This is a genomic window from Alkaliphilus flagellatus, assembly GCF_018919215.1.
GTDB lineage: Bacteria > Bacillota > Clostridia > Peptostreptococcales > Natronincolaceae > Alkaliphilus_B > Alkaliphilus_B flagellatus.
In genome coordinates, this window is the sequence record NZ_JAHLQK010000004.1 from 1 (window position 1) to 115343 (window position 115343).

The 115343-nt window shown below is 29.2% G+C and carries 129 protein-coding genes, 1 rRNA gene, 1 pseudogene and 1 other annotated feature (1 of these 132 running past the window's edge); of the genes and pseudogenes, 5 read left to right on the top strand and 126 right to left on the bottom strand.

Translation table 11 applies throughout. The features are described 5' to 3' along the window. The 5 genes from KQI88_RS10170 to KQI88_RS10190 form a co-directional block, all read right to left on the bottom strand. Nucleotides 1-74, bottom strand: a 16S ribosomal RNA gene (locus KQI88_RS10170); the annotation flags it as partial. 581 nt (nt 75-655) lie between these two features. Next, nucleotides 656-1564 carry a bifunctional enoyl-CoA hydratase/phosphate acetyltransferase gene (locus KQI88_RS10175; RefSeq protein WP_216417005.1) on the bottom strand — a complete coding sequence of 303 codons (909 nt, stop codon included), beginning with the start codon at nt 1562-1564 and terminating at the stop codon, nt 656-658. Nucleotides 1565-1689: 125 nt separating this feature from the next. Continuing rightward, nucleotides 1690-2829, bottom strand: coding sequence for a tetratricopeptide repeat protein (locus tag KQI88_RS10180; RefSeq protein ID WP_216417007.1), 1140 nt, complete (start codon nt 2827-2829; stop codon nt 1690-1692). Between the two features lie 14 nt (nt 2830-2843). After that, complete coding sequence (locus KQI88_RS10185; RefSeq protein ID WP_216417009.1) at nt 2844-3608, bottom strand: hypothetical protein; 765 nt, start codon at nt 3606-3608, stop codon at nt 2844-2846. A gap of 16 nt (nt 3609-3624) precedes the next feature. Next, nucleotides 3625-5394, bottom strand: a complete 1770-nt coding sequence (locus KQI88_RS10190) for a B12-binding domain-containing radical SAM protein (protein WP_216417011.1) — start codon at nt 5392-5394, stop codon at nt 3625-3627. A gap of 249 nt (nt 5395-5643) precedes the next feature. On the opposite strand from KQI88_RS10190, the gene KQI88_RS10195 reads away from it, so the two are divergent. Further along, nucleotides 5644-6231, top strand: a complete 588-nt coding sequence (locus KQI88_RS10195) for a zinc dependent phospholipase C family protein (protein ID WP_216417013.1) — start codon at nt 5644-5646, stop codon at nt 6229-6231. 179 nt (nt 6232-6410) lie between these two features. After that, entirely contained in the window at nt 6411-6611 is a 201-nt protein-coding gene (locus KQI88_RS10200; RefSeq protein WP_212377250.1) for a hypothetical protein, read from the top strand. A gap of 11 nt (nt 6612-6622) precedes the next feature. On the opposite strand, the gene KQI88_RS10205 is transcribed toward KQI88_RS10200, so the two are convergent. The 13 genes from KQI88_RS10205 to KQI88_RS10265 form a co-directional block, all read right to left on the bottom strand. After that, complete coding sequence (locus KQI88_RS10205) at nt 6623-7780, bottom strand: hypothetical protein (protein ID WP_216417016.1); 1158 nt, start codon at nt 7778-7780, stop codon at nt 6623-6625. Nucleotides 7781-7894: 114 nt separating this feature from the next. Beyond that, entirely contained in the window at nt 7895-9595 is a 1701-nt protein-coding gene (gene argS / locus KQI88_RS10210; RefSeq protein ID WP_246579249.1) for an arginine--tRNA ligase, read from the bottom strand. A gap of 57 nt (nt 9596-9652) precedes the next feature. Beyond that, nucleotides 9653-9866, bottom strand: a binding site (T-box leader). 169 nt (nt 9867-10035) lie between these two features. Next, nucleotides 10036-10491 (bottom strand): DUF523 domain-containing protein, encoded by a 456-nt coding sequence (locus KQI88_RS10215; protein WP_216417017.1) that lies wholly within the window; start codon nt 10489-10491, stop codon nt 10036-10038. A gap of 26 nt (nt 10492-10517) precedes the next feature. Further along, complete coding sequence (locus KQI88_RS10220; RefSeq protein WP_216417020.1) at nt 10518-12890, bottom strand: endonuclease MutS2; 2373 nt, start codon at nt 12888-12890, stop codon at nt 10518-10520. Between the two features lie 260 nt (nt 12891-13150). After that, nucleotides 13151-13528: a hypothetical protein gene (locus KQI88_RS10225; protein WP_216417021.1), complete on the bottom strand. Its 378-nt coding sequence runs from the start codon at nt 13526-13528 to the stop codon at nt 13151-13153. Between the two features lie 178 nt (nt 13529-13706). After that, on the bottom strand, nt 13707-15515 hold the full coding sequence (typA, locus tag KQI88_RS10230) for a translational GTPase TypA (protein WP_216417023.1): 1809 nt from the start codon (nt 15513-15515) through the stop codon (nt 13707-13709). A 188-nt stretch (nt 15516-15703) separates the two neighbouring features. Beyond that, nucleotides 15704-16489: a L,D-transpeptidase family protein gene (locus KQI88_RS10235; protein ID WP_216417025.1), complete on the bottom strand. Its 786-nt coding sequence runs from the start codon at nt 16487-16489 to the stop codon at nt 15704-15706. Nucleotides 16490-16568: 79 nt separating this feature from the next. Continuing rightward, the gene (locus KQI88_RS10240; RefSeq protein WP_216417027.1) at nt 16569-18176 is read right to left on the bottom strand and encodes an NAD(P)/FAD-dependent oxidoreductase; all 1608 of its coding nucleotides are present in this window, start codon (nt 18174-18176) and stop codon (nt 16569-16571) included. Nucleotides 18177-18211: 35 nt separating this feature from the next. Then, on the bottom strand, nt 18212-19450 hold the full coding sequence (locus KQI88_RS10245; RefSeq protein ID WP_330656184.1) for a BaiN/RdsA family NAD(P)/FAD-dependent oxidoreductase: 1239 nt from the start codon (nt 19448-19450) through the stop codon (nt 18212-18214). Between the two features lie 204 nt (nt 19451-19654). Continuing rightward, nucleotides 19655-20215 carry a rubrerythrin family protein gene (locus KQI88_RS10250; RefSeq protein ID WP_216417032.1) on the bottom strand — a complete coding sequence of 187 codons (561 nt, stop codon included), beginning with the start codon at nt 20213-20215 and terminating at the stop codon, nt 19655-19657. A gap of 20 nt (nt 20216-20235) precedes the next feature. Then, the gene (locus KQI88_RS10255) at nt 20236-20730 is read right to left on the bottom strand and encodes a pyridoxamine 5'-phosphate oxidase family protein (RefSeq protein ID WP_246579280.1); all 495 of its coding nucleotides are present in this window, start codon (nt 20728-20730) and stop codon (nt 20236-20238) included. A gap of 156 nt (nt 20731-20886) precedes the next feature. Then, entirely contained in the window at nt 20887-21351 is a 465-nt protein-coding gene (locus KQI88_RS10260) for a nucleoside recognition domain-containing protein (protein WP_216417036.1), read from the bottom strand. Then, the gene (locus tag KQI88_RS10265) at nt 21348-21773 is read right to left on the bottom strand and encodes a nucleoside recognition domain-containing protein (protein WP_216417038.1); all 426 of its coding nucleotides are present in this window, start codon (nt 21771-21773) and stop codon (nt 21348-21350) included. The genes KQI88_RS10260 and KQI88_RS10265 overlap by 4 nt, the downstream gene beginning before the upstream one ends. Nucleotides 21774-22005: 232 nt before the next feature. On the opposite strand from KQI88_RS10265, the gene KQI88_RS18470 reads away from it, so the two are divergent. Next, nucleotides 22006-22455 (top strand): superoxide dismutase family protein, encoded by a 450-nt coding sequence (locus KQI88_RS18470; protein ID WP_216417040.1) that lies wholly within the window; start codon nt 22006-22008, stop codon nt 22453-22455. On the opposite strand, the gene KQI88_RS10275 is transcribed toward KQI88_RS18470, so the two are convergent. Together KQI88_RS10275 and KQI88_RS10280 are read right to left on the bottom strand one after the other, a co-directional pair. Then, on the bottom strand, nt 22381-23970 hold the full coding sequence (locus KQI88_RS10275; protein WP_216417042.1) for a recombinase family protein: 1590 nt from the start codon (nt 23968-23970) through the stop codon (nt 22381-22383). The two genes, KQI88_RS18470 and KQI88_RS10275, sit on opposite strands and share 75 nt — an antisense overlap. A gap of 57 nt (nt 23971-24027) precedes the next feature. Further along, the gene (locus tag KQI88_RS10280; protein WP_216417044.1) at nt 24028-24207 is read right to left on the bottom strand and encodes a hypothetical protein; all 180 of its coding nucleotides are present in this window, start codon (nt 24205-24207) and stop codon (nt 24028-24030) included. A gap of 344 nt (nt 24208-24551) precedes the next feature. Here KQI88_RS10280 and KQI88_RS10285 point away from each other — a divergent pair, with 344 nt between their 5' ends. Beyond that, the gene (locus KQI88_RS10285) at nt 24552-25451 is read left to right on the top strand and encodes a hypothetical protein (protein WP_216417046.1); all 900 of its coding nucleotides are present in this window, start codon (nt 24552-24554) and stop codon (nt 25449-25451) included. Here KQI88_RS10285 and KQI88_RS10290 read toward each other — a convergent pair. The 3 genes from KQI88_RS10290 to KQI88_RS10300 form a co-directional block, all read right to left on the bottom strand. Further along, nucleotides 25435-25764 (bottom strand): hypothetical protein, encoded by a 330-nt coding sequence (locus KQI88_RS10290; RefSeq protein WP_216417048.1) that lies wholly within the window; start codon nt 25762-25764, stop codon nt 25435-25437. The genes KQI88_RS10285 and KQI88_RS10290 overlap by 17 nt on opposite strands. Nucleotides 25765-25980: 216 nt before the next feature. Beyond that, nucleotides 25981-26295, bottom strand: coding sequence for a hypothetical protein (locus KQI88_RS10295; RefSeq protein ID WP_216417049.1), 315 nt, complete (start codon nt 26293-26295; stop codon nt 25981-25983). Further along, nucleotides 26292-26810: a hypothetical protein gene (locus KQI88_RS10300; RefSeq protein WP_216417050.1), complete on the bottom strand. Its 519-nt coding sequence runs from the start codon at nt 26808-26810 to the stop codon at nt 26292-26294. The genes KQI88_RS10295 and KQI88_RS10300 overlap by 4 nt, the downstream gene beginning before the upstream one ends. 1724 nt (nt 26811-28534) lie before the next feature. Between KQI88_RS10300 and KQI88_RS10305 the strand changes: the two genes are divergently transcribed. Then, nucleotides 28535-28927, top strand: coding sequence for a helix-turn-helix domain-containing protein (locus KQI88_RS10305; protein ID WP_216417052.1), 393 nt, complete (start codon nt 28535-28537; stop codon nt 28925-28927). 579 nt (nt 28928-29506) lie between these two features. Here KQI88_RS10305 and KQI88_RS10310 read toward each other — a convergent pair. The 103 genes and pseudogenes from KQI88_RS10310 to KQI88_RS10795 form a co-directional block, all read right to left on the bottom strand. Beyond that, nucleotides 29507-31663: an AlwI family type II restriction endonuclease gene (locus tag KQI88_RS10310; RefSeq protein ID WP_216417054.1), complete on the bottom strand. Its 2157-nt coding sequence runs from the start codon at nt 31661-31663 to the stop codon at nt 29507-29509. Nucleotides 31664-31687: 24 nt separating this feature from the next. After that, a complete protein-coding gene (locus KQI88_RS10315) occupies nt 31688-32200 on the bottom strand; it encodes an AlwI family type II restriction endonuclease (RefSeq protein ID WP_216417056.1) in 513 nt (170 codons plus the stop codon). Between the two features lie 452 nt (nt 32201-32652). Further along, the gene (locus KQI88_RS10320; RefSeq protein WP_216417058.1) at nt 32653-33618 is read right to left on the bottom strand and encodes a hypothetical protein; all 966 of its coding nucleotides are present in this window, start codon (nt 33616-33618) and stop codon (nt 32653-32655) included. Between the two features lie 69 nt (nt 33619-33687). Beyond that, complete coding sequence (locus KQI88_RS10325) at nt 33688-34617, bottom strand: Dam family site-specific DNA-(adenine-N6)-methyltransferase (RefSeq protein ID WP_216417060.1); 930 nt, start codon at nt 34615-34617, stop codon at nt 33688-33690. A 17-nt stretch (nt 34618-34634) separates the two neighbouring features. After that, nucleotides 34635-35882, bottom strand: coding sequence for a DNA adenine methylase (locus KQI88_RS10330; protein ID WP_330656186.1), 1248 nt, complete (start codon nt 35880-35882; stop codon nt 34635-34637). A gap of 590 nt (nt 35883-36472) precedes the next feature. Further along, a complete protein-coding gene (locus tag KQI88_RS10335; RefSeq protein ID WP_216417062.1) occupies nt 36473-37513 on the bottom strand; it encodes a hypothetical protein in 1041 nt (346 codons plus the stop codon). A gap of 196 nt (nt 37514-37709) precedes the next feature. Next, complete coding sequence (locus KQI88_RS10340) at nt 37710-38471, bottom strand: DUF6602 domain-containing protein (protein ID WP_216417064.1); 762 nt, start codon at nt 38469-38471, stop codon at nt 37710-37712. Nucleotides 38472-39181: 710 nt separating this feature from the next. After that, nucleotides 39182-41227, bottom strand: a complete 2046-nt coding sequence (locus tag KQI88_RS10345; RefSeq protein ID WP_216417066.1) for a DUF262 domain-containing protein — start codon at nt 41225-41227, stop codon at nt 39182-39184. 612 nt (nt 41228-41839) lie between these two features. Then, nucleotides 41840-42547 carry a hypothetical protein gene (locus KQI88_RS10350; protein WP_216417068.1) on the bottom strand — a complete coding sequence of 236 codons (708 nt, stop codon included), beginning with the start codon at nt 42545-42547 and terminating at the stop codon, nt 41840-41842. 828 nt (nt 42548-43375) lie between these two features. Continuing rightward, the gene (locus KQI88_RS10355; RefSeq protein WP_216417070.1) at nt 43376-43528 is read right to left on the bottom strand and encodes a hypothetical protein; all 153 of its coding nucleotides are present in this window, start codon (nt 43526-43528) and stop codon (nt 43376-43378) included. Nucleotides 43529-43756: 228 nt separating this feature from the next. Further along, nucleotides 43757-44680: a hypothetical protein gene (locus KQI88_RS10360; RefSeq protein WP_216417072.1), complete on the bottom strand. Its 924-nt coding sequence runs from the start codon at nt 44678-44680 to the stop codon at nt 43757-43759. 656 nt (nt 44681-45336) lie between these two features. Beyond that, complete coding sequence (locus KQI88_RS10365; RefSeq protein ID WP_216417074.1) at nt 45337-45597, bottom strand: hypothetical protein; 261 nt, start codon at nt 45595-45597, stop codon at nt 45337-45339. Between the two features lie 201 nt (nt 45598-45798). Then, on the bottom strand, nt 45799-46452 hold the full coding sequence (locus KQI88_RS10370; RefSeq protein WP_216417076.1) for a hypothetical protein: 654 nt from the start codon (nt 46450-46452) through the stop codon (nt 45799-45801). Between the two features lie 307 nt (nt 46453-46759). Further along, nucleotides 46760-47965: a hypothetical protein gene (locus KQI88_RS10375; RefSeq protein WP_216417077.1), complete on the bottom strand. Its 1206-nt coding sequence runs from the start codon at nt 47963-47965 to the stop codon at nt 46760-46762. A 112-nt stretch (nt 47966-48077) separates the two neighbouring features. Next, nucleotides 48078-49340, bottom strand: coding sequence for a C39 family peptidase (locus KQI88_RS18475; protein WP_216417079.1), 1263 nt, complete (start codon nt 49338-49340; stop codon nt 48078-48080). A gap of 49 nt (nt 49341-49389) precedes the next feature. Beyond that, on the bottom strand, nt 49390-50376 hold the full coding sequence (locus KQI88_RS10385) for a hypothetical protein (protein WP_216417081.1): 987 nt from the start codon (nt 50374-50376) through the stop codon (nt 49390-49392). Nucleotides 50377-50788: 412 nt separating this feature from the next. Continuing rightward, the gene (locus tag KQI88_RS10390; protein ID WP_216417083.1) at nt 50789-51073 is read right to left on the bottom strand and encodes a hypothetical protein; all 285 of its coding nucleotides are present in this window, start codon (nt 51071-51073) and stop codon (nt 50789-50791) included. 3 nt (nt 51074-51076) lie between these two features. Continuing rightward, nucleotides 51077-51361, bottom strand: a complete 285-nt coding sequence (locus tag KQI88_RS10395) for a hypothetical protein (RefSeq protein ID WP_216417085.1) — start codon at nt 51359-51361, stop codon at nt 51077-51079. Nucleotides 51362-51381: 20 nt separating this feature from the next. Next, nucleotides 51382-52743 (bottom strand): hypothetical protein, encoded by a 1362-nt coding sequence (locus KQI88_RS10400; protein WP_216417087.1) that lies wholly within the window; start codon nt 52741-52743, stop codon nt 51382-51384. A gap of 30 nt (nt 52744-52773) precedes the next feature. Further along, complete coding sequence (locus KQI88_RS10405; protein WP_216417089.1) at nt 52774-54603, bottom strand: VirB4 family type IV secretion system protein; 1830 nt, start codon at nt 54601-54603, stop codon at nt 52774-52776. After that, the gene (locus tag KQI88_RS10410) at nt 54603-55292 is read right to left on the bottom strand and encodes a hypothetical protein (RefSeq protein WP_216417091.1); all 690 of its coding nucleotides are present in this window, start codon (nt 55290-55292) and stop codon (nt 54603-54605) included. The genes KQI88_RS10405 and KQI88_RS10410 overlap by 1 nt, the downstream gene beginning before the upstream one ends. Before the next feature lie 3 nt (nt 55293-55295). Then, nucleotides 55296-55652, bottom strand: a complete 357-nt coding sequence (locus KQI88_RS10415; RefSeq protein WP_216417093.1) for a single-stranded DNA-binding protein — start codon at nt 55650-55652, stop codon at nt 55296-55298. 104 nt (nt 55653-55756) lie between these two features. Beyond that, a complete protein-coding gene (locus tag KQI88_RS10420; RefSeq protein ID WP_216417095.1) occupies nt 55757-59509 on the bottom strand; it encodes a hypothetical protein in 3753 nt (1250 codons plus the stop codon). After that, nucleotides 59493-62330 (bottom strand): MucBP domain-containing protein, encoded by a 2838-nt coding sequence (locus tag KQI88_RS10425; RefSeq protein WP_216417097.1) that lies wholly within the window; start codon nt 62328-62330, stop codon nt 59493-59495. The genes KQI88_RS10420 and KQI88_RS10425 overlap by 17 nt, the downstream gene beginning before the upstream one ends. A 74-nt stretch (nt 62331-62404) precedes the next feature. Continuing rightward, nucleotides 62405-63604 carry an S-layer homology domain-containing protein gene (locus KQI88_RS10430; RefSeq protein ID WP_216417099.1) on the bottom strand — a complete coding sequence of 400 codons (1200 nt, stop codon included), beginning with the start codon at nt 63602-63604 and terminating at the stop codon, nt 62405-62407. 282 nt (nt 63605-63886) lie between these two features. Beyond that, on the bottom strand, nt 63887-64516 hold the full coding sequence (locus KQI88_RS10435) for an ORF6N domain-containing protein (protein WP_246579250.1): 630 nt from the start codon (nt 64514-64516) through the stop codon (nt 63887-63889). Nucleotides 64517-64739: 223 nt separating this feature from the next. Further along, on the bottom strand, nt 64740-64907 hold the full coding sequence (locus KQI88_RS10440) for a helix-turn-helix domain-containing protein (RefSeq protein ID WP_216417101.1): 168 nt from the start codon (nt 64905-64907) through the stop codon (nt 64740-64742). A gap of 199 nt (nt 64908-65106) precedes the next feature. Further along, nucleotides 65107-65226: a BRO-N domain-containing protein gene (locus KQI88_RS18580; protein ID WP_334300604.1), complete on the bottom strand. Its 120-nt coding sequence runs from the start codon at nt 65224-65226 to the stop codon at nt 65107-65109. Nucleotides 65227-65403: 177 nt separating this feature from the next. Further along, nucleotides 65404-65535: a hypothetical protein gene (locus tag KQI88_RS18330; RefSeq protein WP_281417561.1), complete on the bottom strand. Its 132-nt coding sequence runs from the start codon at nt 65533-65535 to the stop codon at nt 65404-65406. Between the two features lie 212 nt (nt 65536-65747). Beyond that, nucleotides 65748-66131, bottom strand: a complete 384-nt coding sequence (locus tag KQI88_RS10450; protein ID WP_216417103.1) for a hypothetical protein — start codon at nt 66129-66131, stop codon at nt 65748-65750. Nucleotides 66132-66209: 78 nt separating this feature from the next. Continuing rightward, the gene (locus KQI88_RS10455; RefSeq protein WP_216417104.1) at nt 66210-66593 is read right to left on the bottom strand and encodes a hypothetical protein; all 384 of its coding nucleotides are present in this window, start codon (nt 66591-66593) and stop codon (nt 66210-66212) included. Nucleotides 66594-66915: 322 nt separating this feature from the next. Continuing rightward, entirely contained in the window at nt 66916-67146 is a 231-nt protein-coding gene (locus tag KQI88_RS10460; RefSeq protein ID WP_216417106.1) for a PF20097 family protein, read from the bottom strand. Between the two features lie 298 nt (nt 67147-67444). Further along, nucleotides 67445-68293 carry a PhzF family phenazine biosynthesis protein gene (locus KQI88_RS10465; RefSeq protein ID WP_216417108.1) on the bottom strand — a complete coding sequence of 283 codons (849 nt, stop codon included), beginning with the start codon at nt 68291-68293 and terminating at the stop codon, nt 67445-67447. 335 nt (nt 68294-68628) lie between these two features. Beyond that, on the bottom strand, nt 68629-69339 hold the full coding sequence (locus tag KQI88_RS10470) for a 4Fe-4S double cluster binding domain-containing protein (RefSeq protein ID WP_216417110.1): 711 nt from the start codon (nt 69337-69339) through the stop codon (nt 68629-68631). 74 nt (nt 69340-69413) lie between these two features. Then, nucleotides 69414-69815 carry a hypothetical protein gene (locus KQI88_RS10475; protein ID WP_216417112.1) on the bottom strand — a complete coding sequence of 134 codons (402 nt, stop codon included), beginning with the start codon at nt 69813-69815 and terminating at the stop codon, nt 69414-69416. A gap of 89 nt (nt 69816-69904) precedes the next feature. Further along, a complete protein-coding gene (locus KQI88_RS10480) occupies nt 69905-70438 on the bottom strand; it encodes an AAA family ATPase (protein WP_216417114.1) in 534 nt (177 codons plus the stop codon). Between the two features lie 81 nt (nt 70439-70519). Continuing rightward, nucleotides 70520-70999 carry a tetratricopeptide repeat protein gene (locus tag KQI88_RS10485; protein WP_216417116.1) on the bottom strand — a complete coding sequence of 160 codons (480 nt, stop codon included), beginning with the start codon at nt 70997-70999 and terminating at the stop codon, nt 70520-70522. 151 nt (nt 71000-71150) lie between these two features. Then, a complete protein-coding gene (locus tag KQI88_RS10490) occupies nt 71151-71429 on the bottom strand; it encodes a hypothetical protein (protein ID WP_216417118.1) in 279 nt (92 codons plus the stop codon). A 51-nt stretch (nt 71430-71480) separates the two neighbouring features. Beyond that, complete coding sequence (locus tag KQI88_RS10495; protein ID WP_216417120.1) at nt 71481-71678, bottom strand: hypothetical protein; 198 nt, start codon at nt 71676-71678, stop codon at nt 71481-71483. Nucleotides 71679-71840: 162 nt separating this feature from the next. Then, nucleotides 71841-72359: a GNAT family N-acetyltransferase gene (locus tag KQI88_RS10500; RefSeq protein WP_216417122.1), complete on the bottom strand. Its 519-nt coding sequence runs from the start codon at nt 72357-72359 to the stop codon at nt 71841-71843. Between the two features lie 436 nt (nt 72360-72795). Continuing rightward, on the bottom strand, nt 72796-73275 hold the full coding sequence (locus tag KQI88_RS10505) for an NUDIX domain-containing protein (protein ID WP_216417124.1): 480 nt from the start codon (nt 73273-73275) through the stop codon (nt 72796-72798). A gap of 103 nt (nt 73276-73378) precedes the next feature. Beyond that, the gene (locus KQI88_RS10510; protein ID WP_216417126.1) at nt 73379-73909 is read right to left on the bottom strand and encodes a DUF5673 domain-containing protein; all 531 of its coding nucleotides are present in this window, start codon (nt 73907-73909) and stop codon (nt 73379-73381) included. A 400-nt stretch (nt 73910-74309) separates the two neighbouring features. Then, complete coding sequence (locus KQI88_RS18090) at nt 74310-74420, bottom strand: putative holin-like toxin (RefSeq protein WP_246579251.1); 111 nt, start codon at nt 74418-74420, stop codon at nt 74310-74312. A 221-nt stretch (nt 74421-74641) separates the two neighbouring features. Further along, nucleotides 74642-75442 (bottom strand): CPBP family intramembrane glutamic endopeptidase, encoded by an 801-nt coding sequence (locus tag KQI88_RS10515; RefSeq protein WP_216417128.1) that lies wholly within the window; start codon nt 75440-75442, stop codon nt 74642-74644. 529 nt (nt 75443-75971) lie between these two features. After that, on the bottom strand, nt 75972-76973 hold the full coding sequence (locus KQI88_RS10520) for a C45 family autoproteolytic acyltransferase/hydolase (RefSeq protein ID WP_216417130.1): 1002 nt from the start codon (nt 76971-76973) through the stop codon (nt 75972-75974). Nucleotides 76974-77165: 192 nt separating this feature from the next. Then, on the bottom strand, nt 77166-77342 hold the full coding sequence (locus KQI88_RS10525) for a hypothetical protein (protein WP_216417132.1): 177 nt from the start codon (nt 77340-77342) through the stop codon (nt 77166-77168). A 160-nt stretch (nt 77343-77502) separates the two neighbouring features. Continuing rightward, the gene (locus tag KQI88_RS10530; protein WP_216417134.1) at nt 77503-77925 is read right to left on the bottom strand and encodes a hypothetical protein; all 423 of its coding nucleotides are present in this window, start codon (nt 77923-77925) and stop codon (nt 77503-77505) included. Nucleotides 77926-78269: 344 nt separating this feature from the next. Beyond that, nucleotides 78270-78611 (bottom strand): L-2-amino-thiazoline-4-carboxylic acid hydrolase, encoded by a 342-nt coding sequence (locus KQI88_RS18675; protein ID WP_408629725.1) that lies wholly within the window; start codon nt 78609-78611, stop codon nt 78270-78272. Then, nucleotides 78499-78873, bottom strand: a complete 375-nt coding sequence (locus KQI88_RS10540; RefSeq protein WP_216417138.1) for a hypothetical protein — start codon at nt 78871-78873, stop codon at nt 78499-78501. The genes KQI88_RS18675 and KQI88_RS10540 overlap by 113 nt, the downstream gene beginning before the upstream one ends. A gap of 131 nt (nt 78874-79004) precedes the next feature. Then, nucleotides 79005-79562: a DUF4269 domain-containing protein gene (locus tag KQI88_RS10545; RefSeq protein ID WP_216417140.1), complete on the bottom strand. Its 558-nt coding sequence runs from the start codon at nt 79560-79562 to the stop codon at nt 79005-79007. Between the two features lie 130 nt (nt 79563-79692). Beyond that, nucleotides 79693-79914, bottom strand: a complete 222-nt coding sequence (locus tag KQI88_RS10550; RefSeq protein WP_216417142.1) for a PF20097 family protein — start codon at nt 79912-79914, stop codon at nt 79693-79695. Nucleotides 79915-80275: 361 nt separating this feature from the next. Next, on the bottom strand, nt 80276-80716 hold the full coding sequence (locus KQI88_RS10555; RefSeq protein ID WP_216417145.1) for a GNAT family N-acetyltransferase: 441 nt from the start codon (nt 80714-80716) through the stop codon (nt 80276-80278). A 130-nt stretch (nt 80717-80846) separates the two neighbouring features. Next, nucleotides 80847-81014: a hypothetical protein gene (locus tag KQI88_RS10560; protein ID WP_216417147.1), complete on the bottom strand. Its 168-nt coding sequence runs from the start codon at nt 81012-81014 to the stop codon at nt 80847-80849. Nucleotides 81015-81311: 297 nt separating this feature from the next. Then, a complete protein-coding gene (locus KQI88_RS18480) occupies nt 81312-81686 on the bottom strand; it encodes an MBL fold metallo-hydrolase (RefSeq protein ID WP_330656187.1) in 375 nt (124 codons plus the stop codon). A 351-nt stretch (nt 81687-82037) separates the two neighbouring features. Further along, the gene (locus tag KQI88_RS10570; protein ID WP_216417149.1) at nt 82038-82751 is read right to left on the bottom strand and encodes a hypothetical protein; all 714 of its coding nucleotides are present in this window, start codon (nt 82749-82751) and stop codon (nt 82038-82040) included. An 86-nt stretch (nt 82752-82837) separates the two neighbouring features. Further along, nucleotides 82838-83338, bottom strand: coding sequence for a GNAT family N-acetyltransferase (locus KQI88_RS10575; RefSeq protein ID WP_216417151.1), 501 nt, complete (start codon nt 83336-83338; stop codon nt 82838-82840). Between the two features lie 158 nt (nt 83339-83496). After that, nucleotides 83497-83634, bottom strand: coding sequence for a hypothetical protein (locus KQI88_RS10580; RefSeq protein WP_216417153.1), 138 nt, complete (start codon nt 83632-83634; stop codon nt 83497-83499). 342 nt (nt 83635-83976) lie between these two features. Further along, a complete protein-coding gene (locus KQI88_RS10585; RefSeq protein WP_216417155.1) occupies nt 83977-84621 on the bottom strand; it encodes an MBL fold metallo-hydrolase in 645 nt (214 codons plus the stop codon). 97 nt (nt 84622-84718) lie between these two features. After that, nucleotides 84719-85327, bottom strand: coding sequence for a hypothetical protein (locus tag KQI88_RS10590; protein ID WP_216417157.1), 609 nt, complete (start codon nt 85325-85327; stop codon nt 84719-84721). 136 nt (nt 85328-85463) lie between these two features. Then, a complete protein-coding gene (locus KQI88_RS10595) occupies nt 85464-85856 on the bottom strand; it encodes a hypothetical protein (RefSeq protein WP_216417159.1) in 393 nt (130 codons plus the stop codon). 102 nt (nt 85857-85958) lie between these two features. Next, nucleotides 85959-86390, bottom strand: coding sequence for a hypothetical protein (locus KQI88_RS10600; protein ID WP_216417161.1), 432 nt, complete (start codon nt 86388-86390; stop codon nt 85959-85961). Between the two features lie 191 nt (nt 86391-86581). Continuing rightward, nucleotides 86582-86767 carry a hypothetical protein gene (locus tag KQI88_RS10605; protein WP_216417163.1) on the bottom strand — a complete coding sequence of 62 codons (186 nt, stop codon included), beginning with the start codon at nt 86765-86767 and terminating at the stop codon, nt 86582-86584. 213 nt (nt 86768-86980) lie between these two features. Then, entirely contained in the window at nt 86981-87328 is a 348-nt protein-coding gene (locus tag KQI88_RS10610) for a TIGR04076 family protein (protein ID WP_041173129.1), read from the bottom strand. Between the two features lie 299 nt (nt 87329-87627). Beyond that, complete coding sequence (gene arsM / locus KQI88_RS10615; RefSeq protein ID WP_216417165.1) at nt 87628-88419, bottom strand: arsenite methyltransferase; 792 nt, start codon at nt 88417-88419, stop codon at nt 87628-87630. A 14-nt stretch (nt 88420-88433) separates the two neighbouring features. Next, the gene (locus KQI88_RS10620; protein WP_216417167.1) at nt 88434-88826 is read right to left on the bottom strand and encodes an ArsR/SmtB family transcription factor; all 393 of its coding nucleotides are present in this window, start codon (nt 88824-88826) and stop codon (nt 88434-88436) included. A 216-nt stretch (nt 88827-89042) separates the two neighbouring features. Further along, the gene (locus KQI88_RS10625; RefSeq protein ID WP_216417169.1) at nt 89043-89255 is read right to left on the bottom strand and encodes a hypothetical protein; all 213 of its coding nucleotides are present in this window, start codon (nt 89253-89255) and stop codon (nt 89043-89045) included. A 283-nt stretch (nt 89256-89538) separates the two neighbouring features. Continuing rightward, nucleotides 89539-89649, bottom strand: a complete 111-nt coding sequence (locus tag KQI88_RS18095; protein ID WP_246579251.1) for a putative holin-like toxin — start codon at nt 89647-89649, stop codon at nt 89539-89541. A 339-nt stretch (nt 89650-89988) separates the two neighbouring features. Beyond that, nucleotides 89989-90204, bottom strand: a complete 216-nt coding sequence (locus KQI88_RS10630) for a hypothetical protein (protein WP_216417171.1) — start codon at nt 90202-90204, stop codon at nt 89989-89991. A gap of 140 nt (nt 90205-90344) precedes the next feature. Next, nucleotides 90345-91040, bottom strand: a complete 696-nt coding sequence (locus tag KQI88_RS10635) for a hypothetical protein (protein ID WP_216417173.1) — start codon at nt 91038-91040, stop codon at nt 90345-90347. Nucleotides 91041-91259: 219 nt separating this feature from the next. Continuing rightward, nucleotides 91260-91892 (bottom strand): DUF998 domain-containing protein, encoded by a 633-nt coding sequence (locus KQI88_RS10640; protein WP_330656191.1) that lies wholly within the window; start codon nt 91890-91892, stop codon nt 91260-91262. 49 nt (nt 91893-91941) lie between these two features. Further along, nucleotides 91942-92463 carry a GNAT family N-acetyltransferase gene (locus KQI88_RS10645; protein WP_216417176.1) on the bottom strand — a complete coding sequence of 174 codons (522 nt, stop codon included), beginning with the start codon at nt 92461-92463 and terminating at the stop codon, nt 91942-91944. Between the two features lie 89 nt (nt 92464-92552). Beyond that, a complete protein-coding gene (locus KQI88_RS10650; protein WP_216417178.1) occupies nt 92553-92843 on the bottom strand; it encodes a sodium ion-translocating decarboxylase subunit beta in 291 nt (96 codons plus the stop codon). A gap of 64 nt (nt 92844-92907) precedes the next feature. Further along, on the bottom strand, nt 92908-93366 hold the full coding sequence (locus KQI88_RS10655) for a DUF5071 domain-containing protein (RefSeq protein ID WP_216417180.1): 459 nt from the start codon (nt 93364-93366) through the stop codon (nt 92908-92910). Nucleotides 93367-93926: 560 nt separating this feature from the next. Next, nucleotides 93927-94415: a GNAT family N-acetyltransferase gene (locus KQI88_RS10660; RefSeq protein WP_216417182.1), complete on the bottom strand. Its 489-nt coding sequence runs from the start codon at nt 94413-94415 to the stop codon at nt 93927-93929. Between the two features lie 718 nt (nt 94416-95133). Next, the gene (locus KQI88_RS10665) at nt 95134-95295 is read right to left on the bottom strand and encodes a putative holin-like toxin (RefSeq protein WP_216417910.1); all 162 of its coding nucleotides are present in this window, start codon (nt 95293-95295) and stop codon (nt 95134-95136) included. A 264-nt stretch (nt 95296-95559) separates the two neighbouring features. Continuing rightward, a complete protein-coding gene (locus KQI88_RS10670; protein WP_330656192.1) occupies nt 95560-96060 on the bottom strand; it encodes a GNAT family N-acetyltransferase in 501 nt (166 codons plus the stop codon). A gap of 105 nt (nt 96061-96165) precedes the next feature. Then, a complete protein-coding gene (locus KQI88_RS10675; protein ID WP_216417186.1) occupies nt 96166-96807 on the bottom strand; it encodes a lactate utilization protein in 642 nt (213 codons plus the stop codon). A gap of 338 nt (nt 96808-97145) precedes the next feature. Further along, the gene (locus KQI88_RS10680) at nt 97146-97679 is read right to left on the bottom strand and encodes a CDP-alcohol phosphatidyltransferase family protein (RefSeq protein ID WP_216417188.1); all 534 of its coding nucleotides are present in this window, start codon (nt 97677-97679) and stop codon (nt 97146-97148) included. Between the two features lie 275 nt (nt 97680-97954). Continuing rightward, nucleotides 97955-98686 (bottom strand): aminoglycoside phosphotransferase family protein, encoded by a 732-nt coding sequence (locus KQI88_RS10685; RefSeq protein ID WP_216417190.1) that lies wholly within the window; start codon nt 98684-98686, stop codon nt 97955-97957. 76 nt (nt 98687-98762) lie between these two features. Continuing rightward, entirely contained in the window at nt 98763-98948 is a 186-nt protein-coding gene (locus KQI88_RS10690) for a hypothetical protein (RefSeq protein ID WP_216417191.1), read from the bottom strand. Between the two features lie 394 nt (nt 98949-99342). Next, on the bottom strand, nt 99343-99486 hold the full coding sequence (locus KQI88_RS18485; protein WP_330656193.1) for a GNAT family protein: 144 nt from the start codon (nt 99484-99486) through the stop codon (nt 99343-99345). Between the two features lie 31 nt (nt 99487-99517). Further along, nucleotides 99518-99643 (bottom strand): GNAT family N-acetyltransferase, encoded by a 126-nt coding sequence (locus KQI88_RS18680; RefSeq protein ID WP_408629726.1) that lies wholly within the window; start codon nt 99641-99643, stop codon nt 99518-99520. A 6-nt stretch (nt 99644-99649) separates the two neighbouring features. Continuing rightward, nucleotides 99650-100033, bottom strand: coding sequence for a RidA family protein (locus KQI88_RS10700; RefSeq protein ID WP_216417193.1), 384 nt, complete (start codon nt 100031-100033; stop codon nt 99650-99652). Between the two features lie 231 nt (nt 100034-100264). Next, nucleotides 100265-100732, bottom strand: coding sequence for a VOC family protein (locus KQI88_RS10705; RefSeq protein WP_216417195.1), 468 nt, complete (start codon nt 100730-100732; stop codon nt 100265-100267). A 367-nt stretch (nt 100733-101099) separates the two neighbouring features. Continuing rightward, nucleotides 101100-101546, bottom strand: coding sequence for a helix-turn-helix domain-containing protein (locus KQI88_RS10710; RefSeq protein ID WP_216417197.1), 447 nt, complete (start codon nt 101544-101546; stop codon nt 101100-101102). Between the two features lie 319 nt (nt 101547-101865). Further along, entirely contained in the window at nt 101866-102471 is a 606-nt protein-coding gene (locus KQI88_RS10715) for a zf-HC2 domain-containing protein (protein ID WP_216417199.1), read from the bottom strand. Next, entirely contained in the window at nt 102471-102950 is a 480-nt protein-coding gene (locus KQI88_RS10720; RefSeq protein WP_216417201.1) for an RNA polymerase sigma factor, read from the bottom strand. The genes KQI88_RS10715 and KQI88_RS10720 overlap by 1 nt, the downstream gene beginning before the upstream one ends. A gap of 238 nt (nt 102951-103188) precedes the next feature. Further along, nucleotides 103189-103584 (bottom strand): annotated as a pseudogene (locus KQI88_RS10725) (2'-5' RNA ligase family protein); the annotation flags it as partial. Nucleotides 103585-103797: 213 nt separating this feature from the next. Further along, nucleotides 103798-104268, bottom strand: coding sequence for a GNAT family N-acetyltransferase (locus tag KQI88_RS10730; protein ID WP_216417206.1), 471 nt, complete (start codon nt 104266-104268; stop codon nt 103798-103800). Nucleotides 104269-104455: 187 nt separating this feature from the next. Beyond that, entirely contained in the window at nt 104456-104815 is a 360-nt protein-coding gene (locus KQI88_RS10735) for a cupin domain-containing protein (RefSeq protein ID WP_216417208.1), read from the bottom strand. Nucleotides 104816-105248: 433 nt separating this feature from the next. After that, nucleotides 105249-105776, bottom strand: a complete 528-nt coding sequence (locus tag KQI88_RS10740) for a GNAT family N-acetyltransferase (protein ID WP_216417210.1) — start codon at nt 105774-105776, stop codon at nt 105249-105251. A gap of 716 nt (nt 105777-106492) precedes the next feature. Further along, on the bottom strand, nt 106493-107065 hold the full coding sequence (locus tag KQI88_RS10745) for a pyridoxamine 5'-phosphate oxidase family protein (RefSeq protein WP_216417212.1): 573 nt from the start codon (nt 107063-107065) through the stop codon (nt 106493-106495). Nucleotides 107066-107380: 315 nt separating this feature from the next. Beyond that, nucleotides 107381-108190, bottom strand: coding sequence for a CPBP family intramembrane glutamic endopeptidase (locus KQI88_RS10750; protein ID WP_216417214.1), 810 nt, complete (start codon nt 108188-108190; stop codon nt 107381-107383). Between the two features lie 295 nt (nt 108191-108485). Beyond that, nucleotides 108486-108755, bottom strand: coding sequence for a hypothetical protein (locus tag KQI88_RS18105; protein WP_246579252.1), 270 nt, complete (start codon nt 108753-108755; stop codon nt 108486-108488). A gap of 633 nt (nt 108756-109388) precedes the next feature. Beyond that, on the bottom strand, nt 109389-109478 hold the full coding sequence (locus KQI88_RS18585) for a putative holin-like toxin (RefSeq protein ID WP_249168592.1): 90 nt from the start codon (nt 109476-109478) through the stop codon (nt 109389-109391). Nucleotides 109479-109593: 115 nt separating this feature from the next. Continuing rightward, nucleotides 109594-110292 (bottom strand): SAF domain-containing protein, encoded by a 699-nt coding sequence (locus KQI88_RS10760; RefSeq protein WP_216417216.1) that lies wholly within the window; start codon nt 110290-110292, stop codon nt 109594-109596. 27 nt (nt 110293-110319) lie between these two features. After that, nucleotides 110320-110835: a hypothetical protein gene (locus KQI88_RS10765; RefSeq protein WP_216417218.1), complete on the bottom strand. Its 516-nt coding sequence runs from the start codon at nt 110833-110835 to the stop codon at nt 110320-110322. Between the two features lie 8 nt (nt 110836-110843). Continuing rightward, nucleotides 110844-111224, bottom strand: a complete 381-nt coding sequence (locus tag KQI88_RS10770) for a hypothetical protein (RefSeq protein ID WP_216417220.1) — start codon at nt 111222-111224, stop codon at nt 110844-110846. Between the two features lie 34 nt (nt 111225-111258). Further along, nucleotides 111259-111480 carry a hypothetical protein gene (locus KQI88_RS10775; RefSeq protein ID WP_216417222.1) on the bottom strand — a complete coding sequence of 74 codons (222 nt, stop codon included), beginning with the start codon at nt 111478-111480 and terminating at the stop codon, nt 111259-111261. Nucleotides 111481-111528: 48 nt separating this feature from the next. After that, nucleotides 111529-112263 (bottom strand): hypothetical protein, encoded by a 735-nt coding sequence (locus tag KQI88_RS10780; RefSeq protein ID WP_216417224.1) that lies wholly within the window; start codon nt 112261-112263, stop codon nt 111529-111531. 117 nt (nt 112264-112380) lie between these two features. Then, complete coding sequence (locus KQI88_RS10785; protein ID WP_216417226.1) at nt 112381-113274, bottom strand: hypothetical protein; 894 nt, start codon at nt 113272-113274, stop codon at nt 112381-112383. Next, nucleotides 113219-114565: an ATPase, T2SS/T4P/T4SS family gene (locus tag KQI88_RS10790; RefSeq protein ID WP_216417228.1), complete on the bottom strand. Its 1347-nt coding sequence runs from the start codon at nt 114563-114565 to the stop codon at nt 113219-113221. The genes KQI88_RS10785 and KQI88_RS10790 overlap by 56 nt, the downstream gene beginning before the upstream one ends. Continuing rightward, nucleotides 114565-115343 carry the 3' portion of an AAA family ATPase gene (locus KQI88_RS10795; protein WP_216417230.1) on the bottom strand. The gene runs 487 nt beyond the window's last position, so 779 of the gene's 1266 nt are visible here — the last part of the coding sequence; its start codon lies off the right edge, out of view; it ends in the stop codon at nt 114565-114567. Before KQI88_RS10795 ends, KQI88_RS10790 begins: the two co-directional genes overlap by 1 nt.

Here is a 115343-nt window from a genome sequence, read left to right on the forward strand (position 1 = left end):
TAACTCCGCTCGACTTGCATGTGTTAGGCACGCCGCCAGCGTTCATCCTGAGCCAGGATCAAACTCTTAAAATAAAAATGCTCGAATTTTTGGGTTCCATTTAAACAAATTAATATTTAATGGAAACTCAGCTTTTCGCTGAGAAGGCATCTTACACAAAATCATAGATTTCGGCAATCTACCCTTGCTGGCTTAATCTATACTGTTTAGTTTTCAAAGACCTCTTTAAGGGCTTATGCCCCATCGCCTTGTTGCGGCGACTTATTTAATATATCACATCTGAAACATTATGTCAATACCTTTTTTGATTTTTAATTTTCATCGTTTCAAAACTTCAAATTGTCGAAAACAGCTTTTATAGCATATCATTTTCACTTCATAATGTCAATATGTTTTCAAATTTCTTTTTTAAACTATCTTGCATCACTTGAATTAAGTGACAACTTAAGATAATATATCATATGTTTTTATTTGTGTCAATTTGTTTTATGCATTTTACTAATAGGGGTTTGGGATGGTTAGTTCTAATAGTTCACTAATATAGTTTATAAAAAAAATCATATTTTATACATATATATATAAATAAAAATATATTATATTTTAAAAAGATACAGCTAGACTATAATATCTAGCTGTATTGTCTAACCCCTGTTTCCTATTGATTGGCTGCAATAACACTACCTAAAGCTATTGAGTATAACTTTGTTTCAGCAGAATCAGCTCTAGAAACTAAAACTACTGGAGCCTTTGCTCCCATAATAATACCTGCTGATTTTCCATCTGCCATATAGGTTAAGGCCTTTCCAATTCCATTGCCAACCTCAATTGTTGGTACTAGTAATATGTCAGTTTCACCAGCTACTGGGCTTTCAAAACCTTTAGTAGTAGCAGCTTCTTTAGATACTGCCAAATCAAACGCTATAGGTCCTTCTACATAAACTTCTTTTCCAAATATTCCTTCTTGAGCCATTGCTTTTAACTTAGCACCATCAACAGTAGAAGGCATCTTTTTATTTACTTTTTCCTTTGCAGATAAACAAGCTACTTTTGTATCTTTATTACCTAACGCCTTAGATACTAGTATAGCATTATCTAGTATAACTTTTTTATCTTCTAGAGACGGTTCAATATTCATTCCTCCGTCTGTAAGTAGAAGTAACTTATGATAAGCTGGCAGCTCGTATACCATTACATGGCTTAATAAATTATTGGTTCTTAGTCCAACTTCCTTATTCAGTACAGCTTTTAATAAAATTGATGTATCTAATATACCCTTCATAACAAAATCAGCTTTTCCAGTAGAAACTAATTTAACGGTTTCTAGAGCAGCCTCCATTAAATCTTCCTTATGAATTATTGTAAATGAATCTATTTTTATGTTTAGCTCTCTAGCAATTTCTTTTATTTTAGGCTCATCTCCAACTAATATAACATCTACCAAATTAAGCTTATGTGCTTCTTCAACCGCCTTCAATACATCTTTATCTTGAGCCGCTGCAACTGCTATCTTCATTTTATTCTGGCTTTGCGCCTGTTTAATTAATTGTTCTAATTTATCAATCATCGTATCACCCCATAATTTAAAATATATCTTAAGCATATTCAATAAATTAATTCTACAAGCTTTACCCTTTTCCTGCTTTTTCAAAAAATTTAAACATTTTGCTCTCAATAAAATAATCGCTAAAATTAGCGATTATTTTTTAGTAAAGCATTTAATTGTTCACTACATGCCTTTGTAATTTCATCTTCATTATTTAGGGCTAAAGAAGTATCTAAATATTCCTTCGCCTTCACTAAGTCTCCTATTTCCATATGGACCATAGCTAGATTACATAATATCTCACTATTTTGTCCACCAATATGTAAAGCTCTTTCAAAGCATTCTATAGACTGACTGTGGTACCCTATGCTTCCATAACATAGTCCTAACTCAACTATAGTATCTAATTGATTTTCTTCCAATTGAAGAACTTTATCAAAGTACCCAATAGCATCTTCATACTTTAACAATTGTCTATAAGCTAAACCAATAAAGAATAGAAGATTCCACCAGTTTGAATATCTCTCTTCTAGTTCTAATAATAAAATGAGTCCTTCCTGGGGCCTTCCACTTAAAACTGCTTCGTATCCTCTTTCATATTTAGCCTGATCTTCTATTTCTAAAAGCATTTGATTTACTTCATTACTAAGATCTACATTTGTATCAAGTTTTAAGTATCTCTCCCAGTATAGCTTTGCTTTATTAAATTGTTTATTATCAGAATATAAAAATCCTAGATGATAATAAGCTAGTGAAAAATTTTCATCAATATCTAAAATTGTTTCGAAGCATAGGATAGATTCCTTTTTAAAAACACTTTGTACTTTAGACTTATTATTAAGATGCTCACTAGAATATTTAAGTAAAGTAAGCCCATAGTTAAATATATAGTATATATTTTTATCATTTAACAGAAGTAGGGCTTTTAAAAATATAATACTTTCTATCATTTTACCTTCATCTGCAAATTTAATAGCTTCAAAATTAATATAATCTTCAATATCTGAATTAACTGCATATAGAAATTTAATATATTCATCCCTATATTTAAAATCAGAATCTACACCAAGCAAGTAGACCATACCTCTTACTATTCCATTAGCTGTAATCACTTTATCTTCTTCCTTGGTTTTTATATTGTTCGCAAGTTCTGTAGTTAATAATGGAACGAATAGACCTTCCTCAGGAACTACATAATCTTTTACTTGTATTGCCTCAGAACTCAATTGAACAAAGGATAAATCCTCTGTTCTTTTGCGAATATATGGCTCTATTAAAAATTTCATTATACCCCTCTTTTCTAAAACTCTCTCATAAATAATCTTTTTCTCCTATTACTAGTACTTAATGTTTCAAATAAGTAAGCTCTATAAATCATAAAATAAGAAAACCAAACTTGTACTATAAAATATGCAAGTAGGCCTCTAATTGAAGTAAACATTGTGCTAAACGATATAAAATAGTTGAACACATTCGATATAATTCCAAATATATTTATATATCCACCTGTAATAAAGTAAAAAATCACTAATAAAATTATATTTGGAACAAACCACTCTATCCAATTATCTTTTACAAAATTAATTGTATAAGTAACTGTCTCCCACGGTCCATAATATTTCTGATATGTAGTTTCGGGTATTGGATTAAAAAATATAAATGTTAAAAAGGCAATAATTAAACTAAAAGCACTAGGACCTATACTGCTTACAATCATTGGTGAAATAAAACCTATAATTAGATTTGCCACATAGCCTATAAACAAAATAGACCAAACCTTCCTTAAATACGGTGCAAATCCATCTTTAAAATCTTGAAAATTAAAGTATCCTCTATTCAATATTGTGTTTAAAAGGTATAGATAATTTGAAATTAATGCACTAGTAGCGATAATCCACACTAAACCGCCTAATATCCAGAAAGCACTTAAACTCATTAATAAAATAATAGTAGCAATAGAGTAAAATAATCCGGTAAAAATTATGGGCCAATTTTTAGCCATGCTCATTAAAGCTTTTTTTGATATACTACGATTAGTATAAAAAAGATCTCTTAATATTTCCATTTCTATATCACCATCCTTATTCATCAAAGTTTATTTTATAGTACTTACAATCTTCCAATGCCTTGCTTTCTATCTGATAATCAAATAAAACAATTACCTGTTTTTCTTCTATGCTGTCAATTTTGTATTTAACCCTATCTATTATTGTAACATCCACATTAAATGGCTCAAAATGCACTTGTTTTATAATCTGCTTAGCAGGTATATCTTCATAAAGCGGTAAGTATGTCTTTACATTTTTAGTACTTTGTAAAAACTCATGACATTTATTTTTGAATCCATCTATCTCTACTCTGTTAAATATCGAAGGCAAGAAAGATGATTTTGTATTTTTTAAGAAATCTAGTTTTAGAACCTCCTTAAATATTTCAACTCCATTAAACTTGTTCCAACTATAAAATTGAGCAAGTATTTCATATAATTTATTTTTACTGTGAGAAATATGATGATGTCCTTGGGCTTGCCAGTACTTCCATAGCTCCTCAAAAAATTTAAAGCTACTTGAATAAAAATTGTTAATAATAAGCTCTATACTATTATTAAATATACCCGAATTCCAATATATCTCCACCATTTCTTCTAATCCCTTTAATCTAATTATATCACCATATGAGAGCCAAGTGGTTTCCATTACCTCGTATGGTGGATAATCTGAATAGACGTATCCATATTCCCCAGCCCTGTTTCTCAAACCAGAACCCTTAAGTAATTTTAAAAATCCAATTTGAAGTTTTTCAGGTCTAAGTGCGAACACATCATCAAATGACTTTCTAAAAGAGAAATAATCTTCTTCAGGAAGCCCTACTATTAAATCTAAGTGCTGATGTATGTTTTTACTTTGTGAAATTCTTCTAACCACTTCACTTAGCCTTCCAAAGTCTACGTGTCGATCGATAATATTAAGTGTCTTCTCATTAGTAGATTGTACTCCTATTTCAAACTGGAATAATCCTACAGGTACTGTGCTTAAAAAAGTCAATATATCATCATCTAGAAGATCAGCAGTAACTTCAAAATGGAAATTTGTTTTTCCTCTATGATATTCTAAAATGAAATTCATAATCTCCATTGCATAGGATTTTTTAGCATTGAATGTTCTATCAACAAATTTTACTTGTCTTACTCCTTGATCAATAAAATATTTAATTTCATTTTTTACTCGTTCTATAGGTAAAAATCTAACCCCCGAGATAGATGATGATAGACAATACTGACAGTTAAAAGGGCAACCTCTTGAGCTTTCATAATAAACAATCTTATCTGCATCTAAACTTTCTCCAGTATAAGGAAATGGTAAATCTTCCATTGAAGGTAGAGTTTTTTTCGACTCTGTAAATACCACTTGCCCTCTTGCTCTGAAAGCGATACCTTCCACTAAAGAATAATCATGATTATTCTTTAATGCTAACATAAGTTGTCTAAATGTATCCTCTCCTTCTCCAATAACAACAATATCAATTGCATCGTTTTCTTCCATTAGGATAGCAGTATCAAAAGAAACCTCGGGCCCACCTAAAACTATCATTACTTCTGGCATAATCTTTTTTATATGTTTAGTTATGTAGTCAATCATGTCCATATTCCATATATAACATGAGAAACAGAGGATATCTGGACTATAATTATAAATCTCTCTTATAATGTAATCCATACTATTATTAATGGTAAACTCCTTTATTTTAATATCATCAGTGTCTATTATATCAATTACTGACTTTTCTAAATAACGTACAGCTAAGTTTGTATGAATATACTTGGCATTTAGTGCTGTTAGTAATACTTTCATTTTCTACCTTCTTTCCTATACCAATATAATCTATTTACTATATAAATAATCTATTTTTCTGTCAATGATATTTTCTGTTTTTAATTATAGCATATATTTCATTTTTTTACATAAACATAAAGTCTCTATAATCAACAGAAAAACAAGTTAATTATTTGTAACAATTATAATATTATTGACAATTCCATTGTATTTGATAAGCATTTTCATTATAATAGTAACATCAGAATAATGAAAGGTGGTCCTATATTGCTTGCTCAAACACACAAAATTATTTCCGAACATGTTCATCAAAATATTAAAGAAGTACTTGGTGTGGATTTAAATAAACTCAGTTTAATTTATGGAAGTATAAAGCCAGATATCGCATATAGTTTGGCTAAAATGGATCATTTTAAACCACAGTCCTTTAACTTTGTTTGTAATGAAATCAACGAATTATCAAATTATGATTTCCAATCTAATAAAGACTTTATAAAGCTAATTTCAACTCGTATAGGCGTAACAACACATTTTATTTCCGACTTTTTTTGTGTTCCTCATAATGACCGTACGACCTATAAAAATCATTTTATTAATCATGTAAAATATGAAAATAAACTTCATAAATTATTTAAAACCTTTGATGAGAAGATTGAAATATCAAAGGACTATTTTAACATAAGTAATGATTGTGCTGATTCTATCAAAACGCTTATCGATGATCTACATGGACAATACCAGAAAAGAGGCGAAAGTCTTTTGAATGATACAAAAAGTTCCATACATGTTTCATCCATAGTTGGACTTTTCATAGTCTATAATGCATTAAATAATAGGATGATTCAAGTAGCATAAGGATTCTCTAATGAAAGCAGCTTTGCTGCTTTTTTTATATATTGATATTAATACTGATCTAAAAGGCTTAATTTTCTGTAGAAACTTGAAGGTTTTTCATTATTTTTGTAGAATAAAGTAATTAGAGACAATACAATAACTATACACACTATGTTGTTTAACAGAAAGGGGAATCTATTATGGAGGAATTTTCCAAAATATCGTTTCAAGAAATCTCTAAAAGAGACATGTTAATAATAATTAAAGCCCTAGAATATACTGGAGAAAACACAAAAATTCCTTCTTTTATTGAATTAAAAGATAGTATAGTAAAGCAATTAAGTACATTGGCTAATTCTACAGAAGAAGAATTCCTTGAGTATTTACAAGAATTTAGATAAAATCAAGACAGTTAAAAACTGTCTTGATTTTTTTGAATAATAAATTTATACTCACCACTTTTACTCTCCACAGTTAACTCAATATAATTACTAAATTGTACTTTATCCTTAATTCTAATATTATTTAAAAGAGGATGCTTTAACATTGCTCCTTTGTTTAAGCTAAATAGATCTATTTCATTATCTCTCTTTTCAAAAAGTATTCTACCAACTTCATATTCTCTTAATTTAAATACATATTCTCCCATGCTTCTAATAAAACTAATATCTTTTATTTGATTAATTACTATTTTATCTGCCTGTTTTATTAATGCTAAAAGTCCATATGTAATAGCATACACTTCTTTTTCTTTGCATTTCAAGAGATTAGACATATATCCTATATCTGTATGTATATTTAAAAGATTATTTAGAGATGTAATTAATATATTCTTGCTATCATAAGTATCAAAACTATAAGTATCACTATCTTTTAGTCTATCTAAATCAATCAAATAATTTATCTTTTCTTGTTCAAACCTAATCTTATAGTTACTTGGTAATTGTCCATTAACATACTCTTCTAACTCTAGCAGTTGTAGATGTATCAAATAATTTTTAAGCTCATCAATTAATTGTTTCTTTTCAATCAATTTGTTCTTAATTAAAAAAAAGATTGTCTTAAGCAATAGGAGTCCTGTTAATACTACTTGTGGATGCCTGTTGATATAAATGATGTTTTTATAAACTTCCTCTTGAGCTGCATTAAAGTTTTTATTGGCTAAGGCTATTGGAATAATTCTCGAAAAAGCCTCGCCCCTTTTATCATTCCAGTAAAAATCATCTTTATAATACTGGTTTCCCAATTTTAATTTATATATGTAATTTAAAGGCGTACCATATCTGTAATATTTCCATAACTTAATTTCTTCTATCATCCTTTTGTAATCTATTAAAACATGTCTGTTATCTTTATTATCCACAAGACATTTACAATTAATTAGCATTAATTGAGTAATATAGCTCCATTGTCCTGTATCAGCCTTCAATTTCAAATCTTCACTATATGAATAACTAAATGGATGTAATCCCTCATTATTACTATTATTATCATTTTGTTTTAAAAATCCTACAGCGTCTCCATAAGCCACGTAAGCGAGTATATCGATATTTTTATTATTTGCTTCCAACTCATCCCCTCCTAAAAGCCACCTATAGACATAGTATCTAATTTGAAAAATATATACAAGTTTCATAATTAGCAAAGCAGCCAATCTCATTAATGAGTTGACTGCTCCTGTTAACTACATTCTTTCCGGTGCTTTAATTCCTAATAAGCCTAATCCTATACTTAATACTTCTTTAACTACAAAAACTACGGTCAATCTTGCTTTCTTTAATTCTTCATCTTCTACTAAAATTGGATGATCATGATAGAAACGATTAAAGGCCTGTGCCACATCAATAATATGTCTTGTGATAATAGATGGTTCATTTTTTCTTTGAGCATCTTTAATAACCTCTGGGAATTGCTGAACCTTTTTTAACACTTCTAAAGTTATATCATCAACTAGCAATTCTGATTTAAAGTTATTATCTACATTAATCTCTGCTCTTCTTAATACACTAGATGCTCTAGCATGGGTATATTGCACATATGGACCAGTTTCACCTTCAAAGTTTAAAACTTTATCCCAAGTAAATGTATAGTCTTTTATTCTATTATTGGATAACTCTTGGAATACAACAGCCCCTATTCCTACTTGTGCAGCTATTTCATCAAGATTATCTATATTAGGATTCTTCTCATTTATAATTTCTCTAGTTTGTTCAACTGCCTTATTTAATACATCCTCTAAAAATACTACTCTACCCTTTCTTGTAGACATAGTTCCTTCCTCAAGACTTACCATGCCAAATGGTACATGTACACAATCATCTGCCCACTCGTAGCCCATAAGCTCCAATATCTTTTTCCATTGCTGGAAATGAAGATTTTGTTGCGAACCAACAACATATATGTTTTTATAGAAATCATAGGTTTCTTTTCGATAAATTGCTGCTGCAAGGTCTCTAGTAATATATAAGGTAGAACCATCTCTCTTTCTAATTAAAGCGGGAGGCATTCCAAACTCTTCTAAGTCTACTATATCAGCACCGTTAGATTTTTGCAGAATATCTTTTTCCTCCATGGTTTTTACTACACCTGGCATTTTATCTGAATAGAAACTCTCTCCTGCATATGAATCAAAAGTAATGTTTAACATATTATAAACTCTACTAAACTCATCTAGGCTTACTTCTCTAAACCATTGCCAAAGTTTTATAGCTTCTTCGTCTCCATCTTCCAGTTTCTTAAACCATTCTCTACTTTCATCCTCAAGTTGTGGATTTTTCTCTGCCTCTTCATGGAATTGAACATATAATTTAAGAAGTGTAGGTATTGGTTTAGCTTTTACTTCTTCTTCGTCTCCCCAATTTTTAAAGGCTACAATTAACTTCCCAAATTGAGTTCCATAATCTCCTAAATGATTAATCGCAATAGTATTGAATCCTAAAAATTTGTATATTTTATATAAGGAATTACCTATTACAGTTGTTCTAATATGACCTATATGGAAAGGTTTCGCTATGTTTGGTGAAGAAAATTCTACAATAACATTTTTGCCATTACCCATTAAACTACTACCATAGGTCTCCTTTTTAAGCAAAACTTCCTCAATAACAGCCTTTATAAAATATTGTTTATCTATAAAAAAGTTTAAATAGCCTCCAGCAGCTTCAACACTTTTTATAAATTCTTCTTTATCTAAATTTTGAGCAATATCATTGGCTATAACATTTGGAGCCTTTCTAAAAACCTTAGCTAATCTAAAGCAAGGAAATGCAAAATCACCCATTTCAGAGTTTGGTGGAATCTCTATCATTGTTAAAATTTCTTCTTCATTAAGTTCTGGAATGTTTTTTCCTAATACTTCACTTAGTTTCTTTTTAAAATCAATCATTAAAAATCCTCCTTTAAATCTTTTTATTACAAAAACAAAAACTCCCGCCCCTATAACTATAGAGACGAGAGAGTATTCCCGTGTTACCACTCTTATTGGCATCAAATAAAATGCCCTCTTTTGCTCCCTTTAACGGTGGAAAGCCGTCATACCCTACTAATTTCAGGTAGATTCTCAAAGGTGCGCTTCAATGTAAGTAAGTATCAGACTTCCACCAACTCTGACTCGCTTAAACAATCCTTACATTTACTTTCCTCATCATAGAAATTTCTCTTCCTTTTCAAATTAATATATCATATATCTTTTCCTGTTACAATGGGTTTATTCATTAATCTATTCTATTTTTTATTTAATGTGATAGTTCCTGTACTTGTATTTAATTTAAAGTATCCTTCACCAGATAAGTGAGTTCCTTTTAAAATTCCCTATAAACACTATTGTTAAAGATTTTCCAAAAAATCTTCATCGCTATAAACTTCTATTCCCTCTGTCTTTAGTAGGGCGGTTGTTACCCCGTCACCCTTGGTTAAATTGCCAGTAAAGGTTCCATCGTAAATTTTTCCCACACCACAGGAAGGGCTTCTGGATTTTAAAATTGCCTTTGTGATTCCCAAGCTCTTAGCAATTTTTAAAGTTTCATAGGCTCCTTTAATAAAATCTTCAGTTACATCTATACCATCATTTCTTATTACCTTGGCACGTCCATTAAGTACATCTTTTCCATCTCCCCCTTGAATCTCCGCTGGAAGACGGGGAGTTGAAAGACCTCCCAACTGTTCAGGACAAACAGGAACAATACCTTTACCATTAAAATACCTAATTATTTCATCTTTAGAATTATTTTTACCATTATATTTGCAATTGACCCCCAATAAACAAGCACTAATTAATATCATCATATTCACCTCTTCTTTTAGTGCACTTATTTAAGCTGCACAATTGTTACTCCAGCTCCACCTTCACCATATGCACCTTCTCTATAGCTTTTAACATGCTTATGTTTTTTTAACATTTGTTTAAGTCCCGCACTTAGTACTCCAGTACCAACACCATGAATTATTGTAACATGGGTTAAACCTGCAATATAGCTATCATCTAAATACTTATCTACCTCGAGCATTGCTTCTTCAAGATTTTGTCCCCTTACATCCACTTCTGTCTTTATATTTTTTGCCTTTGACTTAACTATTTTACCAGTGCCTGTTTTCTTTGTTTCTTTTTCCTCTTTAGTTCTCTCTAGATTAGATACATGCATATTAACCTTCATAATTCCCACTTGAACTTGAACTTCGCCATTTTCATCTTCTGGTGAAATAATGTATCCTGTTTGATTTAAAGATAATATACTAACCATTTCTCCAACCTTTAAATTTTTAGGTGGCTTCTTATTAGTTTTAACTATTAGCTGCTCACCCATACCCTCTGCAAGCTTATTCATTTTACCAGAAATACTTTTCTTTGCTTCCTCAATTTTTCGATTCATTTCTTTATCTTCTAACTCTATACGTAAGGATTTTAAATTGTCCACAATTTCATCTGCATCCAGTTTTGCTTGTTTAATAATTTTATATGCCTCTTTTTTAGCTTCTTTAATAACCTGTTCTCTCTGTATTTCAAGTTGTTGTTTTTTATCAAAAAACTCTTCTCTTAACTTTTGAGTTTCCATTCTAAGTCTTGTAGCTTCATCCTTTTCTCTTTCTGCCGTGGTTCTATTCCTCTCAATATTTTGTAATAAATCTTCGAAGTGAATATCCTCCCCAGTCAATAATTCCTTTGCCCTATCAATTAAGAAATCTGAAAGTCCAAGTTTCCTTGAGATCTCAAATGCATTAGATTTTCCCGGTACCCCTATTAAGAGTTTATAGGTTGGACTTAAAGTTTCCACATCAAATTCAACAGAAGCGTTTTCTACTCCTTCGTTGGATAAAGCATATTGCTTTAATTCACTATAGTGGGTAGTAGCTACTGCAGTTGCTCTCATTTCTCTTAAATGATTCAAAATGGCCATAGCAAGGGCTGCACCTTCCGTTGGGTCTGTACCTGCACCTAACTCGTCAAATAGCACTAGAGAATTTCTGGTTACATTTTCCATTATGCCAACAATATTAGTCATATGGGAGGAAAATGTACTTAAGCTTTGTTCTATACTTTGCTCATCTCCAATATCAGCAAAAACCTGTTCAAAAATAGCTAGCCTAGTACCATAATCCGCCGGAACATGTAATCCACTTTGTGCCATTAGGGTTAGTAATCCTAATGTCTTCAAAGTTACTGTCTTTCCTCCTGTATTGGGTCCAGTAATAACAAGTATATGGAAGTCCTCTCCAAGCCAAATACTATTAGGCACTACTTCACTGGCCTTTAGCAAAGGATGTCTACCATTTTTTATCATTATTTCCCCATTTGTATTTAATTCAGGTTCGACAGCCTTCATCTCAATAGAAAGCTTACCTTTAGCAAAAATAAAGTCTAGTTCTTTTAAAATTTTTTGATTAGACCTTATATCCTCAGCTCTTTCAGCTATCATTGCAGCAATTTCCATTAAAATTCTTTCTATTTCAACCCGTTCTTTAATTTTTAATTCCTTTAACTGATTGTTAAGCTCCACCACAGCCATAGGTTCAATAAACAATGTTGCTCCACTGGAGGATTGATCATGAACTAGTCCAGGTATACTCCCTCTATGCTCCTGCTTTACAGGTACTACATAACGGTCCTGCCTCATTGTAATAATAGCATCCTGTAAATATTTTTGGTTAGATGATGAAGTAATAATACTATTTAGTTTATTTCTAATAGCATCATTTTTGGAAGCAATTTGTCTACGTATATATTTAAGTTCAGAACTTGCATTGTCTGATATTTCTACATCACTAACAATGCATAACTCTATTTTATCTTCAATTTCCTTTAAGGAGGTAAGACTTTGTGCTAATCCTTGAATAATAGGATATTTAATCTCTCTATTATCTTCCTTCAAAAATGCTTTAAGTCTCCTAGCTACAGCTACAGTATCCTTTAAATGCAATAGTTGGCCAGGGTCCAAATAGGAACCGATTTCTGTCCTTCTAACATATTGCAAAACATCGTTTATTCCTCCTAAAGGTACGTTACCCCGCTGTATTAATATGCTTTGTGCCTCACTGGTCTCATTCTGCCATTTTATAATTTTATTAAAATCTACTATAGGTCGAAGTTCTTGTACCTTTTCTTTTCCTAAAGTAGAAGTACATTTTTCTTCAAGTCCTTCAATTATCTTTGTGTATTCCAAAACCCTCAAACTTCTTTCATTCACTAGAGCCACCTCATTACTTTTAAAATGAATTATTTATTTATTATTAACATTAAAATTATTATCGATATTAGTTAAAATTAATTAATCTTTTTCATTGTATCATATTATATTTTTATATTTTATTCAACTATTTTCCATATAAACCTATTGATATTATTGATTTTTTCTCAATAATTGCCTGAAATTCGATAAATCTTAGTTGAAAATTTACATATAAAAGGTGCCCTACTATGATTAATGGCACCTTTATATACTACTTACTAATTATTAATACCCGTAATACTGCCTCCAAACTGATGAAATATTTTCTTTGTCTGTTCTACTTCTTCATCACCGATTTCTGCAACCACTTTATAATTGTAACCAGCAATCTCTTCGAATCCTGCCATACCACTTACCATAGGACTAGCTGCAAGTAATGGAGCTTTTGTGCTATCTGTAAATCCTAAATTTCCTGAGCCTAAGACTAAATTTGAAAGATTTGGTGCTGTTTCTGTTCCCGCAATATTTCTTTCCACATTTCTATCGGGAAAATTATCATTTAAATCTAAAAAAGCATTGTTTAAACCTGATTCTTTAAGCAAATCAACTGCCTCATTTGCATTTTTTAAGTTATCAAAATAACCTTCAATTCTCATACAGATTCCTCCTAACATTTCTATATTAATAAAAATATTTAATTAAAATAGGATTTTAATATGTATGTATAGCTTTTGGAATTTAAACTACTATTATTCTATGTTACTAAAAATAAAAAACGAACCCTATGGATAGGATTCATTTTTTATACAGATTTCAATTAATAGTTTTTTATTATTATTTCTTTTGAGACTTTTGTCGTGAGTTTTTGTCTAAGATTTTTTTACGAAGTCTAATACTTTTAGGAGTAATTTCTACTAATTCATCGTCAGCAATAAATTCTAAGGATTGCTCCAATGAAAATATAATAGGTGGTGTAAGTCTTAATGAGTCTTCTGAACCTGATGCACGCATATTAGTTAATTGCTTTTTCTTGCATACATTTACCGCTATATCTTCTAGTCTTGAGCTTTCCCCAACTATCATACCTTCATATACATCTGTACCAGGACTAATAAACATCTTTCCTCTTTCCTGAGCACCGCTAATACCATATCCTGCAGCTGTTCCACTTTCAAAAGCGATAAGAGATCCTCTATTTCTAGCACGAATTTCCCCTTTGTATTTATCATAGCCATCAAATAAATGATGGAAGATTCCATATCCCTTTGTATCTGTTAAGAACTCTGATCTATATCCAATTAAACCTCTAGCAGGGATTCTAAATTGAAGCTTCATTATACCTGTACCTGTTGGCTCCATGTTTAACATTTCACCTTTTCTTATACTTATTTTTTCAATAACAACACTTGAAGACTCCTCTGGAACCTCGACATATAATATTTCTATTGGCTCTAATAGTCCTTCTTCCGTTTTCTTCATAATTACTTCTGGTCTTGAAACTGCAAATTCATAACCTTCTCTACGCATAGTTTCAATTAAAATTGATATATGCAATTCTCCTCTACCAAGAATCTTAAAGCAATCTGAAGAAATTTCCTCCATTTTCATAGCAACATTTGATAATAGTTCTCTTTCAAGTCTATCTTTTAGATGTCTGCTTGTTACATAGTCTCCTTCTCTACCTGCAAATGGACTATCATTTACCATAAAATTCATGGAAATCGTTGGATCATCAATTTTAACTGAAGGTAAAGCTTCCACTTTATCTGTAGAGCAAAGAGTCTCACCTATATTTATATCAGCAATACCAGATACGGCTATAATCTCTCCAACAGTAGCTTTCTCACACTCAACTCTATTTAAACCTTCGTATGTGTATAGATTGCTAATTTTAACATTAACTTGCTTATCATTCGCCCTAACTAAAACTGCACCTTGCCCTCTATTAATTGTTCCTCTAGTTATCTTACCAATTCCTATTCTACCAATATACTTATCATAATCAATAGATGTTATTAGAAGCTGAAGGCCGTCATTTTCATCTCCTTTAGGGCAAGGAATATGTTCTAAAATACTGTCAAATAGTGGAGTCATATCCTCTCCTTCATCTTCAATATTTAATTTTGCATACCCACTTTTGCCTGAAGCATATATTACTGGAAATTCTAACTGATCATCGTCTGCTTCCAATTCTATAAATAAATCTAAAACTTCATCAATAACTTCTGTAGGTCTAGCCTCTGGTCTATCAATTTTATTTACTACAACTATTGGTCTTAATCCTGTTTTTAAAGCTTTTTGCAGTACAAATCTAGTTTGGGGCATAGGACCTTCAGATGCATCTACAAGTAGAAGTACTCCATCAACCATGTTCATAATACGTTCTACTTCTCCACCGAAGTCTGCATGGCCCGGTGTGTCTACAATATTGATTTTTACATCTTTATAATGGATTGCAGTATTTTTAGAAAGAATAGTGATTCCCCGTTCTCTTTCTAAGGAGTTAGAGTCCATTACCCTTTCCTCTACAACTTCATTGCTACGAAAAGTTCCACTTTTCTTTAGCATTTGATCTACTAAAGTAGTCTTACCATGATCAACGTGTGCAATAATTGCAATATTTCTAATATCATTTCTTTTCATCTTATTTCAACTTCTTCCTATATAAGTGTAGTATGGTATATTCCACAATGAATTCGTATCTTATTTGCCTAAAAAATAACCATAAAAAAAATTTTATCATAAATAGAACTATACTGCAATCAACTTTATATTAACTTGCCCATATTTGCACAAAACTATAGTTAGTAAAAGTAAAAAAACCGCTCAAATTATTGAGCGGTTTTAAGATAACTTTCCTGATTTACTCCCCAATCTTTAAATTTTGTATCTGTACCTATCCAAATTGGAATATTAATCTGAATAATTTCAAATAATTCCTCAACATCGGCATTTATCATACGTACACAACCTAAAGAAACATTAGTTCCAATAGAATATGGGGCATTATTTCCATGGATACCATACATACCTCCTCCGCCATAAGAAATACCTATCCACCTTTTGCCTAACGGATTATCTGGAGCACCACCTTTTGCAGATTTCTCTTTATAGTTCCATGAAGGATTGATAGTTTTTCTCACTATAGTAAACTTACCTTCAGGGGTGAGCCCAGAATCTTTACCTTGTGCAATTGGATATTTTTTTATAACATCCTTTCCTTTATACAAGGTTAATATCCTTTTAGTTTTATTCACTGTTATCCAGTGTTTATTGGAAGGTGGATTTGTTACTGTATCTGTGTATTTATACTCACTCTCTAGCATCCTCTTTAGCATTGCACCTTTAGTTTGCCTACCAATAGAACCATCTACAGTTAGATTGTGTTCACTTTGAAATCTTAATATAGCATTTCTATTATCCAACTGAGCATTTTTATATTCTCCTTTGTTAAATCCTAATTTTTTTAATACCTCACTATAATCCATTTCTAAGCTTATCACTTTCTGTATATGGGTTTTGACAGCATTATTTATAATATTTACATCTATTTTGGGTGTGTTTGGTGTTACTATCATAGTAGATAGGATTAAGCCTGATACAATAGATTTAAGCATAAAATCACCTCCCGCTATATCTATTAATATATCTTTTTGGTCATTTTTATGATTATTTACAATAAAAAACCTACCTTTATTAAAAAGATAGATTTTTTATTGAAGCATATTTTTCAGATATAGCTTCTGCTACTTTTATACCATCTACTGCGGCAGAAATAATTCCCCCAGCATATCCTGCTCCTTCACCGGAAGGATATATTCCCTCAATATTACTCTCAAGATTTATACCTCTCACAATTCTGATTGGAGATGAGCTTCTTGTTTCAACTCCAGTCATTATTGCATCCTTCATACCGAAACCATTTAACCTTTTATCTAATTCTAGTAAGGCTTCTTTAAAGGCCTCTACTACATATGTTGGTAGACAATTTCTTAAATCCGTAAGATTAATTCCTGGTGTATAGGATGAATTTACTTTCCCCAAGGATGTTGATGGTATATCCTCTAAAAAATCTCCCACTAGCTGAGCTGGAGCACAATAATTATTTCCACCTTCTTTAAAAGCCCTCTGCTCCCACTTTCGCTGATAATACATTCCAGCTAAAGGATGTTCACTTTCAAAATCCTCTGGCCCTATACCTACAAGCAATGCACTATTAGCATTTTCTTTATTTCTTGCATGCTCGCTCATTCCATTAGTAACAACACCACCTTCTTCCGATGCTGCAGCTACTACAGTACCTCCTGGACACATACAAAAAGTATAGACAGATCTCTCATTTTTACAATGATGAACAAGTTTATAATCTGCAGCACCTAAGCGAGGATGACTAGCAAAGGTACCATATTGACTTTCATTAATCATTTTCTGAGGATGTTCTATACGTACACCTATAGAAAATGGTTTTTGATGAATTTCTAATCCATTTTCATATATCATTTCAAATGTATCCCTTGCACTATGACCAACAGCTAATACAACTGCTTCTCCCTTAACTATACTCTCATTGTTAACCTTTACTCCTGTAATTTTCTCATCTTCTATTATAAAATCTGTGACCTTACTTTCAAAATGCACTTCTCCTCCTAGAGAAATTATCTTTTTTCTAATGTTCTTAACAACACATTGTAAAATATCAGTTCCAACATGGGGCTTGCTAGCATATAAAATTTCTTTTGGCGCACCAGCTTCGATAAATTCTTCGAGTACTTTTCTGCACCTTGGATCCTTAATTTGAGTTGTTAATTTACCATCTGAAAACGTACCTGCCCCACCTTCACCAAACTGAACATTGGAGTCCTTAATAAAATTCCCTGTTGTCCAAAAATGATTTACATCCTTTGCCCTTTCTTCTACATCTTTTCCTCGTTCTAACACAATAGGGCAATAACCCATTTCTGCCAATATAAGTGCCGCAAATAATCCAGCAGGCCCAGATCCGATTATTATAGGTGGATTTGTAAGTTTAGCATTTCCCTTATGCACATATTTATAATCCATGTTAGGAGTAATTGTTATATCTTTAGACTTAGAATTTTTAATTATTTTATCCTCATTTTTTATACTTACATCTATCGTATATACAAAATAAAGTTGATCTCGTTTTCTAGCATCGACTGATTCTTTATAAATTCTGTAATCTATCAGATCAGTCTCACTAATATTTAACTTTTTCAGCAATGTCTTTTTTAAATCTGCCTCATTTTGATTAATTGTAATTTTGATTCCTGCTACCCGTAACATATGTATTCTTCCTTCCTATAACTTAAGTTGCACTATTACATCGAAGCTTCGTTTCCAGCCACATAGCCAGAAGACCATGCCCATTGCAAGTTAAATCCTCCACAATCCCCATCTACATCCAAAAGTTCACCAGCAAAATATATTCCTGGAATAATCTTTGATTGTAAGGTATCTGGACAAATTTCTTTTAGGTCCACACCACCAGCAGTTACCTGAGAATGCATCCAAGATTGTGATCCTATAATATCAAATTGCCATGCTTTCAATAAGGAAACAATTTTTTCTATTTCTTTGTTAGATATTTCCAAACAGGCTCTATTTAGATCATAAATATTTGATACCTTTAAAATTATAGGAATAAGCCTTTTATTTATTAACCCTATAAAGCTAAAATCAAGAGGACGGTCGTATTGATAAGATAATCTAAGACTTATTAAATTTAAAAGTTCTTCATAAGTAAAGTTAGGAAACATATCTATTTCAATTATAGGCTGTTGTTTATTTTCAAGAGCTTCTACAGCATTTCTGCTAAGCTGTAGTATCGGAGGACCTGAAATACCATATTCAGTAAATAATAGTTCCCCTTCTTCCCTTCTTAAAATATTACCATCTAAAATAACAGAAGCTGCACCATTAAATTTTATACCTTTAATAGATTTTAAAAAGGGTGCCTCTAACTTTAATTGCACTAAAGCCGGAAAAGGATTAACAACACTGTGCCCTAAATTTCTTGCTAATTTATAGCCACTACCATTTGAACCTAAATTAGGACTAGACATTCCTCCAGTTGCTATAATAACTTTATCTGCTTTATATTCTACTCCATTACTATCAATAAGAATAAATTCCTGTTTTGATTGTTTAATTTTATCTATTTCAATATCACATATTACTTCTATACTTAGTTTGTCTAACTCATATCTTAATACATCTAAAACACTCGAAGCTTGATCTGACATAGGAAATACCTTTCCATCGTTCTCAACCTTATGAGCAATTCCTAAAATTTCAAAGAAGTTTATAGTTTCATCCACAGTGAATTTTTTCAAGATACCACCGGCAAACTTTTTATTACTGCCATGAATGCACTTTAGATTACTTTCGCTTAATCCAATATTTGTAATATTACATCTCCCATTCCCTGTTGCTAATAACTTTTTACCAACTCTATTCATTCTTTCATATATTACTACTTTAGCCCCATTTCTTGAAGCTACTATTGCCGCCATCATACCAGCAGCGCCTCCACCGATAATTGCAACTTCTCTTTGCATAAACATTAAACCCCTTTACGATATCTAAACATATTAATTTAAGATTTTCTATTTGTGCTAATTATATATAATAATATTATTTACTTCAACTGTATGTTTAATTACATATTATCTATAACAAAAGAAACAAGTATGATAACCTATTTACTTAAAGCCATCATACTTGTTAAATATAATTTTTTATTGTATATAGCGTATCTACTATTAAGCTGGAAAATCCTTATACATTTCCTGTTTAGCGCCACAAACTGGACATTTTTCTGGTAGATGCTCAGCTACAGTATGTCCACAAATAGGACAAACATAAATAGTTCCAATATCCATATCCTTACCCTGTCTTGCCATGTCTTGAGCATCTTGAAATAACTTTGCATGGATCTTTTCTGCTTCTAAGGCATAATGAAATGCTCTTTCAGCTCCCTTTTCATTTTGAAAGCGCGCTGTTTCTAAATATACTGGGTACATTTGTTCAATTTCATGGAGTTCTCCATCAATTCCACCTTGTAAATTTTCTACTGTTGTACCTACACCAAATACAGCCCCAGCTGCTACTGTATAATCACCTTTTTGATCGTCTAATACTTTAAAGTGATTGTCTGCATGAGCATATTCGGCATATGCAATCGCCCTAAAAAGTCTACCAATATTAGGCATACCTTCCTTATCTGCTACATCGCCCCAAATTAAATATCTCATATGAGCCATACTTTCTCCACCGTAGGCAGAGCGCAAGAAATCTGCAGTCATTGCATTATTTACTGACATATGTAAAACCTCCTTTTATATTAATGAACTGGTGTCAGTTCGTCCTCTTTAATCGTTACACGATCATGTTCTAATATTTGCTTTGTTCTATCTCCAGATTCTAAAGAGTCCAAATATACTATCTTAGATGGTATAATTTTAATTACCTTTAAAGATTCCCTATTCATCTCTAGCAAATAAGGCTCTGGAGAGTATTTTAAAGCTTCTTCAAAAAGAGTTCTATTTTTAATACTAGTAGTAGCTTTTCCAAACACTTGAACTCCTTTAATTTTTCTAAAGTTAATATATTCTGTATTAACTAGAAGACAAACGTCAGGATTCTCTTCAATTGCTTTAAATTTGTCGCCTCCAGCAGACAATATGTAAATATCCATTTCATTACCAACAAAATATTGTATTGGACTACATCTTGGGCGACCATCTAGATAAGTTGCCAGTGAACCACTTTTGTGTTCTTTTAAAAAAGAAATAATATGGTCTCTCAGCTCCATTGGGGACATTTTTCTACCATGCATGTTCAACTTTATCATCTCCTTATTTAGTTATAGTTAATCATTTTCACTGTTATTATTTAGTTTATTTTAAAAAATATTCATAATATATTTTTCTATATAAAAAAATCCCTCTTTTACTATTCAAAGAGAGATTTTCAATATATTTGTTTAAAGGCCTTACTGGTTTATATCTTGTTTTAAAGTACTTTCACTAATTTTTAGTCGCTTTGATAATACAAATGTCATAACAACGGCGGCAAATACCCTTAGGCTCAGTAATATATATCCATTAGCATCTACTGCAACAAAGATCAGAGTATCTTCTACAATAGCATGACAAGTAACTAGAAAAACTGAAATTAAAAATGTATCTTTTGTAGAAAGATTTCCATCTTTAGCACTTTGTATAATTACTCCTGCGCCATAAGATAGACCAAAAATAATTCCTACTAATAGTGGCAAAGTAGATTCTTTTGACATGCCAAAAAATTTTGTTAGAAATTCAAGAAACTTAGATATTTTATCTAGTAATTTATAGTCTTTAGCTACTTGAAGTATGATCATCAAAGGTATGACAATTTTAGCTATAGAGTAAATAGAATTAAAGCTACCCATTACACTCTCTTTTAAAATATCAATCATAGAAATGCACCCATCCTTCCTACAATTATACCAGAAATAACGGCTAAGCCTACTCTAATTATCAGAGCATGAGAAACTTTAAATCCTAGTTTTCTTGTAACCGCAGTTTCTACTAATAAAGAATGAGAAAAAGAAAGCATTATTGCTAAAATTGTAACTTGCGTAGCAGTCAACTCAATAGCTTTAATTGCACCAATTGCAGCATATAGGTTAAGTATATTACCAACCACCAGTACAATAGCGGCTTCTCCAGGCAAATTAAAAACTCCCATTAGAGGTTCAAATAAAGTAGTAATCCAATCTATTATTGGTGTATTATTTAATACTGTTACAAAAATATATACAGGAACTATAGTTTTAGCTAAAAACCATGTGGTCCCTATCCCTTTTCTAATGCCTGTCTTGATAGAACTTATTAGCATTTAATCACCCTTTGTATAATTTTATGTTAAATTATTAAATAATATAGTTTCTATAAATAATTTTAAAATCCTTCACACTAGACATCTGCTATCTTAAAAAAAGCTAACCTTTATATGTATATTCACATACTATGAAATTAAAAGATAGTATATTTACTTTCTTAAATATTCTTAAGTGAAATCAATTATTTAATATGTATGGAATTAGATATTAATTAAGGAGTTGATAGTAATGGGTTATTATCACCAATATACAAATAGCAATCAACCAGTATACTACTGGTCATACGATATTAATCCTGCAAATGAATATTATCCAGGAAGTGGATGCAGAAACATAGCCATTGCCACTATACAGGGAGGACCTCTTGCACCAAACATTAGAGGAACTGTATACTTTATAAAAGCTGCTGGAGGAACAAACATATATGTTGAAGTTTCTGGTCTTCCTCCTTATAGACCAGCCATTGGTAATGGTAATCCTATTGGTCCCCATGGATTTCATATACACCAAAATGGCACTTGTGAGGTAGGTGATCCTACAGATCCTTTCCAAGCAGCAGGAGAACATTGGAACCCGACTAATCAGCCTCATGGTAGTGTATACTCATTGGTGGATATGTGCATCAGCGATATCATATACTGCACTTATAAAAACTTCCCATTCTATATCAATATTTAGAACAGGTTTTACTCCATGGCTTGATTTATTTAATTGCTTTATAGTAATCTTTTTAATAAGTTTTTCAAGGTTTCGTCTTGTTATATCTCCACTTACTATTATATCATTTATAATATCTAAAGACTTAACCGCTTTTTTCTTCATATTAGAATTACTTTCTTTTATTTTAATAATTTCGTCTAATTGAGACTCTAATCTTATTAATTCTTTATTTGCTTCTTCAATTACTTCAGTAGCAATATCTTCCGATATAATACCTTTAGCTAATTGCTTAGAATAATTTTTTATTTCTTCCTTTTTATCTTTGATCTTCATATTGTACTGCTTAATAGACTGTTCGTAGTTTACAGTAAGATTAACTAAACTATTAATTTCCTTATCTAGTTTGTCTACACTATTTTCAATATAGTTTTTCATTAATTTTAATTTATCTAATATTATAGTTTTAAGCTGTTCTTCGTGGATTTTATGGCTACTACAGAAACTAGCTCCATAATGGTGATTATTAGTACATATATAACTAGGTGGACTTCTCTTCTTATTTACTTTCATAAATCCTCCACCACAATCTCCACACTTTAAAAAACCTATAAATAAATTAATTCCATTGCTAGAACCTCTTACATTATTATCTAATCTACTATTAAGTATTTTTTGAGCTAATAAGAAATCTTCCTTTGATATTATTGGCTCATGATGATCTTCATGAACAATGTGCAGTTCTTCTTCTAAACGTTGTGTTCTTCCATTAATTTTCTTTCTTTCAGTTTTACCACAACGTAGAACCCCTATATATACATCATTTTTTATGATTCTCATAACGTGAGTACCATTCCAATTCTCTGCAATACTTCCTGTAATCATCTTTCCAGTCTTATTGTACTGATATTTAGATGGTGTAGGTATACCTTCGTCCTGCAATATATTTGCAATCATTCTTCCTCCATATCCACCTATATATAGTTGAAATATTTTTCTAACTATACTCGCTGCTTCTTCATCTATTACAAGTTTATGTTTATTATTTGGATCTCTCTCATATCCAAAATAGACCTTTGTTATTAACCCATCTTCCTTTTGCTTCATTTTTAAATTAGCTTTTATTTTTCTAGATATATCCTTTATATATCTTTCATTGTACCAAGTCTTTATACCTATTATATCGTCATCATCAGTAGAGCTATCGTAGTTATCGTGTATCAATATAAGCCTTACATTATATTCTTCTAGATATTCTAAAAAAAGTAGAGTTTTAGCATTATGTCTCCCTAGTCTAGATAAATCTTTCATTAATAATATATCTACTTGTCCAGCTTCAATTAAAGCCTTTAATTTATTTAACCCTGATCTATTAAATGTATATCCCGATACATTATCATCTTCAAATATCTTTACTACCTTATACCCAATTTCGGTAATTGAGTATTCTTCAATCATTTTATTCTGTGTAACAATCGCATCATAGTTTTCTTTATCTTCATCCCTAGATATCCTCGAATACCCATATACCCTCATTCTCACTCCCCCACATATACAGCAGATAATATGTCTAGATTTTTAAACTAAGCGCTACTAATTAATAATTTTATCTTCCTTTAATTTAGATAAAATTATATCCTTCATTGCATCTTCAATTGTAGTGCTGCCATGGAAAGTATGAGTAATCTCAGCAATATTTTTATATTTATTTTTATCCTTTATAACTAATCCTTTATTGTTGTTTTTTAACATTACCTCCTGCTCCTGTTTCATTATTTCATCCCCTTTTAAAATATTGTTATATTAATTAAATCTAAGTTATTAATAACTATATGAATTTCAAAGTTTGTCTAATTCACCTTTAGATGCAACATTATGTAGATTATTTTCTTTTTCAATATCCATTCTAAAGATATTGAAAGAATAAAAAAGAAGCTAAATTTTTAGCTCCTCCTGATCTTCAAATATTAATATTATCTTTGTCTATTTCTTTCATTATATCGTGTCATTTTATGGTCTCCTCATATGTAAATCAAGATTCGGTTTTTGTCGGACATTGACACTTTGTTGTTATAAAAATATAATATTGTTAAATTCCATTTTAGGGAGGTTATACCATGATTAACTTTATTATCAAAAATTTAGATGCTCTTATAATAGGTACAATATTTTTAATATTGGGCTTCTTGCCCACTCTTTTTAGTTCCAATAAGGATAAAAAGCCTAGTATATCTATTGACAATACTAATGTTAATAATAGTAATATCGGAGATAGTTATAATCTAAATACATATACTCAGAACTACACTGAAAATAATTACAATAATAATCAATCTACTATTATAATTAACACTAAATCATCTACGACTAATAATAATGAGGATCTTTTCATGCTCATTACCGGTATTGTATTATTTATTTCATTAATATTTTTTTATAAACATATAGATAGAGTATTAGCTTATTTAATAACTATTACTTTGTCTAGTCTATTTTTATCTTCATTACTTTATAAAAATCTCCTTAAAATGAAAAATGATATATCAATACCAAACCACTTATTTAATATATCTATTAGAAATATTTTATCGTGGGTTTTATTATTAATTAACTATATTATAATTGTATACAAGATTAATTTTTCGTCTTTTTTAGAACCTTTTATTAACTTAATTAAAAATCTTAATATTAAAAGCAATAATCAAAAATTCTCTGAAATCATTATTTTCTTTGCAAATAATCCATATGAAAGTCTTACTGCTTGTTTTATAGTTATAGGCTTATTTCTTTCCATTATAATAATATGTCAACTTTTTCTATCTTACATTTGGATAATTTCTTATATTAAAACTTCTACTAATCCTATAAGTAAACTTTGGAACAAAATACACAGTACCTTAAGTAAGAAAGAACCAAACCTTAATAAAAAACATTGGATATATTTATTTATCATTTTATTCTCTACCACTACAGGGGCTATTGCTTATATATTCACTTTGCCTACAAGAATGTTTTAATGCCATACATTCTAGGTAAAAATATACCATAGTATATTAAGTAGTAATATACTATGGTATAAGTAATAAATCCAAATAGTGATATTTGTATGATAATATAAGTCAATACTTTCAATATGTTTCTTATATCCCTATATTCTTGTATGTTTGATGGAAACTTAAAGGTTTTATATATTAACGTTCTTTCTATGTTTTTTATATATCTTATTATAATAGTTAATAATACAGATATTGGAAATATCGCTGTAACAATTCCAGTCAAATCAATTATAAAAGAATCTGAACTTGAAATACTTCTTAATATATTCTCCATTATACTACCTCCATTAGACTGCTATTTAATGCAGTCATTTTTATTTTATTTTTCAATATCCGATCGATTTCAAGATACAAAAAAGAAGCTATTATTCAAAGATACTTTTTCAATACCTTCAGATTTCTAACTTCTTTTTTGAATTAGTAATATTAACATTTAAGTATTTCATATCAATCTAATTACTATTATTATGTATTCTTTAATACTCCGATTTTAGGCTACTTTTTTTATAAAATCTATCAAAAATGCACTGGCTGTAGTACTAAATAAACTTGATGTGAAATTAGCTATATTGTCTTTTATCAATTTCAAGAACTTATTTTTATCTTTTTCAACAATATAATCATAAGCTTCTATAGAAAATTCAAGTTCGTCTGATCCTTCAGGTAATTTCTTAATAATATTAAGAAATTCAGACTTTAATACATCCCATTTAATATCATCTTCATTGTTCATTAAATAAGTTCTAACAACATTATTTTTTCCAATTGTAACAACAGAATTAACAATACTTGTATTTTTCATCATGCTATTATCTCCTCACTAGAATTTTTATCAATTATAACTTTATTTTGTTCACCGATAGTAACAACAGAATTTTGAAAGTCAATAGTAGCAATTGATTTATTGTTGTTAAAACAATCTTTTAATACATCAATTATATTGTATAAAAAGTCCTTATCCTTACAAATAATCGAAAAATTAAATCCTGAGTTTAATTGAATTCTTAAGATGTCTCCTCTATTAGCATTCCTCTCATAAACTTTGTAGCCTAAATATATACCTATACCTGAAAAAAGAAATCCTATGAACTTCATATTATTACTACCAAAACTTATAAAAATTAGACCTATTAATATGATTATTGGAATATACGTGGGAACTGGTCGTTTAGCGGCTGGATATATAGATACCTGAGATATATTGCTAATTTGAATTAAATTATTTTCAAAAGTTAAAATGTTATCTTTAATTTTAAAAACAGGTGTATCAATTTCCTTTTCTTCTTTGTTATTAAAATTAAAAAATCTTTCAATATTCATAGCTTCTCCCCCCTAAATTTCGTCAATTTTATTGTTATAATCATATAACTGTATATAAGTTGCTATTATAGATACATTTTCTACAAAATATATTAACTTTCCTTTAATAAAAGATCGCAATTATCGACAAAATTCTGTTCTATAAACATTGACTAATTCGCTATACATTATGGCTATTTAACTCAAAATAAAAAGTATTCAAATGAACAGTTCCTGTTAAATAATTTTTTTACAAATATATTAGATCTATGACTTGTTCACAGTTCTATCAGATTTACAATTTCATATTAGTCATAAAAAAGAAGCTAAATTTTAGCCTCTATATCTAATACATTAATTTCATAATTTTATATTTCTAAATCCCAATCTTCCTCTGATAAATCTTCTTTGTTTTTCATATATTTTCATAATAGCACTATTCTTAGTTGCTATCGTTTTAATAAAATTCCTCTGCTTCCTTCATGATAGGTTTAGTAATTTTCTTGAATATTTCTATCATTTTATCATAATCACAATTAAAAGCCTCTACACTTGCTTCTATCATTTCAATGTCTGATATATCTGAAAAATCAACACTGTATACTACAAATAGTATGCTTTTTAACTATTCTTTTTTTCATTTCTTCAAAACTTACCTCATCAGATAAATATAATCTAAGTCTTTCTTTATCTTCTCAGTTAAAGGCATTCCTTCCATTGCCATAGTTCCGTTAACTTTTTTAATAATCTGCTCTATATTCTTCACAATGCCACGCTCCTTCAAATAATACCTTAAGCATATTATACCGCATTGAGTACTAACCTATATGTAAAAAACATCACTTAGAGCTACTCAATTTTTCCTTTCAATATCTACTTTTTTAATTTATAAATCCTATTCCTTTTATATAATTGACTTTATAAAAATAATAAATAACCTAGACTCTAAATCTAACTTATTTATCATCTTTATAAAAATTAGTATTACAAGCTATCTATGGTTAGTAGATATCATAATACTGCATATGCCCTCCTTTATAAGAAACATCGCAGTACTCCCCCACAATGTGGAAGCCACTCTCCAGGGGATCTCCTAGGACTAAGTGGAAGTATCATTATTTTCCTCCTGTGGGTCATGGCGATTTAGCATAACCAATGCTAATTTCGGTGTTGTATGTGGGCTATTGAATAAAAAAACCAACCCGTCCACCAGCTCGCTTCCCTCTTCAGCCACAAGAGTAACGTACTTGCAATACTACCGATATTCAATTTTCAAGGTACAATTACTACAAAGTTAAAAATTTATATATTTAAATATGAGCGCTTTTATAAGCTCTGCATATATAAATTAAGGTTATTCAATTAAACATATTGTTTAATCAATTTTTAAAAAAATATCTTATAAACTTACTTGGAAAATTTCAGATATTAAAATAGCAATTTCAATTGGTAATTTTCTTCTTTTTTATCATAAGAGTTATATCCTTGCGCTGAAATATTCACTATATTAGCCATTTGAGTTTGTGTAAGTTTATTTTTTCTCTAATAGTCTTCAATCCTTTCAAAATATCTACCCCATTTATAGTTCTAAATAATTTGTTAAACTTTATATTTATTATATGTTAAACGATTCGTTTAAGTCAATAGCCTTTTAATTAAAAATTAATCTATTTGTTTAATTTCGATGCCAAATATATATGTTGTGTTATATTTAAAATAAACAATGCGTTGAAAGAGGGATACTTATGAAATTTGGACATACTCTTAGAAAACTTAGAGAAGAAAAAGACATATCTCAAGTTGAATTAGCTAAAAAACTGAATATAACTAGTCAATCTTTATCACAGTATGAGCTGAATAAAAGAATCCCCGATATCGAGATGATAAATAGACTTGCTGACTTTTTTGATGTCTCTGTAGACTATCTTCTTGGAAGAACTGATATTAAACAGCCTATCAAAGACATTATCAAAAATCAGAAGAAATATAATGGGTCTTCAGATGAAATTTCTAAAGAAATACGTAACTTATCTCCTGAAAGTCAAGAAGAATTAAAAAAGCTAATAGAGCTTTATAAAATTAGGGATATGCAAGATCGTAATTCTGAGCTTTCTGATGAATTAAGTAATACAGACTAAGGAAAAAGATTAATAATATAAAATATGATTTAATAAAGCTATTGAAAGGTAGATAAAAATATTATTCCGAAAGGAGTATATTTTTTTACCTTATTTCGAGTTCACATTTATTTGTGACATAAAAAACAATAGTTTTTCTTTCTCAGTAAATTGGTACAAGTAATGTATTCACTATGATACAGCCAACGGATAGTGATATTTCACTTTTTAAACTTCTTATTTTATTATAGGCTTTAATAGATGTACAAAAATATTATTACATATTCTCGAAGGGTTTGCATAAAAACAGAAAGATTATTATTTCTATTGAAATCTTAGTTATAGATTATAGATTAAAAAATGATGTACGTTTCAAATAATAAATACTATAATCTTTTCTTAATATTCACCTTCTTTATTTAAATTTGTAGTAGTGATCTTTAGTTTGTTTTATGAATATAAAAAAACCGCCAAATTATATTTAAAATTAGACGGTTAGTAGTTCGGCCATGTGAGCTTTTATGCTAGCTCACCTTTTTTATTATTCAAGTATTGATTTTTAGTAAATTACTAATACTCAATCATTATCTTACTTTATTTTTATAAATTATTAATGGTTTTAACGACTTCATCTTTATACCATGTATAACCATTATCAGTCTCACTCAATAACAGTTTCATAAAAATATTCTCTTTTATTTTTTTATATAAAATATCATTGTTAATGGAAAATTTAATCACTGATTTTAACTCATTAATAGATATTGGTAGTATTAATAAATTATTAACTGGCTTATATTCTCTATCCTCTTTATCTTTCACATAATATGGATATTGTTTAAAGGCCCGATGAACAACGGCAACATTAGGATCTATATTAGGTGCTACAAAAATACAATATGAATTATCGCTTATCTCATATCTGTACTTTGCAAGATGGCGTGGTACTGGTTCCATTTCTAATTTTCTTTGATTTTCCTCATTAGTTAATGTTGCCTCTAATATTAGATCATGATCATCAAACTTAAATATAACATCAGCCATTCCCCCACCAGCATGCTGAACAGGCTTTAAATCATTATCAAAACTAAAATTAGCAAATTTTATAGGATTTTGAGTGTAGTCTCCTAGAAGTAAAAAAGACTTCCAAACTAAATACTCAAAAACTGTAGGTATGTCTGCTTCTGTATCAATTAATTCACGCAGCTTAGAATCCTTACGTTTTTCTATGAAGTTTAAGCAATTTATAATATTATCTGGCTCATTATTAAGTATACCTTCTCTAGTTACTTCAATCATATTAATGACTTTTTTCTGCATAAACTTATCTTTAAGAAGATTTATCCATTGCCTATAATTGATATCTTCAGGTTTCTCTACATTAACTTTTTCATCAGAAATATTCTCAATTTGACTGATGATATTTAAGGCTATTTCATTCATGTCCTCTTCAAGCAAGGCTGGTAATGTATAAGTATTATTATATAAATAGCTTTTATATTCATTTAAATTTAAAAACAACTTATTGATATTTGAATCATTCAATATTTTATTTACTAGTGTATAATAGAATTCACTTATTTTTAAAGCTTTTTCACCTTCAGCATAAGCACTTTCTAAGATATTAGACAACTTCAAATATCTTGTATTATGATCCGCATAATCTTTTAAATTATTTAAAATTTTAATGTACCATAAGTGATCAAATATATTTAAAATAAACTTTTCAAAGTTCCTATCATATATAGTACTTTTAAAATGTTTAATAAGTAATTGATATTTTTCATTGTTCAGCGATTTTAAAACAGCCTTATTCGTAACGCCTAATACAACTTTTCTCCATTCTTTCTCTTGAGTACTAGATGTTTTTTCTATTGCAACAATTATAGAATCAATGCTTTTCTTGCTAAGTTCAGTATCATCAATATTTAGCCATAATTCATACATGGAATAAAATAAATCATATAATTTAAGACTATACTCTTTTGATTTTCCATTGTCATCCATGTGAATTATTACATTTTTAATTTCTTCCTCGTTTGTATCTGTAAAATAATCTTCGATATTATTGATATTATCTAAAATATAATTTTTGATACGCCGTACATTGCTTAACATGTCTTTATGATTAATAAGATATGTTTTGATCCACTCATATTCATTAAATTCTCTTTGCGATTTATCTTTCCGATATTTACGAATTGATTCCTTTCCATATTCAATTAAATCCTCACAAATAATTAAAGGTAGAATATATGCCATTTCATTATTTGAAAGATACTTAAACTCATCTAAAAACTTAAGAAATAATATGAAGGGATGTATTGCTTGTTCATCATTTGCAAAAAACTGCAACTTAAGTAATTGCTTCAAATATATATCTCCATCATTCTCTAAGAAATGATCTTCATCAAAACTAAAGTTCTTATTAGAAATTCTTAGTTTTGCTCTATCCAAAATCACCTGACCAACTTCTGTAATTTCTCTATCAACAGTAACAAGACCCAATTTCTCTAATGGTGAAGTTTTAAGTCTTGCAGCTTTAGAGGCATTTCTATCAGAAGTACTTGCATTTTCCATAAAACCAGATTTATTCATTAAATCAAAAAATTCTCTCTGGTTATCACTCCATTTATATCCTTTCAGTTTAAACTCTTCTAATATAAGCAAGTATGACTCTATTTTTTCATACAAAGCACTTTCTCTAAAACCCGTATTCCCTATTACCCAACAATAGTGAGTAGAATTAATAACCAAATTTATTAACCTCCTTAAAATTGCCTAATAAGCTCTTCCGTCATCTGTTTTTAAAATATTGTCAATGGCAGCTTTACGGTTGTAATTAAAAGTTATTCTACCGTTATTAACGACTAAAAAAGTAGATGTCTTCATATACTTTACATTATTATCAAGATAATCATCATAATTATAATAATTGCTATAGGTTCTTAATAATTTCCTAGGATCTAACTGATCCTTTCTATATGAATCTACAGCCATTATATGATTACTAATATCTTTATAATTATTTATAGTCATTCCAAATAAACGGAATTCAGATATAGATATTCCATCGGCAGAACTATATAGACTGTTTATCTCTTCTATTAAATGTAATATAGCTATAAATAGTTTAATATTTGCTCCTTCATCAATGTACTTCCATTGTTGCACTTGTAGATTCATAGCCTCTGAGTAGCTTATAGTACCGTTGATTAAATCCCAACCTATATTGGTGATTTCAACAAAACCTCTACTAGTATTTACAAACCCTAACTTTTCCAATGGATTCAAGGATGTTCTTCCCCTAATTCCGTAATCTTCTACTGCATACTTTGTAGAATAAAATATTTCTTTTGCTCGTTCATATGTCATAGATGGCAAAGAAAAATTTTTATGATTTATTTTTGACTTATACAATTTATTTTGTATGAGCCTAATTTGATATTCACACTGTGTATCATTGTTCCATCTCTTACCGTTTATATGTTAACAAACATACAAAATCCTTTTAGGGTTTCTTACTGTCGTCTAAGCATTCCACAGTTTTGCCACGGTTCCACACCTCATTCTTATATTCCAAAATCTAAAGTCACTCCCATTATACTTCAGCAGCTCTACATCAATAATTATATAAAGGAAAAAATTATACTTAAAATTGATAGTAAGAACAATTGTATAAGAAACACATGTCCTAAACTTAAAACATATCTAAAACTTTTAAAAAAGATACTTCTTTCTAAATTTTAGCGATATCTACTTTTATTCATACTCCAATCATAAAAAAAGCTTTCATCAAAATACTTTCTTTTATGATTAAGTTGCTTCAAATAATCTTTATCACTACTTTTATAATCCTTCATTTGTGTCATCCAATTTATAAATTCTTCGTATGTTAAATTATACTTATATTCTTCTTTAATACCTTTTTCTACATCAAGATCAAGTATCTCCGAAATTCCAATACCATCTTCTATGCAATCACTATAGTTAATAAGAAACAATCTTCCATTTAGTTTTTCTTTTACAGTCCAAAGACCAATGAATTTCTGACGGTTATCCTTTGGTTTTCCTGTCCAGCAGTATCTCATGGGATGGGCAGTATAATTAGTTACGTAGCTTGTTTCATTTTTTAAAAACTCATAGATAATTGTTTCGCCTGTGGATTTTATATGTTGGAATAAGTCAAAGTCAAAACCTTTTGTGGTATATTCTCCTAGTAATTTTTTTGTTAGCTCTAAGCCATTATCATCATTTTCATCTATACAACAATTAATTTGTTTTAATGTATCTAATACAAAAGTGTCAATGTTTTCTCCCCTAATAGAACCTAATATTTTTGATTTCTTTTCTTCACCATCCTTATTATTTATTTCAATAAATTTTTGTTGAAATGTTTCAAAATCAGTTATAACAATTTTAAAACTTCCAGTACACTCTACATAAAAAATTTTTTTTAAGAATTTATCGTAAATTATAATTAATAAACAGGTGTCATTAATATTTGATGTATCATATAATGCTTTAAGCTTATTATAATAGTTATAATCTATATAATTTTCAGAAAACCTGTTCCCTTCGTTTTTAAAATTCTTAATAAATTCTTTAATATCGTCAACCATAAGAAATTCAAATATCATAAGCTTATCTTGTGATTTAATATATTGAACCCTATCAACTTGATATATAGACAGATTATTACCTCCTTCCACTATGTACCATATACTCTATTATACATTAAATTAAATATAAAAAAACCCCTATCATTATTGGGGTTAGCTCTAGTAATTTGTTATTAAGACTTCTACCGTCTTAGACTTTTTATTAATCTCTTTTTTTTGATAATTAGAATTACTATAGTTAAAATCTAAATAATGTATATTATATTTTTTACTCCATTCTATTAAAATATCATTCGACCTTCCTTTATGCTCTAACACATTAGATAATGCAAACTTTATTTTTTTCTCATTTATATAATCTAATAATTGTAATAAACTTCTTTCTTTTTTTTCATTCCATCCATCTTGTTCATTGTATGTGGCAGTCGTAATAAGATAAGGTGGGTCTGCATAAATAAATGTATTATCATTACAATAATTGTCGTAATCAAATTTATAAAAATCATTTAAACAAAATGTTATGTCCTTTTCTTTTATTCGATCTATAAAGATTGATAGTTTTTTTTGTAAATTTTCGTTAAAATCTCTTTTTCCTACTGGTATATTACATTCTCCTTTTTTATTGAATCTTATTTGATTGTTAAAAGCATAAATTATTATTGCATAAAAATGAATATCGAAATAATTATTATCTACATATCTATTATTATAATCATGTCTTAATTTTAGAAATTTATCTTTATTATATTTGCTCAACCCACTAGAGCTTTCACAATTATAATACTCATAACCATATAAATCCGAATTTGAAAGCTCATATTTATTAATTATTTTATTAATAGTATCAAATACATAATCCTTATCAATTTCTTTAAAAGTATTAAATAATCGTATTAATTGTTTTTGGCAGTCAATAGATATAACATAATTGGAACTTGCATTGACTCCAATATCACTACCCCCTGAAAATAAATCAATAAAAAGATCTATATCATCTGGGAATATAGGTAATAGCTGTTTTAATAATTTATATTTACCACCTGTATAATTTAAAGGTGACTTTATCAAATCATCATATTTTTTGTCCATATAAATACACCTTCCTTTTACTTACATTCACAAAGAAATAGTCTTTCTTTATGGTCTTGTAAGTCTGTCTTCCCAGTAGTAAAGTATTGAAATTCTGTATCAAACACCTTTACTTTGCCTCTTTTACTTAAGGAATCCATAATTTCATCATCACTAATTTTAGCATTTGATCTACCATTTCCCTTTTTGGCCATATTATTATAGGATACTAAAATATACCTAGAATCAATATTCGCTATTAAATCATCAAATACAGCTGGTGCTTTTATCGTGCAGTATTTACTCTTTATATGACTCCTATCAACCATTTTTTTTGCTACACCTACTAGCTCTGGCTTTTTCCATTCAGCTATATTTTCTAGCAAATGATATGAATCTGAGTATTGTCTAGAATTATAGGGTGTATCTATATAAACTATATCGCTATTAATCTTTCTCGCAAGCTTATTAGCATCTTCCCTATATATTTCATTATTTATATTAACTGCATCATTAATTACTGGTATTTGAAGTCTTAATGTCTGCATAGTATCCAAAGTTTGCCTATAAGCATCATAATGACCACAGGTATTCGCTACCTTATCCATAGCATATAGTAATGATGTAATTAATATTGCTTTTTCTCTAAATGTTAGTTTTGAAGAAAGTAGTTCTATTTCTTCTCTTATTGCTCCAATTTTTTTAGAATTTTGTATAGTAAAATATTTGTTTCCAAAGTTATTTGAAACATAGTTTTCATCTTCAGCTGAAATGTTATTAAACTCTTTTATTAACTTTCGTATCTTATTCATATCATATGCTTCTTTACTAAACCAAGTATTATAAGCCAAAAAATTTGAATATAAGATGTCGTTTACTATAATTTTAGTCCCTTTAGAATTGAAGGCATTGCCTACTACACCTGTTCCTCCAAAAATATCAGTGAATACCTTAATATCTTCACATTCACTTTTTACAATGTTTTTAATAAAGGGGATCAATTTATATTTACTTCCCAAATATCTTCTATTGTTTATATGTAACTTATCATTTTCAAGAATATGGACTTTTCTTGAATTGTTCCTATTATTTCTCTTATTCTCTATAACTTGATGAATTTCCTTAAGTAGATCATCTGTCCATATTCTCCAACCTCTCCAATCTCTATTTGGATCTGATATTAAACCATTTTTAATCCAATTGTTTAGTGTTTGCCTAGTGATATTATATTTATTTAGAATATAAGATGTACTATAAGTTATTTGTGTTATTTGTGTTCTTTCCACTTAAACTCCTTCTTTCATAAATAATGCATCTTATGCATCTTTTTGAATTTTACTATATCAATAATACCACACGTGTCTTATAATCTCAATAAATTATTTATAAATAACTATAAAAAATCTTTGTCTCCCTGAATTTTAATACTTTAAATGCTTATTTAGGATAACTATCAATATTAAAAAACTTTATTACTATAAAAAAACATCTACCTAAGTAGATGTCCTTTATCAAACATAAATATTATAGTAGCTTATACACTTGTAACTACAAAAATAATATACATTCTGTAAACATAGAAATTTTAATATCTAATTTTATTTATAACATGGCTATACTACACAATCGATATTTTTAGTCTAATCAGTAGGAATGTAAACCTATCTTCTACACTATCGGGTGATATATAGCACCTTACAGCAAGTTTCTAGAGTGGCTTGTCTACGCGCCATATCTTAGTTTATTTCTAAAGCTTTTATTAAAGTATCTCTATGGAGCTTTAATCTCTAATGTCATGGGCACGTTATTACTATACGTTGATAATTAATACCTCTAGATAACCAATTATATAAGATGGTTATTAGAAAAAAGTTATTTAATATACCATTCTTGTTAGCTCAGAAGATCTATTGATATAGTCTATTATCTCTCTAAGTTTATCAATAAACAATTCATTATCAACTATAATTAAATTACGTTCATCCTTTTTTATATTAACAACAGTTTCAACACATTCTAATATTTTTCTACAGTAATCATCACTTCTGTTTTTAACCAGAAACTTTTTAATTTTATTTATAGAAATATGAAGTTTTACAAATTTTACATTGTCAAAATTATGCTTATTATGATCGTAATAATCTACAATATTATAGATTGAATAATAAAATTTTTTCATTTCATGATTTAAGTCAACTTGTTTTTTACTATTTATGCTTTCGAAAATTACATCAAGAATGATATATGTAAGAATAGCTTCTTTAATTGCTGGAAAAAATGAATCCCGCAGATTATCTAAGCTACTTATCTCTATATTATTATCTATTTTATTCATGATAGTTACTATAAAATAAGATGATAGTTGATTAGTAAAATTACTTAAATTACTTAGTAAATAAATAACAGCCCCGCTAATATAAATGCCTAATCTAAATTTATAAAATAATGCATAAATTATAATGACACTTAAAGCCATAAAATAATATGCTCCATTAAGTATACTTTCATCAAGTTTCATTATTCTTTCACCATAGTAAAAAAGCTCATTAATATCTAATCCCATTCCTTTAAGATAGTTTGTGTATTCTTTATTACCTTCTAAAATATTTCTAGAAAACTCCTTATCTTCAAGAATCTTTTCATAAAGATCTTGTATTCTATTAACTTTAGTAATTTCAAAATTAGAAAGTAAAGTAGAATAGATTTTAGTTTTTTCATCTATCTCTTGCGACAAAAATGGGTTATAATCGTATTTACCATGTGTAGCATATAAATTAAAAATCCCTGAATCAATAAAGTTGATTGTAGAATATGTAAAGCTATATAAATATATTACTAAACCTATTGCTATTAAAGGCATCAAGAATGCATTTAATATTTTTAAACCATGAATTATATTATATAGTACTTTTTTCATTATATCCCCCTTAATATAATCTAGCTTAATATTGATCAGCCGGTATTGTATTTATGACGTCTCTAAATCGCCCAAACTAATCTTACCCAATATCAACTCTCATCGTCTAATAAAAAACATGGTGCACACTGCCCTAAAAACATGCCTTAGTGTATCCTTATGCAAACGCTATGTTAGGTGATATTCAGCTCAAGTCCTAATAGACTCTTCCCACTTCAATTTCACTAAATTTATAACTTTCTTTGCCACTCTCAATACTGTACAGATAATTAGAAATATTATCAATTCCATTATAGATATAATTATTTTCAGTAGTAATGCAGTAGGACAGTTCAACTAAATTAGAAATAAAATATGGAAATGAAAACTTTTTAATATAATATAATGAATAAAACTTTTTATGTGGCTTATCCCAATATTTAATAAAGAAATTTTCACCAAAAGAAATATGGTTAACATAACCATAATATTCATTCAATGTATTCTTTAATGTTCTGCTACTTGTTTCCTCTTCTGCCATTAACTTAAATTGATTATCATATGCAAATATTCCATTAAAAATATGATTTCCAATTAGCACTCCATTTTCATGGGCTTTTTTAATGACCTCATTAATTTGTCCTATGTATACTTTAGTCTTAACTTCAATAATTCCAACTACATTTTGATTAGAGCATATCACAAAATCTCCTTCAGAAAAGATTAACGGAAATCTATTATCATAAATAATAATGTCAATTTGCTTTGTCATTTTATCTTCTGGGCATAATACAAAACCTGTTCCAACAGATAAGTGTTTTGGTAAAAATCGATTTAATATATTCATTAAAATTATCTCTTTATATCTTCCTTCTTCCCCCCAATGGTTTTGACCAATTATATTCCTTACTCTATTTTTTAATGCTCTAAACTCATCAGATATAGACTGTTGATATAATTCAAAATTTCTTCTGCTCACAATAATCAATCTCCTCTTTACAAGCTAATATCGAATGTCACCACCACAGTAGGCTTGTCAGTTACCAAATATGTTGAACTACCGCACTATGATTTTCAAGTGTATTCACTTCTGTAATCAGTTATATACTAAGAATATATAACCTTCTCGCCAATTTCCTCAGTGAGATTCGTATTCGTTTCCTTTGTGGATTGTGTATACGAGTTACCCGATTCCCCACATGATCAGACTTTCTGCCTTAGAGTAATACAGATTAATCTGCCCCCCGTACTCGCTTCCATAACCTTTAAATGCTGCCATCTGCATTTTCCTATTTCTAGTTATACGATTTACAAGACTGAATATGCTTCAGGACTACCGTGTTCCCTGTAGGCTATGAAATTCTCTGTTTACGCTTCATTTTTGTTTTAACCAGTATCGGAACAACAATCAATACATGTGACTGGTTAGGCCTTACCTGACAAGGACTCTAATCCCGCAAGAAATGTTAAGCTTTGCTTAGCGCACTAACGTTTTCACCATTCCCGACACTCCCTACTCCAAAGTCTTACCTGCATATGTAGAGTATGGTCTGGCATACTTCCCGGTAGTTTTCCACTAGGCCTAAAGGTGAGTGAATGGACGCGCTATTTAAAGTTATACATCTTACAAAATCATAGGTCGACATTAAGTCGACCACGTAAAAATATAGAAATTATATTACTTTCTTTTTATGGGCGTAATCTGAAAAAAATATCATTTTGCATATCATATTTTTCAACAATTAGTTTGCAGTAATTTAGAATAGCGTTAGCATTTAAAGTTGTCTCAATATATATTTTTTCTGTTAGTTTAAATGGAGAATTCATTCCATCAGAGCTATTTGAAATTATTCGTCTTTCTCTTCCTTCAAAATCTTTATGTTTAACAAATGATTCAAAGATTTGTGCATCTAATTCATACAACTTCCTACATATTTCTCTTAATACATCTTTCCATGAATTAACATTGTATTCCATATCTAAGATAATAAGCTGCCGTGGTTTTTCACCTGTTACATTTAGATCATCCATAATATTATAATCAATATCATAATCTATTTTATCAACATCAATAGCATAGTTATATTTCTCTGGTAAGTTCCAAATCAATGTAGCAATTTTGAATAAGTATTCTGCACGATCTTTTATTGTCTCTTCATTCCATATACTATACTTTGTTAAATCCCTACTTATTGAAATATTTGAGTTTATAAGTATTTCTTTTTTATCATAGAATCTTTTATTAGATAGTTTTGGATTATAACCTGATAGAGTTAAATTACCAATTGTATGTAAAAACTCTTTATGTATTTCTTCGTATCTTTTTCCTAAGTCGATCTGCCAAGATGGAGATAGTTTTTGTGGCATAATATGCTCAACTGTTATTTCTCCATTTAGGTCTACAACTTCTTTGTTATTATACTTTTCCAATTGAAATAATGTATATTTATCAATTTTAGTTTTATATAAATCCTTTAATATAAACGCTCTTCTAAACTCTTCATTTCTAGGAAATGTTCCACTTCCTGACTTAGAAGCTAATATCTTAACAACGGCATCATAGTATGTTTCATCAGTTAGTACCAATTTCTCTAATTCACTTGATAAAGTTGCAAAAATTTTATTTAAAGCATTTGTAGGATATTCACAAATTAATCGTCTATATAGATAAGATAAAATTATTCTGATAATCTCAATAAGATTATCAACAGTAATTTTTTTGTATGCAAAGCAATCTTCGAATATGTATAACATAGCAGGATATGTAACGGTTGACTTCATCTGTTGTAATTGCTGTAATAATTCATTTAACATTTTATTTGGACTATTACAGTTAATTAACCATGAATAATATTCTGCATATATAAGTAATTCCTCTAAGATCTGTTCTTCATTATAGTTTATATTCTCATTTACAAACTCTTTAAAAGATTTATATACTTTATCTTTTTTTGGTATTAAGCCGCTTTTCATAGTAAGATAGTCACGAACAAAGTCAGATATAATTGCATTTGGTAGATAGCCTTCAATTTTTGACCAATAGTTTTTATATAATCGCTTTTGTTCTTCATATTCATGATTCATTAAAAGAAAATTTCTAATTAAATCAGCTTGAGTAAGTGTTAGACCAGTGGAATTCAAACTTTCAAATATTAATTGTGGATTTTCTGATTTTTTATCCTTATCTAATGCTATATATACAATTTCTATATTATTCAAAGCATTATAGAGACTTTCTGCAGAGTAGCTTGACTTATCTACTAACTGCTTAAATAAATTGTAGTTCTTAATAATATTTGAACTATCTGCTATATTTTCATTTTCAATAATTTTTTCATAAGCTAACATGTCACTTTCAATCGGTTTTAATTTTAATCTAAGGGTTTGTGGAGCCCTTTTGTTTATTAAATATGTTTCCAAGATATCTTCTTTAAGTTCAGTATCTTCAATTTTATCATACAGAGCTTTTATTAAAAGCATAACACTTGTAATTCTCTGCTGACCATCTATGACTATGAATTCCATAAAATTAGGCTGTGTTGAACCTATAACATAAACTATCGTTCCTAAAAAATGATCAACTTCAAAATTACTTGATGCAATATGTTCAATATCTAAAAACAATCTTTTACAATGTTCCTCTTTCCAATCATAATTTCTTTGATAAACTGGTATATTAAAAGTTCTTTTACTAGATCCGATAAACTCAAGTAATCTAATTTTATTTGCTTCCATACTTATCCCCCACTTGCACATAGCATGATAAAAATGCTATATGCTTTTATATTTTTTCTTAAAGATAAAGCCTTTTTCAATTTGATACAGGATATAGCAATCTTTGTGTACGATTTTATATAGCGTTACGTTAACACGACCAAGCTTGCTTTATATATGATATTCAACGGTATTCATAAACTTGGATTCAGTTATATTAAAAACATAAATTAATAAACTTATTTGCTTTTTTATTGTTCGAAAAACATCTTTTTAGAGTTAATCTATTACTAATTTCTTTTTTTAAACTTCTCATTATAAACATTAGTTTTATCAAACAAAATTCATATAGTACTATTATCTAATTAAACCATCTACATTATATAACATTTACATCAGCTCCATTATCAAATGTAAATAATATATGTAAAAAAGTATTATAGAATTCTAGCTAAATTTCCGCTAACAGCCCAGTATTTGCGCCGTCCCTGAACCGGTCGCCAATTAACCCTTGGAGGAGCTTTGCTCCCGGTGGAAGGGATGTAGTGCCCAAAACCTTAAAATTGTGCCTAGTGCACCTTTGCGTAAATATATTATTATCGTATGGATGAAGGCAGCTAAGCTATGCTAAAACTATTTTTTCAATTTGAGAATATCGATAGCTTTGGAATTTGCGAAAGTCATATATACTTCTAAATTATTATAGAATGTCATAATCAACATTTGACATCCTACCTTATCTTCTTTGCCAAATTGGTATTTAAAAATGTCCGGATTATCTCCATTTATTGCCCAACTTTTACGCTCAGATTTTGTTAATTTCACGCATAGATCGCAGAAATTATTCCACTCCGTATTCTTTTCTTTATCTCTTATAAAAACAGGAATTATCTTACATATACCTGTAAATTGTTTATTATACTTATGAAAATAAAGTGCTCTTCCAATGGATTCAAAAGAATTTAAAAGTCTATAATTATCTACCTCAATAATCAACGTAGGAAAGTATCGATCATGAACTTTTACAATTTTTTCTTCTATCATCTTCTGTAAATCTTTTTTTCTCTCTAAAGCACGTCTAACTTTAGTTTGTGTGTGAACAAATGCTACACCATTATTGCCAAAATAAGGTGCAAGACACGACATTAAATACTCATCATCGTGTGATTTACCTAGATTATGTTCATCACATGATGGAACTGTAATTAATCTGTATCTAAATGTCTTATCATAAATCCCTCGAACATCTTTTTCCTCGGGAAATAAACACTTTGGTGGGACATGCTCTTTTGATGTTGCTGGTTTTCCACACCAGTAGCAAAATTTATCTATCCGACTCACTTATAATCCCTCATTATTTATAGATTTGATTTTAAATCAAAAATAATATACACAGCAGACATAGCTAACTCACCTCATCTTTCCGATAACATCATCGCCATTACTGACACTCACCGTGCCCCAATGCCTTACTCTAAGTGAGTGTGATCTGCCTTGTTCCTTGATAGCTCCCGACAGACCCTTAGTTGAAATGGCTTGTTAGGTGAAGTTGTTACATCATACTATAACCCTTTATAGAGTAATTTAATTTTTTTATTATATAATTGCTCAAATTTTTCCTTACCTCATAGTTTAGAATAATATTTTCAAAAAAATTTTTATGATAGTTACTATATAGCCCTACTGCCCATCGCTTTGATAAATAAATCCGCCAAGCTCGCAAAATTTATATATTATTATAAATATCTTCATCTATATCCAATTGGTGAGTTTTAATAAGTATTTCTAATGTATTTTTATCTTCCTTCAATGCTTTAATCTGAGCAAATATACCTTCATGAAAGTTGTAGTACTTTTCTAAAGAAATAATCGCTTCATCGTGATCTTCATAGTGTGCTAAATTACATTCATAGTATGTATTAAAATATTTATAAAGCTGTACTACTTCTGTAAATATCTTATTAATTTTTTTATATATTTTTTATTTTTGAATTATCGTCTTGGAGATAAAAATTCCTGATTGAATATGTATTAGCTGCTCTTATCTCTACTTGCTGTTTCCAACTGCAAAGTATAACAACTAGGAATTTATCAGGATCTTTATCAATTTCGAAGCATAATTTTCACATAACCATATTCTATTTTCAGCAGATTTTCTTTGATTTTCATCTATACTTGGATCATACTTGGTCCACCTTTTGAAGCAGCCGTTATATGTGCAGCAACTCCAATAATAGATGCTTTACTTGAATCAGAATGTGGTCCTGATGTTAATTTCCCACAACCTGGGTTTGAACAAATATAAGCCACTCTTTTAGCCAAGGTATCTTTAACCTGCTGAGTAAAATTATCTCTTGCTATAATTCTACCTCTATTAATTTAATTTTCTACATCATACCAGAAATTTCACCTAACGTTTCGTATCTCCGACTCCTTTTGAACTGGCCCCCCATAACCTTTCTCCGTAGGTAGTGCTTGTAACTAGTAAAGAGGTGTGTGTAACGGGCATAGATATTTTGTTAGGTAATCCTATATGCAGAAATATGTCACTTATTCTTTTTTATGTTTTATTCTTACTTCTTGTTCATGTTTTTCCCACTCTTCATTCAATGTTTTCTGAATGTCGATAGGATTTATATCTGTACTTACCATTCCATTTGTAGCATCTGCCATTCCTATCCCCCAACTAACATCAATTAAATGGGGTTGGTGACAATTATATGCATGTGTACATCTCTCCAATATCACACTATTACTTGTAGGATCTATTAATGTATATGGATAAGAGAGTTGCAGAAACTTCTCATTGTCATACCGAGTTTCTTCACTATCCCAAAAAAGAATAACAAACAAACCTGAATTAAATCTAAAGAAGTAAGACATCGTTAACCCCTTTAATACTACTTGCTTGTTCTCTTCCCTATAAAAAACCCTCCCAGTATGATAATCAACGTTTTTAATCATAGAATTATCTAAAAATATAGACCCATTTACCCATCTTAACTTAAGATTTCCAAAAATATATTCTGGCATAGGTGATGTATTAACCCATAATCCGCCTAATACTGTCACATGTTTGCCTATATCTTTCTTTTCTTTATTAAGTAGAAATTCCAATACACCTTTATCAAAAAATGATATATCATTTTTGTGCGACCTTAAATCATTATATGTGAATTTCATTAGTACCTTTAATAATTTATCATATTCATATTCAAATTCTAAAGTATCATCCTGCTCATAAGCTTTAGCAAAATACTGGCTAATCATATGTTTTGCATACCCATCAATATATGAAAGTCTATTATTATTGCAATTAGAACAAACGTCCTTTATTACTGGATCAGCTTTATATTGCCTATTTCTTACTGAATCTATTGTTAAATCACATTCAGGAAATAGTTCTAATACTGAATCTGATATTATATGTTCTTTAGAACTATTTTTATCTTCTTTACAATATGCACATATCATCAATATCCACCTTTCTCAAATATGTCGCTTAACTTATTTACAATTTCACCTAACGCGCAAGTGATTGTTGATATAATTCAAAACTTCTTATACTCATAATAATCAAACTCCTGTTTTTAATCTAATATGATACATTCTAATTAAAATACTATATTATGAAATATTTTTAATCTCAATAAATTTATTAATTTTGATTTTCATTGGTAGATTTTATCATTTTACTAAACTTAAAAAACACAAAATATATCAAAAAACCAAAATAAATTATAGAAAGGTAATCAATATGTAAAGTTAAAAAGAATGACATAATTATAAGTATAATGTAAATCCAGTTTCTCGGTTTACTTTCTAGCTTTTTATCAAGCCACACATTTAATAAAGCATAGCCCAATAATATCAAGAGATATACCGATCCAAATTGTGATGTAATCCATACCTTTTTGTACCATTCAATTTCAGAATTAATGACTATTATTCCCAAAATAGCACTATGTAGGAATAGTAATAGAGTCATAAATGTAATTACTCCTGGAATGAAAAATGGATTCAAAGTATTCATATAGTAATTTATAATGTCTTTTTTTCCACATCTATTCTTTTAGATTGTTCATAATTCATTGATGAAATTTCTTTTCTAAGTGATACCAACAAATTCTCTAATTTGCTCTTATTATTACTATAGTAATAATCTTCACATTTTTAAATATTTCCCTCGATAAAAAAGAATAAGAAGCACTAATAGTTTGCTGTAAAGAATACTGTGACTCTTTTTTCTCGTTTTCTAAATATCTTAAAATCTTCACTTCTAAATCTCCATATACTTTAAGTACTTGTTCTATTCTTGCTATTTCAAAATCCCTATCCTTCAAATATGTAATTCTTACTTCTTTAAATAACCATAGTAAAATTAGTATCATTACAATTATTCAAATCGTACTATTACCCGAAATAATTAATTCAATAATTTCTAATATGTCTAAATCTGTACTCATACTTCCCACCTACTCACTTGGTTGCATTGTCTGCAACACTTTGTAATAAATATTTTATATTATAAACTTAATTAAATTCTATAAGTCAATTTTTCAATAATTTAAATCTTACCTATAACATAGAAGTTATCTATTAAAATCTATCATCATTATGTCATTTAACTCATCCCTTAAAGACTTTATAATATATCTTTCTTTGTTAATTATGGTTTCAAAAGGCGGGTATACCATATAGTAGAAACCTGTTAAGTATACAATAATAAAGATTATAAGAATAGAATACTCTATAACATATATAAAATTAACTTTCTCTACAGCTAATCCTAAGACAAAAGCTATAACTGGTAATATAGCATGTGTGAAAACCTTAACTAAAGGCTCAAACAATTTATTAGACAATTCTTTTTTATTAAGTTCCTCATTACAAGCATTAATAAGAATCTCTATTTTTTCTACTGAATATAAATTAAACTCATTTTTTAAAGTATTTCTTAAACTATCAAGTTTTTTATTATACTCCACCAAATTATTTGAATAATTTGCAATACTTTCTTTTGTAACATTCTTAAAAACTATTATACCTATGCATATTAATATTGCCCATGTAACAATATAAACCATCGTGATATCATGAAATATCAACATTATACCTAAAGCTGCTATACCTATAATTATAGTGATAATAAATAAATTTATTTCTTTCTTTGTCAAGTCTCTAAGTGTTCTTCTTTGCATATCATAAATCTTCGCTTTATAAGCATCTAACAAATAATAAATCATAAATAAAACCTCCTTAAATCTCTAATAATATCAAACTTCTATTTACCTAAAATTTTATTTCTACTACCAGTTTGCCTATACATAATATTTGATTATATTCAAGAAACGGTCTTTGATAATATTCTGCACTAGTCATGAAATATATGTCAAATTTATTAAATTATTTATATTATACACAATGTTTAGCTAATACTTTGTCGAGTTATGTCATTTTAGAAAATAAAAATGCCGAATATACTCGATTATAAAATTTGTACAAGTTTTGTATTAAATAACATCATATCTGATCCTAATAGCTAATCACTCCTTAGTATATAATCCCATTATGTCTAAGCTCATTATCTATATCTAAACTCACCTCATGAATCGAATTATAAATACAAGTTTTTAAGTACACTACTGTATTTCTTATTTCTTTTTCACTACTAGCTTTCTTAAATTTAGCTATAGCATGGTCTATAACTAAAAAATTAAGCTTCTCCATATCCTCTTTAATCATATTAGCAGGAACCATATTGTCTCTTATCTTTACTATTTTTTTATTTTCAATATCTAAAAATAATAATTTTATAGCATGAATAACTGCATCTCTATAGACTTCATCAATAAGATTAACTTCACATTTCTCTAATATTGTGTTGAAATTCTCCAATTGTTTTTTAGATTTATCCTGTCTGTCAATTCTATTATTAAGTCTATTAATAGTATTAATTTCAAAATTATCATCACCGTTATAATTATCTATAGACAGACTGATAGACTTAGATATATTAATATCTTTAGATCTATTAAAAACATTAGAATTATTAGGTATACTATCAACACTAGAATTCATGCTGTCTGTAGGTAGATTTAGTTGTCCTAATTCGGGATAAATGGTTATCCCGTTTTGGGATGACGGGTTATCCCTTTTCGGGACAGCTACTTGTCCTGTTTTGTGTTGTCCCTTTCTGTGATAACTCCCTGCAGTATATACTCCATTATTAGATTTATTATTTCTAACACCTAAATCTTTTGATTTTAATTTATCTTCACTTTCCTCTTTATTAATTTCTTCTGCAACGATATCTTCTGCTTTTTCTATTTCTTCCGTGTCTTCTGCTGTCATCTCTACTTCTTCCAGGTCTTTATCTTTGCCGTTATTATTTCTGCCTTCCCAATCTCTGATCTTCTTTAAAGGTTCAAAAGGAGCAGTATCATTCAGAATATAAATATTTCGATTATGATTACCTTTATCTATATCAATAAGCCCACATTCATAAGCTAGTTTTAATAATCTATAGAATCTATTTCTAGAGACATTAAATGCTTTAAAAAGAGCTTCATTGTTTGCAAATATTAAACTATTTTCTGCTTTTCCTTCATAATTTCTTCTATCTATATATTGATTAAAAGTTACATAAAAACTAACTAGGTCAAAATCATACTCCCTTAAATTATCAAGTACAAGATAAGTATCGCTAAATGTTAATTGCTCTCGAGTTCTCTTGCCACTACGTTTTAATTCATTCATTTCTATTCCCCCACTTTTCAAATATTATTTTAAAAATTAGAAAAAAGAAAAAACACCCTTTCGAGTGTTTTGTATTTTGATATTTCATATTTAAGCTTTAAGGCTTCAAATTTTAAGGTCTAAACATCCAAAATGGACTGCCGTTTACTCCACCATTTTTACTACTTTCATTCATAATAATAGAGATATCCCACTCCTTATTACTTCTTTCAACACTAGCTGAATCATGTACTAATATCTTTCCATCTTCTGTAACACCTCTTAAAACTATAAAGTGACCTCCATTAGTAAAATGTCCTCTACCCATGGCCGCTATTACTGGATATCCATCACTAAGAGCTTTAACTATAGAGTTAGGATCTTGTCTACTAATAGCCTCAACATTAAGTCCATAGTTTTTACCACCAGCTGTCATTAAAGACCAATAACTCCCTGCCCCTTCGGCCCTATGTCCATTTATGTAGCTCCAATTAGCAACTATATCTGGTGTCACTTTATTTCCTGTTAAACCAGATACAACCATTGCCAATGAAGTTGGACCGCAGCCTGCACTTAATATTGTACTGCTTCCATAAGGAAGATTACCCCATCTCTTATCAGTTTGATTATAATAAGGAATATTAGCATAGCCTTCAGGGTATTCTTGCAGCTTTTCAAAATCTATAATTGTGTTGTCATAAATATTTAAGCTATTTTCTACATCCATAGATGAGATCGTATTAAAGATATTAGTAGCAATAAAAATGTCCTCTTCGGTAGTTATATCTACATCAAAAAGGACATCTTCAAGGTTTCTAGTATTTACTGTTATAGTTGCTATTTTAAGAGTTACTGTTCTAGTCTTTGTGACTATTTTGGAGCTTCCATTATTATCAGTTACAACTTCATCATATTCCTCTTCAAATTCTTCTTCCGATATATTAACATCCTTATCAATAAATTTTAACGCTATTTCCTTTGCTTTATCAGGACTCATATTGGTAAAATCCTGGTTTAATAATACTGAATCTATAGCAATTAAAGCTTGCCAGGTTAAATCATAGTTATAATTAACAATAATCTCATCACAATCACTATTCTCTACTTTAACTTCTTCTATCCAGTCCTGGTTAAGCTTATCTACAATAAATATAGTATCTTGATATACAGCTACTTTTGCTATATCCTCTGATAAGTCTAGATTTTCTGTTGGACTGCTAAATAATATGTTTATTAATATAGAAGGAAAACTAGCAAGTGCAAGGAGTAATACTAAAATTATAGAAAGAATAGCTGTTAATGTTATAAATATTTTATTTCTAACCTCTTCATCAAAAACAGCTTGGGTTAATATCTTTTTAATTACTGCAATAGCTGTAGCACTAATATTAAACACCACCTCTTAGTTAAACTTACTATCTATTTATTTTAGTTGTTCATTTCAGTTACTTATTTTCGACTATATATTGATTTAAAAGTTGCATAAATATATTAGAATTTTTCATATCAAACAACTCTATTGAATCATCAGTAAAATATATCTTATTTTTCTGACTCTTTAATAATTTTCTAATGCTATTTTTCTCTTTTTCAGAACTAGAGCTTAATATGACATTCAAATCTTCTCCAGCTCCCCTTAAAATATTTGCTAGATCCTCAAACTCAGATTGCTTTGCAGCACCACAAAGAATTTTAATATCAGCAACATCAGAAGAATTAAAAGCCTTTAACTTTTTCTCCTTCAATAACCCTATGTCAATTATGTTAAAATTACAGTCTAATGGTATATTGCCATTGTAGTAATACTCTACATATTTATAAGAAGAATCCTTAAAACCATAATAAGAAGCTATCCTACTAAGATATCCACTTTCATTTGCTTCTGTATAAGACACCTTTGCTCCTATATCAGCTAGAAATGTAGCTAAATTAATCGCAGTTTTAGTCGCTGAAAATTTACTTTTAACTCCTGCAACAAAAATTTTAGTATTATCATTAGTAAAAGAATATTTTAAATTAAGTCTCTTAACATATTTAATAACTTGTTCATTAAATTTTTCTTCATAGTCTAAACACATTCTAATATCTTCCTGAATCTTCTCTATATCTGTTGAAGTTATAACATTATAAACTTTAGCTTCATTTACAATTCTGCTTAATAAAGCATTTTCTATATTTTTAGCTATAATGATAAGCCTAGGATTATATATTGTCCTAAAAGCTTCCATTGCCTCTATAACATCGTCATCACTATCCTTTAGACAATCTAAATCTACCACTACATAGGAGTAATGATCTAAACTTTTCATATCGTGAATTATAAATTTTTTTAAATAAAATTCACCTGAAAGTTTTTTAATTATCATATTTTTCTTGTCTTGTAGAAAATCTAAAATCCCTATATTTTCATTACTGGTTAGAAAAAGTAACACTAAAACACCTCCTATTTTTTAATAAAAAACATTACAAGAGCAAATATAAAAGCGATTAACCATAAAATCATCTCAATAAATTTAATAGTTCCATTTTTATTATCCATAACATATCCCTCTACTTTCTTTAATTTTCCTATATTAAATCATCTAAGCTTTTCTATTAAGTCAAGGTAAATAAATATATTAAAATGCACTATATTTTTTCTTCTAAGAATTCTTGCTAAAAAACAAGGCTCTAGAATCAATTTTAAGGCCCTTAAAAACACTTTAGATATATGTAGTACCTTCAACATATCAATATATCCTCGATTTTAAGAGCCCTAATAAATAATAAATATTAAATATATATTTAATGGATATTGAAAAAGAAGATTAAAGCAAATACACTCTAATCTTCTTTATAATAAAATTAATTTGATTCTCTTGATTGTCTGTTATAATATTTTAAATCATCAGCTATATCATTATTTAACTTCTCTAGCTTTAAATTTTCTATTTTTAATATTTCTCTAGCCTTTTTTAAAGCATTGTTTTTAACCTGTACTTCCTTCCACTCTTTAATACTAATTACTGTACTATCTTCTTCCTTATAAAAATTGCGAAAATTATTTACTATAAAAAATCCTCCAAGTAAAAGTAGTATAAATGTATATCCAAATAATAATAAAATTACTTCCTGTAGTATTTTTTGCATATTCTATATTGCTCCTTCCTGCTTTATTCTCTCAAATAAGATTTCTTCCAACTCATGATTTTTGTTTTCTAAATCTTGCTTTTTCTCTTCCAGCTTATCGATCTCTTCCTCCAAAGCTTTATTTTCATCATAAATATTTCTCAGAACACTACTTTCTACCTTGATGGTTCTTTCAAGAATATGAAAAATCTTACCTATATAGTTTTCTGTTAATTTTATTAGGAATAATGCTCCACCAGCTCCAAGAAAAAAGTAAATCCATATAAAAACAATCTTTTTCCAATCCATATTAATCATCCCTCCATTTATTAAAACTCTAATTCTTCTATACTTTCATCTATGCTTGCAGCAAATTCTTCGGCTCTTTCGGTAACCTCTTCAGCCTTCATTTCACCTATTTCAGAAATAGAATAAGCACCTTTATCATTTTTAAGTACATATCCACATTTAAAGTTATTTTCTAAACGATTTTTTAGATAAACAAACTGTTTTTCAACATCCTCTGGCTTACTATACTCTTCTTCTAATTGGCTATAAAGATTACCTAGAGTTAAAAGTCCATTGGCGGCTTCAATATGGCCAAATACTACATTCGCATCATAAGGAGTAAATTCAAACTTCTTATCAATTTCTTTAGCTGCTTTTGCACCTTTAACAGTAATGCTATACTTTCCATTTCGCTCTTCCATATATCCTCTATTAATTAACTTTCTTATTCTGCCTTGAAAAATATTTGATTGCTTAACAGCTTCCTTTTCATTTTTATAACGCTGCTTAAGAAGTTTTTCAATCTGTTCCTTTGAAGGACTTCTTTTAACTATAGGAAGAATTACATTAGCATCATATCTAGAGAAACTAAAATCCTCCTCCTCATTTTTATTTTCAATATCCCCTCTCTTCTTTTCATCCACGTCCTCCTGATCTGACTTAGATTCTTGTTTAGATTTAGATTTTTTCTCTAGTCTAGGTTCTTCATTTGATTTTGATTTCGATTTCTCTTCAGCTCTAGATGCCTGTTTGTTTTCTAGCTCTTTCTTACTTTCATCTCTCTTATTTACATTAAGTTGATTAACTATAGGATTTTGCTTTTCCTGTTTTACTCTCATTTTTTCCATCTGCTCAACACTTAGATTATCTTTTGCATAGGTAGAAACATCTAAGCCTCTTTCTAAACCTATCCTTATTTCTCTCATCTGTTTCCAATCAAATTCAGACTTGTTATAAAAGGACACATCAATTCCTTTTTCAAGACCTAGTCTAACCTCTTCCATCTGCTCGATATTTAAATCAGGTTTTGTAAATGTACTTACATCTAATCCTCTATCTAAACCCAGCTTTATCTCTCTCATTTGCCTCCAATCAAATTCAGGCTTACTATAAAAAGATACATCTAAGTTCTTTTCCTGCCCTAACCTGATCTCTTCCATCTGTTCAACATTAAATTCTTCCTTAGCATACACAGAAACATCTAAACCTTTTTCTAAACCTAATCTAATCTCCCTCATCTGTTTCCAATCAAAATTACGATTCTTATAGAAGTAAGTATCTAAGCCTTTATCTAATCCTAAAATAATTTCTTCTTTCTGCAGCCTATCATATTTATTATCAACATATAGCATAATTCTCTTTATGATACTTACTATACCTAGCTTCTTATTTGCTTTTTCCACATATATCATTCCTTTCTTTTTTATCAGATTTTATCTTCCTCCAGAACTACCCATATACCTAAACTTGTATTCAGGAATTTCAAAGTTTACTTTAAATCTCTTTGATCCAGCCATGAACAAAGCCTTACCTCTTTGCTTAGAAGCTAATAACTCCTCTTCAGCCTCGGTTAAACTGTACAGATTCTTCGTTTCCTCTAAGTTTTTACCATCAGTCCCCATTAAAACCTTAAAAGCAGGTAAATCTAAAATAGCCTGCCCATACATTTTAATTTTAGGATCTAAAAAATCTCCCACAATGTGAGAGATTATTGCACCGCCTCCTTCATATTTTCTAGCTCCTTTAATAAGATTTCTAAGAAAAATAAGACTTTGAGGCACCCTAGGATCTATCATTAAATAGGCTTCATCACAAAATAACATAACTGGTTCATTAGGATCCTTTATTATTTCTTCCCATGCCCATTGAAGAAGATTAAAATATTGTGTACTTAAAATATTTTCAGAAGTGTTTTGTAAATCCTTAGTATCAATACATATACATCTAGAACTTGCTTCTATAGTAGTGTGACCATTCCAAAGAAAAGAGTCGCTACCTAAAGCAATATCTTTTAACAGTAATGCTAGATCCTCATAATCTTTTTGATAAGATAGCTCCTTATCCTTAGACTTTTTTAGAATTTGATTATATAAATCTAGCATTATAGGAAAATCCGTATTGGATAGTTTTGATATATCTGTATCCCAAAATATATTGAATTTATTGTAAAGCTCTATAAGCTCACTTTTTAATATTGCTATAAACCTATCTGTAAGAGAAGGAATATACAGTTTAAAAAATATTTCTAGGTTTTTAATATATAAAGCCATATCTCCCATACCATATCCTTCATTTACATATAGTTTTTCACCATCACCTTCCTCCTCATCATCTCTAGGAATAACCCTTATTTGTAGCGGATTTATTTTACCTTTAGATCCTCCACCTGCATTTATCCAATCCCCATTAAGATTCCTACAAAGCTCTTTATACTCTCTATGAGGATCAATAAATATAATCTTTGTACCCTTCATATATTCAGATAAGGCTATATGTTTTACTACTGTAGATTTTCCCACTCCTGGTACACCCATTATTACAAAGAAGCTATTCGTCCTATCCCCTTCACGTTTCCAAGGGTCAATAATAACTAATCCACCTCCACTATCCTTTGCGTAATAATAGCCTGTGCCATCATTATAGCCACTTGAAGCAAATGGAAATCCTCCTATAAACGTGCTTAAAGGTACTACTCTTTGAATAATATTGCTAACATCTTCATTTTCAATATAAAAAGGAGATATTTGCATAAATCCTTCCTTTTGTAAGTTTGAAAGTGTCCTTAATTTACATCTAAGGACAGAAACACTACTCTCTACTTTCCTACAAATTTTATCTAAAACCTGTTCATCTCTTGAAATCGGTACTATAACTGTACTCAAAAGACCTACTATCTCTTTATCTCCATCTATATCTACCATAGTTTTTTCAGCATCAAGTGCTATTTTTTCAGCTCTTGATGCAGTAAGTGGATCTCTTGTACTGTCAGCTACTCCCCTTTGCTGCTTTATTAAATTAGAAAGAGAGTTTACAAAAGTACTATTGTCAATAGGTGAGAAATCTATTGATACAATTGTACTTGGTATGTTTGTAATCTGAGATAACCAACCATAATCCGGACTTTGAGGATATTTTATAAAGCCATAAGCTCTTGAGGTACTCTCTCCTATGTCAAAAGTATTTTTTCTAAACTTAAGTCCTACAGGAGTAATTATATTTAATAGTGAGTTATTTACTTTTGATACTTGTTTTTTCTTTGCCATTAAGCTCCCTCCTCCAATCTAGCAATAAAAGGTATAGCAGCTTCAAAATCTGTATCTTCTATATGGGAATATGCAGGATTATTTATTAAATTACATAGTCTTATTATCCCTTGCTCTTTTAAAATTTCGCATCCTATATTTCTACCTTCAAATTTTGAAGCCAATTCATTAATCCTTTTAAGAAGATCCCTTTCTATACCTTCTTCAAACTTTTCATAAAGCCTTATATAAAATTGCCTTTCTACTACTTCTCCACTCATAGCATAATTACTCATAACTAGCATCTCATGCCTTAATATTTCTTTCTGCTTCAGATTGTCTGTATTAAGGATTATATTAGAATACTCCTGAATAAGTGGAGTAATATCTACAGGCCTAGATACAGCTAAAAACCTAAAAGTCTTTTGCTCTGTAGAAAGCTCTACTGTTAGAGTTTTGCTTAAACTCTCTTTTTCTCTTCTACTTAGAAGATCTGTAGATATAGGGTTAATTTTTATATAAGCAAAGATATATCCATCCTCTGAATATAAAAAATTGCCCTTAATATCTTGGACATTCATAAATTCTTGAGCTGTTTCTAAATTCTTATTGATCTCCTCCTCCTTCTTCTTTGAATCTCTTTTCATTAGAAAAAATGCAATCCCACCTCCTATTAAAGTTAATGTAAGTATTATAATTGGAAAAATCATTGACTATTTCACCTCATTTACACTATCAGAAGACTTATCTTTTTTATTTCCCGCGAAATATTGTTCATCTACTATAACCTCAGTAAAGAAATGTTTTCTACCATCTTCACTTTCATAATTTCTAACTTGTAATCTACCAACTACAACTATCTGCTGACCTTTTTTAAAATACTTTTCTGCAACTTCTGCTACTTTACCAAAGGCAATTAAGTTTATAAAATCTGCATCAGGTTCTCCTTCTCTTTTAAATTGACGATTCACAGCCAAGGTATATTTACTTACAGCTATAGGATTATCTCCTTGGGAATACCTTAACTCTACATCCTTAACTAACCTTCCTAATAACATAACCTTATTCATACTGAATTCCTCCTTGTTTTTTTATAATTATGGTTGTTGAAAAAGAAAAGAGAAGCTAAAAATTCTAGCTTCTCCTTGCTCTTAATTAAAAAAATCTACTTAATTTAATTTCTATATTTATTTTTTATTCCTGGTTTAAGAAGTTCTCTAACATCTCCTTTTATATCTAACTCTAGTTCAGTTTCTCTAATAATATCACCTTTATAACCTCTAACAATGAACCTATATGGTGATCTTAACCTATTATTATTTTTATCTAAAGTTAGATCCGTACTAACCCAAACAATGTATTTGAATATATCTTCTTTAATCTCTAAAGAACCATCAACATTAAATGTTAATGGATACTTCACTGAAGAATATCCCATAGCTGATCTATTATCTTTAGAGATTATATCATCAGGTACAACAATCTCTATTTTATCAACATAACCTTCTGTAGTGATAAAAAACAAAACTTGATCACCAGCCATGGCTGGATTAGGCCGCAAGTTTCCATATACCTTTATTGGAAGTACCTGAAAACTAACTTTATCAGTACCAGTTGCATTATATGGATCTGTAGCTATTACCATTAACTCATTATTTCCAGCAACTAGATTATGCATATCAAAGCTCTGTTTTGTTCCTGAATTTACATTGTTTTTGGTCCATATTGTTTTCCATTTGCCATTATTTACCCTATGCCTTACTTCTAAATTTAACTTATCTAAATCAGGATCATTTGCTAATACGCTAACTTTAGCACTATCTCCTTCATATAATTTGCTAGGACTTATACTTATAGATACTGTAGGTGGCCTATTTAATATCAGTGAATAATTTTCCCTTGAAATAAGCTCCCCTGTTCTTTTACTATAGACACTAACTGTATAGTCTAGCTTATTGTCTGCATTTCTATCCATCACCTTAACGTTGTTTTTTGTAAATCTATTTGAGAATACATTATCTAGTTCGATACTAGTAGTTTCTAAGTCATTTGATGTTAGAACTAATTTAAAGTTTCCCCATTTATTCATAAATTTTGATGATGATAGGTTGACATTTACATTGAAATTCTTATTGTTATTAATAAGGCTTGAATTATCATTTATTTTTATGTCTTTTACATCAACTAACTTTGTAATAGAATCTGTTAGGTTATACTTATTCCTTACTGTTAGCGTAGTTGTTAGAGAGCTACTAGATGGTATTTCATTGTTTAATTGAGCCTGACTTTTACTCCAGGTAATTTGTCTAGTTGCAGCTTTTCCAAAAAAGTCATTCCATATTGTATAGCTAGGATCAAGCTGCAAGGTTTCTTTTCCTGCATTTCCTTTATAAACTTCACCATCTGCCATTATAGAATTAGCTAATGTTGTACCTACCTTATATTCAAATGCAGCTATAGGTGGCTTTCCTGTTGCATCTATTGTTATTATATCTGTAGCAGTTAACTCACCATCATTTGCTAAATCTAACCTAGCACCATAATCTTTTACGGTTAACCTTATATCCGTTTTGTAGTTTATATTTGGTCTAAATCCTTTTAAGCTTGTAATAGGCTTCCAATCTTGAATTATGGTATCATCATATCCAACAAACCTGTATTGCCATATTTCTTGCTGAATACCCTTATCGGCTCTTGTTTCAAAATCTAGGTCATATGACTTACTTTCAAGGTTTATAGTGTCATTTCCATTATCTATATAGGAAATTTTAGCTACAGGTCGCCTGTGGGCGTATAATTCTATATCTTTAGGCTTAGACTCCTTTGAAAAGTCTATACCAGCAGGATTAAATATACTATCTTTCTCTTTCGCAGATACTATATATCTTCCTGATTTACTTAATGTGATAGTAATATCTTCTCCATCCCTTACTACTGGATTTGTGTCAAATATAGTAAATGTATCATCCCTTAACCACTCACCATTTTTAGTAATTTCACTATCAGCATTTTCATAAATCTGTGGGTAATGTTCAAATTTGAATTGTCTATCTTTACCCCTTGGGACTGGTACTGCAGTGGTATAGTCCTTTTCTTCATCTTCAAATTCTATATTTTTAAGTGTTATTTTATTGCCTGTTTCCACTACTTTAATTAAAGGATTATCAGTAGAATTTACTTTGCTGTATATCCAATCTGCTACTTTTTTAGGGTCTAAGGTGCTGTCTAATGTAAATAGCCTATTTCCATTGTTGGTATAATCATTATCCCCTGTTACGTTTTCAATGCCTTGAATGTTTCTTACATAGTTTTTATTAATAGGTAATTCTAGCACATTAAATATATATTTTTTTGCATCCAAGGCATTGTTTATCCTTCTGTAGTAAATATCACTCTTTTCCATATTAAAGATAGGTATATAGAAGGTATCATTGTCGTTTATATGGATATTAGCTATATCTTCTATATCTATAGTTACATTTCTTTCTATAGTGTGGTAACCATCCTTAAATTCAAAGTATATTTTATGTTTTCCAAGGGGCAGATAAGCTCTGCTTAGATAATTGTTTGTATATGGACTTTTACCAATTGATCCATGATATAGGACTCCATTATTAACTATGTTAGGTGTATCTGTCCATATTTTTAGATTGATATTATCGTTATCTATGTCGTTTATTTGCCAGGTAAAAGGCAAGTACCCCCAGAACATCTTTTCATTTTGTACTGGCTTTAATATAGCTACATTAGGAGCTGTATTTATCTTAGTTACTCTAGCTACATTGCTTGAATAACCATCTGAATCTCCGTCATTTACCTTTACTCTAAGCTGATATTCCTTATTGAAACTAAGACTTTTCCATACTGAATCAATCATTTTAAGTGATGTTGTTTCACCACTTGCAAGGTTTGTATTCGTTACTGCATCTCTCCAGGTACTTCCATCTAGGTATTGGAGTGTAGCACTTAGAACATCACCATCTGCATCCGATACTCTAGCCTTCACTGTAGGTGGCTGATCCGTTCTAAGGGTTAAAGATTGGGTTGGTTCTGTAATTGTTACAGAAGGCAAGTTATTAAGTTTCTTTATACTTATTCTTTTGGTGTCGGAAAGCTCTCCATCGTATAAATCTACTTCAAATATTAGGTCTGTATTTGACTGTAGGCTTTTCCAAACTGAGTCCGTCATATCTACTGTTACTGTATCACCATTTCTTATCCCTGCTCTAGTATCAATCGTTTGCCAACGACCATTTGAATAAACGGAAGTAGTACCTGTCATTCTATCACCATCAATATCGTAGGCATTATATCTTATTGTAGGCTTTTGATACTTTAAAAAGCTTTGTCCATTAGACGGTTGTATTATTGATACTACAGGCTCAGTATTCGGCTTATATTCTTCTATAAGCTCAAAGTATATGGTGGCATCTACATATGTTCCAAAAGACGTAACACCAGTGGTTTTGCTTTCATCACTATCAAGTCTAAAAGTTATTGCATCATGTCTATCTTTTAACTCTACAATTTTATTCAGTCTTACAGAATCACTGTAATCTCTTTCCCAACCATTCCATTCCCTTTTTGCATCTCGAAGTTGAAAAGTACCCCAATCTGTTTTAAGATAACGGTCATGTAATGGCATAGCTGAATCCATAGATATTTCAACGGAAGTTATCTTGTACTTGCCATAAGGTGCATCATCACCATTAGTTATTCTAAATTCAAAATAAAAACTGTCTTGACTCATATTATATTTTTCTTCTATTCCGTCTAGCATATATCCTTTTCCTGTTCTGTAACTAAAACTAAAACCATAATATGATTTAGCATGGGCTGTATTTATGCTAACTGTAAATACAGCTTGAAATATTAATAACATTACTAATAGCTTTACACCTATTTTCTTATTAATATTTGTTTTCATATTTAGTTAACCTCACTTTCAGCCCTCTACTTTCAAGATTTGCTACTAATTCATTTATCTTTTCTTGCATTTCAGAAGGAATGTAATCGTCGTAGTGTACTATAACGTTGATTTCTCTATCTATTCCAATTTCAAAGGTTATAGTTGGAAGCAGATTATCTATGAAAACATTTGAATACTCACTAATAGTTGTAAGCTCATGCTGTAGTATTTCGTTATACAAAGGTGAATTTTCCGAAGGAAGTTGTGTAATTTCTTCTTGTACTTTTGCCTTAATATAGTAATCACCTAGACCATCTTTTTGGGTTAAAAATGTGATTATTGCATTGTTCAAATCTTTAACCTTTACAATGTTGGTTTCTTCTACATTAAGTACAATTTCAGTATCAGAATCATAACCGTTTATTGGATCTTCCGTAATAACAACCATATGTTCTAAATCGTTATCAATTCCATCATTCTGTACATCATATACAAGATAGAAAACCTTCCCTCTTAGTTTATCTCCATCATTAGACTTGGACTTATCTATTACTTTTATATAGCCCTTACCAATGTTCTCCTCAGTTATAGCCTTAGACCTATCTTTATAATCTTTTACATCATTTTCCGTTATTCTGTGTTGCATACTTTCAATTTCATAATTAACAACAGGTGCTTCATCAGGATCAATAAGTAAAGTTTTATATATTTCATCACTGTCAAAATCCTTTGTATCAAACACTTGTAATGAAAATTCAACTTTACCTTCCTTCTTAGCGTACATTTCTAACTTATCTTTAACAGGATAGTTAGGATAATGGATTCTTATATTATCGTCATTGTAACCTCCTATATTGTCTATATTTTCCCATTCTCCATCATTAAACCTATACTTAATCTTACTTTTTTTGTGGTCTATAGGGAAAGGTGCATTGCTATAGCTCCCTGTAAAATCAAGCCCTATATATCGGTATACTTTCTTTTGTATATCATGTTCATTTTCCACTTCAATATCTGCATAAAGAGTCGGTCTTACTATGTTCTCTTTTATATCCAGGGTAGTATTAAGTCCTCTATCATCCGTAGCTGTAACTCTAAAGGTAACAACGTTAGCTATATCACTTACATACCGATAATTAGCTCTGTACATTTCATTGCCCAAAGGAATTATGGTTTTTCTTCCTAAGTAGCTAAGTTCAGGGTAATTGTCTAAAATCTCAAAATCTACTTTAGCAATAAATCCATCACCATCGACAGCATCTACAACCACGTCAAATTCTTCTCTAGCAAAGGTAGGAGCTTCTCCATCTTCACTTACTACTTTTAATTCAACGAGTGGTGGTAGATTTTCTACATATATTTCTATATCCTTTTCTGTCCTTCTGATTGGTCTAAAGGCATTATAGGCTGTAGTTCTTAATGTGTAATATTCCTCAGTTTCAAATATGCCCTTCCTGAAGATAAATTCATCTTCATTAAGTACGCCAGTTCCTGAAAGAACAACCTCCCCTGTAGATTTTTTAATAAAGCTCCAACTTTCCCCTATAACATCAAAACCTTCTGGATGCTGCTCAGAAGGTTCATTTATATCATATACAGTTGTCTTTATTTCTGTTGGCTCTTTTAGATGTACTATGTTTATATTAGAATCAGTGAGTCCTTCAATTTCTATTACTGGTGGTTTAATCTCTTTAACCTTAAAGCTTACACTTTCTTCTGCTGTAGCGTTAGTTTCCTCATAGGATAATGTTTCAGGATTCCATGCAAAATCCGTATATCTTGCTCTTTGTACTGCATATGCTCCACTGTCTGGGTCATCCGTAGGAAATAATCCATCTATAAACCCATCACCCGATTGATTCGCATTTTTTGCGAAGAATCTCCATCGAATATTACTACCTCCACTAGCAAAACCTTTAATTCTTATACTTTCACCTTCATAAATTTGATTTGAAGGTGTAGTTGGATCATCATCTCTCGGTACAATCCATATGTCGACGTCGGGTTTATCTACGTCGGGCTTTGGTGGTGGTTCTACTGGATCGACTGGGCCTGGATCAACTGGTGGTTCAACTCCTGATTGTAGTTTGTAAATAAATATAACTACAATCTCTTCTCCTTTATCACTTATATCTAAAGTGTATCTACCATCTGAAGGAGAAATAAGGTCGTAGCCTGTAATATTAGCTGCATTTACAGTAAAAGTCCCTTGAGTAGCTGGACTGTATTTATCATCCGACTTTATTGTTTTTCCACTTTCATCTTGATACTTTGCTATTACTGTATCTAGATTAGAATCAAGTTCGAGTGTTACTACGACAGGCACATAGTTCCGATATACATTTATACCATTTACTTGATCTTTTTTACTTCCGTTTAAGGATAATGAATCAAAAGTAGAATTAATTGTAACTCTTCCTGTTTTTCCAATATGCTGCATAGTATTATTTAAGTGATACTTATTTACCATGTAATCGATTATTTCTGAATCTGATATAGATGTGTATCTTTGCAAATTATGATAACTATCAGAATCTCTATTAAAGGGTTGTATAGCCTTAATTTTGTAATTAGGTACCGAAACAGAAGGAAAATCATAGCTATATACCGTACTACTAGGCCCTTCAAATTCCTTTCTTTTATTTGACTCATCATCAAATAGCCATTTCCCTGTACTAGGATCTTGCCAAAATTCAAAATATGCAAGAAATAATATGTTGAGTTCTCCTGCATTTGCCTGTACATATAATTCTTCCTTGTTAATAGGTATTAATATATTAAAGATAGTTAAAAAAGCTAGAATTAAAGCTATATACTTACTTCTTTTAACTTGATTCATAAAATCTCCTTCCTTCCTAAGTGTATAAATAGTAAAAGGACCATACCTTTGTATAGTCCTCTATAATTTACTTCTTATTTAAACGGGTTTTTAATAAATACAATTCCTTTATCCTGGTTTCTTTTGTCTTGAATTATGATCTGCTCTGCTTGGTTTAATTTAAAACTATAGTTGTTTTTATCAAACTCCCAGTCATACGAACTTTCTATTTCAAATTTTGTAGTAAATGGAGTATATGCTTTAACAGCCATTGAACCTAATCCTACTATATCGGGATATATTTTAACCATATAATCATGCATTTTTTGGTCAAAACCCATTAAACCTCTATATCTATATTGATTTTGATTATCTATATAACCAGTTCTTAAGCTTGATAAGCTATCATCAGTCAGTGCATAACCTTGTAAATATACATTATAGAAATTATATATATCTGGTTTTGTATCTTTTTTTATTCCTGTAATAATAAAGTTTCCAACTCGAATTGGAAAATCTTTTACAGTTCCATAGTAAACTTTTTCTATTTTAGAATTACCGTCTGTTGGAATACCCTCTGTTTTAACACTTCCTCCTAAGTTTAAACTATCAAATGATTTACTTGGAAGCTCTGTCATATCCTTATAGTTCTTTTCTTCTTCTTTTACTGGCTCTTCTTCAACAATTTCTTTCACTTCAGGAATCTGTCTTTTAGATAAATCAAGAAACCTTAGAAGCATTGTACTTGCTTCTGCTCTTGTAGCTGTATTTTCATACTTAAATGTTCCGTCTGTGTAGCCTGTTATAATTCCTGCTGCATATACCTTTGCAACATGTTCCTGATAACTCGTTGGTATTTGGCTAAAATCTGTAATTTGATTTTTCAATTCTTCAATACTTACTGGCTCTTCTTCCAAAGCTCTTGAAATTATTCTAGCCATTTCACCTCGCGTGATGTTAAGGTCATAACCTCCACCATATTCAGTTCTTATGACATAGCCTTCTTCAATGGCTCTCTCTACATATAGCCCTGCCCAATGTGCATAAGGAGCAATACCTGGATCATCATGTAAGGCATTAATTAAAATCTTTGTAAACTCTGCCCTAGTAATTGTAGCATCAGGTCTAAAATTACCATCAGGATAGCCTCCTATTATATCTTTATCAATAAGATATGTAATATTATCCTTCGCCCAGTGGTTATCTATGTCTTTAATATCTGACGCAAATACTGTATTGGATATTGAAAAAAACATAAATAACACAGTAAATATAGCTATACTTTTTCTTTTCATTTTAAAACTCCTTTCTTTCTTTGGATAGACATTTTGTCCCTTGAAGTATTTTGAGGTATAAACTTTAGCATAAAATTCCTTTTTAAAATTAGTTTTATATTAAATATTATATCATAAAGATGGCTAAATTTCAAGGATTACAACGGCTTTCGAGTAAACTTTTTAGAATTTTCAGCTAAATATTTTTCTTTAAAAGTCAATTTTTTTTGTTTCAATAGCCCTTTTCAGACATAATTTTCACCTCCTAATAAAGTATGTTTATAACACAAAAAGTCACTATTGCTAGTGACTTTCTGGTTTGTTAAACTTATTCATTTTCTTTAAAGAATTAATAATATCTATATTTACAGCTTGTATTGCTGTTGTAAAACTATCTAGTAAATTACTTGGCATATATCCATCTGTAGATTTAATGTATTCTATTAAATAGTTTGATGTAATAACTGCTTTTTCTAATTTCTCTTTATGTAATTCTAGTTTATAGTCTTTAGGTACTACTTGGAAAATTTGTTCCTTCGCAACTAGCTCTCTCATATTAAAATATCCATCTACTAATTTTTCATATTGTTCCCATGCAAAATCATCTTCTAATATTTTTAGGAGTTTTGAATATCCTCTTTCAGATAGTAAATAGATATTTTTGCTTCTATTTACTGCGTTTTGAGTGTAAACTCCGTTATCCTTTAAAAGGATATCAAAATTACTCCCTTTTAAATCAATAATATCTATATTATCCTTAAATCTTTTCCTATTATTATTTATTAACTCATTTACTTTAAACAATTCTTTACCATGTATAGCTGCTATATCTCTAACTAACATAGCTTTTTTATCTTTTCCAAATCCACCTTCTATATGATAAAATTCCATATTATCTAAATTAACTTTTCCTTTAAGTCTTAAATTGTTCATAATAAGCATCTCCTTTCAAATTTTAATTTATTTTGAAAGAAGTTATTTATTGTATATTGTAATACATGCGTATTACATAGCATTCCAAATATATTGCATTTTGCACTTATATGTATTACAATAATATACAAATACACAACATATATGTTGTGTCATATATAACTCTTTCAATAGGGTTGTTATAAATAAGTCCGTAGAGTCGCCAAACTTCCAACGGACTTGTTTATTTTTTTGTCTTTTCTTTTAGCCATTTTTCAATTTCTTCTTTGTTATATCTTATGCTTTTTCTACTTCCTATGTAAGGCATACCTTCCTTTCTCCATCTCCAAGCTGTAACTGGAGTTATTTGCAACCACTCACATAATTCTGATTCTGTTATCCAGTCTGCCAATAAGCCACCTCCTTATAGATTAATATACATTACAATACATTACATTGTCAATGATGTTTTTATAAAATTCAGTATTATTTATTTCAAAACATGTATAAAAAAAATGCTAATCAACACTTTTAATCAATCTTTTATATAGATACTTAGTACTTATTGTTGTTTTAGGTTCTACTTGCGAAGTTCGTACTGCAACATATTTTTATTTTTTTCTTATGACTGATAATACTTCATCGGTTACCCAATCTGCAAATTTTTCTGCTTTTAGTTTTCTACTTTTGAAAACGAGTTTGTATACTCCGCTTTCTGTGAGAAAATTCACTCCCTGTATTATGCAATTTTCCAAAGTCAATTCAATTGACTTTAGAATTTGTTCGCTTAATTACTTGTTTGTCATCCATATTTTTAATTGCCATTCTAACTTATATATATTTCCCCAATAAAAAAGCCACCATTGCTGGTGACCTCTGCTTGGTTAATCTCTTAGAGTATACTATTTTTAAAATTTTATGTTATTAGCTAGATTACCAACAATCTTCATGAAAATTGGTGGAAAAAATTTAATTAATAAAGCTACTACAATAATTCCTGCGAACAGATCAGCTCCAGTTACCTTTTTATTTGATCTCATAATAAATCCCCTTTGTAATCGATAATATATTCAAAAGCCATATGAAGAATAATAAAAATCTATAAATAATTTCTCTAAATACTCAAATTTAAAAGTCCTATTTTAACCTAATTTTCCTTTTAAATTCACTATTAAATATAATAACAGCGAAATGATTAAATTATAATAAGAAAACCAATTAACTAACTCAATTTTCATTATACCTATTGTTTCTACTTAATACTTTTAGGTGCAGACACTATTGGTCTTTCCAAATCATCATCAATGTAATATGGTAGCATTTCTTCTATACTACATCCATCTAATGAGTACCATGTAACTCTTTCCCAAATATCACATATGCTCTTATTATTAAATACTTTTGCATTTAAAATCTCTTCTAAGCAAGCATAATTATACGATTGTGAGCCATCTTCAACCAACCCATACCAATATATTTCTTTATTAATATTATCATTATCCAGCATTTTGCCCATCCAGCAATCTTCATACTCTACAGCATTATCAATGCAAAAGTTCATTTCAATACAAGAATTACTTTTTAAAACATCACTACTTAATATCTTTATAAAATCTTCTAATTTGATTTTAAGCAATATTTTCACCTCTTAAAATATTTCATTTTTTCTATAAACATTATATTAAACGACGTATAATATTCTTATCTCTTTTTTCTACGCTACATAGCACCTTTTTTGTTCCCTTATTATCATTACTAGAGTACAAATAATGAATATTAATGGCATTCCAGCGCTCCAAAACACTGCTGACGTAATACTTAAAAATAAAAAAGAAGCTACTATTTTTTTCCCGATTCTTTGGTTATACTTCTCATCTGGATACTTAATCTCATATATATACCAAAACATTAATGTTAGTCCAATTCTTACAATCAATCCTAAAAGAGTTCCTAATATACCTACAAATAATATTAATGCTAAATTTTGACTATCACTGTATCTCTGATAGAAAACAATAAAATTTGATATCATAGTAATGAATAAGATTATTGTTAATATAAGTATAGATATTTTAATAAAAAATCCATTCCTGAGCAATTAATAACCTCCTATTTTTAAATTTTCCTACTTAATCTGATTTATCTCGCAAGAAAATTATACCATATTTTCCACATTGCTATAGCAAATTCTTAGCTTTTAAATACCATATTATTCGGTTTTCAAATAACATTATTTAATTCACAATATCTTCATTAGTTGCAGTTAATTCTTGTAATGCGACATAAAAAATACCGTAAAATTCAGTTTTGAATAATACGGTATTTTAAATAATTATTCGATTTTGTAGTTATTACATCTACTATAAATGAATGTGACATATGAACCACTGAAGATTATGCTCATAATCTAGATAATAAATTTAAATTTGACCTTCCTCATAATCTTTATCAGAATAATCAAGTAACACTTTTTTACACTGCTTACAAATATATGCCTGAAAATTAACACCTTTAAATACATTATTTTCAAGCATTATTTCACCTTTTCTTGGACGTAAAGAAACTTTATGTATTTTCTTTGTCCAAGCTATTCTTGTTCCTGTCTGTAAATAACCTGATTCCATTTCCTGATCACAACATGGACACTTCATATTTTTCCTCCTATCAAATTCCTGTTTATCTTCTTGGTATATAACTAATCCTTGTTTCTCATTTTTCTACTAATATGATTTACCTAACAAGAAAATTATACCATGTTTTCTATATTAGCATATCAAATTCATAGTTTTATAAATACCGTATTGTTCAGTTTTCAAAGAGCATTGTTAGTACTTTAAATTTTAGTAGTTACGTCAGATTTTCTTCATTAGTTGCAGATAATTTCTTGGATTGCGCAATAAAAAATCGCAAATTCAATCTCTTGAATAATGCGATTTTTTACGTTTATTATTATAGTAAAATAGTTCCCTTTGCCAAAATAGCTACCTCTCCAGACACTAATATTTCTTTTTCAGAAATGCTCATAGAAACCTTAATTTTACTAGGTCTGCCAACAAATCTTCCTTGATTTATTATAATCTCATCACCTACATTAAAAATATTATGCTTATATAAATATGCACCTAATGGTCCAGCTGCACTTCCTGTTGCAACATCCTCAACGTTTCCTTGATTATCCCAGGTCCGTCCTTCTATATAATTCACATCAAATATATAAGCAAATTTAGCACCTACTTCTTTTAACATTTCTTCAAATTTAGAACTAATTATTTTTGCATTCTCTATTCCTGAAGTTAATGGTACTAATAAGTATGGTAATCCTGTTGATACAACTTCCATAGGAAATTCTTCGCTTAAATTCTCTTCTGACAAGTTCAATGCATGTACATATTTATTTCTCTTCTCTTTTGAAACTTCACAGAGGAATTCCGCTTTTCCCTGATTCATTTGTACCTCATAATACTCCTCTACCTTTTTTGAATTAACTATAATTGTTTTTTGATTTAATTGAAATGTAATTGCTATATCTTCTTCATTTCTAAAAATATGACTATGAATAGTAGCAGCTGCTCCCAAAATAGGATGCCCCGCAAAATCCAATTCTTCATCTACTGTAAAAATTCTTGCATTAAATATACTATCATCTATTCTTCTCACAAAAATTGTTTCAAATTGCTTAAACTCTTGTGTTAATTTTAACATAAGATTATCTTCTAATTCCTCATTACAAAAAACAACAGTTAATCCATTGCCAGATAAAATTTCATTGCTAAAAACATCAACATGAAAATATTCCATTTTAATTCCTCCTTATATAAAAATATAATTAACATTTATTTTACCTAAAATTATAACATATTTTGTAAATACCGTATTATTAAGTTTTCAAAGAACATTATTCGTATTTTAAATCTTAATAGTTACATCGCATTATTTTCATTAGTTGCAGCTAATTCTTGTAATACGACATAAAAAATACCGTAAAATTTATTTCTGAATAATACGGTATTTTGTTTCAATATTTAGTTTTATGATCATGACGTTTAATATAAGTATTGTTTTTAAGCTAATCATAGAGTAAAACCTTTATACTCATAAATAAGTTTGCTATGATGCATATATTCTTAATTTCTTTATACTGATTTGTTTTCTTTTAGCTTTAAATATCTCTGTGTCCAAGGGCAGACCAATATGCACTTTCCACAAATTGTTTCCTTTACTCCAAGTTTATTACTTCTTTTTCCCGCTTCATTTCTGCACTTAAAAGCATTAAAATAGTTATCTCTATTCATGTTTACATTCCAATTAACTCCTAACACGGCATTAGCTGGACATAAATTTTCACACATATTGCAAGCCCCGCATTTTGATTCATTTATTGGTAATCCCACCTCTAGTTCTGCATCAGTTAACACACTAGACAACCTTACAGCTGAACCAAACTCTTTTGTAACAAGTAAAGCACACTTTCCAATCCATCCAATTCCTGCTCTAGTTGCTACTGTTTTATGCGGTAAAGTAGTTTTTAAGATTGTTTCATCTGTGGTGACGCTTTTCCTTACCTTAGGTACCGCTCTAAATCCATTGGATTTTATAATCTCCGCTGCATATTCATCAAGTTCATCTAGAAGGTTATTTTTCCTTATATATTCATCATAATAATCTTTTGTTGGTCCATTCCCTATTCCAGCAATTATAGATGGATCCAATGCTACTGCAATTGAGATTCCATATCTATAACCCTCTCTTTGGTTTTCTGGAATATCTTTTAAATCTGCAAATCCTACCATTGAGGCACCTTTTTCAATAAGCCTTTTTCTGATTTCTGTACTTAAGCAATCCACTTGTATCACCCATTTCATCTATAATTAATTATTGAATTTTAATAATTATGACGCTTAATTTGAAATAATGTGAATTAATAAGGTAAAAAGATATTTAACACTTCCACAATAAAGTATGGTGCTATCATTCCTGTATTAGAATATGATTCACTCGCTATATTCCAATTCCTTAAGATAAAAGATACTTCATCATCTATATGTTCAATCCTATCAATTGGAAGTTTCCCTTTTACCGAATAATATACGCTATATTCTCTTTTGTTTTTATCTCTGTCTATTCCCAAATCCATTATTTCCAACGGATACATAATATGAATACCAAACCACGAAAGAATTTCAACAATCTTAGGATAGTATATATTAAAATTCTTCCTAAAATTGCCACATTCTTCGCATTCGCATTTTTCATTGTAATAGTCACGATATTTTTGTGTAGCTACAATATCGCAATCTATATCAAAGTTACCAAATTTCATTTCTCTCACCACCCTTTATTTACTTATCCTTGTTCATTATATTTTACTGATGAACAACATAAGAATAATACGTAGCAGCTAAGCATAAATTATTTATATTTCGCTTCATTATCAGCCCTTGTTAGGATTTCATTAACTGTTTCTTCTATAGACATATTTGTAGTGTCTAACCAAAGACCAATTTTAGGTGTTTCTTCAATGAAAATATTATATAGCCTTTCAACTGTAAAACCGACATATCCTTTTTTATCTCTCTTTTGTTCACGTTGCTCAATAGATTTAATATCAGGATTTAATACAATGACATAAGCCGGATACTGCTTTAAAAGTTCTATAAAGTATAAAAGCTTTTCTCCAAGGAAATTGTCCTGTACAACAACAGAAAACCCATTATTATAATACTCTATGGCGACTTTTGCAGTAATAGAATATCTCATATCCAATTGATGTAAAGCCTCTTTACTTGGATACTCACACATTTCCTCTCTACCAGTAACAATCATCTTCCTAAAAATATCACCTCGTAGATGAACACATTTCTCTAAACTTTTTGCCAAAGCTTCAGCAACAGTTGATTTTCCAGAAGCCATAACACCAGTAATTACATATATTGCTTTTTCCATATCAACCCTCCATAGTGTTTTGTAATTCACTAATTCGTCATATTCTACTGTTACGTCTAAAAAATATAATGTTCATTTAAATTACCATATTTCATCTAGCTTATCAGAATAAAATTCTATTGCTTTTTTATAATTCTTTATGTTATCGTCTGAAGATGTTTGAGCTAAATTATATAGTAAAATTTCCATTGCTCTAGAATATTCATTTAAGTTGTATAAAGTCATTGCATAGAAAACTTTAATAGCTCTATCCTGTGTAAACTTAGCCAAACCTTTCTCAAATACCTCTTTTGATTTTTTATATTGCCCTAATACTCTATATGTACTTCCTAAACCTAAAAAAGCACCCCGCAGTTCCTTATCAGGCAGTCCAATCGAAATAGCTTTTTCATAATACAGTACTGCATTTTTCTCTAAACCCAAAACATCAAAACTCCATGCACACTGGTAGTTAATTATTGAATCATTGGGATGTGCATTTGCAAGATTTATTAAAATTTCATTTGATTCTTGTAGTTTTCCTTCTTTCCTTAATTCAATTGCTATTTCTAATTGCTTCAAAATTAATCGCTCCTTAGTGTTACGTAATATTCTACTAATATGATTTATCTATTAAGAAAATTGTACCATATTTTCTATATTGTTATATCAGATTCTTAATTTTTAAATACCGTATTATTCAGTTTTCAAAGAAGTTACCTTTTTTAGTAGCCTAATCTAAACCGTATATTTTAATTATTTTTATTGCTGTGTCTATTCCATTTATTTGCCAATCTTGACACCATGTATTAAGGGGTGGAAAATCATAGTATAATCGTGTACTTATCTTAACATCTCCCCTACGAATACATCCTTTAGGATCTGGTTTGAAAACTAAACATCTTTTTTCGTCATAGGGTGATTTTTGCTTATTATATTCACCACCATGACTACTATTTCTAATGCAATATGCACATTCTAATCTGGTAAGTATTCGTTTAATATCACTCACCCCTTTATGTCGCCATTTTTCATTAGTTACAGATAATTCTTGTAATGCGACTTATACCAACTCTACATGACACATACATTTTGCCATTTCTTCATCCGTACCATTACAATCTAATTCACCTTCTGAAAGAGTGTGCATACACTTATTATTTAAACTATAGTCACAAATATCTTCCTCATTTTCTTGACAAGGGCAATTTTCCTGTACTCCTAAGTAATATCCACCACATATCACACAATGTTTATACATTTAGTTCTCTCCCTTCTTTATGCACAATATTTTCATACCAGGTATTTTTCTTGTATTGCGACATAAAAAATACCGCACAATTCATTTCTGAATAATACGGTATTTTAAATATTTATTCGTTTTTATAGTTATTACATCTAATAAGAATAAAGCGAAAGAAGATTAGTTAGTTGTTAATGTAATACTAAATTTGTACAGATATTCATTTTCCTCTTCATCAAAGATAGTTCCTAATAATTTTCCATTATTCTTTTCTATAATTTTCTTTGAGGCTGTATTATCTACATTACAAGTTAAAATCACTTCTTCTAATCCTATCTCTTTAGCCTTTTCTAACGCTAGTTTTAAAATCTGTAAACCATAACCTCTATTTCTACAATCTGGTGATATATCATAACCTATATGACCAACACATTCTACCTCTTGATGCCTAATTCTCACTACTCCAACAACTTCTTTTTTATTAATTAACCAGAATGTCGAAGTTGCAATCTCTCCTTTATCCAAGTCCTTTCCCTTAGAATAATTGTGCAAACCATTTAGATAATCTTGAAAATTTTCTAATGCTTTTATATACTTATTAAAATAGTGTTCATCATTTATTTTTCTATATGCTAGAGCATAATTTTCAAAACTCTTTTGATATTTTTCATTCGGCTTAACTAAAAATAAATCTTTCATAGATTATCCTCCGCTTTATATAGTTCGCAAAATACTTCTATTACGTCCAAAAAGATAATGTCCCATACATAGATAAAAGTTATAATTATAGAGGTTTATTGGGAACATTTATTAAATAGAAATAGGACCAGAATACAGATAACCCTATAGGACTTCTAAATATGGAAGTATCATATTTGTATGTAATAATAGAAAATACAATAAGTGTTATAATAAGTAGAGTTACCTTATATTTAATAATCCCAAAATTATTGACTAATTTCTGTTTGTAGTTAAATACCTTATCTAAGTAGGTATAATACTACAACTAAAATTGATGCGGTAAAAATATTAATAATGGTCCCATACAAAACATATCCTTTCAAAATAGTATTAAAAATTAATTTAAGTCCTTCATAATTTACATCTGTTACGTCTAAAAAAGAGATGACGAACATCAAAATTCCTTTAATTCAATAAAATTAACACCATTTTCAGTTGTAACTCCTGCGTACAATTTATTATCATCTTTACCTATGGACAAATAATGCCTCAAACATTCTTTAGCAGTAAAAGGCATTTCTCTGTCTAAAACTTCATTAATGTCAACCCACTCCAATGTGCCTTCATCACATTTGTTAATATCTATTCCAGTATTATGTAATTCAGTAAAATAGTAATAGTTTTGCCTAATCTCATTATTTTTCATACGAAGCGCAATATATTTTAACTTTAAAGTTCCAATATCGTTTTCTGTAATACCTGTTTCCTCAAATAGTTCCCTTAAAACACATGCCTTTGGATCATTTAGTTCATCCTTTTCAAAATGACCACCTATACCGCACCAAGAAGGTTGAACCACCCTTGAGCCAACTCTATAAAGCAGTAGCATTTTATTTTTAAACATAATATAAATTGCAGTCATATTCCTTAACATATTCAAAACACCTCACTATACAATAATTTTTTCTTTGTCATATAAGACTTCTGCATCTAAAAAAGATGATGTGCAACATATGAAAAAAACGAACTAATTAACCTTATTTTTCTATATTTAAGTAACGATGAAATATCATATCAACCTTTTCTTTGTCTTCTGGATTTATAGTCCATATCTTAGTTACTTCTTTCGTTAAACCAGATCGAAGATTTAGTTGAAGTACAATTTCTAATTTCTCATCTTTAATCCACCTGTAATCTGCTATATCTTTCCAATAAACTATACCGCCTTCTATAATTTTTATTCCTTTTTCTCTTATCTCCTTATCATTAATACGTTCTAATATATTATAAAGACACATAAGTATCGATACTGCAGGTATCATTAAGCTTCTTATAGGATTCATATCGGCATACATACTTAAATTGACCAATTTTGATATTAAAAGAAAGATCCAAAAACAGCCTAGCAGAGACCAAAAGAATATAGAAGCTCTGATATTAAAGTCTCTTGGTACTTGTAAAATTAATCTTCCTAGATATTTTCCTCTATTAAACTCTTTTAGGAAAAAATATATATAAACAACTAAAGCTATTAAAGTAATTATTTCTAAAAATCCTATGTTGTTCATTGCTTCTCTACCACCTCGAACATTATTAATTTATTACATATTAATCTAATCTGACTTATCCAACAAGAAAATTATACCATATTCTCTATATTCGTATATCAAATTTCTTTTTTTAATACCGTATTATTCAGTTTTCAAAGATCGTTATTCTTACTTTAAATTTAAATCGTTATGTCGTATTTTCTCCAATGTAAGCAATTAAAATTTTTTGCAAAACAAAAAACAGCATTAAAGCTGTTTAATAAAAAATCTAATTGTATAGATATCATTTACACAATGTATGTGTTTACTTTTAAAGTCTTTGCGGTATACTAATAACAAAGGTAATCGGATTTACATAATGCGATTACCACCCAGGGATTAATTTATTTTAATCACTCTGCATGGGCATGCAGGGTGGTTATTTTTTTCCTTTGTTGTTGTCCTTTACCAGGCTAACAATTAAGGAGATTAGCGACATCAATAGCATGCCAAACATCATCATTAAAGATATAGCTTGATATGTATCCATCGCCACCTCCTTTCATCTGGAATGTAAGCTGTAAAAGGTGGTAATGATATTGCCACTACTAAAACAGCATGGCGGCCAATATGTTGAATTTCCTCACCGCCAACGACATAAAGGATATGGAGTTGTAAAAGGCAGGGCGGCGGGATAGGTTTTTATCTATGCCACCGCCTTGCCTTTTCGCTTTTGGGGCTGTTGTTGCTAAGGCGTAATGAAGAAAATGCTTATACTATTCGCCTGCTCTTTTTGTCGTATATCACAACGGTTACAATTGAAACAAGAACAATCACAGCATTTGCGGCAATTGTTCCCGCCCAAGTCATAGTCATGGTGCCAAAGATGGGGGATGCCGCATTGAACATGGTGTGGAATAATACGCACATAAACACACGGCCTTTGCCTGATATTTTGTAGATTGCCCCGTTGAAAAACCGAAACGCCATGAGTTGAACTGCAAACATCCAAAAGTTAATGAGTCCCTCTCCGTGATTCGTCCCCGGAATGAAGAAGAGAGGAATATGCCATAAAGTCCAAATGATTCCAACAAAAACAGAAGATAAAACAAAGCCATATTTTTTGTCAAGCTCAGGCTGCAATATGTACATCCAGCCAGCTTCCTCCAAGCCACCGATAATAAGACCACCAGGCAGGGAAAGGAAGAACGTATAAAATGGAAGCACCATTTCCGTGCGGCCTGAAACTGCAATATGTATCAAAAAATACAGTGCAAGCCCTGCAACAACGAACAAATAGAGGGATATGTTATTTTTGGCGTAAAAAACAGTTTTCAACCATTCCTTAAAATCTGCTATTTTGTTATTTTTCTTCAGAACCATATATGAAGCAATAGCGGGCGACAAAATATAGATTGCAAAAGGAATATTCATCCCGAATTGCTGTAACGAGTGAACCCAATTGTGAACCGAATATCCAAATTGCCCAAGAACAATCAAAGCACCTGACACAAGATAGGCTATGCAAAATGTCAGCATCGTAAATTGTACTATGATTTTTTTGTCTGTCACGATTTCTTCACCTCACGTTTTGAAGTATACATTAAATTTTAACGGATGGACGCTTTGACTTTTATCACCTAATGTTTGCTTTCTGCCAATTCAAAGTTGCGCTCCGCAAAAATATAAATTTTCTACGTTCGCATTATACCCTAGAGTTAAATTATACTACATCCATTTATCCAAAACAACGAAAACTTCCCCCGTCCGTTTCGACAATCCAGACGGTCAAGGGGCTGATTGTAGGCTTTGCGGGGCTACGCGCTCCGCTCCCCCGACCTCTCCCAAAGAACAAGATAAAAATATCATTTAACCCCTTGACAAACATCGTTCTGAAAGTAAGGTGTAGCCTTTATTATCTTGCACCTTATTCATTTTTTCAAAGAATCTACAATATCTATATTAACTACTCAGATTGCTATTTTTCTATTTTTATCATTTCATTGACGTATTTATCTTGTATTGCGACATAAAAAATACCGTAAAATTCATTTCTGAATAATGCGGTATTTAAATAAATTTAATTTATCAGATATAACTCTTATTTTTTAAGCACAAGCCTTTTATCCTGCTTGAATGATTTTCTTGAAGGATTTCCTTCAACTCTAAAAATTGTACCATCCGTTAAATCATATATTGATGACCAAACTGTATCAATTCCTTTTTTTCTATCATATTGACACATAAATCCCATATTTCCAGATAAAATATTTTTTATAAAATCTATCGAACGTTCTTGGGTATTGGAAAAAGCATTTACTAGTGTTTCATATCGTTCATGAGAATATATATCATCAACACCATTAAATTGATATTCTTGCATTTCTTCAGATACAAAATGATTCGTTGTAAACACACAATCTTTTCCTTGTTGAGGAGCTAAGACAATAACTTTGTCACAATTACATTCTACAACTGCAATATTACCCAACTTATCTGCTAGCGTAATTGTTTGAGGTGAAGCAATCGGAAGTTTTTTTAATGCCAATATTGCTTCATCCGTTGTTTTACATTTTTCTAAAATATATCTAACAAGCATCCCTGCATTAAGACCAGGTTCTATTTTTATAGGATAAATAAAAGTTAAACCAACCGCTAGTCCATGCTCATTGATACCATCTTCCATTTCTGTCCACGCAGTTGTATTTCCAATAAATGAATATGCATTATTAAGTTTATAATAAGCACTATCACATAATTTTTCTATACTCACAATAAAGTCACTATTTCGAGCAAAAAATATTTTTTCTTCATTTGAAATAGCTAGACATGAACATTTATTATCGAATGTAAAACAATACATAGTAAAAAGAAAACTTGCGACATCTATATAGTTTATTTTTAGCCCATCAGCCATTCCTTTTATTTCTTCAACTATTTCTGGATAAAATTTCTCATAAATTGGAATACATTTTACCGTAAACTCTTTTCTTTCATTGCTTATTGAAATACTACTAATTGGATTTACTCCATTTTTATAAAACATATTGCCGTAACGTAGTCCTGCTTCATAGTGACAACCTTTCCATCTTGAATGATACATAAGGTCACTCTCCTATATTTATTTTGAGAGTTGGTACCACCTCATACATCCATAGTAAATGAATAAAATTTTTAATGCAACAACTATATTATTATTCCACTTTAATCCAATAAATATTAAATTAAATATTGATTATTAATACCGTATTATTCAGTTTTCAAAGAACATTATTCGTATTTTCAATTTTAACAGTTATGTCGCATAATTTTCATGCATAGTATTTAAACTACAATTTTTACAGTTCTCGCAAGGTTCATCATCGTTGCTAGAATAGCCCATACATTTTCCGTCTTGAATTTCTGGACTACCATTTCCTACATCTATAGCTTTTTTAACTAATGAACAATTTTCAATCGTCTTTTTAGTCATTTAAAAACCTCCTATAAATCTTGTATTGCGGCATAAAAAATACCGCATACTCATTTCCTGAATAATACGGTATTAAATAAAATATTAGTGTTTAATTGTTATTACGCCTTAAAAAGATAATGCGATATAAATAATGTCTAAATATTTTGAAGGAGTTAATTTATGGATGACTTATATAGGTTCTTGTAATTTCGCCATAATATTCATTTAGCCTTATTATAGCTGAAGTATCAGGGAATTTTGCATTTTCTTTGTTTCCAATAGTATATTTAATCATTATTCCTCTGCCATAAGTTTTATCTGGGGCAATTTCTAGAATTTTAGGTGTGCTACCTTCATTTGTTATAAAAAATACATATCTTTCCTTACCTAAATCAAAACCCCCACCTGAATCATAGTCTTCATTAAGATGTTTATTATGATTCTCTGATAGCATCATCCTATCTTGAACTTCTTTTGGGGCATTTTCAAAGGAAATTATTTCATAGCTTAATTCCTTATTTTCTTCATTACTACACCCTACAAAAAAGAAACTAGTGCAAATAATTAAGATAATACCCAAGATAATGTAATTACTTCTCACAACATATCACTCCTTTAGATAAATTTATTTGGTAGTATCAGTAATTCGTATTATTCATCTAATCCGATTTATCTATCAAGAAAATTATACCATATTTTCTATATTATTATAGTAAATTCTTAATTTTTCAATACTGTATTATTCAGTTTTCAAAGAACATTGTTTTACTTCAATTTTTAATAGTCGCATCGCATTTTTTTAAAATTACGCTATATTCTTGTATTACGACACATAAACATCGTAAAATTCAAACTAGAATAATACGGTATTTTAGTAAGCTATTCATTTTTTTAGTTATGACGTTAAATTTTTAGATAGCGAAGTAACTTAGGTTCATGTTGTGCTCATTTTCTGTAATTTCCGTTTATAAAATGAAAATCACATTTGGATTGTCCTCTACCAATAGTTTCACTGCGTTCAAATATAATATTAGGACTATATCCAGCTAAAGTTATATCATCATTAGCACAAAACAAAGGGCATAGTTCAAGACAATTATATCTTTTAGTAGTTTCCACATACATACAACTCGTAAAATCAAAATGTATTTCCTCATTATTATATTTTATCCATTCAGTGTGCCATCCTTCTTTGGGATATTGCTTTGCAAAACAGCTTAAATAAACTATATCCAAATGGCATTTTACCAAGAAAACGATTTTTCTTTTGTGTTCTTTTACATGCAATTTGCAATATTTCCGATGTATAATCATAAGCTCTTTCACAAGTAATTCCAAATTGCTTAAATGCCAAATATATTGCTATGGTAGGTAGCATGTTTTTATCCATGTGCCATTTTATAGCTTTACTGTTTTTATAATCAGCTTCATTTACCATTTCAGCTAATATATTTTCAGCAGTTTCATATATCTTGTTTCCTGTGTCTTCACCAAATTTACTTATACAATATTTATGAAAAAACTTAAATTCAGTTTTATTAAATCCCATATCTTACCTCCCATTATATAAATACTCCATGGTCCGCAATTCCTTACTGTTACGTCTAAAAAAGATGATGTGACATAAATATTTATATAATTCGTTTACGATATATAAAGATTGCGAAACATATTAAGTTGCTATTTAGTATACATTTTATATAATTCTTCATCACTATACATTTCAAGCAGTAATAATTGTTCGTAAGGGTTGCCTTGTAAGTTTAATACTTTTGCAAATGCTGGCTCTGTTTTCAAACCCTTAATCTTTAAACTAATTATCTCTTTTTTAAAAGCCTCTCCATACAAATTTATTAGTCTATCTTCTACAATCATGTGCCTATATCCATTTGATTTATCTGTATCTTCATTAGAGCCGTAAATTTCTATCTGAACATCATTTACTATAAAATTGCATACTAACACCTTATCTTCCTTATGTGTAATTTTAAAGTCTTTATATTTTCTAAAATTACTTACTAATACTTCTTCAAACACATCGAAATTGTCAACTTTACAAACTATATCTATATCACTGTTTTCTATGTCAATCTCTATAGGTATTGTTCCTACCAATACGGGTATGTAATCATTTAATATATCTAAAACCTTTGTATTTATAAGTATTTCATAAACCTTCTTTTGTTTAACATTTCCATAATTTAAATAAGATATATCCTTCCAATTTTTATTTTTCATATAAACTCCTTTGTATTCCAACATTAGTTCGTAATTTTCTACTGTTACGTCTAAAAAAGATGATGCGAACTAAATTTCCTCTATAATCTATACATAATGTGGCTTATTTAATATCCAAAAATTGTGGTATTCACTTAAGTTTATCACTAACATCAATAATCATCTTTTTACAACCCTTGCAATAATATGTTTCTAATTGATTTGAACTCCAAGCATCTGTTAACTTTATACCCTTTTGAAACACACTTACTATTGTTCCTTTATTTCTTGATTCTTCTATCCATTTTAAAGAATATCTGTCTCCATTTATAAAACCTTTTTCCATATTTTGATTACAATATGGACATTTCATGATATATCTCCTCCATTTTTCTGTTCTTAATAATCATAAAAACATGATGCACATAACATATCTGATCCTGATTACCTAACAAGAAAATTATACCATATTTACTATATTGTTATAGAAAATTTCTATTTTATAATACCGTATTATTCAGTTTTCAAAGAACATAATTCCTATTTCAAATTTTAATGGTTATTTCGCATTTTCTTCATTAGTTGTAGCTAATTCTTGTTATGTGACATAAAAATACCGTAAAATCCATTTCTGAATAATACGGTATATTAATAAGCTATTCGGTTTTATGGCTATTACGTTTAATAAGAACAATCCGAACTTGATTAGCAAGTAGTAGCCATACACTAAATGCCTATTTTATTTGATAATAATAAATAATTTCTCCACTATCATCAAGTTCATTTTTTGTGTAAAAATCAAGTTTTTTGAGTAAATTCTGTATCTTAATATTTTCAGGTTCTGTGCTTATTCCTATAAAATTAAATCCATTTTTAATGGCTTCTTTTATAATTAACTGAATGGCTTCATTTGCGTAACCTTTATTTCTAAAGTCTTTAGATATCATTAACCTATCAATATAAAATAAATTAGAATCATTTTCATCTTCTCCAAACAGAGTGTACCCTACCATTTGTTCACCATCATAAATGGCTTTTGATATTGCTTTTGGGTAAAATTGTGCTTCTGCTATGGAATATACATTTGGGCATATAAAGTCTTTTTCATCATCATTAAGTTTTAATCTTATACACTCTTTCCAATTATCACAAGTAATGTCTTTGAAAATAATCATTATTATCCCCCATAAATATCTAATTTATGCTATTATACATCAATTTACTGTTTACTTTTCAATAGTTAATAGTCATATTGTTATTCATCTTAAATTACTTATGTGCCTTAACTAAAAATACATATTATTCTTATTTTGCTTGATCATTGTTATCTTCTGAAAAATATCCGTGTAATACAAGAATAATTCCTATTATGGCAATAAAATCAGTTATTAATCTTGCTTCTAAATGTAAGTGTATTAAAATTGGAACTAAAATGATAGCCATACCTAAAAGCATATTCTTTATCTGATTCATACCGTTCACTCCTCCGTTAAATATAAATACTATGTATTATTATAACAACATAGATTCATTTTCTATACTTTTACCAGTTTATTTCTAAGCCTGCTCCAACTTCTTTTACAGGCAAAGTTTTATGTATTTCTGCTCTAACAGCAAATGAAGTACAATGGCAAAGATATAATTCCTTTAAATTGTTCTGTTTTAGATAATTGATAATTTTATTAACCTGTTCAGTTACTTCAAATAAATGAAATCCTCCTATAACTCCTAATACTCGATTATCTTTACATACTTCTTTTGCATATTCTATTATATTGCATATCCCACTATGAGAACATCCTGTAATAATATAAATGCCATTTTCACTTTTATATTTAAATTGTCTATTAATTTTTCTTTAAATGCATCTGGATGGGCAATAATAGAAATATTATTTTTATTATTTTGTTCAAAGTAGTATTTTAATCCTCTTGTGTGGTCATTGTGACCATGCGAAATAACAATAGTGCTTATATTTTCTAAATCTACACCTAATGCAGTTGAGTTTCTTAGAAATAAATCAGAATATCCTACATCCAATAGTAAGCTAATATCCTCATCTTCAATATAATACGAAGCAGCAGGTTCGCCACAGTAGTATTGGTCAATGTATGTATTATTATCTACTAAAACCTTTAGCTTCACATTTTTGCCTCCTTTATTTATGCTTAATATGAATAAACTTCACAAAATAATACTAATCCAATTTATCTAACAAGAAAATTATACCACATTTTCTATATTATTATAGCAAATTTCTGTTTTTAATACCGTATTATTCAGTTTCCAAAGAACATTATTCTTAATTTAAATATTAGTAGTTACGTCATATTTTCTTCATTATTTGCAGCTAATTCTTGTAATGCGACATAAAAAATACCGCAAATTCATTTCTGAATAATACGGTATTTTGTTTGAATATTTAGTTTTATAATCATGACGGTTAATCTTAATGATACGTCTTAACTTAGCTAAGATTTATCTAATTTTATTTATTTAAAAAATTGTCCACTTCTTAGATCTTGGATTATAATCCAAGATCAGTCCACAGTTACGTATGTTTCTCTGTTTATCTAGTTTAGTATGAATACTCTCAACACCTTCCATTTCTCCAACTGGATATATTCTAACTCCATTATAATAAGATTGTTCAAAATCAAAAACTGCACCATTTTTAAAATAATCGTACATAATATTTATAATATCATCTGGAATAGGAGCTATTTGTTTTTTTCTGCCCTTAAGCTCCACAAGAACCTTATGTTCAATAACTTTTTTATACTCCTTTATATCTAACATATAAATTTTAACCCAATAATCATCATCGTGAGATAGATAAATATATTTATTGTTTAAACTATCAAAATCAATTTTTGACAATGGTATATGTTTATGACTCACAAACAACAACTCTGCAAGTTCTTGATCAGTAACATTTTTAAGATTATCTTCTTTTTCAAAGTCTATCCAGCAAAAATCTCCGTAGCTATATACATCTTCTTCTACAAAGCTTTCCATATGTTCTTTTGTTATGTATTCCATAAATAATTTATTACTATAAACGCTGTTATAAGGATAACCTTCAAGAATTAAAATATTATTTGGTTTAATTTGAATACCATTCATAAAGTCTTTAAATTCCATTCCGGAAGTCAGAACATAATTATTTACTTCATCTATTTTTATATAACAAAACCATTTTTTCCTCACTAATTTATCTCCTTATGGTCGTAAAATAATTATTACTTCACATAATATAAAATATACGTCTTAACTCTATTCAACAAGACAAGAAATTAGTCTTTTAATTTTAATTCCATATACCTCGTTCCTTCAATCGGGTTATATACATATGGGGCAATATCATAAAATCCTAATGATGTATATAAAAATTGAGCATTTTTCATTGTTGGAAGAGTATCAAGCCTAATATATTGATAATTCATTTTTGAGGCATATTCAATTATTATATTAATAAGCCTTCTGCCAATTCCTAATCCTCTGTAATAATCACGAACATATAATCTTTTCATTTCGCATATATTTTCAGAAATCTTATGAAGAGCAACACACCCTGCTTCTTTGCCATCAACTAATGCTAATATTAAGACTCCATTGGGTGGTCCATATTTACCTGGTAATGCCTTAAATTCTTCTTCAAAATTTTGAAAAGCAAGGTCTATTTTTAGTGATTGGGCATATTCTAAAAAAAGTTGTTTAACTTCTTCTATCATATCTTGTCCAGTTATATGCTTGAATTCAATATTATGCTCTATGTTGTCAACGATAGATTTCATAAATTATAACCTCTCTATTTCTTATCTTTGTAAGTATTATATAATAATTAAGTCACATAATTTTACTGTTGCGTCTAAAAAAGATAGCACGACATTATAGAATTGATTTCTCATCCATGTTAAAGAAATGCCTTGTAGTTCTACTTAGCCCGTGATATTTAAAAAGATAAAAATGAATAACCTAAAACATTTAAAAAGTAACCTATTAAAAAACCTAAAATAATAATGAAGACATATTTTAATTTTCCATTCTTCCAATGCTCATTTTTCTTGAAAAAATGCTCCTTCTTTTTCAAACTACTACTCTCCTATATCGCATTTTTCATCTAATCCGATTTACCTAACAAGAAAATTATACCATATTCTCTATATTGTTATATCAAATTTCTATTTTACTTCAAGCATTTATCTTGAATTGCGACATAAAATACCGTAAAATTCAATTTTGAATAATACGGTATTTTAAATAATTATTCGTTTTTTATAGTTGTTACATCTAATAAGAAGATTGCGTATCAACGTTTCATGTTGCATATAGCAACATTTTGTTATTTGATGTTTCAGATCTTTTACTATCTATCTATGTGCAGATTACACCAACGTCTTTCTTTTTCACTATATAAAAATGGTCGAAATTATTATAGTATGCTCAATATTTTCTCGATAACTTTCTTTCCTAAAATTATATTATGGCCTGATATGCAAGTATCGAAATCCATATCCATATACTTTAAAAGAGTGGCAATATATAGATCTTTTTCACAATAAATACTCGGAATAATTTCATTAATATTATCACCAATATTATCACTTACATTAATCACTTTTTCTTGCTCATCTATTACACTTATGGAGTCAATAGTATGCCCAGGTGTGTATATAATCCTTATTTTGTCTTCTGGAAAATAAAGCTCTTTTTCAAAAACCAAGTTAGGAAGATACATTTCTACTTCACCATAGCAATACTGCTTATTCTTATCCATCATCTCTTCCCATTTTGATTCAATCATTTCTCTACATAATTTGTGAGATATAATTATGCAATTTTGAAATGAACCGTTTCCCCAAACATGATCCCAATGATAATGTGTATTTATCACGATAATAGGTTTATTACTATCTTTTATATATTCCTTAATTGGATCAATACTTAAAGAACCCAATCCTGTATCAATGATATAATTATATCTTTCGCCCATAATTAGATGAATATTTAAATCCCACCCCCAAGAGGTAGTATATGTAAATAAAACGCCTCTATTTTTTATTTTTTGAATTTTCATAACAAATTCCTCCTGATTTGTCTTAAAGTAGTACGTCATATCTTAACTGTTGCGTATAAAAAAGATATTGCGCCTTAAGTGTAAATATAGATAATGCTTATAACCCATATTTTAGAGCAATTTCTTTTAATTCTTCTTGTGTAGGTGTTTTCATGGCTTGACTTGCTTTAGTGGATTCAACATAAAACTTTGCTTTTTTCATAGGTTCATCTGAGGCCATTGAATTTTTCAAACAAATCTGATTAAAAAACCAAAATCTTTGCTCATACTCTAAATTTTCTTCCTGTACAGAAATCAATTTTTGAAACCATCCTTCTTGCAATAACTTCGGATGAAACGCAGATTCACGCCAAAGTATCATTCCCAAATCTTTAAAATAATAAGTACAACTAAGATATTCATCTTCACAATCACAATCGTAATCACTTAGTCTCCTTAAGGAATTAAAAATGTCCTCTGCTTTTGTATGAAATAAATCAATATTATTGAACACAACTTTATAACCGTTAAGATTGTTGATACATATTTCGAAAACTATATTATCTTTATAGGTAATATGGTAATTATCATATCGGACAAGAATACCATTTCTCCCCGGTTCTTCTTTATAGTGAATGGGTAGAAGAATTTGTTCAACTTCTTTTCTTGTCATTCCAAATAAAATATTTCCTATTCCTTTATGTGGATATACAACAATCGTATTCATGCTATTCTCCTTTGTTAAATATAAATAATCTTTATTTCGCATAATCCATCTGTTACGTCTAAAAAAGATGGTACGAAATAAACTTTAGTTTAGTACTCTATGATTAATTGCCTACTGCTTTAAGCATATGCTATTCTTATTTAAGTGTCTCTACTCTTATATTCAATTCTCCAGCATTATTAATTGAAATAATATCAATATATATATGAGAATAAAACTCATAAACATAACCTATAATATTATAATTTTTAATCATTCCTGCCTCAAGTATATGTTTCAAATTAACTGCATTTTCATTAAATCCTCCTATGTCGTATTTAAACGAAATATCAGTTTGAGGCTCTATGTTAGAAATACTAAACTCTCTTTCGTTATCATTTGAAACAAAAACCAAGTTTTCTATAATTTCATTAGTTTGATTTCTTATAGTAATATGAGTTCCTTCATTTGAAAAAAAGACAAACTTGAGTACTAACAATATACTTAACACTATTAAAGACAATATTATTACAGTTCGTTTTGTTGTCATAAATGTAAAAATCTCCTTATTTCCGCAATTTATCTATTGTACATTTTATAAATAATGTGACTTAATCGTGTTAAATACTAACCAAAACTATGCTCATTTCTCCTAATAAAATTGTTCTATAACATGAAGTATGTTATCCTCATTAAAATAAATTAAATACAATTTATTACGTGAATCGTTATCTCCATTTTTTCTATACCAATAATACTCTTTTGAAAAATCAGGTTTTTGTTCATTAGATACTTGTAGTGAATTTAAAATCTTTTCTACTTCATCTTCCACATAGGGATTTTTTTCTGAACTAAATTTTTCAATTTCACTTTGTTTGAGCTCTTCTTTATAACTAAAGACATGATATCTGTCTCCATCGCCATGAAAACTGGCTCCGCTGTCAACCGAAAATAATTCTTCATAACCTTTTGGAAGTGAAATCCCCCAATTAATTTCTATGGATTCGCTATAGTCTGAAGAACAAGCACTTAATGTGGACATCAACAATAAGCATATAATAACTGCTAAATTTTTAATTTTCATTCTTTTCTCCTTTCACTCATAGAATAATATAGTAGCGTACTTATACGCATTTTCTTACTATCATGAATCAATTATAACATATTTTGTAAATACCGCATTATTCAGTTTTCAAAGAACATTATTAGAGCTTTAGATTTTAATAGTTACGTCTCATTTTCTTCATTAGTTGCAGCTAATTCTTGTAATGTGAATTAAAATCCTGCTCCCTTATAAGTCCAAAACTTGTTTTTTCTTTTTGTAAACATTTCGCACTTATCTTTTTCAATATCATCAATTATAATCTTATCATCACTCAATCCAACATCTTTTCCCCAACCACAAAAATATCCATCGTAGTAATCTAAGGCTTCACAATTTTTACAACAACCTTTATCCAATGCAATATCACCTCTACATATCACAATAATTTCATATCACTCAATGATCTTGAATTGCGAAGTAAAAAAAATACCGTATATTCTATTTTGAATAATACGGTATTTTAATACTATTTTTAATTTAATTTTCCTTATCTCTTAAAGGATCTAACCAACAAACTGAAATTTATATATTCCGGCTTATCTTCAAACTGAGCACAATAAAAATCAAAACTAATCAAAAAACTTCCCTTTATAAAAATTCTCATTGTCAAGTTTCTTTGCCGTCAGCCTGAACATGACGCAGCCATCTGGGCATACAATGTCCTTGCTATATTTGCCATTGCCGCCAATGTTCTCTAAATCTCCGCCACTTCTGACCGACTCCATGATTGGGAACATAATCATCATGACCTTGGAACAGATACCCTGTCCATCCGCATTTATGGGACAGCCATAGGTGCAGGTATACTTATCCCCGACTTCCTCGCCGTTTCGGCAGTACCGCTCTGTATGGTCACTGCGAAGAAACCCAGTTACCTCAATTTCAAATTCGTATTCCTCATCATACCATTTTTTCATAATTAACCTCCAAATTCTAATTTATCAAGTAGTTTAATAAATAACTAACTCACATAATTCTACTAATCTGATCTATCTAACAAGAAAATTATACCATATTTTCTACATTGTTATATCAAATTACTAATCTATTCCCATAATTTTACTACCTCCAATCTAATTCGTAATATTTAAAAACCTCCTATAATTCTTGAATTGAGACATAAAAACACCACAAAATTCAGATTTGAATAATGTGGTGTTCAAATAAATTATTCAGTTTTTAGTCGTTATGCTAAATAAAAATAATAACATAAGTTCTATAATTTTATTGCTTTTATTGATGCAGACATAATATATTCTCCAACTTTTAAATTATGTGCCCATTTTTCAGCATATTCTTTTGATACTTCTTGGGTTTCAATGCTAATATCACTAAAACCAGCCTTTTCTAAATATAATTTTAATTCTTCAACTGAAGACGCCCCAGTAACTCATCCACAATAAAGGTTCTCATCTTGTTTCATTTCCTCTGTTAATTCTCTAATAAGAACTATATCAGAAATAGCAACTCTACCACCCTTTTTTAATACACGATAAGCCTCGTTATATACCCTTTGTTTATTTGGAGATAAATTTATAACACAGTTTGAAATAATTACATCCGCAGTATTATCTGCTATAGGAAGATTTTCAATTTCTCCTAGTCTAAAGTCTACATTTCTATATCTATATTTTTTAGATATAGCTCTTGATTTATTAATCATCTCTGAGGTCATGTCAACTCCAATAATATATCCCTTAATCCCAACTTTTTTTGAAGCTAAAAAACAGTCAAATCCTCCTCCACTTCCAAGGTCTATAACAGTTTCACCTTCTCTAAGATTAGCTATTAATTGGGGATTTCCACAACCTAACCCCATATTAGCTTCCTCTGGAGCAGTTGATATTTCTTCATTAGAATATCCAATTTTACGTGATATCTCTATTGAAGATTTCTTAAGCTTAATACCTCCTCCACAACATCCATCCTCTTTTACATTTCCGATAGCTATTTTACTATAACTATTACGAACAGCATTTCTAACATCTACCTTTTTAAAATCGCTCATCTTTTTTGCCTCCATTAATTATTTTTATATTTACAACTGTTTTCACTATTATATTTATAATTTTTCAAATTTTCACAAGTCATTCCACTCTTTTTATATTCAATTAAGTTTTCTATATCTTGCTTACATATGTCTATTTTATTTAGTTCATTCTCTAGAAGTTCTTTTATAAATGGAAATTGCTCCAAAGTTTCTTTATTTAATTTATAATATATCCATTGAGCTTTTTTCTCATATACCACAATCCTACGTATACTTAACTTAGTGAGATGTCTTGAAGCGTTTGATTGTGTAATTCCTAATATATGTTCAATTTCACATACACATAATTGTCCATCTTTTAATAGGTTTAATATTCTAATTCTATTTTCGTCACCTAATGCTTTCAGCACTTGTACTATATCCATTTCATATCTCCTCATAATTTTATATGCTTTTATGATTATATTCACTTATACTCATATGCTATCCTATTAATTAAAATTGTCAATAATCAATTTTATAATTCGTATGAAATGTTCTTATTTTCTAACACCACATTATTCAATTTTCAAAGAATACTTTTTTTATTTATAATTCACTTCATAATAGCTTCATACCAGGTAATTTACTTGTAGTGCGAATTACTCAGCATCTATTACAGTTACAGGAAAACTACCTTTGCATGATTTTGGCTTAAAATTAATTAATAACCCACCTGTTGGCGATGGTGTTAACTCAGCATAAACATGCCGAACATCTTCTACTTTTCCTTTGAAATCACCGTATATTTGAACTTCTTTTATAAATTCTTCTTTATCGTGGTGTCCTTTGCTGTAATATTGAATAACCTTCAAATTCTGTATTATGTTCTATTTTAAAATCATAAGCTTTCATATTCCCATCCTTTCTATGTCGCCTAATATTCAATATAAGCAATTAAGATTTTTTGCAAAATAAAAAACAGCATTAAAGCTGTTTAATAAAAAATCTAATTATATAGGTAGAATTTACACAATGTATATGTTTACTTTTAAAGTCTTTGTGGTATAATAATAAAAAAGGTAATCGGATTCGCATAATGCGATTGCCACATAGCGATTATTTTGTTTTAATCACTCTGCATGGCCCGCAGGGTGATTATTTTTTTCCTTTGTTGTTGTCCTTTACCAGGCTAACAATTAAGGAGATTAGCGACATCAATAGCATGCCAAACATCATCATTAAAGATATAGCTTGATATGTATCCATCGCTCCACCTCCTTTCATCTGAAAGTAAGGTGGCAACCACACCTGCTTTTTATCCGATTACCTTATTTTAATAATATCATATACAATTATACTATATCAATAATCTGATTTATTTCTAATCTTTATTATCTTGCATCTTACTCATTTTTTCAAAGAATTTACAATATCTATATTAACTACTCAGATTGCTGTTTTTCTATTTTTATCATTTCATTGACGTATTTTTCTTGAAATGCGATATAAAAAATACCGCATTATTCAGAAACGAATATTACGGTATTTTAAATAATTATTCGTTTTCATCATTATTACATCTAACATAAAGAATGCGTCTCTAAACTAATTACCACTTGCAAGTTTTATTGCTGAATTAATTGCACTTACAAGTTCTTTAGCCTTTTCGATATTTAAACTTATCTCCACATCTCCTCCATGCCTTTCAGTTACACCTATTAGAATATCCCTTTCAAACACACTAATAATAACCCCTGCACTATCATCTCCATCTACATTTTTATTTTCAATATATTTAACTGATATTCTCTCGTTTTTCATGTTTTATACACTTCTTTAATAAATAATTGAAGATATATTATTAAACTGTTGCGTCTAAAAAAGAAAGTGCGAATTAAACATTAATTTAATTGATTCATATTCTATAAAAATTGCGAATTAATTATATTCATTTCTTACATTCAAAACTTATATTCAAATCTTTCGTTAAAATTACCATTAAAACAGTAATATACTGTACGAGAATTTTTAGAATATACCATTGAAAATTCCGTAACCCATTCTCCATTTCGTTGACTTACAGAATTAAGTACGTCAAACGCTGTTTCGATATTTACTTGCTTTGCATTTGCCAATTCACTTGAAACAATTTTAAATCGTTCACAATTACAATCAACATTTTCATATAAATAGTCCCATAAAGAAAAATTCGTCATAACAAAAAGTGGTGAAGAGTTTGCTAGGTTGTTAATATTCCCACGGCCAGGCTCTATTACCCAAACATTTGCGTTTGAATCACAAATCATATTATGGCAACTCCAGTCTGGTGTATTAACAACTTCAATATTTGTTAAATACTCACCCAAATTCTCTGGATAAATGACTTCATTTAAAATATCTGTAATAAGCTTAGTTGTATGAGTCACTTTTTTACTTGCTCTTCTATATAAACCTTTCCCATTTGAATTGACAACAAGACTATTAAAAAATTTACCACTGCTATTTACTCCAAATGATGGACATTTTCCCCGTCCTCCGTCAACAAGCACTGTAAACCATTTGGGGTTCTTAGTATCTATGTTAAATTTCATTCCATTATTATCAAAATTCATTCCAATAATTGTGTCTTGCCCTCTATAAATAAAGCTTGTACACATAAATATCCATTCCCCCTATATGTAAGTCTTTAATTCAATAATTCCTATTTCGTAATATTCTACTAATCAGACTTATCTAACAATAAAATTATACCATATTTTCTATATTGTTATAGCAATTTTCTATTTTATAATGCCGTATTATTCAGTTTTCAAAGATCATTAGTTCTACTTCAGATTTTAATAGTTACGTCGCATAATGAGAATAAGGTGAAAATACTACGACACTATTTTAATTTTGAACGTATATAAGAATGACCAAATAAATACAAAGGCTTGTAGTATGAATATGACAAGTCTTTCTGTAAGACCTAAAATGTTAAGATTTAGAGCTATTCCAATAGGATTTGTTGCACCAAATACGAATATTAAAATTCCAAAAATCAAACAGAATAAACCTAAGTTTTTCTGTTTTTCTTTTTTCCAATAACCAAAAGCAAGTATAAACAAAGAAGTAATTGTCGTAAATACAACTACTACTGTCACAAGGATATGCATGGTATTTTGAAAATTCATTTCTGCTTTGTCTGCTGTAAGTGGAAACAAACTATATCCTATTGTTGTTGCAAGTGCCATAACTAACATGATTCCATACCCCACGATAGTAATTGTGTGGTAGTATTTTATAGAATTGAGCAGTAAAGACACGACAAAAACTAAAAAACATATTCCATAAATAGTAGTTAACACACGCAGAAAATTTGAGTGGGGCGCACCATCGGCAGTGAGAGAACTAATATCAGTGGTGATTGGATTATATTCATGCCATAAAAGCTGACCTAAGAAAACGTGTGCCATGTACACGACAGCACTTACCATTCCAAGCGAGAAACCGACTTTGATTTGTTTCACAAATACCCTCCTTATTCGTATTATACTACTGTTGCGGCTAATCTTAATGTTATGAATCAAGATTGTCAGTATACTCATTTTTTAAGATAGACATCACAATTAAAGATTCGTAGTTCCCATCATACAAAATACATTCTCTTAAGATACCCTCTTCAATAAATCCCTCAGATTTATAAAGGTTTTGTGCTATTTGATTTTTATATCTAACATCAAGCCAAAGCCTATGTGCATTTAAATTTTTAAAAGTAATTTTCTTAACTAATTTTAGAGTTTCTCTTCCGAAACCCTTACCTTTGCTTGATATTACAACTCTCATAAACTCAATATTTCTATTTGGATTCGTTACACCTGCTATAATTACATATCCAGCAGGCTTTTGGGTTGTTCTATCTTCAACAATTAAATGCAAAATATCTTCCTCGTGTAGGGCATTCCTATGTTGTTCTCTTGTCCATTGACCTACGTATTTAGCATTGACAGGTTCTCGTTCAGAATTTACTACAAAATCCAAATCATCTTCTCGTGTATTTCTTAAAACTATTAAATTAGACTTTTCTTCAACTCGTTTCATATTTATTCCCCCCTATAGTTAGTTCACAGTAAAATACTAATATCATTTATTTAACAAGAAAGTTATACCACATTCTCTACATGCTAAATCTATTTCATAACTTTCCTATTTAAAACCAAATATGCAATTCCAGCTATTGAAAACAATGCACAGATTATAATAATAGAATTTGCAAAAGAAGATGTACTCGTAAGAAAAATAGTTGTTGGCTCATCTGCACCACCTATAATTCCTATAGAATCTACTTTACTTGCTTCTATATTTAATCTATAGGACAAATATACCGGTATCAAAAAACTAAATCCTAGATACAAGACAGTTACTATACTAGTAATAATAGTAATGATCTTAATTACTTTTGTTAATTTCGTTTTTTCCAACTCTTATTCACCTCAAAATTTAATAAAAATTTTTCTGCTATAGCTAATCAAAATAAGAATCAATCTATTCTCCATAACCTAATTCAATCAATTCCTTATACAGATTTTCTTCTTCTATCTTAAATTTAGGAATTTTCAACTCATTTATAAGATAGATCATTCCATAAGCCCACAACCCATCTTGCTCTTTTGATGCTTGTTCTATAACATTTTTAATATGTGGCATTAAAACATCAACATCTATTTCTTTAAGTAATTGAACAATTATCGGTACTCCTGGCCAATTTGTATCTTTAAACCAATTCATTAAATACGGAATTGCTAATTTATTACGTGGATATCCTATGTTTTTCAAAACTATTGCTGCATTATACCAACAAGATTTATTACATAACTCAGATTGCTTAGCTAGTAATATTACTTTACTTTCTTCTATTTCAGATAGTTTCCTTATTGCATTTTGTTGAATAAAATCAGGATTATCCCAGTTTAAATCCGCAATGTATTTTTCAATATCCTTCATGATTTACTTTTCCTCTCTATTAGGTAATAAATTTATAGGTTACTTTAAATTTTCCATCTAATTCCACTCATCTAACAAGAAAATTATACCATATTTTTCACATTGTTATATCAGATTCCTAATTCTTTAATACCATATTATTCAATTTTCAAAAAACATCATCTGACTTTAAACTTTAATAGTTACATCGTATTTTCTTCATTAGTTGCAGCTAAATCTCGAATTGCAAAACAAAAATACCGCATATTCACGTTGAATAGTACGGTATTATAAATAAATTATTTAATTATTTAATTGTTACGCCTTATAAGAATAAGGCGAAGATTCATTGCTAAACTTTATTGTTTAGTAAAATCATGTGTATATGGTCTTCCAATTTAGTTTTAAATATTTATATGCTAGCCTTTCATTACAAAATCCTAACTTTTCAACTACACTTAAAGAGTGTATATTTTTAGGCATGGTATTTACTTCGATTCTGTACAACCCAAATTCATTAATCATAAATTCAATTTGTCCATGATTCTTAATTATGATATTCTGTTATCTAAAATATACATTTAAAACACTAAAATCATATCATACCATTTAGACCCGCCATGTACTGACTTAGATATACCTTTATTTACGTACCCAAACTTTGTATAATAATGAATAAGTTTCTCTTTACACGTTAGAATAACGCCTTTGCGCCCCTCTAATCTTGATACTTCTATCATATGATTCATTAATTGCGCAGCAATTCCTTGATTACGATACTCTGGTATCACATCAAGTCCAAAAATAGTCTGGTAATCTCCATCTGGAACATGTAGTGTAGCATCGTTAAATAGTTCATCATAGATAGCAGTTTCATTGATTATGCACCCATTGATAAACCCAATTATTTTTCCTTCAATTTCTGCTACAAAAAAACTTTCTGGAAATGTCTTAATTCGTTGTTCGAATGATGCCTTTGTAGCAGCCTCTTCCTCTGGAAAGCATCTTGCTTCCACTTCTGCTACCGCATCTAAGTCTTCTATAGATATTCTTCTAATTTTAATATCCATTACACTAATCTCCTTTTGTTTAAAAATAATAATTTTGTGAATTAGTTAGTATAGAACAAACTAAGTTAGACTGTCACTTGATTTTATTAAATAGTGTTTTTATTGAATAAAAAACAGATAATATTACGCATATAAAGTTAAGCAGAATTAAAAGTAAAAATGTGAAATTTGCAAGTTTGCTTAATCTATTTGGTGTTGTATGGTAATCGAATCCAGTATAAAAATATGGAGCTGTCTGTGAAAATAAATAAAGAAATAATAAGATTAAAGTAAAAGATAGAAATGTGAATAAATATAATTTTTTTATATTTATATCTTTTTTCATTATGTTCTTCTCCTTTGTAAATGAACTATGACACAATATTTTACTAGGCAGATTTATCTATCAAAAGTATTATACCATGCTTCCTATATTCTTGTATAAAGTTCTGTTTTATAATACCATACTATTTAGTTTTCAAATAACACTATTCTTACTTTAGATTTTGATAACTATGTCACTATTTCTTCAATGTAAGTATTGAAATTTTTTACACAATAAAAAACAGCGTTAAAGATGTTTAATAAAAATTCTAATTGTATAGATATCATTTACACAACGTATGTGTTTACTTTTAGAGTGTTTGTGGTATAATGTTAATAAGGTAATCAGATTTGCAAAGATGTGATTGCCATAAAAACTAGTTTATAGCTTGATCACCCTGCTGCAACAGGGTGGTTATTTTTTTCTATCGTTATTTTTAACGATGGCTACTACAAGCATTCCAAACGCAATCATTAGCGATAACGTCTCATATGTTGTCATAGCAACCACCTCCTTTGTAAAAGAGATGGCAAACACACCCTGCTTTTTCCGATTACCTTGTTCTGATAATAACATACTTATTTACACCATATCAATTACTTTGTTTGTTTCAACCTTTATCGTAATATCTTATTCATCTTTTCAAAGAATCTACAATATCTATATTAACTGCTCAGATTGTTACTTCTCTATTTTTATCATTTCATTGACGTATTTTACTTGAATTTCGACATAAAAACACCGTAGAATTCAGTTTTGAATAATACGGTATTTTAAATAATTATTTGATTTTGTAGTTATTATGTCTAATAAGAAAGAGACGAATTTAATCTCCTGTTCCTAATTATTTATAAAGATCTTAAAAACCTCGGTTTCCTGCCCTTTTTCATCATGTGTTTTATAAACAAACTCCCAACCTAATCTTCTGTAATATTCAGAAGTATGCTCTGTTCTTAAATATAGTTCTTTAAACCCCAACTCTTTTACAACTTGCTGAGCTTTATTAATTAACTCCTTTGCTATTCCTTTGCCTCTATAATGCGGATTTACATACAACGAGGCTAACCAAGGAGTTAAATCCCTTTGAGTTTTTAAATCATTCTCAAATATAGAAACTGTCCCCGCACACTCATCATCTATCACTGCAATAAGTGTGATTGGAAAAGACGTTAATTTTGTATTTGCAAGATACTCAAGAACCTTATCTAAACTTAAAGTACCGTTTGCTTTCACAACAAACTCACTATAGATCCAATTTGCCACTGTATTAATATGTTCGGTATGATTATATAAATAGTCTATATATACTTTAATTCCTCCATTACTATGCTCATAATACACTACTAATCTACCTAGCAAGAAAATCATACCATATTTTCTATATAATTAGAAAACCGTCTATTTTAAAATACCATATTATTCAGTTTTTAAATATAAATTAAAATATTAATATCCTAACTCTTTTCCTACAATGATTACCTTTATTCTATCCTTAATAAACTGTCCTCTAATAATTGTAAAATCATTACAAATTCGATTAGGACTTTTACAATCAACACAATAACCCAAAGTAGTACACGGAGTATTTTTACCTAATCTTTTTGCGTCAATTGGAGCAGAATAATTTCTGACCCTCTTTTCTGCTTCTTCTATATTCTTAACAATCTTATTGATTCCAGTTACTAAAATAACCTGTTTAGGACCATATATCATTGGTGCAACTCTACTTCCATTGCCGTCTATATTATAAAGTTCACCATTTTCAGTTAAGGCATTTGTACTACAAAGAAAAGTATCAGCAGAAAAGTTTTTAATATAAATTTGTTTCTTTTCTTCGCTTGTAATTCCATCTTTATATTTATCTAAAAAAATATAATTACCCTTCCGAAGAAAATCTATTACACCTGTTTCAAAAAGTGTCATTGAATCTCCTACACCAACTACAGAGTTTTCAGAAATAAGTTCTTCCAACAGTGCGATCAATTCAATCTCATTTTTAACAAAGAAGCCTTTCATATTACGTTTTCTTAAATTATCTATTGTTCTATCAATTTGTTTTTCTATATACCACAAGACATTATTATCCAATGAAATACACTTCCTTTCATTTTAAGATTTTAATTTATGCTTTTGTCTTACAAATAAATAATACATCAATTGTGTCGCACATAATTTTACAATCATGAATTATCTTTTAAAGAAAATTATATCATATTGCACTAAATATATGTTAATCTACCTTATAGTTTTGATAGTCAATACTTTCAATACTGTATTATTCGGTTTTTAAAGAACATTATTAGTCCTTAGATTTTAATAGTTACGTCGCATAATATTTAAATTACGTTATAATATTGTAATACGACGTAAAAATATTAGATTTTAACAATCATGGCGTTTAATAAAAAGATTAAAAACTGATTAAATCATCCTGTTTTGAATATACTTTTCTTATTTGCCTGAAACTCATTCGATGATAGATTAATAACCAATTCTTCAACCGCTGAAATACTTGCAATAATACACATCCCATGTATAACTACTTCTGATGGAAAAATACAGAACACAACTGGAAATACAAATAGCATAAAACCTGTTATTTTATTTGCATAAGTATGAAGCATTCCAAATGTTTTATACTTTAAAAATACAACTATTACCGATATACCCCTGATTACTCCAATAATAATTATCCACATCAGGATTTTAACAGTTGGATTGATAATCGGATATAATTTAGGAATAAGCACTAAAATCATTATTAAATCTGCAACAGAATCCAGTTTTTCACCTAATTTACTCGCAGTATTTGTTTTTCTTGCTATGAATCCATCAAGAATATCGCTAATTCCACAAATAAAATATATAATAAAAAAAGTTATGCTCAATGGTTTTATTAAAACCAAAATAAGCACAAATGCTATTCTTGCTATTGAGATATAATTTGCTATTGACTTCATTTCCAGCCCTCACTAATTTAGATAATATTTATACGTTGTTTCTTATAATTACGTCTTAATTTCATGTAAATTATACCATATATCTAACATGGAACAAATAATTTGCAATACCGTATTATCTAGTTTTCAAAGAACATTATTCTTACCTTAAATTACGCTATATATTTGTAATGCAGCATAAAAATACCGTAAAATTCAGTTTTGAATAATACGGTATTTTGAATAATTATTAGGTTTTATAGTTATTACCTTTAATAGAACTAATGCGTCTTAGTTTATCTTTCGTTAGGACATTCTCCCTCTCTTGATGCAATAATAACTGATAAATAGTCCTGTATCATTTCTCTAGTTACATTCATTTGCATAAGATACAAATCTGCTAGTGTTTTCTTAAATTGGAAAAGCGTTTCTTTATCTTTAGCTCCTACTGGCACAGGTGTATATTCAATTAGAAATGTAGTTCTTGCTATATCATACAAAAAATCTCCATGACATATATTCATGAAGTCTATAACCATTGTCTGTCCATCAGATATAAATATATTACCTGTATGAAAATCACCGTGACAAAGTGTATTCCCATTTGGCAATTTATCTAACATATACAGCACTTTTTCTTTTTCATTTAAATTTTGTGCATTTACTATATTGTATTTTAAAAACTCCTTGTAATTTGGTACATTACTAATACTATTCTGGATAATTTTCTTATGTAGCTTTGCCATATATACCGCACATCCCTGTATATCACCTGTTTTCATAACCCAATCCAGCAGGGATTCCCCCTCTAATCTATCATATATTATACCTATTTTTTCTTCATAAAAAATAATCCCATACGCTTTTGGTTTTCCAAAATCCATATTCCATATTAAATTTGCATTTTGAAACTCTTTTTCTACCGCTTCTCTTGGATAATCTTGATGAAAAAGCTTAAGTACCTTACTTTCTTCCCATTCATATACAGTTGCCGTATTACCTACGCCAATTTTTTTGCCATATTTCATCTGTTATCCCCCTAATTTATAAAAATATTATATTTATGATTTCGTATTATCTTTATAATAATCCGCTAACTATAAATTATTGAATAAATGGTCTATCTAGGTTTTTATCAAAAACACTATTTTGTTTTAAAGGTTTATTCCACATTATATTGATTAAACCTGTCCTAGCAAAAAATTTTATCTGTTTAAGAGTAAATCCTGTAAATTTATATGGTCTTTTTAAGTTTTCAATAATGGCTTTATCAAAGGTAAGCTTGCTCATATATTTCACCTAAGCGTTCTAATGATCTAAAGAGTTTTCTCACCATGAAATTTGGCATCATATGTACATTTGCTGAATTCCCTTTTATTACTGTTCCTAAATACGTTCTATTAAGTTCCTCCGAAAGTGCACCAAAGTATCTTCCAACATATTTGTATTGAGATGACTCTGGAAAACCACCTTGCAAAATAAAGCCAATTGATTTATTTTGCGAAGATTCTGCAGGCTCCAAGCACTCAATAATTTACTTCACAATACCTTCACTAGTTACATCTAATACTTGAAATGCGACGTAAAAAATACCATAAATTCATTTCTGAATAATACAGTATTTTAAACAGTTATTCGTTTTATAATTATTGCATCTAATAATAAAATTATGACTCCAATATACTTACTTTAATTTCATATGAAGTATAGGAAATGGATTTCCTTGTTCATCAAGTTCTGACTTTTTAAATATATCAAATCCCATATATTTATAGAATCCTACACCCTGTATATTCTGCTCATTTACATAAACAAAATAAAATTGCAATTTTATTATCTCCGTTAACAATCAATTCTATCTATTTAATGTTGTAATTTTGAAAAACAGTTTCTATTAAATGATTCAATATAGCCTTCCCGTATCCTTTTCCACGATATTTTTCTTCAACCGAAATAATTTCAGCAGTAGCTCTCTTAGTGTTTATATATAACTATTTATGAGCAATTGCTTCAATTTCAATACAAGCTCCTTTAGGCATTGCTACAACTTGAAGACATGTACGAATTGGATATTCTTCTGTAAAATACTCTTTGTAAATATTATTAACTGTATCAAAATCATTAATATCTTTTAAATAAACATTAACTTTAAGTACTTTATCCAATGAACTGCCTGCAGATTCTAGAATGGCTTTTACATTAGTCAAAGTCTGTCTAGTTTCGGCTTCTATACCTCCTTCTACAAGCTGACCTGTTGAAGGATGAATCCCTGTTTGACCTGCTACAAAAACTAAAGAATCATATACAATACCTTGAGAATAAGGACCTGTAGGTTTCATAGATTCGTTAGTGGATATAACTTGTTTTTTTGACATAACACTTTCCCCCTTAAAATTACTATTTAAGTAGTATATTAAAGCCATTTTCTCATAATATACTTAAACATGTCAATTAAGAGTTTATTTATAATTTTTAAGATATCTAACAAGAGCTAATGAACTATAGTGTTGATTATTATGTATTTTTAAAGGTGGTAAGTTTTAACTTTCCTTAATGAAATAATAAAAAGATTATGCAATTAACTTACTACAGATTGTATTCATAATCTACTCTAAACAAGATTTCACATAATCAACTGGTACATCCATTCTGATAGCAGTTTCTTCAATTGATAGACCACTGTTTAAGAATCGTCTGACAACCATAATCATATTTTCTCCTACTTCAATAATATGCTTATCAGGGTCATAGAAACGAACAACGCGCTGTCCCCAAGAATGTTCTACAATAGTATGTACGTAGTTAATGTCTTCAATGTCATTCATCTTTTGAATAAAACCATCAAAATCATCTTCTTCAAAATATAACTCTGCTACATTTCCTCCAAAAACAATTTCACTATCATGTTTGTGAATAAAAGTTGACCAAGTATCTTTTGTTTGTAACGCAATACCACCTGTTAAAGTTACATTTGCACCAAAATCAACAACAACTTCTAAACCAAGCACTTCATAGTAAAATCGCTTTGACTTTTCCATATTCGAAACAACTATCAATGGATTTGAGAATTTCATCGTTCCCCTCCTCGTAAGCAGTAAAATATCAACTGTAATTGTTGTACATAATTGATCTAATCCGATTTATCTAATAAGAAAATTATACCATATTCTATATATTGTTATAGCAAATCTTTATTTTATAATATTGTATTACCCAGTTTTTAAAGAACATTATTTACTTCATAATATCTTCATACTAGATACTTTTCTTGAATTGTGACATAAAAAAATACCGTAAATTCATTTCTGAATAATACGGTATTAAAGTAAAATATTTGTGCTTTATACTTTATGATAGAAAATTATAGGTTATTTAATGCTTTATTTTTACTACAAATAATATGAAAATTGTGAAGTAAAATTACCATAGATTATGCTCATTTTACTTGGTTTTCTTTTTTGCTATTTTATATTTTTGATAAAGAATATCCTTTAAAACCAAAACAGTGTCAGAATCGTTAAATCCAAATTCGTTTTTAAAAGCATCATACAACTCAGATATCTTCTCACTATAGGTATCTATTCCTTTTATACCTTGATATGAAGATAAAATCGGATACTTTTTGCTCCATGCACTTGTCCAGTCGATTTCATCAACTATCATTTCAATACTAGTGAGGTCACCACCAATATGACTTCCACTAATAAGATAATCATAACTTACATTGTAAAGTTGACTTAATAATTTTGCTTTAATAAGTTCAGGGACAGTTTGATCTGTTTCCCATTTACTTACTGTTTGTCGAGATACACCTAATTTTTCAGCAACATCTTCCTGCGATAAACCTGTCTGTTTACGCAAATATAATAATTTTTCGCCTAATGACATAATTATAACCAGCCTTTCCTCTATTTCAAGTTAACTTGTAACTATAGTATACTAAACACTAAAAACCTTTTCTATCAAGTAGAGCTGGAAATTTGTCAACTAAACTTAACATTTTAATGTGTACAAAAATTAGATAAATAATGTTTTATTAGTATTATTCCACTTATTTGACTTATATAGCAATAAAATCATTATCTATTTTACGTATTATTGCAAAAGTATGATTATCATTATAAACTTAAAAAGCTATATTGTTACAATCCCCTTCGAAAACAGAGTGGTTATTTTTTCTATTGTTATTCTTAACGATAATTGGTAGTTACTGTATACCCAACTCTTTGGCAATTTCTTTCAAATATAAAGTTTTGGTTGTGTCCTTAAAATGTAATATAACGCAATCATCATCAGTGAATTCTCTTATATTGCCCTTATCATTAATATAGTGTATACCATAATAAAATTGATTTGGATACTCTCCTCTGTCATCTAAGGAACTACTGAAACTTTCTGTAAACTTGATATCAGATTCGCCCACACTAGTCCAAGCGTTAAGAACTCTGCCGTTTGTCAGTTCAAACTCAAATGTAATTATGCCGTTTTTATAGGAATATTCTATGTTCATATCATCGGAGTTTACTTTCCATCCGATTCCAAAGAAATACACATAAGACCCTACTGCCAATACACACACAGTCAATGTTATAAGAACTGCTCTAAAAACCTTTCTGTTAAGCTTTTTGAATGGTTTGATTTTTTCTTTGTTATACTCGATATTTTCTACTTTGACCTCTGCTTTCATTTGCTCAAAAATCTCCTTGCACTGAGGACAATTTTTAAGATGCTCTTCAATTTCAAGGTTGCTTTCAGAGCTAGTCAAATCATCAATATAACTTGGTAACAGATCTTGTATAATTTCACATTTCATTACAATCTTCCTTTCATAATTTTTTGTTTTGCACGGTAAAAAGTCACTCTTGCCCAGTTTTCATTTTTGCTGAATACTTCTCCAATTTCTCGAAACGAAAATGCACCTGTTATACGCAAGAGAACTACCTCCTTTGCAATTTCATCAAGAATATGTACTGCTTTGATAAATTGCATTTTTTCTTCTATCAGGCATAATTCTTCCTCCGGATTTAATTTGTGGGAAGTAATATTCTCATCAAGCATAGATGTTTCTTTACGTCTTCTTTTATCAATTTCTTGATACCACAGATGTTTTGCAATTTGGCAAAGCCATGTCGAAACTTTACATGTACCATCATATCGATTAGCTGATTTTATTGCACGGTAAAAGGTCTCCTGCGTGAGCTCTTCCGCAGTATCCTCATCATTACAAAGACTCATCAAGAATTTAAAGACCATCTCTGCATATTCCTTATACGTGTCATCTATGTCAAGCATGTAATATCACCCCCTTCACAACATATATCCTATAAATCAGTATTTCGTTACACAATAATTTAATTTTTTTTGAAAAAAGCTGTCTGCCTAAGCAAACAGCTAAATAACGGTTATATAAATAATCTTTGATAAACATTATTTTACTATTGCGTAACTGTAAACACACCAGCACAATAAGAGATTTGAATATACTCAATTTCTAAACCATGTTCTATATGTTTTTCCTCTGTGCTATTTCCTAGTTATTTTTTAAATTTAGTATTTTGTAAGTAATATAGGTTCCCTTTCTACTTTCACTATCTGTAGTACAAAATAGTGCTATCTCGTTTACAATACAATTATGATTAATTTCTTTATCAGGAATGCTCTTGAATATTTCTTTATATACACTTGCAGGCTGTTCGTCCAATGCTATTGTTGAATGGAAGTAGTATTTTTCATTATTATCTGTATCCCATGAATTTTCAGCAATATATTTATAAATTTCATTATGCAACTCTCTTAATTCTTTACTTTCTTCAATAGCCATCCATAAAACAGGAAAACCTACCTCAGTGTCACCGAATATCTTTAACTCGATATCTTTAACTAAAACTTCAAATGGTTTTATGCTTTCTGCCAAATAATCAAAGTACTTCTCAACTTCTTCAAAATAGTTGTGTCACATTTTTTTCATTAGTTGCAGCTAAATCTTGAACTACAAAACAAAAATACCGTATATTCACGTTGAATAATACGGTATTATAGATAAATTATTTAATTATATAATTGTTACGCCTTATAAAGAATATCGAGTACTCAGTAAAGATTATACTCATAACCTCATTATTATTTATAATTATCGGCTCTACAAAACCAGTTTTGCTACCAATTCACCATATTCAATCTTACCTGTTTCCACAAAACCTAAAGATGCATAAAGTGTCTTTGCTACTACATTGTCTGGTTCATAAGAAAGGTAAACTACTGAAGCTTTTCCATACGGGAAGGTCCTAATCAATTCAAGTGCCTTTATCATAGTTTCCTTACCATAACCTTTGCCTTGATATCGCTTATCAATCATTAATCTCCATACCCAATAAGTATTTTCATCATCATTCTCATCTGCTTTATTATAGGATAACATTATAAAACCTACCATGATATCATTGTCATAAATGGCATAAGGCATAGGAATGCACTCATTATTCGTTAAAGAAACATAGGCCTGTGCAAGACTGCGTATATTACTTGCAACATAACTTTTTTGTTCTTCATTTGGTTCTAATTTAATACATTCATCAAAATTATCATATGTGATCTTTCGTAGTTCTATCATAATTATCCCCCTTAAATAAAATATAATCTCTACTTCGTCTTTTCTTACCAATCCGGTTGATCTAACAAGAAAATTATAACATATTACACTAAACATATATTAGTCCTCTCATAATTTTGATGATAGATATTTTTAATACCGTGTTATTCAGTTTTATAGTTATTACGTCTAAAAAGAAAAATTCGTATTAAATTTTTTCAAGTCTTCCTACTGTTCTTTCATTTTTTACTTCTCCAGTATTCAATGTTGCTTTTGGTTCAATTAACATCACATGTACTTCTTCTTCAGCAACAGGCATATGTTCAATTCCTTTTGAAATTATAAGAAATTCTCCTTCATTTAAAATAACATCCTTATCCCTAAACTTAATTATCAATAGACCTTTTAGAACATAAAACATTTCATCTTCATTTTCATGAGTGTGCCATAAAAATTCGCCTTTAAATTTTGCAACTTTTACATATGATTCATTAACTTCACCTAATATTTTCGGACTCCAATACTCATTAAAAAGATTTAATTTCTCGTAAACGTTGATTTTATCCATTTTTACATCTCCTTGAATTATCAATTAATTGTATAATAAATTACAAATCTGACTGATTTAGCAAGAAAATTATACCCCATTTTCTATATTGTTATAGCAAATTTCTATTTTATAATACCGTATTATTCAGTTTTTAAAAAACATTATTCGTATTTTCAATTTTAATATCTATGTCGCATTTTATTTAAATTAAGTTATATACTTGTAATGCGACATAAAAAATACCGCATATTCATTACTGAACAATACGGTATTAAAGTAAAATATTCGTGTTTTATAGTAGAAAAATTCTTAATCTATAGTAAAAGTATACTCACCGCGCCTGCAATATTTCCATCAACTTTAATGATTTACTTATCAGTGTCATACACTCTTATAATTTAATATATCATGGATATTCTATATATTTTGAACGTATTGAATTTCTTAATAGCTATCCACTTTGAATAAGGTCCATATTTATTCTATTCAAATAAACATAATTTCCAGATTCATCAATATACGCTTTTTCAAATCTTAAAGATTCCCAGAATCTTCGATTATTCTCGTTAGATAAATTAAGTGCGAAATATTTAGCTCCCTTTGCAATTGCGTAATCTTTTAAAAGATAAAAAAACTGCTTGCCAAGGTCTTGATTTCTATGATTTGAATCTATACAGTAGTCAATTATGAAGCACTTCCCATCCTCTGAAAGATAAATTACGTAAACACAAAATCCAACATATTCATTATTCTTTCTAAAAAATATGATCTTTAGTTGATCCTTATTTCTACTGAAAAGATTCATTATATGATCTTTGTACTCTTTTGAGAAGAACCATTTTTCATCCTCTTCATCCAGTGGAGTGCCTAAGCTGCAGTTTGGAATTATATCTTCCTTCATATAGTGATCTCTTTTTTTCCAGAAAAAATCAACTTCTTCTTTCGAGTTCACTTCATATAAACTCAATTCTAAATTCATATACTTCCTCCTCAAATTTGTTGGAGGACTATTTTACGTGTTTCGCCCTAACACCTTTGAATTTATAACTATTTTTATTTATTATACAAACCACTTCCTTTCAAAATTCTATTTATTAAACATCTTTGCGCAATAACTCAGTTAATATCAGTTATGACCATTTTATATTATCTTACTAATACAGTTTATCTAACAAAAAAATTATACCATATTTTCTATATTATTATAACAAATTCTATATTTTCAATACCGTATTATTCAGTTTTATAGTTATTACGTCTAATAAGATAATACTATTTATTGTTTTATGCTTCACTACTTAAATCTTTATTGTTTAAATAAAAAATTATCAAGAAAATTATTAAAGCAAAGCCTGTTGCTATTATATCATTTATATCGAATGGGCTATTTAAAAATAGATCGTGGATAATCTCTGAACCTAAACTTAACACCTAAATAGCCATAGATGTTGCAAGACCGTCTTTAATTGCAAACTTTCTTTTTAATAGTGCAGAATAAATATTTTCCATTAAAAAATCAAAAAGCCATGCTGCTACATAGACATAAACCATAAAAATAATTGTATTAATAACAATATAATATTCATTAGAATATATTTTGTCTTTATTATATATTTAGATTGGTATTTCCTAATAAATTTATTGTAAAGTTAAACTGTATTTGTCTTTAAATATCTTAACCACACCTTCTTTTTATTAATATAAATTTTCCATCCTTCCCCATTTCATTTCTTCACCACGTATATCATATTTTTTTCTCTTAGATGTAATTTCTTCAATTTCTATTGCATATACATTGGTCCTTCTTAATCCTGCTTTAATTGCCATAGGGAAATAATCCATTTTTATTGGAGTATATTTCTCACATATTAATCTCATAGCCTTAATCTTTTCATTTTCATCATTTACTAATTTTGCCTTACCTATCACAACAGCAGATTCAAACTCAGTAGTAAAAACTTTACTAATAAGTAATATTGTCTTTGATTCATCCTTTATGATTTCATCTAACTCCTCTTTAGTATAGTTTTCTGGGATTTTTGTTTCTCCTACAAATGCTACGCTAACACTAGGATTTTTCTCAAATGTTTTTACCTTTTTCCCATCCATTGCTGAATGAAAATATAAAATATTTCCATCTCTCACAATGGAAAGAGGGATTCCATAAGGTTCATTATCTTCATCAATCATGGAAAGGATACCATATCTTGACTTATCTATGACTTCAATACCAAATTCCTTGCTCATTTCTCTGTCTTTTCGTCTCATAGTTTTCACCTACCAAATTAATATAAATTATTTTATTTCGCAATAAATATTGTACCCTAAGCAGGCGGTTAAATACCGCCCCTACATATTGATAAATTCTGCATTGTAGGGGCGACCTATAATCGCCAGATTATTAAATATTATTCTACTAATCTGATTTATCTAACAAGAAAATTATACCATATTTTCTATATTACTATAAATTCTTAATACCGTATTATTCAGTTTTCAAAGAACATTGTTCGTATTTTTAATCTTAATAATTACGTCGCATAATCCTCATCAGTTGCAGCTAATATTAATGATGTATCTTAATTAATCATCGCAAATTAGAACTGTCTCATTCCAATTGTGCTTTGGATAAATTAATTCTAATGCAATAGCTCCTAGCATATATGGTAATAAATTAAAAGCAAAAAACCTAAGAGCAAAAGCTCCGCTAACATGAAAGTGGTTATGAGCCAAATTTAATATTTGTGTTGCAGTCATGATCGCTGCATGGAATCCTATTGATGTCCAAACATTGCCTGATTTAGCTCTAAAATAACCTAACATTAAACCATAACTAGGAATAAAAAGGAGTTGATCCAAAGAGTATATAGCTCCTATAAAATAAGCAAACAATGAAAATATAAGTGATTGTATAAAGAGTGTTATCTTGTGTGGAAACAGTGAATTTAAATAACTGTAAATATATCCTCTTAATACAAGCTCTTCTGGAAATGCTTCTATAAAAAATACAGTTATAAATAAAATCAAGATACTCAACAACAGCTGATTTAAATCTGTTGTTATTACTTTTATTTCAACCCAACCAGTCATTAAACAGATAATCAGACCAATAGCCGCAGGAATAGCCCAAAGTATGATTCCAATAAAAAAAGAAATGATATTTGTCCGAAGGTCGTCTAGCCCGAGATATTTCCAAGAAATCTTATCAATTCTGCGCACAGTATCAATAAGAATCAAACATAAAATTGTAGTAGTTAAAGCAATAAAGAAATGAGCTGTATGATTATACTCGTCTCCTAAAAACTTACCATTTAGATATGAAATAAATCGCCATATTATAATTGATAATAGTAATACGGTCCCTATTCTCACCATTATTTTTCTTGTTTTCAATATCCCTTTCCTCCTCTGTTTAAGAATCGGTTTATTAATACCTTTGAATTTAAGCAATATAATAAAACTTAATTATAAGTATATATTGTGCTTATTTTTCTAATGCAGTTAAATGATATTTATTCAACTTTCTATTTTTAAAGTAAGTCATCAAAGAAGAATCCTTCTATTACCTTTATAAAAGTTATTCCATTATCACCTTTAATACTGTATGGTTTCCCATTAATATATATAGTTTTTTCATTCGAACTAATAACAAAAGAACTGCCATCTTTTAAATGGAATACTAATTCAATTAACAGCTCTTTTGTTCTGGTGTTCCGAGCTTGTAAGATAGAAAATTAGTAAAATTTATTGCATTCTCTATATCTTCGATTTCTGTAAATTTTCGTGTATTAGTGCCTAATTTAGTATTAGACATTTCAATATAATCAATATCTTCTACTTTGGGAACACCGAACAAAGGAATACCATTCATTGAAAAAAGCATAATAGGTATAATAATTACTGATATTATTATGGGAATAATATAATTTAAAAATTTATTATGTCTAATCTTTTTCATCAAACCACTCCTATTTATTCCTTTTGTTCTTTATATTATATACATAATCTCTGTTTTGCGTTTTCTATCTAAGCCAATTTGTCTGACAAAAAAATTATATCATACCTTATACATTCTTATAGCAAATTCTTGTAATTGCATATAAAAAATACCGAACAATTCACTTCTGAATAATACGGTATTTTAAATAGTTATTCGTTTTTATAGTTATTACATCTAATCCTTAAAACTTGGAATACAAGATCCCTTAATCAAAGGAATCTTATAAAGAGTCAGTCTAAAAAGAAATCTTCTTTAATCTCATCTTTTACATCCCATATCGACCATGCAGCTTCCAATAAATCACCTTCATTGCCTTTAAAATAAAAATACTTTGCCTCTTAACTTAGTGTCCAGTTTATTATACCATTTCCAAGCTGCTTAATTAAATTTTGTCTAACTTTTTGGGGTCAGATCATCAAAGCTGTTTGATAAAAAAGTTTAATTGTATAAGTAGAATTACACAATGTATATGTTTACTTTTAAAGTGTTTGTGGTATAATGTTAATAAGGTAATCGGATTTGCACAAATGTGATTGCCTTAAACAGCTAAATTAAACTATCTTATAATCACACTGCGGCCAGGCAGGGTGATTATTTTTTATCTCTATCTAAATAGGAGATAAGTGATATAACGAACATTCCAAACGCAATCATTAACGATATTGCTTGATATGTATCCATACCACACCACCTCCTTTCTTCCTATGTGAAATGAGGTGGCAACCACACCCTGCTTTTCCGATTACCTTGCCCATAGTTTATCATTAAAATGTCTTAATCTCAAGATTTAAAACTATTATAATTCTTCTTTATAATCTTTATCATTTCCCAGCATTATTTCATTCAAAGAATTATATTCCCAATCCTTTGGTGGCCTAGCAAGTTCAAATAATCCTTTCATTTTATAGCTTGCTATTTCTAACATTTCTTCTTCTGTTTCTACTGCCATTATAACTACTTTAGGAAGTCCTTCACTATTTGGATGAATAGTATTTCCTGTAGTATCTACTAGTCCTGTAATTTTTACTTTATTAATAGGGTACTTTTTATTTGTAATTGGATCTGCAAACAAAAGAGCATAATATTCATCTATTTTTATCTGTGATCCTAGAAAATCTGAAATCTCTTTTACTTCAATTCCTATCTCCCACATAGCTTCAACATCTTCCCTTACTTCTCCCCTTACTGTGGTTTTATTTATAAGTGCAAATTCATTCTTACTTACATCTACAATTAGTTCTCTATCTATTAACTCTTTTTTATTCCTAATTGCATCAATAGGAATCATAGAGATAGGTGTTTCTTTCATTTTTATATCAGAGTCCTTTATTATGATACCCCTCGTTAGATTATCAGCAAAATATGCAATACTCTCAGTTGGTTCTGGTTGAGAAGCTTTTTTCATCTGATTAAATGTATACATAGTTATTACAATAGCCAATATTAGGCATCCCGCACCTATTTGTAATAATCTTCGATTTAACTTTATTTTCATTTTCCTTCTTTCCTCCTTCTATACAAGCTATATAAATGAGTCTATATCTACAAATACAGTTTTCTTTGCATATACAAAACCTACACCCTTTACATCCATAGGTATTTGAACGGTTATTTGAATTGTGGTTCTTGTAATAAGTGTGCCATTACTTGCCGCTATAGGCAGATCATCAGGATTAAATACTCTAATCTCATCTATAATAACTGGATTAGATTTATTTGTAATATAACTATCATCTTTAGGAATATAGTTATCGTCTAGCTTTAAATTTTTACGAATATATTCTCTTACAATTTCCTCTGCCTTTACTTTATCTAGGTATATTTCTCTTGTTGCGGGATCATCTATTCCTTCCACTCTTTCGGATAACCTTTCTAAATCTAACTCTCCAAACCCTGCCCATCCAGCCCCTATTAATGAGTTCTCTACTCTATTTCCTAAGGCTATTACAAAATTAATCTCTATAAAAAATATGGTAAGTAAAAACATTAAGAGAATAATTATTGTGGCCAAAGCAATATAAATCCACGATTTCCCCATGTTAATACCTACCTCTCTAAAGTCATTACTCTAGTTTTATTTTCGTACACAACTTTCCTAGTATTTTCTTTCTTTTCAATATCCCCTGTAGTAGTTTTAAATGTATAATCAGCTTCTACTCTAAGTACTGCTTCACTGTTCCAGGATACCTTTGTAGGTGCTGATATATTAACATTTGTAAATCCTCTGTCTTCTAATTCTAATACTAAGCTGTTTCGGTTTAATGTATTTAATCCTCCCTCTGCCTGTATAATGGCAAGGTATCTATTACATACATTGTCAAACTTAAGTCTTTGAAAGAAGGGTAGGGAATACTCAATATTCCCTACTGCAAACATAAACAAGAAAATTATAACGAAGGTTAATATAACTAATTGTCCAGTAGACATTTTATTTCCCTCCTTACATTAATTAAGATATATACTAAGATGAAAACAAAGTAGATAATTTTCCTTCTACAAAGTTAGCAAAAAGCTCCCAAATATCAGCTATAAAGGTCCTAATTGGTGTATTTAAAAGTATTAGAGCAATTAATACAATAGCTGATACAACTATACCTGCAACAATACCATTTCCTTCCTCATTTTTTAGAACCTCTATCACTCTTCTGTTAATACCGTTTACTTTTAATCTAATTTTTTGCATATTAATTCCTCCCAATTTGTGTTGTTAAATTTTATTGAATAAAAAAATTTACCTAAACATTAGGTTTAAACTTCTCAGTACCTCTGCAAAAAGAGGTACTGTTAGAAGTAAAACATAACAGGTAAACAACATTAATGATGCTGCTATTAACTTTGTACGTTTGTATTGCCTCTTAATTTTTCTTCTAAGCCTTTTATTTCTCTTCATCATTTGAGATTGCGCTTTATGATTTTCTGAAACATTTCCTGTTTCCTGTCTTTGCTGCAGAATAAAACTAAAAGACTGCAGCTCTACAACATCAGAAACTTTCCTTAAATTCTCCAATGAAGCTTCCACAGACTTTTTAACCTTAGGTGCTGCTGCTAAATACTCCAAAGGTTCCTTTAATGGATCTTTAGCTATTTCAGCAGCATAGGTAAGTATAATATCTTCAGATGTACCTATTTTATTTTGAAAGTACATTACATCTTGAATATTACAAAGTTCCAATCTGATTTTATTTTTTCTGTCTTTAGCTTTTTTAAGTATTGCTGCATTTAGAACTCCTACAACAATTAACAGCGCTGGTATAAGACTTTTAGATGCTTCATCTAATCCTATTTTAAATCCACCATAAAAAATAATTAAAAAAACTAGTAGATGTAGAAAAATATAGCTCTCTGGATAGAGTATATAACCAGATTCTTTTAAATAATTATCTATATATCTATACAGCTTTCCTTCTGAATTTAACTTGATCTTTTTAAGCTTAATTTTTCTACTATTGTAATATTTTTTACTCATATTTTTACTATCTTTAAATCTTGTTTTAAAATAGAAAAACACTAATAACAGTCCAAAAGTTATTAGTGTTATAAAAATAATCATATTAAATTTTATTAGATCTATTTTTATCACCCCCTAGGCCTGTAATTTATCCATGGATTGAATGACTATATATATTGATATTATAATATCCAATGCAAAGACTATTTGTCCCCAAACGGGCTCTAATATTGAATATCTATAACTAGAGTTAATTAGAAAATATATTACTGTGAAGTTTAGAATAATCAGGAAATATAATCCCATATTTAAAATAGAGTCTTCTGTGCTTTCTTCATCTTCATCATCATTTTGCTCTGATATTTCTTCTATAAAAGCATCTATTAACCCTATAATATTTCCTCCATGAATATAACATATTTTAAGATTTTCAATAAAAAGCTTAAGCTCAGATATTTCTATCTTATCTTTTAAATTTTCTAAGCATTGAACAGGATTTATCTTATATTTATGTTCATGTATCATTATGTCTATGTAGCTCTTAAGTGGCTCTGATACATATTCCGAAGCTTTATTGAAACATTCAAATATATCCTTATTTTTATTTGCTATAAAAAAATTCTTTAATATTATAAGAAAATCTACAGAGCTTCTTTTAATCTTATAGGCAAAAACATCAGCTATAATTCTCAGTATTAAAAAAGGCATGGTACTTAAACCAAAGCCAAATATAAGAGCTACTATAATGTTTATATATTGATACATATATGTTGTTCCTAGAAAAAATAGCATAGAGCATATAAATAGATGGGACCATATAGAATAAGGTATATAGATTCTTATATTAGATTTTTGTATAAGCTTTTCAATATAATCTAACTTATCATCTAAATAACTATTTTTAATCTTTACTATATTTCTCTTAGTCCTCTTCCTAGCTTTTATATTTAAAACTCTTTTTATATCTATATTATTAATTATTAAAAGCAGCCCCATAAAGACTAGTAATATTATCAATATTATAAGCATCTAAATCACCTTCCTTTAAAAGGTTGCTTTGCATTAATTTAATAATTAAATCTTCCGATTCTACAAAGCCTGTTTTTATATGTTCACCTTGTATAAAAGTAGCCTCTCGATGTTTAATATTAAATTTCCATAAGTAATTATATTTATCTTTGCCTTCTGAGTTAATTTCGGCCATTTCAGCAACAGTAAAACTATCTAAATATACAATAATATTTACACTTTCATATAGTATATCCAGTAGCACTTCATCAGAAAGATTAGTTCCTGACATTTTCATGTTTATCATCATCTTTCTTAGAGCCTTTTTTGCCGAGCCAGCATGTGCTGTATTAAAGGTTTGATTTCCTGCAAAGGCTCCATTGAAGAATGTCATAGCCTCTCCTTCTCTGATTTCTCCATATACGTAAGCGTCTATACTCATTAAGAGCCCCATGTCTGAAATTTCTCTTATACCATATATCTGTCCATGTTCATTTCTCTTTACTAGAGTGTGTATAGCATTAGGATGCTTTAAGAAAAGTTCGGGATGCTCTTCCATGACGAGTATTCTAGTTTCTTTATTTAACTCTTCAAGTACTGCTCTCATTAATGTAGTTTTTCCTGCCCCTCCCTTACCTACAAACATAATATTGGCTCCTGCTTGAGCATATCTAACTAAATCTTCTGCTTGTTCTTCTGTAAGCATCCCTATATCTACTAACTCCTTAAGTGAATATGCATCATCTCTATGCTTTCTAAATACTATAGTTGGACTTAATGTAGTTACAGGAGATATACCACAGATGATCCTTAGCTTATTCTCTTTATCCTCAAACTTAACTAGTGCCTTATTCTCATTAATTTCACCTTTTAAATTTGCCTGTATGGTAGTTTGTATATATGAAAGTAGGTTTTCATTACTTCCAAAGCTAACATCTACTCTTTCCATCTTATTTCCACATTTGACCCAAACATTATCAGGACCATTTATATAAGCATTATTAAAATCTGGTAAATCAATATATTTTTGTATAATACCATAGCCTAGGATATGATCTATGACTTCCTTTACTAAATCTGGCCTATTTACCTCAGCTACCTTGTAATTTCTGTTAGCAATAATCTTTAGAACAAGCTTTTCAAGTACTGACTTAGGCGACTTTGAAAGTGTAATATCTGCAATGATATCTTTATGGTTTTTAACAACTTCATCAGCTATCCTAGAAATTACATCATATATAGATATAAAAACTTGTTCATTATTTTTATTTTGTTTCTGAACAGAGCGTTCTTCTATTCTATTTACAATCATTAATTTTCCTCCATTATCTCTAATCTTTTTCTCCTATTCCTATTAAAAAGTATATCTTTAAAGGATGACTCCTTTTCTGCATTTAAACCAATAGATTTTAGTATAGGTATATACTCATTCATTATTTTTTTATTACTAAAAGCATTTCCTGTTTTATAGACCTTGTATTCAGATACATATCCTATAACCGGGCCTTTTAAATTAGCTTCTATTTCTATAAATGTTAGATCCTCACCAGAATATCTATTAACTACAAATAAAAACTTTCTTATATCAAAATCATTGTATTTTTCAAAGAAAGCAATATATCTATTAGCTTCTTCAATGTCGAATATATTGCCTAAAATAGGTACTATTACCTTATCTGCTTTAATAAGAGCTTCATTTGTTGTATATATGTCATACCAGGAGTGAGTATCAATAATTACATAATCATATAAAAATTTAAGTTTTTCTATTACCTGATTAATATATACAGGAAATGCATTATCATTAGCTAAAGTATAGTATTCATTTATGTCATAAAATCCAGCTAATATATCTAAATTTTTCTGTTCCTTACTTGTTGTTAAAAAACCCTCTAGCTTTTCATTAGTCAGCGTATCTCTTTCTAAAGAGTTAAAAACATTTACTAATGTGTTATCAAAGCTTCTATTAAATATCTTCTTAAAGCTTGGTTTAAGTGGATTAAAATCTACTAAACAAACTCTACAGTTTTGTGTTTTAGCAATAGACATAGCTAAATGAGAAGCTATTACAGAAGATCCTTGACTAAGTG

Coding starts and splice junctions, on each gene's coding strand:
- KQI88_RS10495 (WP_216417120.1), bottom strand. CDS start 71,678: ATGTATAAACATTGTGTGATATGTGGTGGATATTACTTAGGAGTACAG.
- KQI88_RS10480 (WP_216417114.1), bottom strand. CDS start 70,438: ATGGAAAAAGCAATATATGTAATTACTGGTGTTATGGCTTCTGGAAAA.
- KQI88_RS10185 (WP_216417009.1), bottom strand. CDS start 3,608: ATGGAAATATTAAGAGATCTTTTTTATACTAATCGTAGTATATCAAAA.
- KQI88_RS10705 (WP_216417195.1), bottom strand. CDS start 100,732: ATGAAATTCTCAAATCCATTGATAGTTGTTTCGAATATGGAAAAGTCA.
- KQI88_RS10595 (WP_216417159.1), bottom strand. CDS start 85,856: ATGACAACAAAACGAACTGTAATAATATTGTCTTTAATAGTGTTAAGT.
- KQI88_RS10325 (WP_216417060.1), bottom strand. CDS start 34,617: ATGGACAAAAAATATGATGATTTGATAAAGTCACCTTTAAATTATACA.
- KQI88_RS10680 (WP_216417188.1), bottom strand. CDS start 97,679: ATGAAGTCAATAGCAAATTATATCTCAATAGCAAGAATAGCATTTGTG.
- KQI88_RS10760 (WP_216417216.1), bottom strand. CDS start 110,292: ATGAAAATAAAGTTAAATCGAAGATTATTACAAATAGGTGCGGGATGC.
- KQI88_RS10505 (WP_216417124.1), bottom strand. CDS start 73,275: ATGTTAAGGAATATGACTGCAATTTATATTATGTTTAAAAATAAAATG.
- KQI88_RS10420 (WP_216417095.1), bottom strand. CDS start 59,509: ATGAAAACAAATATTAATAAGAAAATAGGTGTAAAGCTATTAGTAATG.
- KQI88_RS10475 (WP_216417112.1), bottom strand. CDS start 69,815: ATGAAATTTGGTAACTTTGATATAGATTGCGATATTGTAGCTACACAA.
- KQI88_RS10435 (WP_246579250.1), bottom strand. CDS start 64,516: ATGAACAATTTAAGACTTAAAGGAAAAGTTAATTTAGATAATATGGAA.
- KQI88_RS10575 (WP_216417151.1), bottom strand. CDS start 83,338: ATGAAATCTATCGTTGACAACATAGAGCATAATATTGAATTCAAGCAT.
- KQI88_RS10275 (WP_216417042.1), bottom strand. CDS start 23,970: ATGAGGGTATATGGGTATTCGAGGATATCTAGGGATGAAGATAAAGAA.
- KQI88_RS10415 (WP_216417093.1), bottom strand. CDS start 55,652: ATGAATAAGGTTATGTTATTAGGAAGGTTAGTTAAGGATGTAGAGTTA.
- KQI88_RS10660 (WP_216417182.1), bottom strand. CDS start 94,415: ATGGATATTAAAATTAGAAGAATATCTATAGAAGACTTAGATGCGGTA.
- KQI88_RS10250 (WP_216417032.1), bottom strand. CDS start 20,215: ATGTCAGTAAATAATGCAATGACTGCAGATTTCTTGCGCTCTGCCTAC.
- KQI88_RS10305 (WP_216417052.1), top strand. CDS start 28,535: ATGAAATTTGGACATACTCTTAGAAAACTTAGAGAAGAAAAAGACATA.
- KQI88_RS10790 (WP_216417228.1), bottom strand. CDS start 114,565: ATGATTGTAAATAGAATAGAAGAACGCTCTGTTCAGAAACAAAATAAA.
- KQI88_RS18090 (WP_246579251.1), bottom strand. CDS start 74,420: ATGGATACATATCAAGCTATATCTTTAATGATGATGTTTGGCATGCTA.
- KQI88_RS10710 (WP_216417197.1), bottom strand. CDS start 101,546: ATGTCATTAGGCGAAAAATTATTATATTTGCGTAAACAGACAGGTTTA.
- KQI88_RS10545 (WP_216417140.1), bottom strand. CDS start 79,562: ATGAAAAATAAAAATTGGAAGGATATATCTTATTTAAATTATGGAAAT.
- KQI88_RS10610 (WP_041173129.1), bottom strand. CDS start 87,328: ATGAAAAAATGGTATGATGAGGAATACGAATTTGAAATTGAGGTAACT.
- KQI88_RS10410 (WP_216417091.1), bottom strand. CDS start 55,292: ATGATTTTTCCAATTATAATACTTACATTAACTTTAATAGGAGGTGGG.
- KQI88_RS10730 (WP_216417206.1), bottom strand. CDS start 104,268: ATGATAGAACTACGAAAGATCACATATGATAATTTTGATGAATGTATT.
- KQI88_RS10720 (WP_216417201.1), bottom strand. CDS start 102,950: ATGCTTGACATAGATGACACGTATAAGGAATATGCAGAGATGGTCTTT.
- KQI88_RS10390 (WP_216417083.1), bottom strand. CDS start 51,073: ATGCAAAAAATACTACAGGAAGTAATTTTATTATTATTTGGATATACA.
- KQI88_RS10345 (WP_216417066.1), bottom strand. CDS start 41,227: ATGGAAGCAAATAAAATTAGATTACTTGAGTTTATCGGATCTAGTAAA.
- KQI88_RS10620 (WP_216417167.1), bottom strand. CDS start 88,826: ATGGATATAGTACAAGTGCTGAAAGCATTAGGTGACGAAAATAGAATT.
- argS (WP_246579249.1), bottom strand. CDS start 9,595: ATGATTGATTTTAAAAAGAAACTAAGTGAAGTATTAGGAAAAAACATT.
- KQI88_RS10405 (WP_216417089.1), bottom strand. CDS start 54,603: ATGGCAAAGAAAAAACAAGTATCAAAAGTAAATAACTCACTATTAAAT.
- KQI88_RS10685 (WP_216417190.1), bottom strand. CDS start 98,686: ATGAAATATGGCAAAAAAATTGGCGTAGGTAATACGGCAACTGTATAT.
- KQI88_RS10215 (WP_216417017.1), bottom strand. CDS start 10,491: ATGATATTAATTAGTGCTTGTTTATTGGGGGTCAATTGCAAATATAAT.
- KQI88_RS10180 (WP_216417007.1), bottom strand. CDS start 2,829: ATGAAATTTTTAATAGAGCCATATATTCGCAAAAGAACAGAGGATTTA.
- KQI88_RS10780 (WP_216417224.1), bottom strand. CDS start 112,263: ATGAGTAAAAAATATTACAATAGTAGAAAAATTAAGCTTAAAAAGATC.
- KQI88_RS18095 (WP_246579251.1), bottom strand. CDS start 89,649: ATGGATACATATCAAGCTATATCTTTAATGATGATGTTTGGCATGCTA.
- KQI88_RS18105 (WP_246579252.1), bottom strand. CDS start 108,755: ATGAAAAAGATTAGACATAATAAATTTTTAAATTATATTATTCCCATA.
- KQI88_RS10540 (WP_216417138.1), bottom strand. CDS start 78,873: ATGGGATTTAATAAAACTGAATTTAAGTTTTTTCATAAATATTGTATA.
- KQI88_RS10425 (WP_216417097.1), bottom strand. CDS start 62,330: ATGAATCAAGTTAAAAGAAGTAAGTATATAGCTTTAATTCTAGCTTTT.
- KQI88_RS10430 (WP_216417099.1), bottom strand. CDS start 63,604: ATGAAAAGAAAAAGTATAGCTATATTTACTGTGTTATTTATGTTTTTT.
- KQI88_RS10645 (WP_216417176.1), bottom strand. CDS start 92,463: ATGAAACGAGTTGAAGAAAAGTCTAATTTAATAGTTTTAAGAAATACA.
- KQI88_RS10200 (WP_212377250.1), top strand. CDS start 6,411: ATGGAGGAATTTTCCAAAATATCGTTTCAAGAAATCTCTAAAAGAGAC.
- KQI88_RS10510 (WP_216417126.1), bottom strand. CDS start 73,909: ATGAACAACATAGGATTTTTAGAAATAATTACTTTAATAGCTTTAGTT.
- KQI88_RS10360 (WP_216417072.1), bottom strand. CDS start 44,680: ATGATATGTGCATATTGTAAAGAAGATAAAAATAGTTCTAAAGAACAT.
- KQI88_RS10765 (WP_216417218.1), bottom strand. CDS start 110,835: ATGGGGAAATCGTGGATTTATATTGCTTTGGCCACAATAATTATTCTC.
- KQI88_RS10245 (WP_330656184.1), bottom strand. CDS start 19,450: ATGCAAAGAGAAGTTGCAATTATCGGTGGAGGCGCTGCTGGTATGATG.
- KQI88_RS10285 (WP_216417046.1), top strand. CDS start 24,552: ATGATTAACTTTATTATCAAAAATTTAGATGCTCTTATAATAGGTACA.
- KQI88_RS10635 (WP_216417173.1), bottom strand. CDS start 91,040: ATGTGTACAAGCTTTATTTATAGAGGGCAAGACACAATTATTGGAATG.
- KQI88_RS10715 (WP_216417199.1), bottom strand. CDS start 102,471: ATGAAATGTGAAATTATACAAGATCTGTTACCAAGTTATATTGATGAT.
- KQI88_RS10260 (WP_216417036.1), bottom strand. CDS start 21,351: ATGATTGATATTTTAAAAGAGAGTGTAATGGGTAGCTTTAATTCTATT.
- KQI88_RS10700 (WP_216417193.1), bottom strand. CDS start 100,033: ATGTCAAAAAAACAAGTTATATCCACTAACGAATCTATGAAACCTACA.
- KQI88_RS10770 (WP_216417220.1), bottom strand. CDS start 111,224: ATGTCTACTGGACAATTAGTTATATTAACCTTCGTTATAATTTTCTTG.
- typA (WP_216417023.1), bottom strand. CDS start 15,515: ATGAAAAGAAATGATATTAGAAATATTGCAATTATTGCACACGTTGAT.
- KQI88_RS10600 (WP_216417161.1), bottom strand. CDS start 86,390: ATGAAAATTAAAAATTTAGCAGTTATTATATGCTTATTGTTGATGTCC.
- KQI88_RS10655 (WP_216417180.1), bottom strand. CDS start 93,366: ATGAAGGATATTGAAAAATACATTGCGGATTTAAACTGGGATAATCCT.
- KQI88_RS10280 (WP_216417044.1), bottom strand. CDS start 24,207: ATGAAACAGGAGCAGGAGGTAATGTTAAAAAACAACAATAAAGGATTA.
- KQI88_RS10520 (WP_216417130.1), bottom strand. CDS start 76,973: ATGTATCATTCAAGATGGAAAGGTTGTCACTATGAAGCAGGACTACGT.
- KQI88_RS10735 (WP_216417208.1), bottom strand. CDS start 104,815: ATGGATAAAATCAACGTTTACGAGAAATTAAATCTTTTTAATGAGTAT.
- KQI88_RS10190 (WP_216417011.1), bottom strand. CDS start 5,394: ATGAAAGTATTACTAACAGCACTAAATGCCAAGTATATTCATACAAAC.
- KQI88_RS10550 (WP_216417142.1), bottom strand. CDS start 79,914: ATGAAATGTCCATATTGTAATCAAAATATGGAAAAAGGTTTTATAAAT.
- KQI88_RS10365 (WP_216417074.1), bottom strand. CDS start 45,597: ATGATACTAATTTTACTATGGTTATTTAAAGAAGTAAGAATTACATAT.
- KQI88_RS10585 (WP_216417155.1), bottom strand. CDS start 84,621: ATGAAAATTCAAAAAATAAAAAATAGAGGCGTTTTATTTACATATACT.
- KQI88_RS10225 (WP_216417021.1), bottom strand. CDS start 13,528: ATGAGAATTGAAGGTTATTTTGATAACTTAAAAAATGCAAATGAGGCA.
- KQI88_RS18470 (WP_216417040.1), top strand. CDS start 22,006: ATGGGTTATTATCACCAATATACAAATAGCAATCAACCAGTATACTAC.
- KQI88_RS10555 (WP_216417145.1), bottom strand. CDS start 80,716: ATGATTATTTTCAAAGACATTACTTGTGATAATTGGAAAGAGTGTATA.
- KQI88_RS10785 (WP_216417226.1), bottom strand. CDS start 113,274: ATGCTTATAATATTGATAATATTACTAGTCTTTATGGGGCTGCTTTTA.
- KQI88_RS10255 (WP_246579280.1), bottom strand. CDS start 20,730: ATGCATGGTAGAAAAATGTCCCCAATGGAGCTGAGAGACCATATTATT.
- KQI88_RS10235 (WP_216417025.1), bottom strand. CDS start 16,489: ATGCTTAAATCTATTGTATCAGGCTTAATCCTATCTACTATGATAGTA.
- KQI88_RS10240 (WP_216417027.1), bottom strand. CDS start 18,176: ATGTTACGGGTAGCAGGAATCAAAATTACAATTAATCAAAATGAGGCA.
- KQI88_RS10465 (WP_216417108.1), bottom strand. CDS start 68,293: ATGGAATATTTTCATGTTGATGTTTTTAGCAATGAAATTTTATCTGGC.
- KQI88_RS10590 (WP_216417157.1), bottom strand. CDS start 85,327: ATGAATACGATTGTTGTATATCCACATAAAGGAATAGGAAATATTTTA.
- KQI88_RS10335 (WP_216417062.1), bottom strand. CDS start 37,513: ATGAAAAAAGTACTATATAATATAATTCATGGTTTAAAAATATTAAAT.
- KQI88_RS10295 (WP_216417049.1), bottom strand. CDS start 26,295: ATGATGAAAAATACAAGTATTGTTAATTCTGTTGTTACAATTGGAAAA.
- KQI88_RS10265 (WP_216417038.1), bottom strand. CDS start 21,773: ATGCTAATAAGTTCTATCAAGACAGGCATTAGAAAAGGGATAGGGACC.
- KQI88_RS10690 (WP_216417191.1), bottom strand. CDS start 98,948: ATGAGCAAGCTTACCTTTGATAAAGCCATTATTGAAAACTTAAAAAGA.
- KQI88_RS10175 (WP_216417005.1), bottom strand. CDS start 1,564: ATGATTGATAAATTAGAACAATTAATTAAACAGGCGCAAAGCCAGAAT.
- KQI88_RS10740 (WP_216417210.1), bottom strand. CDS start 105,776: ATGAATTTAGAATTGAGTTTATATGAAGTGAACTCGAAAGAAGAAGTT.
- KQI88_RS10745 (WP_216417212.1), bottom strand. CDS start 107,065: ATGAGACGAAAAGACAGAGAAATGAGCAAGGAATTTGGTATTGAAGTC.
- KQI88_RS18330 (WP_281417561.1), bottom strand. CDS start 65,535: ATGAGATCAAATAAAAAGGTAACTGGAGCTGATCTGTTCGCAGGAATT.
- KQI88_RS10775 (WP_216417222.1), bottom strand. CDS start 111,480: ATGCAAAAAATTAGATTAAAAGTAAACGGTATTAACAGAAGAGTGATA.
- KQI88_RS10525 (WP_216417132.1), bottom strand. CDS start 77,342: ATGACTAAAAAGACGATTGAAAATTGTTCATTAGTTAAAAAAGCTATA.
- KQI88_RS10290 (WP_216417048.1), bottom strand. CDS start 25,764: ATGGAGAATATATTAAGAAGTATTTCAAGTTCAGATTCTTTTATAATT.
- KQI88_RS10500 (WP_216417122.1), bottom strand. CDS start 72,359: ATGAAAGATTTATTTTTAGTTAAGCCGAATGAAAAATATCAAAAGAGT.
- KQI88_RS10665 (WP_216417910.1), bottom strand. CDS start 95,295: ATGTTATTATCAGAACAAGGTAATCGGAAAAAGCAGGGTGTGTTTGCC.
- KQI88_RS18585 (WP_249168592.1), bottom strand. CDS start 109,478: ATGGATACATATCAAGCAATATCGTTAATGATTGCGTTTGGAATGTTC.
- KQI88_RS10375 (WP_216417077.1), bottom strand. CDS start 47,965: ATGAATGAATTAAAACGTAGTGGCAAGAGAACTCGAGAGCAATTAACA.
- KQI88_RS10370 (WP_216417076.1), bottom strand. CDS start 46,452: ATGATTTATTATTTGTTAGATGCTTATAAAGCGAAGATTTATGATATG.
- KQI88_RS10560 (WP_216417147.1), bottom strand. CDS start 81,014: ATGAATCAGATAAAGAATATGCTTTTAGGTATGGCTATCATTTTAGTT.
- KQI88_RS10460 (WP_216417106.1), bottom strand. CDS start 67,146: ATGAAGTGTCCATGTTGTGATCAGGAAATGGAATCAGGTTATTTACAG.
- KQI88_RS10300 (WP_216417050.1), bottom strand. CDS start 26,810: ATGAATATTGAAAGATTTTTTAATTTTAATAACAAAGAAGAAAAGGAA.
- KQI88_RS10630 (WP_216417171.1), bottom strand. CDS start 90,204: ATGAAAAACGAGAGAATATCAGTTAAATATATTGAAAATAAAAATGTA.
- KQI88_RS10395 (WP_216417085.1), bottom strand. CDS start 51,361: ATGGATTGGAAAAAGATTGTTTTTATATGGATTTACTTTTTTCTTGGA.